The sequence below is a fragment of the Alkalicoccus chagannorensis DSM 18086 genome, assembly GCF_000429725.1.
Classification (GTDB): Bacteria; Bacillota; Bacilli; order Bacillales; family Salisediminibacteriaceae; genus Alkalicoccus; species Alkalicoccus chagannorensis.
Map to the genome: position 1 here is coordinate 55,898 of NZ_AUCK01000006.1, position 111,460 is coordinate 167,357.

122 protein-coding genes, 2 pseudogenes and 1 riboswitch (1 of these 125 only partly in view) are annotated in these 111,460 nt (G+C 54.2%); of the genes and pseudogenes, 69 read left to right on the forward strand and 55 right to left on the reverse strand.

All coding sequences use genetic code 11. The features are described from left to right. Together G477_RS0104825 and G477_RS20455 are read right to left on the reverse strand one after the other, a co-directional pair. A protein-coding gene (locus G477_RS0104825) for a site-specific integrase (protein WP_026696990.1) crosses the window boundary here: on the reverse strand, window positions 1-596 show its 5' portion. 574 nt of this gene lie to the left of the window's left edge; 596 of the gene's 1,170 nt are visible here — the first part of the coding sequence; it begins with the start codon at window positions 594-596; the stop codon falls past the left edge of the window. 48 nt (window positions 597-644) lie between these two features. Then, complete coding sequence (locus G477_RS20455; RefSeq protein WP_051287690.1) at window positions 645-1,151, reverse strand: helix-turn-helix domain-containing protein; 507 nt, start codon at window positions 1,149-1,151, stop codon at window positions 645-647. A 138-nt stretch (window positions 1,152-1,289) separates the two neighbouring features. Here G477_RS20455 and G477_RS18735 point away from each other — a divergent pair, with 138 nt between their 5' ends. From G477_RS18735 to rpsI, 18 genes and pseudogenes are all read left to right on the forward strand, one after another. After that, window positions 1,290-1,535: a helix-turn-helix domain-containing protein gene (locus G477_RS18735; protein WP_051287691.1), complete on the forward strand. Its 246-nt coding sequence runs from the start codon at window positions 1,290-1,292 to the stop codon at window positions 1,533-1,535. Then, the gene (locus tag G477_RS0104840; RefSeq protein ID WP_035211247.1) at window positions 1,532-1,825 is read left to right on the forward strand and encodes a MerR family transcriptional regulator; all 294 of its coding nucleotides are present in this window, start codon (window positions 1,532-1,534) and stop codon (window positions 1,823-1,825) included. The genes G477_RS18735 and G477_RS0104840 overlap by 4 nt, the downstream gene beginning before the upstream one ends. Before the next feature lie 194 nt (window positions 1,826-2,019). Further along, window positions 2,020-2,313: a hypothetical protein gene (locus G477_RS0104850; RefSeq protein WP_026696992.1), complete on the forward strand. Its 294-nt coding sequence runs from the start codon at window positions 2,020-2,022 to the stop codon at window positions 2,311-2,313. Between the two features lie 270 nt (window positions 2,314-2,583). Next, window positions 2,584-5,160 (forward strand): DNA primase family protein, encoded by a 2,577-nt coding sequence (locus G477_RS20460; protein WP_051287692.1) that lies wholly within the window; start codon window positions 2,584-2,586, stop codon window positions 5,158-5,160. Window positions 5,161-5,521: 361 nt separating this feature from the next. Then, window positions 5,522-5,788 (forward strand): hypothetical protein, encoded by a 267-nt coding sequence (locus tag G477_RS0104875; protein ID WP_026696993.1) that lies wholly within the window; start codon window positions 5,522-5,524, stop codon window positions 5,786-5,788. A gap of 19 nt (window positions 5,789-5,807) precedes the next feature. Beyond that, on the forward strand, window positions 5,808-6,158 hold the full coding sequence (locus tag G477_RS18750; RefSeq protein ID WP_051287693.1) for a hypothetical protein: 351 nt from the start codon (window positions 5,808-5,810) through the stop codon (window positions 6,156-6,158). A 153-nt stretch (window positions 6,159-6,311) separates the two neighbouring features. Beyond that, entirely contained in the window at window positions 6,312-6,530 is a 219-nt protein-coding gene (locus tag G477_RS0104885) for a hypothetical protein (RefSeq protein ID WP_026696994.1), read from the forward strand. Between the two features lie 47 nt (window positions 6,531-6,577). Continuing rightward, window positions 6,578-6,781, forward strand: coding sequence for a hypothetical protein (locus G477_RS0104890; protein ID WP_026696995.1), 204 nt, complete (start codon window positions 6,578-6,580; stop codon window positions 6,779-6,781). Between the two features lie 16 nt (window positions 6,782-6,797). Then, window positions 6,798-7,172 (forward strand): hypothetical protein, encoded by a 375-nt coding sequence (locus G477_RS0104895; protein ID WP_156897285.1) that lies wholly within the window; start codon window positions 6,798-6,800, stop codon window positions 7,170-7,172. Between the two features lie 56 nt (window positions 7,173-7,228). Beyond that, window positions 7,229-7,825 (forward strand): hypothetical protein, encoded by a 597-nt coding sequence (locus tag G477_RS0104900; RefSeq protein ID WP_156897286.1) that lies wholly within the window; start codon window positions 7,229-7,231, stop codon window positions 7,823-7,825. Window positions 7,826-7,839: 14 nt separating this feature from the next. Continuing rightward, window positions 7,840-8,322 carry a hypothetical protein gene (locus G477_RS0104905; protein ID WP_026696998.1) on the forward strand — a complete coding sequence of 161 codons (483 nt, stop codon included), beginning with the start codon at window positions 7,840-7,842 and terminating at the stop codon, window positions 8,320-8,322. Window positions 8,323-8,354: 32 nt separating this feature from the next. After that, the gene (locus tag G477_RS0104910; RefSeq protein WP_026696999.1) at window positions 8,355-8,684 is read left to right on the forward strand and encodes a hypothetical protein; all 330 of its coding nucleotides are present in this window, start codon (window positions 8,355-8,357) and stop codon (window positions 8,682-8,684) included. A 5-nt stretch (window positions 8,685-8,689) separates the two neighbouring features. After that, window positions 8,690-12,358: a peptidoglycan DD-metalloendopeptidase family protein gene (locus tag G477_RS20465; protein WP_051287696.1), complete on the forward strand. Its 3,669-nt coding sequence runs from the start codon at window positions 8,690-8,692 to the stop codon at window positions 12,356-12,358. A 74-nt stretch (window positions 12,359-12,432) separates the two neighbouring features. Further along, window positions 12,433-12,927 (forward strand): hypothetical protein, encoded by a 495-nt coding sequence (locus G477_RS0104920; protein WP_026697000.1) that lies wholly within the window; start codon window positions 12,433-12,435, stop codon window positions 12,925-12,927. A 2-nt stretch (window positions 12,928-12,929) separates the two neighbouring features. Then, window positions 12,930-13,268, forward strand: a complete 339-nt coding sequence (locus G477_RS0104925; RefSeq protein WP_026697001.1) for a hypothetical protein — start codon at window positions 12,930-12,932, stop codon at window positions 13,266-13,268. 112 nt (window positions 13,269-13,380) lie between these two features. Further along, entirely contained in the window at window positions 13,381-13,560 is a 180-nt protein-coding gene (locus G477_RS0104930) for a hypothetical protein (protein WP_026697002.1), read from the forward strand. Next, on the forward strand, window positions 13,560-14,180 hold the full coding sequence (locus G477_RS0104935; RefSeq protein WP_026697003.1) for a hypothetical protein: 621 nt from the start codon (window positions 13,560-13,562) through the stop codon (window positions 14,178-14,180). The genes G477_RS0104930 and G477_RS0104935 overlap by 1 nt, the downstream gene beginning before the upstream one ends. Before the next feature lie 247 nt (window positions 14,181-14,427). Further along, window positions 14,428-14,487 (forward strand): annotated as a pseudogene (rpsI, locus tag G477_RS21685) (30S ribosomal protein S9); the annotation flags it as partial. A gap of 110 nt (window positions 14,488-14,597) precedes the next feature. Here rpsI and G477_RS21520 read toward each other — a convergent pair. The 11 genes and pseudogenes from G477_RS21520 to G477_RS0104990 form a co-directional block, all read right to left on the reverse strand. Next, window positions 14,598-14,834, reverse strand: a pseudogene (locus tag G477_RS21520) (BCCT family transporter); the annotation flags it as partial. Window positions 14,835-14,925: 91 nt separating this feature from the next. Continuing rightward, window positions 14,926-15,660 (reverse strand): IclR family transcriptional regulator, encoded by a 735-nt coding sequence (locus G477_RS0104945; protein ID WP_026697005.1) that lies wholly within the window; start codon window positions 15,658-15,660, stop codon window positions 14,926-14,928. 57 nt (window positions 15,661-15,717) lie between these two features. After that, the gene (locus G477_RS0104950) at window positions 15,718-17,181 is read right to left on the reverse strand and encodes an aldehyde dehydrogenase family protein (protein WP_026697006.1); all 1,464 of its coding nucleotides are present in this window, start codon (window positions 17,179-17,181) and stop codon (window positions 15,718-15,720) included. 18 nt (window positions 17,182-17,199) lie between these two features. Then, window positions 17,200-17,895 (reverse strand): DUF3726 domain-containing protein, encoded by a 696-nt coding sequence (locus tag G477_RS0104955; protein WP_026697007.1) that lies wholly within the window; start codon window positions 17,893-17,895, stop codon window positions 17,200-17,202. Between the two features lie 3 nt (window positions 17,896-17,898). After that, window positions 17,899-18,897 carry a membrane dipeptidase gene (locus tag G477_RS0104960; protein ID WP_026697008.1) on the reverse strand — a complete coding sequence of 333 codons (999 nt, stop codon included), beginning with the start codon at window positions 18,895-18,897 and terminating at the stop codon, window positions 17,899-17,901. Then, window positions 18,884-20,602 carry a hypothetical protein gene (locus tag G477_RS0104965; RefSeq protein WP_026697009.1) on the reverse strand — a complete coding sequence of 573 codons (1,719 nt, stop codon included), beginning with the start codon at window positions 20,600-20,602 and terminating at the stop codon, window positions 18,884-18,886. The genes G477_RS0104960 and G477_RS0104965 overlap by 14 nt, the downstream gene beginning before the upstream one ends. A gap of 1,583 nt (window positions 20,603-22,185) precedes the next feature. Further along, on the reverse strand, window positions 22,186-22,899 hold the full coding sequence (locus tag G477_RS0104970) for a MurR/RpiR family transcriptional regulator (RefSeq protein ID WP_026697010.1): 714 nt from the start codon (window positions 22,897-22,899) through the stop codon (window positions 22,186-22,188). A 50-nt stretch (window positions 22,900-22,949) separates the two neighbouring features. Then, complete coding sequence (locus G477_RS0104975) at window positions 22,950-24,374, reverse strand: FGGY-family carbohydrate kinase (RefSeq protein WP_035211252.1); 1,425 nt, start codon at window positions 24,372-24,374, stop codon at window positions 22,950-22,952. Window positions 24,375-24,477: 103 nt separating this feature from the next. Then, on the reverse strand, window positions 24,478-25,953 hold the full coding sequence (locus tag G477_RS0104980; protein WP_026697012.1) for an FAD-binding oxidoreductase: 1,476 nt from the start codon (window positions 25,951-25,953) through the stop codon (window positions 24,478-24,480). A 24-nt stretch (window positions 25,954-25,977) separates the two neighbouring features. After that, entirely contained in the window at window positions 25,978-26,772 is a 795-nt protein-coding gene (locus G477_RS0104985) for an SDR family oxidoreductase (protein WP_026697013.1), read from the reverse strand. A 144-nt stretch (window positions 26,773-26,916) separates the two neighbouring features. Beyond that, window positions 26,917-27,486, reverse strand: a complete 570-nt coding sequence (locus tag G477_RS0104990; protein WP_026697014.1) for a glycerol-3-phosphate responsive antiterminator — start codon at window positions 27,484-27,486, stop codon at window positions 26,917-26,919. Window positions 27,487-27,816: 330 nt separating this feature from the next. Here G477_RS0104990 and G477_RS0104995 point away from each other — a divergent pair, with 330 nt between their 5' ends. The 7 genes from G477_RS0104995 to G477_RS0105035 all read left to right on the forward strand — a co-directional run bounded on the left by G477_RS0104995 (window position 27,817) and on the right by G477_RS0105035 (window position 34,313). Further along, window positions 27,817-28,461 carry an ABC transporter permease gene (locus G477_RS0104995; protein ID WP_026697015.1) on the forward strand — a complete coding sequence of 215 codons (645 nt, stop codon included), beginning with the start codon at window positions 27,817-27,819 and terminating at the stop codon, window positions 28,459-28,461. A gap of 18 nt (window positions 28,462-28,479) precedes the next feature. Continuing rightward, window positions 28,480-29,442 (forward strand): ABC transporter ATP-binding protein, encoded by a 963-nt coding sequence (locus G477_RS0105000; RefSeq protein ID WP_026697016.1) that lies wholly within the window; start codon window positions 28,480-28,482, stop codon window positions 29,440-29,442. A 17-nt stretch (window positions 29,443-29,459) separates the two neighbouring features. Then, window positions 29,460-30,212, forward strand: a complete 753-nt coding sequence (locus G477_RS0105005) for an ABC transporter permease (RefSeq protein ID WP_026697017.1) — start codon at window positions 29,460-29,462, stop codon at window positions 30,210-30,212. Between the two features lie 21 nt (window positions 30,213-30,233). Next, window positions 30,234-31,133: an ABC transporter substrate-binding protein gene (locus G477_RS0105010; RefSeq protein ID WP_026697018.1), complete on the forward strand. Its 900-nt coding sequence runs from the start codon at window positions 30,234-30,236 to the stop codon at window positions 31,131-31,133. A gap of 243 nt (window positions 31,134-31,376) precedes the next feature. After that, on the forward strand, window positions 31,377-31,637 hold the full coding sequence (locus tag G477_RS0105015; protein ID WP_026697019.1) for a protein-tyrosine phosphatase family protein: 261 nt from the start codon (window positions 31,377-31,379) through the stop codon (window positions 31,635-31,637). A 189-nt stretch (window positions 31,638-31,826) separates the two neighbouring features. After that, window positions 31,827-32,333, forward strand: coding sequence for a ferritin (locus tag G477_RS0105025; RefSeq protein WP_026697020.1), 507 nt, complete (start codon window positions 31,827-31,829; stop codon window positions 32,331-32,333). Window positions 32,334-32,918: 585 nt separating this feature from the next. Continuing rightward, window positions 32,919-34,313, forward strand: a complete 1,395-nt coding sequence (locus G477_RS0105035) for a hypothetical protein (RefSeq protein ID WP_026697022.1) — start codon at window positions 32,919-32,921, stop codon at window positions 34,311-34,313. 285 nt (window positions 34,314-34,598) lie between these two features. Here the strand turns inward: G477_RS0105035 and G477_RS0105040 are convergent, their stop codons facing one another. Then, window positions 34,599-35,054, reverse strand: coding sequence for a GNAT family N-acetyltransferase (locus G477_RS0105040; protein WP_026697023.1), 456 nt, complete (start codon window positions 35,052-35,054; stop codon window positions 34,599-34,601). A gap of 114 nt (window positions 35,055-35,168) precedes the next feature. Between G477_RS0105040 and G477_RS0105045 the strand changes: the two genes are divergently transcribed. From G477_RS0105045 to G477_RS0105060, 3 genes are all read left to right on the forward strand, one after another. Next, window positions 35,169-35,687, forward strand: coding sequence for an RNA polymerase sigma factor (locus tag G477_RS0105045; RefSeq protein WP_026697024.1), 519 nt, complete (start codon window positions 35,169-35,171; stop codon window positions 35,685-35,687). After that, on the forward strand, window positions 35,674-36,600 hold the full coding sequence (locus G477_RS0105050; protein WP_026697025.1) for a hypothetical protein: 927 nt from the start codon (window positions 35,674-35,676) through the stop codon (window positions 36,598-36,600). Before G477_RS0105045 ends, G477_RS0105050 begins: the two co-directional genes overlap by 14 nt. Before the next feature lie 73 nt (window positions 36,601-36,673). Then, a complete protein-coding gene (locus G477_RS0105060) occupies window positions 36,674-36,970 on the forward strand; it encodes a hypothetical protein (protein WP_026697026.1) in 297 nt (98 codons plus the stop codon). Between the two features lie 591 nt (window positions 36,971-37,561). Here G477_RS0105060 and G477_RS0105065 read toward each other — a convergent pair. Continuing rightward, window positions 37,562-37,747: a CsbD family protein gene (locus tag G477_RS0105065; protein WP_026697027.1), complete on the reverse strand. Its 186-nt coding sequence runs from the start codon at window positions 37,745-37,747 to the stop codon at window positions 37,562-37,564. 290 nt (window positions 37,748-38,037) lie between these two features. On the opposite strand from G477_RS0105065, the gene G477_RS0105070 reads away from it, so the two are divergent. Next, window positions 38,038-38,862: an MIP/aquaporin family protein gene (locus G477_RS0105070; protein WP_026697028.1), complete on the forward strand. Its 825-nt coding sequence runs from the start codon at window positions 38,038-38,040 to the stop codon at window positions 38,860-38,862. An 89-nt stretch (window positions 38,863-38,951) separates the two neighbouring features. Here G477_RS0105070 and G477_RS0105075 read toward each other — a convergent pair whose 3' ends face one another. Then, the gene (locus G477_RS0105075) at window positions 38,952-39,329 is read right to left on the reverse strand and encodes a hypothetical protein (RefSeq protein ID WP_026697029.1); all 378 of its coding nucleotides are present in this window, start codon (window positions 39,327-39,329) and stop codon (window positions 38,952-38,954) included. Between the two features lie 16 nt (window positions 39,330-39,345). Then, entirely contained in the window at window positions 39,346-39,684 is a 339-nt protein-coding gene (locus tag G477_RS0105080) for a hypothetical protein (protein WP_026697030.1), read from the reverse strand. A 152-nt stretch (window positions 39,685-39,836) separates the two neighbouring features. Between G477_RS0105080 and G477_RS0105085 the strand changes: the two genes are divergently transcribed. The 5 genes from G477_RS0105085 (at window position 39,837) to G477_RS0105110 (ending at window position 43,945) form a co-directional block, all read left to right on the forward strand. Next, entirely contained in the window at window positions 39,837-40,781 is a 945-nt protein-coding gene (locus G477_RS0105085) for a calcium/sodium antiporter (protein ID WP_026697031.1), read from the forward strand. Between the two features lie 54 nt (window positions 40,782-40,835). Further along, window positions 40,836-41,039: a hypothetical protein gene (locus tag G477_RS0105090; RefSeq protein ID WP_026697032.1), complete on the forward strand. Its 204-nt coding sequence runs from the start codon at window positions 40,836-40,838 to the stop codon at window positions 41,037-41,039. Window positions 41,040-41,401: 362 nt separating this feature from the next. Further along, window positions 41,402-41,899, forward strand: coding sequence for a hypothetical protein (locus tag G477_RS0105095; protein ID WP_026697033.1), 498 nt, complete (start codon window positions 41,402-41,404; stop codon window positions 41,897-41,899). Between the two features lie 263 nt (window positions 41,900-42,162). Then, window positions 42,163-43,287: an NAD(P)/FAD-dependent oxidoreductase gene (locus G477_RS0105105; protein WP_026697034.1), complete on the forward strand. Its 1,125-nt coding sequence runs from the start codon at window positions 42,163-42,165 to the stop codon at window positions 43,285-43,287. Window positions 43,288-43,612: 325 nt separating this feature from the next. Then, a complete protein-coding gene (locus G477_RS0105110; protein WP_026697035.1) occupies window positions 43,613-43,945 on the forward strand; it encodes a hypothetical protein in 333 nt (110 codons plus the stop codon). A 94-nt stretch (window positions 43,946-44,039) separates the two neighbouring features. Here the strand turns inward: G477_RS0105110 and G477_RS0105115 are convergent, their stop codons facing one another. From G477_RS0105115 to G477_RS0105130, 4 genes are all read right to left on the reverse strand, one after another. Further along, a complete protein-coding gene (locus tag G477_RS0105115; protein WP_026697036.1) occupies window positions 44,040-44,612 on the reverse strand; it encodes a GNAT family N-acetyltransferase in 573 nt (190 codons plus the stop codon). Window positions 44,613-44,854: 242 nt separating this feature from the next. After that, entirely contained in the window at window positions 44,855-45,586 is a 732-nt protein-coding gene (locus G477_RS0105120) for a hypothetical protein (protein ID WP_026697037.1), read from the reverse strand. After that, complete coding sequence (locus G477_RS0105125) at window positions 45,579-46,463, reverse strand: ATP-binding cassette domain-containing protein (RefSeq protein WP_026697038.1); 885 nt, start codon at window positions 46,461-46,463, stop codon at window positions 45,579-45,581. The genes G477_RS0105120 and G477_RS0105125 overlap by 8 nt, the downstream gene beginning before the upstream one ends. Then, entirely contained in the window at window positions 46,460-46,837 is a 378-nt protein-coding gene (locus G477_RS0105130) for a GntR family transcriptional regulator (protein ID WP_026697039.1), read from the reverse strand. Before G477_RS0105130 ends, G477_RS0105125 begins: the two co-directional genes overlap by 4 nt. 116 nt (window positions 46,838-46,953) lie before the next feature. On the opposite strand from G477_RS0105130, the gene G477_RS0105135 reads away from it, so the two are divergent. After that, window positions 46,954-47,409 carry a DinB family protein gene (locus G477_RS0105135; RefSeq protein WP_026697040.1) on the forward strand — a complete coding sequence of 152 codons (456 nt, stop codon included), beginning with the start codon at window positions 46,954-46,956 and terminating at the stop codon, window positions 47,407-47,409. A 70-nt stretch (window positions 47,410-47,479) separates the two neighbouring features. On the opposite strand, the gene G477_RS0105140 is transcribed toward G477_RS0105135, so the two are convergent. The 6 genes from G477_RS0105140 to G477_RS0105185 form a co-directional block, all read right to left on the reverse strand. Next, on the reverse strand, window positions 47,480-47,737 hold the full coding sequence (locus tag G477_RS0105140) for an SHOCT domain-containing protein (RefSeq protein WP_026697041.1): 258 nt from the start codon (window positions 47,735-47,737) through the stop codon (window positions 47,480-47,482). Between the two features lie 497 nt (window positions 47,738-48,234). After that, on the reverse strand, window positions 48,235-48,576 hold the full coding sequence (locus G477_RS0105150) for a DoxX family protein (protein ID WP_035211259.1): 342 nt from the start codon (window positions 48,574-48,576) through the stop codon (window positions 48,235-48,237). Between the two features lie 392 nt (window positions 48,577-48,968). Next, window positions 48,969-50,216: a tyrosine--tRNA ligase gene (gene tyrS / locus G477_RS0105160; RefSeq protein ID WP_026697044.1), complete on the reverse strand. Its 1,248-nt coding sequence runs from the start codon at window positions 50,214-50,216 to the stop codon at window positions 48,969-48,971. Between the two features lie 215 nt (window positions 50,217-50,431). After that, window positions 50,432-50,935, reverse strand: coding sequence for a MarR family winged helix-turn-helix transcriptional regulator (locus G477_RS0105170; RefSeq protein ID WP_051287697.1), 504 nt, complete (start codon window positions 50,933-50,935; stop codon window positions 50,432-50,434). Window positions 50,936-51,743: 808 nt separating this feature from the next. Then, window positions 51,744-53,123 carry a DUF4179 domain-containing protein gene (locus tag G477_RS0105180; RefSeq protein ID WP_026697047.1) on the reverse strand — a complete coding sequence of 460 codons (1,380 nt, stop codon included), beginning with the start codon at window positions 53,121-53,123 and terminating at the stop codon, window positions 51,744-51,746. After that, complete coding sequence (locus G477_RS0105185) at window positions 53,120-53,668, reverse strand: RNA polymerase sigma factor (protein ID WP_026697048.1); 549 nt, start codon at window positions 53,666-53,668, stop codon at window positions 53,120-53,122. Before G477_RS0105185 ends, G477_RS0105180 begins: the two co-directional genes overlap by 4 nt. A gap of 381 nt (window positions 53,669-54,049) precedes the next feature. On the opposite strand from G477_RS0105185, the gene G477_RS21125 reads away from it, so the two are divergent. Beyond that, window positions 54,050-54,220, forward strand: a complete 171-nt coding sequence (locus tag G477_RS21125; RefSeq protein ID WP_156897287.1) for a hypothetical protein — start codon at window positions 54,050-54,052, stop codon at window positions 54,218-54,220. A 183-nt stretch (window positions 54,221-54,403) separates the two neighbouring features. Here G477_RS21125 and G477_RS0105195 read toward each other — a convergent pair whose 3' ends face one another. Beyond that, a complete protein-coding gene (locus tag G477_RS0105195) occupies window positions 54,404-54,586 on the reverse strand; it encodes a hypothetical protein (RefSeq protein ID WP_026697049.1) in 183 nt (60 codons plus the stop codon). 90 nt (window positions 54,587-54,676) lie between these two features. Continuing rightward, window positions 54,677-55,270 (reverse strand): TetR/AcrR family transcriptional regulator, encoded by a 594-nt coding sequence (locus G477_RS0105200; protein ID WP_026697050.1) that lies wholly within the window; start codon window positions 55,268-55,270, stop codon window positions 54,677-54,679. Window positions 55,271-55,375: 105 nt separating this feature from the next. Between G477_RS0105200 and G477_RS0105205 the strand changes: the two genes are divergently transcribed. After that, window positions 55,376-55,810 (forward strand): small multi-drug export protein, encoded by a 435-nt coding sequence (locus tag G477_RS0105205; RefSeq protein WP_026697051.1) that lies wholly within the window; start codon window positions 55,376-55,378, stop codon window positions 55,808-55,810. A 596-nt stretch (window positions 55,811-56,406) separates the two neighbouring features. Continuing rightward, window positions 56,407-58,014 carry a GGDEF domain-containing phosphodiesterase gene (locus G477_RS0105210; protein ID WP_026697052.1) on the forward strand — a complete coding sequence of 536 codons (1,608 nt, stop codon included), beginning with the start codon at window positions 56,407-56,409 and terminating at the stop codon, window positions 58,012-58,014. A 225-nt stretch (window positions 58,015-58,239) separates the two neighbouring features. On the opposite strand, the gene G477_RS0105220 is transcribed toward G477_RS0105210, so the two are convergent. Beyond that, window positions 58,240-59,010 (reverse strand): glucose 1-dehydrogenase, encoded by a 771-nt coding sequence (locus G477_RS0105220; protein WP_026697053.1) that lies wholly within the window; start codon window positions 59,008-59,010, stop codon window positions 58,240-58,242. Window positions 59,011-59,150: 140 nt separating this feature from the next. On the opposite strand from G477_RS0105220, the gene G477_RS0105225 reads away from it, so the two are divergent. Next, on the forward strand, window positions 59,151-59,756 hold the full coding sequence (locus G477_RS0105225) for a TetR/AcrR family transcriptional regulator (RefSeq protein ID WP_026697054.1): 606 nt from the start codon (window positions 59,151-59,153) through the stop codon (window positions 59,754-59,756). A 1-nt stretch (window position 59,757) separates the two neighbouring features. Further along, the gene (locus tag G477_RS0105230; protein ID WP_026697055.1) at window positions 59,758-60,699 is read left to right on the forward strand and encodes a nucleoside hydrolase; all 942 of its coding nucleotides are present in this window, start codon (window positions 59,758-59,760) and stop codon (window positions 60,697-60,699) included. A gap of 541 nt (window positions 60,700-61,240) precedes the next feature. Here G477_RS0105230 and G477_RS0105240 read toward each other — a convergent pair. Next, entirely contained in the window at window positions 61,241-62,500 is a 1,260-nt protein-coding gene (locus G477_RS0105240) for a YncE family protein (RefSeq protein WP_026697056.1), read from the reverse strand. Between the two features lie 219 nt (window positions 62,501-62,719). Here G477_RS0105240 and G477_RS0105245 point away from each other — a divergent pair, with 219 nt between their 5' ends. Beyond that, window positions 62,720-63,217: a GNAT family N-acetyltransferase gene (locus G477_RS0105245; protein ID WP_026697057.1), complete on the forward strand. Its 498-nt coding sequence runs from the start codon at window positions 62,720-62,722 to the stop codon at window positions 63,215-63,217. Window positions 63,218-63,307: 90 nt separating this feature from the next. After that, window positions 63,308-64,987, forward strand: a complete 1,680-nt coding sequence (locus tag G477_RS18760) for a flotillin family protein (protein WP_084406139.1) — start codon at window positions 63,308-63,310, stop codon at window positions 64,985-64,987. A 684-nt stretch (window positions 64,988-65,671) separates the two neighbouring features. Here G477_RS18760 and G477_RS0105260 read toward each other — a convergent pair. Continuing rightward, entirely contained in the window at window positions 65,672-67,030 is a 1,359-nt protein-coding gene (locus tag G477_RS0105260; protein ID WP_026697058.1) for an APC family permease, read from the reverse strand. A gap of 592 nt (window positions 67,031-67,622) precedes the next feature. Further along, a riboswitch (guanidine-I (ykkC/yxkD leader) is annotated at window positions 67,623-67,737 on the forward strand. Window positions 67,738-67,789: 52 nt separating this feature from the next. On the opposite strand from G477_RS0105260, the gene G477_RS0105270 reads away from it, so the two are divergent. The 4 genes from G477_RS0105270 to atzF are packed head-to-tail and all read left to right on the forward strand — an operon-like array spanning window position 67,790 to window position 74,496. Continuing rightward, window positions 67,790-68,509, forward strand: a complete 720-nt coding sequence (locus G477_RS0105270) for an urea amidolyase associated protein UAAP1 (RefSeq protein ID WP_026697059.1) — start codon at window positions 67,790-67,792, stop codon at window positions 68,507-68,509. Beyond that, complete coding sequence (locus tag G477_RS0105275) at window positions 68,506-69,141, forward strand: urea amidolyase associated protein UAAP2 (RefSeq protein ID WP_026697060.1); 636 nt, start codon at window positions 68,506-68,508, stop codon at window positions 69,139-69,141. The genes G477_RS0105270 and G477_RS0105275 overlap by 4 nt, the downstream gene beginning before the upstream one ends. A gap of 28 nt (window positions 69,142-69,169) precedes the next feature. Next, window positions 69,170-72,778, forward strand: coding sequence for an urea carboxylase (gene uca / locus G477_RS0105280; protein WP_026697061.1), 3,609 nt, complete (start codon window positions 69,170-69,172; stop codon window positions 72,776-72,778). After that, window positions 72,775-74,496: an allophanate hydrolase gene (gene atzF, locus G477_RS0105285; RefSeq protein WP_026697062.1), complete on the forward strand. Its 1,722-nt coding sequence runs from the start codon at window positions 72,775-72,777 to the stop codon at window positions 74,494-74,496. The genes uca and atzF overlap by 4 nt, the downstream gene beginning before the upstream one ends. 266 nt (window positions 74,497-74,762) lie before the next feature. Here atzF and G477_RS0105290 read toward each other — a convergent pair whose 3' ends face one another. From G477_RS0105290 to G477_RS0105300, 3 genes are all read right to left on the reverse strand, one after another. Further along, window positions 74,763-76,997, reverse strand: a complete 2,235-nt coding sequence (locus tag G477_RS0105290; RefSeq protein WP_026697063.1) for a heavy metal translocating P-type ATPase — start codon at window positions 76,995-76,997, stop codon at window positions 74,763-74,765. Between the two features lie 113 nt (window positions 76,998-77,110). After that, window positions 77,111-77,317: a copper chaperone CopZ gene (copZ, locus tag G477_RS0105295; protein WP_026697064.1), complete on the reverse strand. Its 207-nt coding sequence runs from the start codon at window positions 77,315-77,317 to the stop codon at window positions 77,111-77,113. A gap of 71 nt (window positions 77,318-77,388) precedes the next feature. Next, a complete protein-coding gene (locus G477_RS0105300; RefSeq protein WP_026697065.1) occupies window positions 77,389-77,673 on the reverse strand; it encodes a metal-sensitive transcriptional regulator in 285 nt (94 codons plus the stop codon). A gap of 214 nt (window positions 77,674-77,887) precedes the next feature. Between G477_RS0105300 and G477_RS0105305 the strand changes: the two genes are divergently transcribed. The 8 genes from G477_RS0105305 (at window position 77,888) to G477_RS18770 (ending at window position 82,470) form a co-directional block, all read left to right on the forward strand. Further along, window positions 77,888-78,199, forward strand: a complete 312-nt coding sequence (locus G477_RS0105305) for a TIGR04104 family putative zinc finger protein (RefSeq protein ID WP_026697066.1) — start codon at window positions 77,888-77,890, stop codon at window positions 78,197-78,199. A 36-nt stretch (window positions 78,200-78,235) separates the two neighbouring features. Then, window positions 78,236-78,757 (forward strand): GrpB family protein, encoded by a 522-nt coding sequence (locus G477_RS0105310; protein WP_026697067.1) that lies wholly within the window; start codon window positions 78,236-78,238, stop codon window positions 78,755-78,757. Next, complete coding sequence (locus tag G477_RS0105315; protein WP_026697068.1) at window positions 78,754-79,248, forward strand: hypothetical protein; 495 nt, start codon at window positions 78,754-78,756, stop codon at window positions 79,246-79,248. The genes G477_RS0105310 and G477_RS0105315 overlap by 4 nt, the downstream gene beginning before the upstream one ends. A gap of 321 nt (window positions 79,249-79,569) precedes the next feature. Continuing rightward, window positions 79,570-79,770 (forward strand): hypothetical protein, encoded by a 201-nt coding sequence (locus G477_RS0105320; RefSeq protein WP_026697069.1) that lies wholly within the window; start codon window positions 79,570-79,572, stop codon window positions 79,768-79,770. Between the two features lie 30 nt (window positions 79,771-79,800). Continuing rightward, window positions 79,801-80,526, forward strand: coding sequence for a hypothetical protein (locus G477_RS0105325; protein WP_026697070.1), 726 nt, complete (start codon window positions 79,801-79,803; stop codon window positions 80,524-80,526). Window positions 80,527-80,538: 12 nt separating this feature from the next. Next, a complete protein-coding gene (locus G477_RS0105330) occupies window positions 80,539-80,925 on the forward strand; it encodes a GntR family transcriptional regulator (protein ID WP_026697071.1) in 387 nt (128 codons plus the stop codon). After that, complete coding sequence (locus G477_RS0105335) at window positions 80,922-81,785, forward strand: ATP-binding cassette domain-containing protein (protein ID WP_026697072.1); 864 nt, start codon at window positions 80,922-80,924, stop codon at window positions 81,783-81,785. The genes G477_RS0105330 and G477_RS0105335 overlap by 4 nt, the downstream gene beginning before the upstream one ends. Window positions 81,786-81,822: 37 nt before the next feature. Then, window positions 81,823-82,470: an HAD family hydrolase gene (locus G477_RS18770; RefSeq protein WP_245575401.1), complete on the forward strand. Its 648-nt coding sequence runs from the start codon at window positions 81,823-81,825 to the stop codon at window positions 82,468-82,470. Between the two features lie 155 nt (window positions 82,471-82,625). Here G477_RS18770 and G477_RS0105345 read toward each other — a convergent pair whose 3' ends face one another. From G477_RS0105345 to G477_RS0105370, 6 genes are all read right to left on the reverse strand, one after another. Beyond that, window positions 82,626-83,129: a hypothetical protein gene (locus tag G477_RS0105345; RefSeq protein ID WP_026697073.1), complete on the reverse strand. Its 504-nt coding sequence runs from the start codon at window positions 83,127-83,129 to the stop codon at window positions 82,626-82,628. Window positions 83,130-83,291: 162 nt separating this feature from the next. Continuing rightward, window positions 83,292-83,777, reverse strand: a complete 486-nt coding sequence (locus tag G477_RS0105350; protein WP_026697074.1) for a hypothetical protein — start codon at window positions 83,775-83,777, stop codon at window positions 83,292-83,294. A 95-nt stretch (window positions 83,778-83,872) separates the two neighbouring features. Further along, a complete protein-coding gene (locus G477_RS0105355; RefSeq protein ID WP_026697075.1) occupies window positions 83,873-84,178 on the reverse strand; it encodes a hypothetical protein in 306 nt (101 codons plus the stop codon). Between the two features lie 18 nt (window positions 84,179-84,196). Beyond that, window positions 84,197-87,364: a gamma-glutamyltransferase gene (locus G477_RS20470; protein WP_051287702.1), complete on the reverse strand. Its 3,168-nt coding sequence runs from the start codon at window positions 87,362-87,364 to the stop codon at window positions 84,197-84,199. Window positions 87,365-87,501: 137 nt separating this feature from the next. Next, window positions 87,502-88,518, reverse strand: coding sequence for a biotin synthase BioB (gene bioB, locus G477_RS0105365; protein ID WP_026697076.1), 1,017 nt, complete (start codon window positions 88,516-88,518; stop codon window positions 87,502-87,504). Between the two features lie 104 nt (window positions 88,519-88,622). Continuing rightward, window positions 88,623-88,802, reverse strand: coding sequence for a hypothetical protein (locus G477_RS0105370; RefSeq protein ID WP_026697077.1), 180 nt, complete (start codon window positions 88,800-88,802; stop codon window positions 88,623-88,625). Between the two features lie 165 nt (window positions 88,803-88,967). Here G477_RS0105370 and G477_RS0105375 point away from each other — a divergent pair, with 165 nt between their 5' ends. The 5 genes from G477_RS0105375 (at window position 88,968) to G477_RS18780 (ending at window position 95,478) form a co-directional block, all read left to right on the forward strand. Further along, the gene (locus G477_RS0105375; protein WP_026697078.1) at window positions 88,968-90,122 is read left to right on the forward strand and encodes an exonuclease SbcCD subunit D; all 1,155 of its coding nucleotides are present in this window, start codon (window positions 88,968-88,970) and stop codon (window positions 90,120-90,122) included. Next, window positions 90,119-93,214 carry an AAA family ATPase gene (locus tag G477_RS0105380; RefSeq protein ID WP_026697079.1) on the forward strand — a complete coding sequence of 1,032 codons (3,096 nt, stop codon included), beginning with the start codon at window positions 90,119-90,121 and terminating at the stop codon, window positions 93,212-93,214. The genes G477_RS0105375 and G477_RS0105380 overlap by 4 nt, the downstream gene beginning before the upstream one ends. 15 nt (window positions 93,215-93,229) lie before the next feature. Beyond that, complete coding sequence (locus G477_RS0105385; protein ID WP_026697080.1) at window positions 93,230-93,610, forward strand: VOC family protein; 381 nt, start codon at window positions 93,230-93,232, stop codon at window positions 93,608-93,610. A 65-nt stretch (window positions 93,611-93,675) separates the two neighbouring features. Further along, entirely contained in the window at window positions 93,676-94,017 is a 342-nt protein-coding gene (locus G477_RS0105390; RefSeq protein ID WP_026697081.1) for a cupin domain-containing protein, read from the forward strand. 528 nt (window positions 94,018-94,545) lie between these two features. Continuing rightward, entirely contained in the window at window positions 94,546-95,478 is a 933-nt protein-coding gene (locus G477_RS18780) for a DMT family transporter (RefSeq protein WP_051287704.1), read from the forward strand. Between the two features lie 65 nt (window positions 95,479-95,543). On the opposite strand, the gene G477_RS0105400 is transcribed toward G477_RS18780, so the two are convergent. Further along, window positions 95,544-96,224 (reverse strand): potassium channel family protein, encoded by a 681-nt coding sequence (locus tag G477_RS0105400; protein ID WP_026697082.1) that lies wholly within the window; start codon window positions 96,222-96,224, stop codon window positions 95,544-95,546. Window positions 96,225-96,449: 225 nt separating this feature from the next. Between G477_RS0105400 and G477_RS18785 the strand changes: the two genes are divergently transcribed. The 3 genes from G477_RS18785 to G477_RS0105425 all read left to right on the forward strand — a co-directional run bounded on the left by G477_RS18785 (window position 96,450) and on the right by G477_RS0105425 (window position 98,420). Further along, on the forward strand, window positions 96,450-96,998 hold the full coding sequence (locus G477_RS18785) for a GNAT family N-acetyltransferase (RefSeq protein ID WP_051287706.1): 549 nt from the start codon (window positions 96,450-96,452) through the stop codon (window positions 96,996-96,998). Between the two features lie 29 nt (window positions 96,999-97,027). Continuing rightward, window positions 97,028-97,201, forward strand: coding sequence for a hypothetical protein (locus G477_RS21130; RefSeq protein ID WP_156897288.1), 174 nt, complete (start codon window positions 97,028-97,030; stop codon window positions 97,199-97,201). 664 nt (window positions 97,202-97,865) lie between these two features. After that, window positions 97,866-98,420, forward strand: coding sequence for a nitroreductase family protein (locus G477_RS0105425; protein ID WP_026697083.1), 555 nt, complete (start codon window positions 97,866-97,868; stop codon window positions 98,418-98,420). 109 nt (window positions 98,421-98,529) lie between these two features. Here G477_RS0105425 and G477_RS0105430 read toward each other — a convergent pair whose 3' ends face one another. The 4 genes from G477_RS0105430 to G477_RS0105445 form a co-directional block, all read right to left on the reverse strand. Beyond that, complete coding sequence (locus G477_RS0105430; protein WP_156897289.1) at window positions 98,530-99,276, reverse strand: hypothetical protein; 747 nt, start codon at window positions 99,274-99,276, stop codon at window positions 98,530-98,532. A gap of 103 nt (window positions 99,277-99,379) precedes the next feature. Next, window positions 99,380-99,892: an RNA polymerase sigma factor gene (locus tag G477_RS0105435; RefSeq protein WP_035211273.1), complete on the reverse strand. Its 513-nt coding sequence runs from the start codon at window positions 99,890-99,892 to the stop codon at window positions 99,380-99,382. Between the two features lie 381 nt (window positions 99,893-100,273). Beyond that, entirely contained in the window at window positions 100,274-100,525 is a 252-nt protein-coding gene (locus tag G477_RS0105440; RefSeq protein WP_026697086.1) for a hypothetical protein, read from the reverse strand. A gap of 72 nt (window positions 100,526-100,597) precedes the next feature. Beyond that, entirely contained in the window at window positions 100,598-100,954 is a 357-nt protein-coding gene (locus G477_RS0105445; protein WP_026697087.1) for a hypothetical protein, read from the reverse strand. Between the two features lie 183 nt (window positions 100,955-101,137). Between G477_RS0105445 and G477_RS0105450 the strand changes: the two genes are divergently transcribed. Further along, window positions 101,138-101,479 carry a hypothetical protein gene (locus G477_RS0105450; RefSeq protein WP_156897290.1) on the forward strand — a complete coding sequence of 114 codons (342 nt, stop codon included), beginning with the start codon at window positions 101,138-101,140 and terminating at the stop codon, window positions 101,477-101,479. A gap of 280 nt (window positions 101,480-101,759) precedes the next feature. Here the strand turns inward: G477_RS0105450 and G477_RS0105455 are convergent, their stop codons facing one another. From G477_RS0105455 to G477_RS0105465, 3 genes are all read right to left on the reverse strand, one after another. Further along, window positions 101,760-101,990, reverse strand: coding sequence for a hypothetical protein (locus tag G477_RS0105455; protein WP_026697089.1), 231 nt, complete (start codon window positions 101,988-101,990; stop codon window positions 101,760-101,762). A 64-nt stretch (window positions 101,991-102,054) separates the two neighbouring features. Further along, window positions 102,055-102,321, reverse strand: a complete 267-nt coding sequence (locus G477_RS18790; RefSeq protein ID WP_051287708.1) for a hypothetical protein — start codon at window positions 102,319-102,321, stop codon at window positions 102,055-102,057. Window positions 102,322-102,601: 280 nt separating this feature from the next. Then, window positions 102,602-103,492, reverse strand: a complete 891-nt coding sequence (locus G477_RS0105465) for a helix-turn-helix domain-containing protein (RefSeq protein WP_026697090.1) — start codon at window positions 103,490-103,492, stop codon at window positions 102,602-102,604. A 239-nt stretch (window positions 103,493-103,731) separates the two neighbouring features. On the opposite strand from G477_RS0105465, the gene G477_RS0105470 reads away from it, so the two are divergent. From G477_RS0105470 to modB, 3 genes are all read left to right on the forward strand, one after another. Next, window positions 103,732-104,025 (forward strand): hypothetical protein, encoded by a 294-nt coding sequence (locus G477_RS0105470; protein WP_026697091.1) that lies wholly within the window; start codon window positions 103,732-103,734, stop codon window positions 104,023-104,025. A gap of 277 nt (window positions 104,026-104,302) precedes the next feature. Next, window positions 104,303-105,100 carry a molybdate ABC transporter substrate-binding protein gene (gene modA, locus G477_RS0105475; RefSeq protein WP_026697092.1) on the forward strand — a complete coding sequence of 266 codons (798 nt, stop codon included), beginning with the start codon at window positions 104,303-104,305 and terminating at the stop codon, window positions 105,098-105,100. A 3-nt stretch (window positions 105,101-105,103) separates the two neighbouring features. After that, window positions 105,104-105,766, forward strand: a complete 663-nt coding sequence (modB, locus tag G477_RS0105480; RefSeq protein ID WP_035211278.1) for a molybdate ABC transporter permease subunit — start codon at window positions 105,104-105,106, stop codon at window positions 105,764-105,766. 191 nt (window positions 105,767-105,957) lie between these two features. Here the strand turns inward: modB and G477_RS0105485 are convergent, their stop codons facing one another. The 4 genes from G477_RS0105485 to G477_RS0105500 all read right to left on the reverse strand — a co-directional run bounded on the left by G477_RS0105485 (window position 105,958) and on the right by G477_RS0105500 (window position 107,831). Continuing rightward, window positions 105,958-106,305: a hypothetical protein gene (locus tag G477_RS0105485; RefSeq protein ID WP_026697094.1), complete on the reverse strand. Its 348-nt coding sequence runs from the start codon at window positions 106,303-106,305 to the stop codon at window positions 105,958-105,960. 44 nt (window positions 106,306-106,349) lie between these two features. Beyond that, window positions 106,350-106,634, reverse strand: a complete 285-nt coding sequence (locus G477_RS0105490) for a hypothetical protein (RefSeq protein WP_026697095.1) — start codon at window positions 106,632-106,634, stop codon at window positions 106,350-106,352. A gap of 138 nt (window positions 106,635-106,772) precedes the next feature. Further along, window positions 106,773-106,970 (reverse strand): DUF6366 family protein, encoded by a 198-nt coding sequence (locus G477_RS0105495; protein ID WP_026697096.1) that lies wholly within the window; start codon window positions 106,968-106,970, stop codon window positions 106,773-106,775. 117 nt (window positions 106,971-107,087) lie between these two features. Continuing rightward, window positions 107,088-107,831, reverse strand: coding sequence for a bacteriorhodopsin (locus tag G477_RS0105500; RefSeq protein WP_026697097.1), 744 nt, complete (start codon window positions 107,829-107,831; stop codon window positions 107,088-107,090). 971 nt (window positions 107,832-108,802) lie between these two features. Here G477_RS0105500 and G477_RS18795 point away from each other — a divergent pair. The 3 genes from G477_RS18795 to G477_RS18800 are packed head-to-tail and all read left to right on the forward strand — an operon-like array spanning window position 108,803 to window position 110,401. Beyond that, window positions 108,803-109,378: a GNAT family N-acetyltransferase gene (locus G477_RS18795; protein WP_051287710.1), complete on the forward strand. Its 576-nt coding sequence runs from the start codon at window positions 108,803-108,805 to the stop codon at window positions 109,376-109,378. Further along, entirely contained in the window at window positions 109,359-109,919 is a 561-nt protein-coding gene (locus tag G477_RS0105510) for a nucleotidyltransferase family protein (RefSeq protein WP_026697098.1), read from the forward strand. Before G477_RS18795 ends, G477_RS0105510 begins: the two co-directional genes overlap by 20 nt. 35 nt (window positions 109,920-109,954) lie before the next feature. Next, the gene (locus tag G477_RS18800; protein WP_245575402.1) at window positions 109,955-110,401 is read left to right on the forward strand and encodes a GNAT family N-acetyltransferase; all 447 of its coding nucleotides are present in this window, start codon (window positions 109,955-109,957) and stop codon (window positions 110,399-110,401) included. A 384-nt stretch (window positions 110,402-110,785) separates the two neighbouring features. Here the strand turns inward: G477_RS18800 and G477_RS21140 are convergent, their stop codons facing one another. Both G477_RS21140 and G477_RS21145 read right to left on the reverse strand, forming a co-directional pair. Further along, on the reverse strand, window positions 110,786-110,947 hold the full coding sequence (locus G477_RS21140; protein ID WP_156897291.1) for a hypothetical protein: 162 nt from the start codon (window positions 110,945-110,947) through the stop codon (window positions 110,786-110,788). A 280-nt stretch (window positions 110,948-111,227) separates the two neighbouring features. Further along, the gene (locus G477_RS21145; protein WP_156897292.1) at window positions 111,228-111,392 is read right to left on the reverse strand and encodes a hypothetical protein; all 165 of its coding nucleotides are present in this window, start codon (window positions 111,390-111,392) and stop codon (window positions 111,228-111,230) included. Between the last annotated feature and the right edge of the window lie 68 nt (window positions 111,393-111,460).

Sequence of the window (111,460 nt, forward strand, 5' to 3'; positions counted from 1 at the left end):
TGAACTTTCTGCCTGCTTTCCTCCTCCGATCCCTTCAAGTGATTCAGGAACGTATGAAGCTGCTGTTTGGTGAAAAAATTCTCTTTTTCCTCCATGTCAGAAACATCAAGTTTCGGCATCATGATATGTTCCATCGGGTTCACCTTAATGATGTTCATCTTCACGGCATACTTAAACACCAGGTTCGCCTGAACTTTGTAATCACGAAAGGATTTCAACTGCTGCGCCCATCTGTTCACAAGGCGCTGACAGTCCCGCCGTTCAATCTTTTTGATTCTCCAGTCTCCCATATCCCCTAAGATACGTTTGAACAGACGCTGCTTTGTGTAAGCCGTTGTGGGCTTAATTTGCAGGCGGTTCTGTTGGAACCATTCCTCATACACTTCACGGAAAGAGGGATTCCCTCCAGAAGATATTCCGTAATCTGCCGTATCCACTTCCATACGGGAAGCGGCTATTTTTGCTTCTTTCTTCGTTTTAAATCCACTCCGTGTGGTCTGCCGCTGCCTTCCAGTATGCGGATCATAACCGACATAGACTTTCACACGGTAATATTTCTTTCCATCTTTCTTTTTGTATTCTTCTATACGAGCCATAAAAACATTCCCCTTTCTGTTGCTGGGCAGGCGATAGAGAAGGGGTTTTTATTTATTTTCGTTTGATGTGTATTGCGGAAACATTAGTTCTGCAACTTTTAACAGACGTTTCCTTTCATCATCATTTAATCGGTGACCATTTAAATGAACAGAAAAAACGTATTGAGTAGAAGACTCATTTTCTGAGTCTAGATGCATAACATAATCATCAGACAGAATATTTTTTAACTCTTTTAGAGTGTCGTACCCCTGTTCAGCTTCAAAATCATTAATCTCTTTTTGTAGAGAGGCCTGGGGTTTCGAGGATCCGGTCTCTTTAGAAGCAACTTTCTCTATTAAGGTGTAGGGGTTGATATCCAGCTTATCTGCCAAAGAAAACATGACCTCATAAGAAGGATCCTTCCGCTTTCCGTTTTCTAAATTAGATATATATGACTGTGAAACCTCGACCTCTCTAGCTAACTGTTGCATAGTTAGAGATTTTTTCTTCCTGTAGAAATAAAGCACTTCCCCAAAACTCATGCTCTCCACATCTTTTTCACTCAACTCTTCCATTTTCACACCTCCTCCTGACTTCATACACCCATTATATACTATTTGATATCTAATAGAAATAATTTGTTGACTTTTATATCCGATATCTGTAATAATAATAATATATCCAATAGATATTATAGAAAGGGGTGTTAATCAATGGGTGTCGTAATAAAAGATCCAGCTTTTTTTGAAAAACTTTTAGTGATGAACGGATACTCAAAACGAGAATTTTCTAGGGTGTCAGGTATTTCATATTTTATGGTTTTCCAAATGACTAAGGGTAAAAGGAATCCAAGTCCGAAAACATCAAAACTAATATGCGATATCTTGAATGTTGATTTTGATGAGCTTTTTCAATTGGTTTATGAGGACATAGATCCGAGAGAGGAGGTGAAATCATGAATAAGGACCAGCAGGCCACGATCAGCCTCCCGATCCCAGAAGAGTGGAAAGAGCAGTATTACTCTCTCTTCTATGAATTGGCGGCCGATGCTTACCAGCAGGCAAAACAGGATGCGGGGCATAAGCAGTTTATGACAAAGAAAGAAGCAGCGTCCTATATCGGCGTTTCATACAACACACTGCAATCCCTCATTGAGGAAGGGCTGCCGCTCATCCAGATTAACAGCAAGCCTTTAATAGACATCCAGGATATTCACAAGTTCTTGCAGGGGAAGAAAATCACGTATTAACAAGAGCCTGGGCAGGCATTGAGAGAAGGAATTGATTCTATGCAGGGGAGGTGATCACATGCCGACACATGAGCTAATCGCGTTTTTCTGGTATCAGGCACGGCACTACTCGAACAGCAGACCACAGATCAGCGCCTGGGCGGAAAAGAAAGCACGGAATCTTTCCCAGAAATAAAAATTAGGAGGAATTAACAATGACTGAACAAAACAAATGGGAGCAGATCAATGAAGTAATGGAGGATGTTATGAGAATGAAGTCCGCACTGGAGCCGCTTCTCGGGATCAATGCGATCCATCAAGAAGAGATCCAGAAGCTATCCGAGCAACCGGAAGCGTCCGCCCACATGATCCGTGAAGGTCTGCTACAACCCCGATTAAACGGAACTGCCAAGAGCATGGACGTGTGGATTACGGAAATCGCGCGTGATGTGGAGCTGCTTAATGAAAGGTTGGAAGAAATGGAGCAGGAGATAAAAGAGGAGGAATAACCGATGCAGTGCTGGCGTAGAACACGAAAAAGCCGCACGGAGGGAACCCGCACGGCGAAAATTCAAATGAATTACAAAGAGTAACTTCATTATAACAATTATGGTGTGAAATAGAAAGCTTTTTCCGGATATTTCGCAGGAGGGGAGGACCAAAATTGTATACAGCAGACAGAGACCAGTGCTCCTCTCCTGTGCCGAAGAAGCAGGGTACCACAGAGGGAGCAGCAGACAGTATGGACAGACAGGCAGAGACGGCAGGAGGTGATGAGCGTGGAGGTCAGTAATACTGTGTTAGGTAAAGAAGAAGGGATCACCATGGAGCATGATGGCGCGGTTTCTTTCACCGTAGGATCCAGTAGAAACTCTACAAAGTGGCAGAAAGTAGAAGAGTCTTGGTCTGATTTCGCAGAAAGGTTATACAGGACTTCTCGGACCGGTGAGAGTGTCGAGGAGTACCACAATATGAAGAAAGAAAGTCAGGACAACATTAAAGATGTCGGCGGTTTTGTCGGAGCCACCTTCTCCAAAGAACGAAGAAAAAAGGACCAGGTACAGCAAAGGCAGCTTATCACCTTAGATGCAGACAGCGTTAAAAGTTTAAAAGAGCTTATATGGAAAGCGGATAACCTCGGTTACGCCTATGTGCTCTACACCACCCATAAACACACGCCGGAAAAACCCCGGTGCAGGCTAGTGTTTCCGATGACAGAGCCTGCCGATCCAGTGAAGGCTGAAGCAATCAGCCGTAAACTGGCAGAGATGATCGGTGCATCTAATTTTGATTCTTCTACTCACAGCCCTGAACGTCTTATGTACTGGCCTTCTACCCCCTGGGATGGAGATTTTCATGCAAGCCACACGGACGCTGCATGGCTGGATCCTGAAGGATTCACTTCAGATTATTATGATGACTGGCAAGATCGTTCGTCCTGGCCGTTACATGAGAAAGAAATGGAGAGTGTCGGCAGAAAGAAAGCGGATCGAGCGGAGAATCCCTTAGAAAAACCCAACCCTATCGGCGCTTTCTGCCAAATTTATTCCGTTGAAGAAGCCATAGAAACGTATCTCTCTGATGTTTATGAAGAGACAAAGACCGGGCGCTACACATTTAAGGAGGGGTCTACTACCGGCGGCCTCGTCGTTTACGATGATGGACTGTTTGCTTACTCTAATCACGGTACGGATCCAACCTCGGGGCGTCTATGCAACAGCTTCGATCTCGTCAGGATTCATCGTTTCGGACACCTGGACGAAGGAGCGAAACCAAACACACCAGTAAATAAACTTCCCTCGTATACAGCAATGAAGGATCTCTGTAAGCAGGACGATGCTGTAAAGAAGAAGTGTGATGAAGCATTGGAAGAGGATTTTGAGATGGTTATAAAGGAGTCCGATACGTTAACCCACCTCTACAACCCTCTGAATTTAGAGGTTGGCACTGAACACCCGAGGTTCCCACTGACGGAGCTGGGAAACGGTGAGCGCATCGCTTACTACAATCAAAAAAAGCTGCTGTATATCCATGGTAAAGGCTGGTATGTCTGGGATGGGAAGCGGTGGGGCTCTGATCGTAGAGGCCAGGTTGAGAAATTGACAAACGAAACGCTCCGATCGATTACAGAGCTCGCGCTCAGTGCTGAAACAAAAGAAGAAGTCGATGAGATCATGAAATGGGCTAAGAAATGCGAGGGCCGAAACGTGAGAACGAACAGCCTTCAAGATGCAAAGCCGCTCCTCACGATCACTAACGAAGAGTTGGATAAGAATAATCTTCTCCTGAACGTTGCAAACGGAACGCTGCACTTAAAAAACGGCAAGCTGCTTCCTCATTCTGAAGACAATTTATTAACGCAGTATGCAGATATTACTTTCGATCAAGAGGCAACAGCGCCCAGGTGGCAGAGTTTCTTGAGGGAAGTGTTCGTCTACGAAGAATCGAAAGAACCCGACGAGGATTTAATTCATTTTGTTCAGAAAGCTATCGGCTATTCTCTGACAGGCGAGACGAAGGAACAAGTGATGTTCTTTTTAACCGGGGAAGGCTCGAACGGAAAAAGCCGTTTCATCTCAGCGATTCAAAGCATCCTGGGTGATTATGCGAAACAAACAAACGCCGATACTTTCATAAGTAAAAAATACGAGAGCGGCATCAATAACGATATCGCCCGTTTAGATAAAGCTCGTTTTGTAGCAGCCATTGAGTCTGAAAGAGGGCAGGAGTTGGCAGAATCAAAGGTAAAGCAGCTGACGGGTGGAGATAAAATAGCGGCCCGCTTTCTAAGAGAAGAATATTTTGAATTCCTGCCTGAGTTTAAAATATGGTTCCTTACCAACCATAAACCCATCATAAAAGGAACGGATGAGGGGATATGGCGACGGATCCGCAGGATACCATTCAATCAAAACTTCTCAGGGAAAAAGAAGGATCCACAGCTCGGCGAAAAGCTGGAGAGGGAGCTTCCAGGTATCTTGAACTGGGCTATTGAGGGATACCATATGTGGCTCAGAGAAGGACTGGAAGAGCCGGAGAGCGTAAAGGAAGCAACCGACGAATACAGAAATGAAATGGATCTTGTTAAGCCTTTCTTCGATGAGTATTGTCATGTCGCTTTGCTGGCTCGAGATGAAGCGAAAACACTGTATGAGTACTACCAGTATCATTGCAAGATTAACGGGGATATCGTGATGGGCAAAAGAGCGTTCATGCAGCTTCTCGTTTCTAAGGGATTTAAAAAATTCAATGGCACGGACAATAAGGTGATGTTTGAAGGACTGAAGATAAAAGAGGATATAAGAAGGAACTACAATCCACGACTGCTCGGAGTAGAGAGGGATTTTGGCGGCTGATATCCTGCCCTCTTCTCTCTTCCTCCGTTGGAATTAATGAGAATTAATTAACGATAACAAGCGATTAATTCCTCTAAGCCTTGGCGCTGTAGGCTTTCCCGTTAAAAATTAATTAGAATTAATGAAATCTCTATGTTCCCTCACAGAAAATAGGCTCTAGGTCTGCAGTGTTTTTACTCATCTGCCTATAGAGAAAAATAGAAAAAAGAACATGGGCAGAAGTTAATTCTAATTAATTAAATGGCTTGAAGCCTTGGGGGAGTAAGAGCCGACCTTTTTTTACTTCATTAATTCTTATTAATTTATCTGAATCCGATGAGACTTTGAACCACACCCAAACAAAACAGAAAGGGATGAACCAATGATGAATATAGATGCTGTGCGAGTAAAAACGTTTGAATCAACAGAGAGCCAGGCGGCAGCGGATGCGCTGAACAACTTCCTGGATCTCTGCGAGGATCAGGAGATCGAGGTGAGGGAGATTGAGAGCCATGTTCTCCCCGGTGCAACGCCTGCTTATTGCTACTCTGTGAAGTACGACAAGTACACGGCAGAAGAAAAGAAAGACTATGCACTGCAGCGGTTGCAGGTTCATTACCAAGAAGCGATGAAAGAATACAACCTATAAATAGAAAGGATGGATCGGGATGAGACGACGAGCAGGAGAGACAGGACTTGAAGATGTGAACCAGCCGGAACAATACGAATTGTTGACGGAGGAACAGCAGGACGCGCTTAAGGTCTGGATCCGGGAGTGCCTGGAACCGCACACCGTAAAAAATTATACGGATCACATCACTTCTTATGGATTGAAGCATCGATTCCAGTACAGCAACATCGGTTTCTATGTCTCGAATGGAGCGATGAAAGGAGCGATGGAAGCAGCTGGCTTCTCTCCGAAGTCTCGGACGGATCTGAATTGGAAATTTAAACTCGGCAAGAAAGCCGGACTGAAAAGAGATGTGGAAATGGAAGTGATGGATCCGTTGGGAGTGTGACAAAAATAATTTTCAAAATTTTTGACTCCCCGGGTCCAGGGATTTGATCTTTTTGTGCGTTATGGAGAACGGTGAGAGGGGTGTATTATCCAAAAAAATGATTTAGGCCGGAGCCCTCCCTACCCGCCATGAACGCTTTTAGGAGGTGATGCGATGTTTTCAGACGAGAAAGAGGAGCTCCAGTTCCAGCATTGGTGCGCTGATCACGATATCCCTTTTTCCGAGGTGACGCACCGACACCACTTTTTCATGATCGAGGAGAGGCGGCTGGCCCTGGCATTCATGCAGGGGGAGCTGACAGCGGAGGAAGTGGAGCACGGCAGGAAATACCTGCTGGCAAGGCTGATCAAACACTATCAACCGAACGGGTGACAGCAGCTGAATTATGAATTTAATCAAATAAAAAAGGGTGATTTGGTATGTTTATGAGAAATGTTTATACCGTTGAAGTGGATGTAGACGGAGAAATAAAAGAAGTAACGATATACAGATCGCATATGTGGAGAAGCTTGAATGGATTCAAGCGCCAAGCTATTCAGGCTGCTATTGCAAAAAACATTGAGGAAGAAGGAACGCGACCGGAGAGTGTCACGCCAATCCGATACTCGCAAGATTTTAATTAAAAGAGGAGATGGAAACATGCTAATACCTATTAGAATGAGCCGCAACGAAACAGAGAACCAGAACACGCCGAAGCCGAACAATCTGCAGGCCAACCATCGCCGCCCGGACCCAAGGCGTAATGTGAAATCTGCTGTAGAACTTGAAGAGCAGGAGACCGGGAAGCGGATCAGAAAGGATGGCAATTCGCTATTCGGTCTTTTTGCAGGGGCTTCGAGAACGGCAGCCAGAAAAGAGAACCGACATTACCCTACGGTAGTGGAGGGAGTGCGCGCGGTGGTAGATACCGAGTTCACGGAAAAAATCGGAGAGAAAAAAGCGTTCCTAAAGCAGATCCAGAGTAAGAACAAAAAGCGGTCTAAACAAAAAGAAGCCATCAACAAATATAAATAATGAAGGGGAGTTAGAGCATGGAACGATTCTATGAACAAACGAGAGCGGCTGCTGAGATGGTGGCGGAAAAAGAAAAAGAATTGATTAAGGAAATTCCGCTACGGGAGGAGCTGCGCGAGGTAAAAGAGGCGATTAAGACACCGAGTTCTCCGGAAGAGCTGGATTGGCTCGAAGGTCGGGAGCGGTATCTGGATCAGGAAATTAAATTCAATATTCATCGCAAGTATCAATTGTCGGAGGAAGAGCAGGACAAAGTAAAAAGCAATTACGAGATTGAGAAAGCAGAAGCAAAACAAGCACGCGAGGAAGCCGAGAAGCAGCTTGTGAAAGCCGTTGAAGATTTCGAGAAGAAGGCTGCCCCCGCGCTCCAGAAACTGCAGAGGTTGGCACAGGACCGGGTAGAAGCTGTGAAAATCGAGCATCTGCTCCAGGGGCGTATTTATCAGTATTCTGACATGAACGATCAACGAAAGTTTGTTGATGCTGACAGCACAGGAGCAGAGCTGATGAAAAAGCCGACCAGTCGCCGTGCTCGTCGTTATGGAGACGCGCGGAGGTTGCTCAAGAAATACAAGGCCAGCCTGATCCGCATGGTGAAAAACCAAGACCAGGCGCATGACATGAAAAAAATCTATCGCGATCTGAATATGTAAAGGGGGATGTCAGGATGTTCAACATTGAGAAAAAACTGCGTAAACGACGGAAGCAGCCTGCTCTGAGATATAAAGCCACGCTGAAGCCTATTTCTGAAATAGGGAAAGTGTCCTTTAAAGTAGCACATGTGCACACCGGGGCAACCGTTGATTTTTACGATGTGGAACTGAACCAATACAAAACGGAAAAATCAAGAAAGGAGAATGTGAAGGCGCGGGTACGTTCACGGGAACTGGAACTGGGCCTCCCCGGTCGGGGTGGTTTTGGGAGAATAGATCCGAAGCGCCCCCTACAAGTACAGGGAGCTTACGTTATTTTCGCCAAGGTAGGCCATAGTTTTGGACGCCTTCGTCCAGTAGAAGGGAAAGATTATGTGATCGAGGTGGAGAAAATCGAGATCCCCGAAGAATCGGACATCACGGAAAAGCTGCAGAAGCTCCCGGATCTCCGAAGCTCGAAAGTGAAACGGACAACACAAAAAGCGCTGGAGAAGTAACCTCTTCTCCAGCGTGAGAGGGGGTGATCATAATGGCAGAAAACAAGAAGAAACTCAACACAAGAGAGCGCCGGGAAATCGAGAACCTGCTCACCTGGTTCTACCGGCTGGATCAGGGAACGCCCCCGAAAAAAGAGCTGGGCGCGTATCAATTTGTGAAATCGTTCCTAGAGCACTACCGGCTTTCCCATCCTGTCGAGGTAGCGCAGTGTGAAGCGTTCTATAAGGCGAAACTGCAGAACAAGCCGTACCGCTACCCGGCAGGAAAAGAAGCGTTTCGGGCGCAACAGAAGCCGCTCATGCTTCATTTACGTGAAGCTCTGGTTCATGAAGGCTTAATAGAAAAAAGAGAAAGGAGGTAGAGATCATGTCCGATCGTATACAAGGTTTAACCATAGGTTTGAGTGTGGACGCTATGCAGGCCGAGCGCGGGCTGACAGGGTTGAAAGATCAACTTCGTACTGTAAACACACAGATGCGGGCCAACATGTCCGAGTTTGATCGTGCGGATCAGTCGCTCGGGAAATACGAAACCCGGTTAGACGGATTAAACGAGAAACTCGAAGTGCAGGAAGCCGTGACAGAGGCCGCAGGTGAACGGTACGAGGAAATGGTAGAAAAGCATGGGGAAGGCTCCAGGCAGGCTGAACGTGCCGCTCAGGAGTACAACAAGCAGACGGCGGAGCTTAATAATCTTACGCGTTATGTGGAAGACGCCACAGTGGAGCTCGAGAACATGCGGCGGGAGCAGGAAATCGCCGAGAGTGCCTGGACGCAATCCGGGGAGGCGATCAGTGAGGCCGGTGATCGGATCGGAGAAGCCGGAGAGAAGGTACAAACGGTTGGCGCTATCTGGACCGGCGTTGTTGCCGGTATGGGTGCCGCTGCTGCAGGTGCAGCCGGCGGGCTGTTCGCGCTTACTGGTCGTGTGACGGAGAACGCGGATGAAATCGCGAAAAGTTCCATCCGCATGGGCGTGTCTACTGATTTCTATCAGGATATGGAGTTCTGGGCCTCTCAGAATGGGATCGCACACGGGCAGATGGAACAAGCCCTGCAGCGCGTGAATCAGCGTATGGGGGAAGCCCGCGCCGGAAACGAGAACTACCAGGAGGCCCTGGAAGAGCTGGGGATCAGCATGGAAGATGTGGAGAATGGAACGGTAGACACGGAGGAAGCGTTTGCTAAGTCGATTCAATCTCTGTCTGAAATGACGAACGAGCAGGACCAGGCACGACTGGCTGGGGAGCTGTTCGGAAGCACGTTAGGCCGGCAGTTACTCCCAGCCCTGCAGGATGGTTCGTTGTCTATGGAAGAAGCAGCCGACATGATGGACGAGTTAGGCTTACGGATGGACGAACAGGACTTTGAGCAGGCGCAGGAGTTCCAGGATTCCATGGACGTGATCCGGCGATCCCTGGGGCAGGTGACGCAGCAGATTGGACTGGAATTGATGCCACACTTTCAGCAGATGCTGGACTGGATCCTAAACAACATGCCGGATATTCAAGAAACGATGTCGAACGCTTTTGACCAGGTGGAAGAGAAGATCCGCACGGTGGTGAAATGGTGGCGTGAGCTTTCCGGTTCGGCACAAGCCTATATAGGCATCGCGGCAGGGGTAACGGCCGTCATGGGCCCTCTGCTGCTCGTGTTAGGCACACTCATGCGCGTGATCGGGCCGGTCATCACCCAACTTGGACAGATGTTTATGTGGGTTGGCCGTGTCGGCGGAATTTTTAACGTGTTAAGAATCGCATTAGTAGCTGTAACGGGACCGGTTGGATTAATTGTGGCAGCCGTTGCCGGCTTGACAGCTGCTTTTATCATGGCCTATCAAAACTCCGAGACCTTTAGAGAGCGGCTTTCCGGCGCCATCGAGGGTGCACAGGACGTCTTTCAGTCGGTCGTCGAAGTAATAAAGAATCTTGTGGATGATGTCGTTGCCGATTTTCGGGAATTTATCGGCACACTTCGGGAATTTTGGGATGAAAACGGCGAGATGATCCAAGAAGCAGCTGAGAACATATGGACCGGAATATCGTGGATGCTAGAGCGGATCTGGGATTACGTAGAAAAAATCATGCCGGCCATAGAGATGACCTTCCAGACGGTTTGGGGGGCAATATCTACGATCATCCAGGTGGCCACCAATACAATCATGGGCATCATTGAGATTTTCGCCGGCCTTTTTACAGGCGATATCGATGCGATGCTTGAGGGAGTCAAACGCATTTTCTTCGGCGGTTTTGAGATTGTTCGAGAGTTCTTGTCGGATTTTGTCAGCAATGCGCTTTCCATGGCTGGTGGATTACGAGAAAACTTCTCGGATCAGATTGATCGGCTACGTAACCTCGTAACTGGTTTTATCGGCAGAATGAGAGATGGATCCGTGGAACGGCTCACGAGCATGCGTAATCGCTTCTCCAGTATTAACACAAGAATCCGTGACAACATGCGCGAGGCGATGCAGCGCATGTATGATAATACCATCGGTCGTGTGCTGGATATGCGCCGCGAGGCTGTCCGGCGGTTCAACGTGATGAAGGATAGCTTCTTCGACGTTGGCCGTGACATCCGTGACAATATCTCCGAGCGCTTTGATGATATGGTTTCTGCGGCCCGTGATTTACCTGGGCGGATCGGTGACGGCATCAGCAACATGGCCAGCCGAGCCACCAGCGGGGTCAAGTCGTTTGCCAATAGTATCGGATCCACGTTGGAGGATGGGGTCAATAACGTGGTAGGCGGAATGAACAGCCTGCTGTCTACGATTGGCGTGAGTCTGCGAGTACCAACGATCAGCGTGCCTCAGTACGCGACAGGCACAGAGGATCACCCAGGCGGACCTGCTGTGGTCGGGGAGAAAGGCCGAGAGCTGGCCCACATTCCAGGGCAGGGTTACACCATACTCGGGCAGGAAGGTGCAGAGCTGCTGAACCTGCCGAAAGGATCCAGCGTCCTGCCGAACCGCAAGACAGAACGGCTCCTGACGGAAGGCATGGGGCTGCCCGGATATGAGTCCGGCATCGGTCGAGCCTTCAGCTGGGTGAAAGACACCGCCCAGAGCGGATGGGAGAACATGACCGATCTTGCCAGTAACGCTGTCGGCTGGCTCCTGGAAGCGCCTAGTAAGTTATTTGAGAAGGTGATGGAGTTTACAGGCGTAGATATGCCTGAAGCAGATGACTTTGCCGGCGGCGTTATGCGCGGATCGTTTGATGCGTTCCGCTCCGCTGTGGAGGAGAAGCTGCAGGGAGCGCAGTCTGAAGTCGGTCCCGGATCCCCGAGCTTTTCCGGATTTAGAATGACAAGCCCGTTCGGGATGCGAACACACCCAATCACCGGAGACCGCCGGATGCACAATGGTGTGGACTATGCGGCTCCTACAGGCACACCGATACCAGCCCAAGGCGGCGGCATCGTCAGCTTTGCCGGTAACCGCGGCACAGGCTTTGGTAACTATGTCACGGTGCGCTCCGGTGTTTACGATCACATTTACGCCCACAACAGCCGGAACCTGGTACGTGCCGGGCAGAGCGTCAGCCGCGGCGATGTCGTCGGCCTGGTCGGCTCTACGGGAGCCAGTACCGGACCGCACGTCCATTATGAGGTACGCCGTGACGGTACGCCGGTCAATCCGAAAGGCTTTGCCACAGGCGGGCTGATACAGGATGAGATGATCACCAGATTGGGCGAGGGCGGCCATGCAGAGTACGTTATACCAACAGATCCGAGTAGAGCATCCGAAGCGCAGAAGCTGCTGGCACTGGCCGGCAAAGACATCGAGAAGAACGGCCGATCCAAACGTCCGCATCAGCTGCCGAACGCAGGCGGTGGGTCTGTGCTGGAGGAACTGCAGGCCCAGACGCAGGAACTGCGACAACAGCGTGATGTGCTCATGGCAATCCTGCAGAAAGAAACGGGGATTGAGATTGATGGTCGGGAAGTCGCAAGAGCCATCGATCCCCACAGTCAGAAGTACCGCGACAGTAAAGAAATAAGACGACTAAGAAAAGAAGGGCTTGAGGCGTAAGCAGAAAAAAGGCTGCCCCGCTGTGGGCAGTCTCCCCCTGAAAGGGGTGTTGATTCTGAAAAGGGGTGTTGTTCATGCGAACGTTGAACGAAGAAGAACAGGCACTGATCCGGGAGTATATGCTGATCGATAGGAAAGTGAGACGCAACCAGGTCCGGAGTGGGAAACTGAGTGATCAGTTTTATGAAGGACAGTCCATGACCACACGGATCCAGGAGGTCGGAGGAGATAATCCGGCACTTATCACCGTTGCTTTCCGCGTGGAAGATGAAGTAGCAGACATGCTCGATGCGGAGGCAGAGATGAAGCGGACAGGGGAGATCCTGAGAAGCAAGCGGCAGTATTTCCAGGCGTACCTGCGCAGCCTTACACAGAATCAACGCTATTACTTAAAAAGTAAATACATCAACCAGGAGGAACAGGCTCCTTATTATGAACTGGAAGCGGATGTGATCGAGAACATCGAAGAGATCGAGGATGCCGTTAATAGAAGATTCGGTTTTCAAGTTGACGATCGGAACGCGATAGATCGAAGTATTGAAGACATCATTTCAAGTTTAGGGGTGTAAATATGCTACATGGACCACCACAGAAAAACCGTTTTGCCCGCCTTTTGCTGGGGCGCTGGGGCTACTACGACACGAACAGCGAATATCTAGAAGAGCACGAAGAAAAATGGCGCAGGTGGCTGTATACGGCACTCAAGGAACTGAAGAAAGAAGATGTGGCGTTCCTGGCGGCTAAGTATCGCCACCCTGTGAAAGAAGGGCAGCAGGGAGGAAGTAAGTTAAATGATCGAGACGCAGCGGCCCAGGCTGGCTGGGATCTGGATGCTTACATCCGAAACCGGCACAGGATAGAAACGTTACTATCAGAAGCTATTACAGAAAAAATGAATGAAGAAATCTAAAAAAACACGCCTCGTTTAGCAAAGCTCTTGTTTTGTTAATATCGCTTGTGGTATAAAGTAGGTAAGTAATCAACGGACTGGTTCTTATTAAAAAACGAAATGAGTGATAATAATGGCCACTAAAAGTTTTGAGACGGAATTCAAATTCAATACAAAAGCGGGTTCGAAACTTATCAATGCCATTGAGAATTCTAAGAAAGTGAATCACGTTATCTATCAAAGAACTGAAAACGTAACCAGCAAAGAAGATATTGATTTTATTATGGATTCACTTTGGGATGAGGATAAATAATGGTTCTACAAGTAGTTTCTTTAGGAGATTTAATTGAATCAGAAAGAACAGAAGAGGAGATAAAAAATCTCCTCTTTTCATTTGAGACTCTTCCAACCATTTCTGCTGTTGGCGCAAAAGATGTAGAACATTTTATCAAAGAAAAAGCTATTGAATTTCAAAGAATGGATCTATCGCGTACATATTTGGTTCTTTCGAGATATCAGGGGAAATTTTTTTTGGCCGGTTATTTCTCTATTGCTAACAAACCTTTAGTAATTCCTAAAAAGCAATATCAGAAGTTTCCTACATCGGTAAGAAAAAGATTAATGGGGCAAGGTCACAAAACCGAACAAAGAAACTATCAAATAAAAAGTTATCTATTAGGACAATTAGGTAAGAATTACAGCCAAGTTGCGAAAGAAGCTGGAGCTGCGTCTGGGTCAGATATATTAGAACTAGCTCAGAAAAAAGTCAAAGAAGCGTACAAACTAATGGGAGGTAGGATATTATATTTAGAATGTGAGGATAATGAAAAGATAACAGGTTTTTACGAAAAAAATGGCTATTCTAAATTAAATGAATACGAATCTCCTAACGGATTAGTTATCATGGTTAAAAAGCTATCAGATATCGAATAACATGCCGTGTATAAACCACGAAATTCATAAAGAAGCAGCTGGATATGAAGCCTTAACTATTAACTGATGGACATTCTAATTAAATTCCGTTCGCTATTGCCTGCCCAGCAACTCATTTACTAACTCACTAATTAACTCACAAATAGAAAAAACGGGCGAAACTCCATGAAACAGAAAAAACTAATAAAGCCCATCATGACAACGTTTATAAACCATCCTGAAATTGGGGAAAAACGGCTTTAGTTAAGAGCGTAAGAAGTACGGTCTCAAGGCCGCTCGTCGTTCTCCACAGTTCTCGAAGCGTTAATCTGCTTCCAACCAAAAAAGTACGGCATCCCTGTGGACGGGATGCCGTATCACCCCTCTGCTTTTCCAACCCTTGCAGAGGGGTTTTTTTGTGTTGTTGCCCTTGAATCGAATCGGATAGAGGATCGATCTCGGTTTCCACGGCATGCCCTTCTGATAATGGGCATACATCAGAATCATGGTGCTGAGTGTCCCGAGGATGGCCCAGGCGAGAAATCCCCAGTGCAGGAAGCTCTGTGCCAGAGCTGGTGCTGCCGCTTCCACCGTGCGGCTCTCTGTGCCGGAGAAGATCGGTGGCAGTTCCATGAAGGGATAGATCGGTTCTGCTGCGGCTCAGAAGACGCCACCGCTGAACGCAATCACCGGTGAGTCATTATCCTCGAAACAGAGGTTGGCATGCTATCCCGTCTTTCCATCAGGAAGAGATGTAAGGGTGCCCCTACATCTCTTCCGTGACTTTTTTAGCAGCTTGAAGCAGGTCGTCGATATGCGGCTGCATCGTCTGTTCATTCCAGCGGAACATCGGTCCAGAGATCGAGATAGCCCCGATTACGCGGTCCTGGGGGTCGTACACAGGCGCGGACAAGGCGGCGACATTCTGATTGATCTCCTCCTCGTTCAGCGCATAGCCGGTCTGCTTCGTTAACACGAGACGACGTTCCACTTCGGCCCGTTCGCTCTCTGGCAGGTTGCTGACGATCTGCTCTTTTCGGTCTTCGGGCATAAAAGCGAGAATGGCGCGTCCGGTAGCCCCTTTATAGAGCGGAAGCCGCTTGCCGATTCCGACCGACCGTCGAATCTCCTGCTTGCTTTCGATTTCAATCGCACAGATGCGGACTGGTCCTTTCGGTACGTAGAAGCCGACCGTTTCATTCGTGAGATCCCGCAGATCCTGCAGAATTGGTTCAATCACCGAGGCTACCGGCAGGTCGATCAAGATTTTGTTGGCATAGTCGAGAAACAGCGTCCCGAGGGAATACTTCTTCGTCTGTGGATCCTGGAACACCATGTTTTCCATTTTGAGTGTCGACAGCAGCCGGTGCACGATGGTGGTGGAGAAACCAAGGGCGCTGCTGATGTCGTTCACGCCCTTGGGTCCCTGGGATTCATTTAAATAGTTCAGCAGCTGGATCGCTTTCAGTACGGTGGAAGAAGTCGTTGTGTTGCCGGTCATCGTCTCACGCTCCCTGTCATTTGGCTGATGTCTATTTTAGCACAGGGAGATTGGCCATCAATACGCCTTGATATACCGGGTTTTATACTGATTGTAGAAGTCGAGTGCTTCTCGACCGAGCTCCTTAAACGTACCGAGACCGGACGCTTTATATCCACCGAAAGGCGCCTGGAAGAAGGTTCCTGTCGTCGGCATGTTCGCTTTGACGAGGCCGGCTTCGATGTCGTTGAATGCCTGTGTCATGTAGTCGATGTTTTTCGTGCAGATCGATGCGGTCAACCCGTAGTCGGTGGCATTCGCCAGCTCGATGGCGTCATCAATGGACGTGGCGGTCATGACGGCAATCACCGGTCCGAAAACTTCTTCCTGGGCGATGCGCATGTCCCGCGTCACTCCGTCAATCACGGTAGGAGCGACGTAAAAGCCGTAGGCGTACTCGTCTTCCGTCAGCTGGCTGCCTCCTGTAACAATTTGGGCGCCTTCCTTTGGCGCGCTGTTGATCAGCTCCAAGGTAGAGTCGAGCTCCTGCTGGTTCACCTGCGGTCCCATGGTGATTCCATCTTCCATGCCGTTGCCAATCGTCATCTTCTCCGTTTCTTCCACCAGCTTATGAAGGAAATCGTCTTTGATGCTTTCGTGCACGATCACCCGGCCGGTCGCAGTACATGCCTGGCCGGCTTGACCGAAGCCGCCTTTGACAGCGAGGTCCACTGCCTCGGTAATATCGGCATCTTCCATGACGAGAAGCGGATTTTTCCCGCCCATTTCAAGGTGGACCCGTTTCTGCTTCCGGCTGGCAGCCTCATGGATTTTTTCGCCGACAGCATTCGATCCGGTGAAAGAGACGGCCTGCACGTGTTCATGTTCGACGATCGAGGAGACCTTTCGTCCAGGGACCATCAGGTGATTGATCACGCCTGCAGGTAGTCCGGCTTCTTCAAATACTTCCATCAGCTTGGCTGCTGTCTGCGGCGTTTCAGACGACGTCTTCAGCAGGACGGTGTTGCCGCTTACCAGCGCGGGAGCAGATTTCCAGCATGGGATGGACAGCGGGAAGTTCCACGGCGTGACGGCGAGCACGACGCCGAGCGGTTCCGGTTTTGTTTCAATCTGAATGTTCGGCATGTCGGAGGCGATGACCTTTCCGGTTAATCGTCGTCCTTCTTCCCCGTAGAACTGGAGGATCCCGGCGGAGAATTCGACTTCTTTCATCGCTTCCGCGTAGGTTTTGCCCATTTCCCGAACGATCGAAATCGCAAATTCCTGCTTGCGCTCGAGTAGAATCGCGCCGGCGGCCTTTAAATAGGCGCCGCGCTGGGGCGAAGCGGTTTTTTTCCAGGTGAACGAAGCAGCATGCGCGGCCTCGATGGCCCGGGTGATATCTTCGTCGCTGCCCTGACCGGTATAGGCGATGACCTCTTTCGTGGCCGGGTTGATCACGGGCGTGGAGGCATCGGTTGGAGCAATCCATTCCCCATTAATATACTGCTTTAGGGTTTCCTGTGTTTGAGTGACAGACATCGTGCATTCCCCTTTCTGTTATACGAGTGATTGATTCCCTTTTTCGCCGAGCACGTTCCATAACCAGCGGTCGACGTTGATCCCTTTATCGTCGGCCTTTCTTTGCTTCAGTTTCATGTCTTTTGAGGTCAAAAAGAGCGCAGGTGCTTTGGCGTTGAGATGCTGAATTCTCGTCTGCGTCTCTTGGTTGTTTTCCGCCATGTTCAGCAGGGAGGAGACCCCCCGCTGAAACAGGTGCTTATTGACTTCGGAGAGGCGCAGGGTGAAAGCGCGGATGTCGTCTTGATGCAGCGCTGTCATCACGTGCACCTCCGGATACGCGCCGGGGATATAGATTTCCGCCTGGTAGCCTTTTTTGGCAGCCCGGCTGACGTTCTCCATCATGGACATCGACGGCAGGCACCGGGTAAGCGCAACTGGTTCCCCGTGGCTGACGGAAGCGCTGCACATCAATTCATCAAAAATGAGCCTGGAAATGATCAGGGCGCTGTTTTTATTGCCATCCAAGGTGTGGTGTGCCACGTGATGAAGCAAAGGGGAGCTGGATTGTTCCAGTCTGGATAGATGGGCATAGACATCCTTCAATCCGCCGAGGCCCATGATTTCTCCCCAGGCTGCCAGTTCCGCAGCGTCATCGATACATCCGGACGGGACACGACAAGCTTCCATGACTTTTTTGATGTGGGAAATCAGCTCCGGTTGGGTCACCCACATACATCATTCCTCCTTGTTGGGTTCGAATCCATCAGTGAAAAAGTGCAGCCAGTTTCTGCCGGCAACGGCATGCACCTCGGCCTCGGACATCCCCTGTTCCGATAATCCGGCCAGGATATTCGGGAAGTCTGCAGGCGTCTGGAACCAGGAAGGCCACTCCGGCCAGCCCGGATTGGCAGCTGAGCCTGCCCCGTAGTTCGTTTCGTGTGTCCATCTGCCCATGCGCATCCACTGGAGGAAGTCTTCGGACATGTTCAGTGTCAAGTCGGTTCCGAGTGCGACTTGGTCGGCCCCCATAAAATCGACGGTTTCTTTGATCAGCTGGGAGAATTCCTGCAGCGTCGTGTTTTCTCCATTGATTAGATGCGGGTAGGCACACAAACCGAGCATCCCACCGTTGTCGCGGAGAGCGGTGAGAATTTCCTTCGATTTATTCCGTTTCGACGGGTACATCCAATCCGGGTTGGCATGGGTGATCGCGACGGGCCGGCTCGAATAGTGAATCGCATCGAGTGTTGTCTGCGTGCCGCAATGAGACAGGTCGATGACGACGCCCTCTCTGTTCATCGCATCGATGACATTTTTACCAAAGCGGGTCAGCCCGCTGTCTCTCTCCTCGTAGCAGCTGCTGCCGACGAGGTTTTGATTGTTGTAGGTGAGCTGCATAATCTTGATGCCGAGCTGGTTGAAGACCGGAATCAAAGCGAGTTCGTCTTCGATCAAGGACGTGTTCTGCGTGCCGAGAATGACCCCGACTTTTCCTGCTGCTTTCGCTTTCAGAATGTCTCCTCCGGTGTGCACCTGCATGACCAGATCTTTGTTCTCATCGAAGAAACGGTTCCACTCTCCGATCTTACTCAACGTTTCGCGGGCGTTTTCCCACAATCCGCAGCAGGCGTGGACGCAGGTGACACCCCCTTTATGCAGGTCCAGCAGAAAATCGCGGTCCCAGTTGCTCAGTTCCAGTCCATCGATAATGACGGTTTCGTCAGCGAGTGCCATGTGTGATTCCTCCTTGATCGGGTAGTAATGGTAGAATCCAGTCTTCTCGAAAGTCGTTCTGCAGCTTTTCCATCGTGGGTGCCCCCTGGAATAAGGTCACGCGGACCCACTCGTTCGATTTCGGACTGAACCGCTCCGCGCCGAACATCGACAGCTTGCACCGGAGCAGGTATAGCGGGATGAGGTTTTCCCCGAGCAGGTTGCCGTGAATTTCCCCGTAAGGCGAGTCGGTGAGCGACTGCATGCGTTTGATCATCGGCTTGAAGTGCGGGTAGTCCCGGACAAAAGCGGCTGCCGTCCGTGTCGGCGGTTCCTGTTTAAGCGCGGCGTAGACCTGCTGGGTCTGCCTGGCGTAATCGAGCCGGAGCGCCTTCTCTTCTCCTTCGTCCCGGCCGCAGACCCCGATACGAGGTTCTTCTTTTTCTCGGGAACGGAACCAGAAGTAGTGCTGGCTCTTCTTATCGTGAAAATCAAAATCAAACACCCATCTGTAATCGCTTTCAATAATGTGGATAAGCGTTTCAACCCTCATGGTTGGCTCGAAATCGTACGTTTCTTCCACGACACTCCGTTCTTCAAGGTCGAGCAGCTTGTCGAGGTTCACTTCCATCAGCAGCGAGTGAATCCATTCTTCGCCTTCCGCGGTCAGGGCCGGCTTGACCATTTCCATGTAGGTGCCCCAGTAGAGCGTCTCCGGCGGCATCGTCTTCTCCATATCCTCGAGTGCGTAGATGGCGGTCAAGCATTCTTCCGTCATCTGCTCGGGAGAGAGGAACACGCCTTTGCCGTGGACGTTGTATTCCCGGAAGTACGCCAGGGAATGCTTCAGCCAGCGTCGGAAGGCGTCGGTCTGTTCGGTCGTCATCGGCATGTTCTTCACGCGGGAGACGGCTTCTTCCCGCATATCAATCCAGCGGTGAATCAGCTTTGGATGATACATCAAAAAAGGGACCATGCCGAGTCCTGTTGCATTTCCGACACCGAGATAGCGCTTCCATTCCTGGCTTAAAGGAACGGCATCCGCATGTTTGCAGGAAGCCAGGTGTTCGACGATATCAAAGGAAGCCTGCCGGAGCAGATAGGCCGTGAACATCTGTGCCCGGAAAGCTCCGGCGAAAGGATGATCCTGCGACAGCTTCTGAAAAGGGGCAAGCCCGAATTTTCCGTTCGCATAAAAAGCAGTGCTCCGCACGAGGTAGCCGGTCTGGCTCAGCAGTTCTCCGTTCGGCTGCTGCCCGTCGGCGAGAAGGGCAGCTACGTCATCAAACACGCGGGAGCTGCGGTTCGCTCTCGACCAGACGAGATCCTGTATTTCTCCTCTGCCGCCTTCCTGTTTCGGCAGCTGCCTGCGCAGCCGCTCAAGTTTTTCCGCAGAGAATTCGCCTTCGGACAAGGCGCAGGTCATGTCCCATTTGTCAGAAACAACCCGGTCACTGCGTTCTTCTTCGATGATTTCATGGGAGAACAGGATGAAGTGAAACACGCTTCCTTCCGCTTCGATCCGGTACACGAGATCCCCGTTGCCACTCTCATCGAGATCGAAGACCGTCCGTGTCAGCTGCCACTGGCTGCGGTGGACTCTCCGAAGGATGCTGCGGCTGAAGCTGAGCGGATGCACGCGAAAAGAACCGATGCGCTCCGGTACCATCAACTCGTCGGCATCCCGTTTCCATTGGACTTGCTCTTTCTCATGAAGGGATCGCACGTGGAAAACCTCCTTTCGTTCGTTAATTCCTATTATCGGGATTACATTCCTTTATTTGTGTTAATGCCACTGTAAGTCATACATAGACATTCGTCAATAAATGCAGGGGAAATAATTTTCGAAAAATTCGAACCAGCTTTAAGCGGGTGTTGGAGAGGAAGGATCAGCCAGCCTTCTAAAACCAACGAAAAGGATGTTCCATATCACGTCTGTTGATTAACCAATATCCTCCAAATAATATCTGTTGTTTTTTATAAAGTCTATGTTATCGTTCGTTGTTGATTTCATCCGCTTTCGGCGGACGCTTGCTCAGGGGCTTGTCCTCAACAATCCCTCGCGAAGCGAAGGAGGATGTGCGGACGGCGCGTATCCCTTGAGCGTCACCGCCTATCGCTACTTTCATCAAATAACAACATCAAGCTTTAACAGCGCTTTTATAAAAAACAGAAAGAGCTTCTTATTTGGAATACGGAGTGACGCTCTGCTTCCGCCGGACGCTTTCCGGAGGGGACTCTCTCAGCTAGTCTGCCTCCGGCAGCCGGATCTTCGAATCGTCCTGATCCTCTCGGAGTCGCCGGCTGCGCGCCGCCCTTGTTCTAAAAAAAGCTGCAATACTTTTTCTCAACGTTTAAGAATGTATAAGTTCTCATACAAGAAGGCGGTGGCTGTGTCCGCTTCAAAGAATAAACGTCTCTTTTCAGTGAACGTCATCCGTTCCGAGCTGCATTTTCTTCTGCAGAGAGGAGGAAGGTGCTGCGTGGTGGCGGGGTTTCGGTGTGAGTCGACAGGGCTGCGTGCATACCTCGACGTACCTCTTCCCTCGTGTGGCGGGGTTGGAGCCTTCTGGCGGGCTTTTTCTCCGGGGCGACGGCCTTTTGCCGCGGGGCGACGAGGTTGAAGGGCCCGGGCGACATGCTTTGCCTGTCGAGGCGACTAGGTTTCTGCCGGACCAGCGGCAGGGACGAAGAACGGCCAGCTTGACGCTTACCATAGAAAACAGATAATCTTTTGTCCCACTTCATCGCAGAGAGGGAGACGGCGGCTTCGTTCCCTGCGCTTACGACAAGAAGCGCGGGCTTCTATTGCAAGTCGGCGTATGTCATTTCGACCTATGGGCACCACTTCCATGCGAACTCCGCGCAAAGGGGGCCAGCTGAAAACAACCCTCTACAGCGTCTTTGCGGTGTGATGTTTCTTTCGGCTTAAACATATCTATTATTATCCATTATCTCCACTAAAAGTCTTTTTTACTTAGAAAAAACGGCCTTTCGTTGTGAAAAAGGAGGATCCTGCATTCTTTCTTCCTTGTCATCGAAACATGTCGCAGTGGCAAGGTGTTCTTTTGAGACGCCTGTTGAAAAAGAAAGCTGGAAGACCTCCCTGGGGTTCTTAGGGGGAAGCTGAAAGCTTTCTCCATGTCAGGCAAAGAAAGAAAAACCGCAGCCGCTGCACTCAATACATATTTTCCTAATAAATGGGTAATCAACAGACGTGGTTCCATATGAAAAATCCCGCCGGTCAATCCGACGGGATAGAGATTTCTGATGGAAAACGAGCAGCAGCCTTGTCACTCGTCCTCGTGCTCATTGCTCGGCTCCTTGACGCAGTCGGGCGATGACTTCCTCCATGAAGATGAAGAAAATAGTACGGGTTTTTTCAAACGGCTGCAGCGTTGGTTCCTGTGGAAAGGAGGAGAGTTGGAAAATGTAGTCGGCGCTGGAGTCCCGTGTGTTGATCGGCTCCTCCAGGATGAACATCACCTGGCCGCCGCGGCGGTGCACCTGCTGGATCAGCGGCTCAAAGGAGGTGAAAGTCCCGGTGACCGAAAAGATGATCAGCAGCATGCCATCTCCGGCAAGCTGGCCGGCGTAGTCTTCGTGGTGCGTGACGAGAATGTTCTGATCCGTCACGGTGCGCAGCTTGTAACTGAAGTATTCCGCAGCAAGGTGGGAGGGCCCGAGGCCGAAGAGCATCACTTTCGGAAAGCGGCGGAAGACCTCGACGAAGTCCGCTGCCGGCTTGGCATCGTAGTGCTCCAAATACTGCAGCAGCCGGCGGACTTCGCTGGAAGGTGCGGTGCGCGGTGTTTCTTCGGAGCCGCTGAAATAGCGCTTATACTGTTTGAATCCATCAAAACCGAGCTTGCGGACGAGCTTGGAAATTTTGGATGGAGAGACGCTGCAGAATTCGGCCGCCCGGACAATCGTCAAGGCATTCTCCTCGTCGAGTGCGGCCATCAGCTGTTCATGCACCTGTTTTTCCAGCTTCGTCAAATGATCGGTTCTAAGCGTCAGCATCGGCTTCCTCCCCCTTCGCATCTACCTTCCAGTATACGTCGTGCACCACTTCAGCGAAAGAGCGCATGGGCCTTCTCCAGAAGGGGATCGGTATAGGAGCGGGCGTGCCGGACCACCTGCTCGTTCATCTCCGTGTAGAACTGATGGCGCTCGTGATTCGGGTGAAACACCGCCTCTGTCGTGATCATCTGATCCTGGGCGTCGTGGAAGGTGTCATAGAGGCCCAGGTAGACAGAAGCACTGATCGCTGATCCGAGGCAGGCGCTGCTTTTCGCTTTCCGCCGGCTGGCGGGCAGGCCGAACACATCGGCGAGAATCTGCATCATCACTTCACTCCGGGCACCGCCGCCGGCGATGACGAGCGCTTCGAGACGGCCGCCGCTTTCCTCGAGCAGCGCATCGAGGTTGTTTTTCATATCAAACGCAATCGCTTCGAGAATCGAGCGGTACATGTGCCCCGCTGTATGGCGTTCATCAAAGCCGATCATCATGCCCCGGCGGTACGGCAGGGCAGGGGAGGCGAGCCAGTCGAGGACGGTGATGAGGCCGCCGCTTCCTGCAGGGACAGCTTCTGCCCGCCGGTTCAGCACATCCTCTTCCGACTCATCGTCGCGGGCTCCGGCCGTCAGTTCGGCTCCGAGCAGCTGTTTGAACCAGCTGACCGTCCACATGCCGCGGCGGATGCCGTTGGACTCGTATACGTAGCGGAATGGTTCTGCTGCGAGCGTTGGGAAGAACTGCGAAGCTCCGGAGAAATCCTCTTTCCGGTACACCATGGCTGAAATGAAAGTGCCGAGCGAGATCATCGCTGTCGTTTCCTTGCTGACGCCGCTGCCGAGCACTTCCACGGCTTTATCGTTCGCGGTAGCGACGACGGGAAGATTCTGTGGAAGGCCGAACTGCTCGGCAAGCTCGGGCTTCAGCGTGCCGAGCGCTTCTCCCGGCTGGACGAGATCGAACAGCATGTTCCGCGTCACGCCGTTGTCTTTGAGCACCTGCGCTTCATTACTCCAGTTCATCGTCCGGCGGTCGAGCGGCCAGTTTACTTCGTAGTTGGCATACGTATCCTTTTTCTCCCCGGTGAGGCGGAGGCCGAGGTACCCGGAAGTGCTCGTGACGTAGGCGACCCGGTCGTCTTCGTGCCGGTACGGGGCAGCGAGGCGCTCGTCCATCCAGCTGAGCACGGGCTGTGCCAGCGATCCGTCCGCCTGCAGCAGTACCCGGCAGCTCCGGATCGTGCACAGTCCGATGGCGGCAATCGCCTCCCGGTCTCCGGTGAAATCCTCCAGACATGCTGCGACGGCCTGCTGCAGACTGTCCCACAGATCCTCCTCCGGGTGCACGACCATGCCCGGTTCCGGCGTCAGCGGTGTCCGGAGCTGGCAGGAGCCCGACGCATATTCCCGTCCCTGCGTATCAAAAAGGACCACCTTCGTGCTCTGCGATCCATTATCGATTCCCATGATATAGGTCATCGTGTATCCATCCTTTCTATCCAGCCGGCGTGCGGCAGGGTGCCGTCCTGTTTGAGACAGGTTTGGGGTGTCTCCCTGTCGAAGGAGACACCCCGCTGCTGTATTAGTCGCGGATATATTTCTTGATTTCTGCTTCCTGCGGGAAGATGGTGCCGTGGTTCATCGTTCCTTTTGGATCGAAGACCTGCTTCAGCCCTTCCAGCATATAATAGGCAGAGCCGTGCTCGTCCTTCGTCCACTCGGAGCGGTATTTGCCGATACCGTGATGGTGGCACATCGAGCCGCCTGCTTTCAACGTTTCCTCGATGATGATCTCATGGATCGGATGGTGGTACGTGAGCAGCTCATCCTCTGGAGCACAGTTGATTTCATAGTTATAGACGAAGTACATGTTCGTCCCGTTCAGGTAGCTGTGGGACGAGTGACCGCCGAGCATCGTCAAATCATCATAGCGGTCGAATTCTTTTTCGATCCGCGCCATCACGTTGTGATAAATGCGGCTGATGCTTTCCCAGTCGCCGGACACTTCGGTCGTAAAGCCGTCGTGCGTATTGTTTTCCGCCATGTCGCGGAACTCTTTTTCGATACGGCTCTGATCCCAGTTCAGGTTGTTGAACCACGTTTCGATGAGTGAGGAGTCCACTTGTTCCACGATGCTCGACTGGAACTTCTCCACGGCTTCTTCGACGGCTGCGTTCGTTGCCTCGACGATCCCTTTGGGCCCTTCGTTCATGAAGATCAGCACGCACTGTTCCTTGTAAAAGTGGCTGAAGTGCTGACGCGCATCCTGCGGAGAGTACAGTCTGGCGACGGACGGCTTGTAGCCGTTCACCATTACTTCGCGGAGGACTTTCAACCCGTCGTCGACATTATCGACAAGGTACCCGTAGAAGGAATGGTTTTCCGGATAAAATTTGAATATCTTCACGGTCACTTCCGTAATGTAGCAGAGGGCGCCTTCATTCCCGATGGCGATATGCCGGATATCCGGACCACCGGAACGGCGCGGCACATTTTTAATACGGGAGATGTGGCCGTCTGGAAATACGCATTCGAGGCCGACGACCATGTCTTCGATCGCGCCGTAGAACGTCGAGAACTGGCCGATGCTCCGGGTGGAGACGAGCCCGCCCATTTGGGCTACCGGCTTCGACTGCGGGGAGTGGCCGGTTGTGTACCCGAGCTCGCGGAGCTTGTCTTCCAATATCTGCAGCGGGACCCCTGCCTGGACGGTCGCCTGCATGTTGTACGTGTCAATCTTCACAATGTCATCCATCTTCGAGCCGTCGATGACGAGCGTGTGGTCTTTCCAGTTTTCGAGGCCGCCTTCTGTGGCCGTTTTTCCGCTCCGGGGAATGACGTTGATGTTGTTGTCGTTACAGTAGGCGAGCAGCTCGGCCGTTTCCTCCGCCGACGTCGGGTAGACGATGGCGGTCGGCGCGGGTACATCGAGGACATTTTTCACTTTCGCATATTTTTTGTAGCGGTCGGCAGAGGCATCATACAGCTCCTCCTGATCGGTCGTCACCTGCTCGGGCCGGAGGATTTTTTTAAGGTCGTTCAGTGTATCGGTCGTCATAGCATACGCTCCTTTGTAGAAAAGTTATCGGACAAGGTAACCGCCGTCGACGGTAACAATCGTTCCATTGACGTAGTTCGAGGCATCGGAGGCCAGGTAGACGACGGTCCCCATCAAATCGAGGATCTGACCCCAGCGCGCAGCTGGAATGTGGTCGAGAATCCGGTCGTTGGCAGCCGGATCCTCCCGGGTTGCTTTCGTGACATCGGTCGCAAAGTAGCCGGGGGCGATGCCGTTGACTTGAATGTTGAATTCGGCGAGTTCATCGCAGTACGCCTTCGTGAAGCCGGCAAGGCCGTGCTTGGTCGCTGCGTACGCAGGGGACCAGCGTCCGCCGAGGAAGGAAAAGAGGGAGCACGTGTTGATGATCTTCCCGCTCCGCTTTTCGATCATATGTTTCGCTGCTTCACTGGCCAGTTCAAACGGGGCGGTCAGATTCACCGAGACCATCTTATCCCACTGCAGGCGGGTGTACTTCGTGACGTCTTTTTCATTCAGGTTGATGCCGGCGTTATTCATGAGAATATCAAGCTGTCCGAAGACGTCGAGGCATTCATCGACGACGGCGCGGCAGACGCCGTCTTTCGTAATATCGGCGGTCATGACGTGGCAGCGGACGCCTTCTGCTTCAATCAATTGTTTCGTCCGGTCTTCGTCCTCATCGAGAGAAACGATGAAGATGTCCGCTCCGGCTTTCGCCAGCGCCAGGGCGAATCCCTGGCCGAGTCCGGAACTGCCTCCGGTGACGACAGCCGTCTTCCCATCGAGTCGGAAGAACCCCATGTGGAAGCTCGTAATTTCCTGTTCGAATGAATCCAATCGTGTTCCTCCTCTCCAGTCGCTATTCAGCAACATCGTAATATGAACCCGGAAAGAAAACAAGCGAAATGCAGAAATTTTTCTTTTTTATTGCTATTTTTGCGACTTCATAAGAAAATTTTCTTCTGAAGGTACGAGAGCAGCTTACAATTTCCACACGTCGGTGTTGGTGGAAGAAACAGCAAGTGCGCCTCCGCCGAGCGCGGCAACGACGTCTTCTTTATCGCAGACAAGACCGCTTGCCAGAATGGGGATATCGGTTTTTTCCTTTACCCAGCCGATGGTTTTCGCCATCACGCCGGGGCAGATTTCGATGAAGTCCGGTTCGGAATGTAAAATTTGTTTATCAATGCTGTGGTAGGACATGGAATCCATCAAAAAGAAGCGGTGGATTGTGATGAATCCGTATTTTCGTGCCTGCTTGACCATCTGGGCTTTCGTGCTGATAATGCCGTCCGCGTCGGTCATCGCCTCCAGGTATTCGAGGACGATTTCTTTGGAGGAGGTGCCTTCCATCAGATCAACATGGACGAACGCATACTTGCCGGCTGCTTTGATCCGGCTTACATAATCCGAGACGCTCATCAATGAGGAACGCAGGATAAACACCGCCTCACAGTCCGAAGCAAGCGCCTGCTCGAGGGCCTTTTCGTCTTTGATCCCGGCAATGACGGGACTGGTTTCTACTTTCTCCATAAATCGGTCCAGGCTCATTCTTTTTTCCTCCTCTAATCGTGGGTGCGCTCTCATTGTAGCCGTACAAGCGAGATAACTCAAGGTAGGTGATACCCAGACGGGCTGTATCCGGAGAGAAGCGTGATTATTCCGATTTATGCCCTCTATACGGATTTTACTTCCAGACGCGAATGACCTATGATGAAGAATAGTTACTAGAGTAGAGAGGAAAGTAACACTAACCTGGGCTTAGTGTGTTTTTCCTCTCTATTTTTGTGTCTTTTCATTTAAATACGCACTTGTCCTCGAGTCGAGCCAGGCAGAGGGCAGGGTGACTGCACGTCATGGGAGAAAGGAGTGAGGTGTATGATGGATTTTTTAGACTATCTCGGCCGTAACTATGCCGATATTTTTGCGCACACGATAGAACATATGCAGCTGCTCGGCGTCAGTTTGACCATCGCAGTGCTGATCGGCGTGCCGCTCGGGATTTACTTAACGACGAACGAACAGCTCGCTTCGACGGTGCTGCAGGCTGCTTCGATTATCTTGACTATTCCAAGCATTGCGCTGTTTGGCGTGATGATTCCGATCCTCTCTACGATCGGTCAGGGAATCGGGTTTCTGCCGGCAGTAATTGCGCTGATTCTCTACTCGCAGCTGCCGATCATCCGCAACACGTATACGGCGATCAACAATGTCGATCCGAACATCCGCGATGCGGCGAAAGGGATCGGAATGACGACGCTGCAGCGGCTGTGGAAAGTCGAGATTCCAAACGGGATGCCGCTCATTATGGCCGGCGTCCGGACGGCAACCGTGCTGAGTATTGGTATCGGGGCCATCGCCGCCTTTATCGGCTCCGGCGGACTCGGGGTGCTGATTGATATGGGCATCTCCCGTGGGAACCAGAACATGGTCCTGGCCGGCGCGATTGCGATTTCGATCTTAGCGATTGCGGCCGATTTCGGATTGAAGAAGATACAAGTGAAGTTCTCACCAAAAGGGATTTAACGACGCAGGAGGAGTGCCATGATTGAGTTTACGAACGTATCCAAAACATATCCAGGCGGAGTCAAGGCGATCGATGATGTGTCCCTGACGATCGAGCACGGGGAATTCGTCGTCCTTCTCGGGCCTTCCGGGTGCGGGAAAACGACGCTGCTGCGGATGGTCAATCAGCTGGAAGACATCACCGAAGGCAGTATTGCCGTGGAAGGCAAGAACATTCATGATCTGAATAAAATCGACATGCGCCGGGAAATCGGCTACGTCATTCAGAGCAATGGCCTGTTTCCGAACATGACGATTGAAGAGAACGTCATGGTCGTACCGAACCTGCTCGGCTGGTCCAAAGAAAAGAGAGCCGAGCGTTTCGACTACTTGATGGATTTAATCGGGATGCCGCCGGAGAACTACCGCGGCAGCTTTCCGCATGAACTGTCCGGCGGGCAGCAGCAGCGGATTGGTGTCGCACGCGCGCTTGCAGCGGATCCACCGGTGATGCTGATGGACGAACCGTTCGGAGCGCTCGACCCGATTATCCGAAGCCGGATTCAAGAAGAGTTCATGGATATTCAGAAGAAGCTGAAGAAGACGATTCTCTTCGTCAGCCATGATATTGATGAAGCGATCAAACTCGCGGATAAAATCGTGCTGCTCAAAGATGGAGAGATTCAGCAGTTTGATCGGCCGGCTGAGCTGTTGAACCGTCCGGTGAACGACTTCGTCTCTGAATTTGTCGGCGAAGACAGCGTGCTAAAGAGCCTCAACCTTTATCAAGTGAAGGACCTGCAGGCGACACTCGATCTGCCGGCGGTGGAAGGAAGCCCGGACGGCAAAGTATTTCACCCGCATGATTCGCTTCGTCATGTACTGGCCCACCTGCTGCACCCTTCCCGGCAGTACGTGTATGTGGAAGGGGAAGACGGCACGACGAACGGGCCAGTGAGCGTGGAGCATATTGAAGCTTTCGTGCGGGAGATAACCGCGTGAAGAAAGGGGGATGACCAGTGAATACAAAAGCGTTCATAGCCTGGGTGGTGAAAATCACGTTCTGGGTACTGATTGCCGCCTTCTTCTGGTGGACCATCAGCAACAACTTGTTTTCCCAGCTGCTGGAGAACCCGGATCAGTTTCTCGGGCTGCTCGGCCGGCACCTGCAGATCGTGCTCATTTCCTCATCCATGGCGCTAGCTACCGCCATTCCAGCCGGCATCCTGCTCACGCGTCCGAAATTCCGTAAATATGAGTGGATTGTCGTTAATACAGCGAACCTCGGGCAGACGATTCCGAGTCTTGCGATTCTGGCGCTGGCGATGGGCTTTTTCGGTATCGGCATCCAGGCAGCGATTTTCGCGCTGTACGTCTATTCGCTCCTGCCGATTCTGCAGAATACGATCGCCGGACTGAAATCTGTCGATCCGGCAGCCAAAGATGCTGCGACAGGGATGGGGATGACACCGGCACAGATTTTATTCAAAATCGAGCTGCCGATGGCGGCAAGCTCGATGATCGCCGGGATCCGGACCGCCATCGTGCTGAATATCGGTACGACGGCGCTCGCCTATCTGATCGGCGGGGGCGGACTCGGGGTCTGGATCTTTACCGGCATCCAGCTCTTCGATAATACGTACTTGATCTCCGGTGCCGTGCCAGTGACCCTGCTTGCGATAACGGCGGACCAGTTCTTCCGCTTCCTGCAGCTGTTCCTGGTACCGAAAGGCATAAGAAAAGCACAGAAAGCAGCCGCAGCCGCGGCGTAACTTACAGGGAGGATGATGAAGATGAAAAAGAAAATGATGGGACTATCTGCAGTACTAGGTGGAGCCGTGATGCTGTCCGCATGCGGCGGAGAAGACCGCGAAGTGACAGTCGGTGCGAAGAACTTCACCGAGCAGTTCATTCTGGCAAAAATGGCAGAAATCATGCTGGAAGACAACGATTTTGAAGTCGATATGGTCGATAACATGGGCTCTACCGCACTGCGCCAAGCGCTCGAATCCGGTGAGGTGGAAGTGACGTGGGAATATACCGGTACCGGTCTGATCACGTACAACGATGAAGAGCCGATCGCGGATGGCGATGAGGCGTTTGAAGCGATCAGTGAGATTGATGCCGAGCAGGGCATCACCTGGACGAACATGTCGGACATCGATAATACCTACACGCTGATGATGACGCAGGAAGACGGCGAAGAGTTCGGCATCGAATCGATTTCCGATCTGGCTGAGCACGTCAATGACAACCCGGAAGAAATGACCTTCGCTACGGATGCGGAGTTCGGCAACCGGGACGACGGACTTCCGGGTGTCGAAGAGCTCTACGGCTTTGAATTCGGCAGCGGACAGGTTAGTGAAATGACGTACGGGCTGAACTACGAAGCGCTGGCCGACGGCGAAGTAGACTCTGCGATGGGCCATGCGACAGACAGCCGGATTGAAGAGTACGACCTCTTCAACCTCGAAGATGACCAGCAGTTCTTCCCGTCCTACCATGCGGCGGTCTCGATGAGTACTGAAGTGTATGAAGAGTATCCGGAAATCGAAGACATTCTCGAACCGCTTTCCCAGGAGCTGACGACCGAGACGATGATGGAGCTGAACTATCAAGTGGATATCGAAGATGAGAGCGTCGATGAAGTAGCGAGAACCTACCTGGAAGAGAATGGGTTCCTCGACGAATAACCAATAGAGAAGCTTCCTTTTAGGACAATAGACACCCGCGCATCCTCTCCTTCCCGCCGTGGAAGGAGAGGATGTTGTGTTAGCATCGATATATCGATGGAGGGACGTCGAGGGGAGCACCGCTCCAGCCTGCTTGCTGCAGGAGCTTGAAAGGCTTCCGGTAATAGCGGCAGCAGGCACATCCCCTGCTTCTGCCAGTTCTTCCGTGTTATACTATAGGGAGAATGTTCCGGGAGGGATAGCATGCATACGGAGTTCCTGTTGCAGCGGCTGTTTCTGTCTTCCGAAACAGAAGCCGCCGCCGATGCGACAGACGTACAGCCGGATGATATCGTGGACCTCCGCGCCGAAGCGGAGGCCCCGGTCCCCGGAGCAGAGGCGATACACGGCGTCCATTCCTTTGCGCTGATCAATGGTGGGCCGACGGATCCGGCTGAAGTTCGTCGGGCGGCCCGTTTTATTCTCGGGCAGCTGAAGGAAGACAAGCGCGTACTGCTGCACTGAAAAGGCGGGAAGAGCCGCACCGGGAGTGTGGCCGCCGCCGTTCTTTTGGAAGCGGAAGCCGTGGCTTCGGTCCTTGAAGCACAGCAGGCGGTCCTTTCTGCGCGGGAAACCGCGGTGATACAGGAAGAGGCGCTGGCTGTGCTGCGGGACATGTATGAGAGAGAAAACCACTAGTAGGAGGCACCATCTATGTTAAGCGAAAAATTAACCAAAGCGTTGAACGATCAAATGAACTACGAATTTTATTCTGCCCACGTCTACCTGGCGACAGCGGCATACTGCTCCGGGGAGAGCCTCGACGGCTTCGCCAATTTTTATCTGGTGCAGGCGGAGGAAGAGCGTTTCCATGCAATGAAGTTCTACAACTTCATTAATGATATGGGAGAGCGCGCGGTGATTCAGGGAATGCCGGAACCGAGCAACACGTTCGACACCGTGCTTCAGACATTCGAGGACTCTTTCGATCACGAGCGTGAAGTGACAAGACGAATTTATGATCTGGCCGATCTGGCGCTGGACGAGCGGGAGCACGCTGTCATGACGTTCCTCAACTGGTTCATCGATGAGCAGGTGGAAGAAGAAGCTTCCTTTGATACGCTGATCCAGCGGATTAAACGAATGAAATCAGACAGCCACGCCCTCGAGATGCTCGACCTGGAACTTGCCAAGCATACGTTCAACCCAGAAGCAGAATAATGCTGAAGCACTCCGTGAACCGCGGGGTGCTTTTTTTCGGTTCTAAATAAATGTTGGGGAGAAGATTCATTTCTGTGACGTTTTTCATTCGTTTGCGGCGCACGCTTGCCAAGGGGCTTGTCCTCCACTATTCCTTCGTTCATACGGCTCAGGCGAACAGGCTGCATATCGATGCATACCTGCACGATCTGCTGGAAACCCTGCCGAAGCGCGGCTCCAGCCTCCGAAAGATAGACGAAATGCATAAGCAGTACACTTCATAGAACGAGTCGAAAGAGCTAAATTATGAAACACCTATCCAAGCAGTATGACGGAAGTCCATTCATTGTGTAAAACTGCTGAATGCAGAATAATGCGAAAAATATCATGTTAAAATGATGTAACTAAAGCCGTATATAGATGGCTTAGATTATATACGATGTAAGACTATTGGGAAAGCCATCATCGTCTTCCATCGCGGAAAGTGCCGTAACGTCAGTGCTCAGGCAGATCGAACGTGAGGAAGAGGCGCCGTGCATGACAAGGACGGCGCCGGGCGTACAGTCAGTTCCGCTGGGGGGCGGATCAGAAAAAGGAGGGGAAGGCATGGCAATGCCGGTTCACGAAGTACAAGAGGGATGGAAAAAGAGAGCAGAAGAGGGGGAGCATGGTCTGGGGAGGCTGCCGGCTGCTGCATGCATCACGGCAGACCGGCTTGATCTCGTGCTGAAAATCAACTATATCGACTACCGGGAGAAGGGGTACGATCTGCCCTTTTTTCAGCGGATCTACCGGAACCATCTGCAGCTGGTAAAAGGAATACCCGATAGCGGTATAGAGAGCGAGCTGCACCATTTTCATGCCATCATTGAAGGTATGCGGGAGAACGGCTGGCCGGTGGCGGCAGAGCCCCTCTGTCTGAGCCGGAGCGGTGCGGTACTGGGGGATGGCTATGAAGCAGCAGCAGCTGCCTATTTCGGCTTGACGGTACCGGTGCAGCGGACGGAGGAGCAGGGGCCGGTGTATGATGCGGCTTTTTTTCGTCGCCATCAAGTAGAGGAAGCGGACCTCGATTTTCTCCTTACCGAATACTGCCGGAAGAAGCCCGGCACCTATTTTGCCTGTAACTGGCCGCGGGCTTCGGGTATCCGCAACGAAAACATAGAAGCAGTCATGGCACAGACATGCAGCATCGTCTACAAACAGGAAGTCTGGTTAAACTACCGGGCGGTCAAACACCTCATGACCCAGATCTACCCGCACGCGGATTGGATTGGGAGTCTGGAGGACCGGTATGCAGGGATCCAGCCGAAGGTCGACTCCTGCCATGATCCGGATCGGCCGCTGACCATCTATATCCTCGAAGGAGCCGAGCTGGAAGAAATCGTTCAGATGAAGGCAGACATCCGGACCTTGTTTCCGATGGGCAACGACTGTATTCATATTACAGACAACCAGCAGGAGACGGTGCAGCTCGCCGACCTCGTGCTGAATCGGACGTCGCTGCGGTTCCTTAACGATGGGCTGCCGTATGCATCAATCTCTTTCAATCAAGAGGTCCGACGGCTGAAAGAAAGGCTGCTCGCGGAAAACATTCCACTGGAGGAGTGCGTGGTCCGCTCCAGCGGTACCCTGCGCCTCTATGGCATCCAAACGGTGCAGGAAACCCCGCTTGCTGTGGAGAGGTTAACAGAGCAGACGGAGGCGGTGCATTGGCTTGATCCATCCTGCTACTTCGTTTATCAGGACATGAAATTCGCCGCGCTGGACATCCTGAAAGCCGAATGGCAGGAGGCCGGATACCGTCGGCAGGCCCGGACCGCCGACCGGCTGCTGCAAGGGAAACCGCCGCTGCGGGTGAAGCTCCAAAAGCAGAAGCCTTATACAGACAGATGGATCCGGACCAGCATGGCCGCGGCCTGGCAGGGAAGTGTGGCCGCGATAAAGAAAACCGGCATCCATCGTCCGTTAAAGAGCGTCTACCGCCGGCTGAAAGCATAGTCGGCCTGTCTGTTCGATCTACGTGCGTATTCCTCAGAAACGGCGACAGGAAATCGAACGCCGGGTTCAAAACGTGCCGCATACGTAAACACGCTTCCGATGATCCTGCATGGATCGTCGGAAGCGTTTTGTATGTAGACAGCCATTGCGGGACTGAGGGCGGTGCAATGGGAAGCCGGATCCGGGTTACGATGGATGCGGCTCGTGTTGGCATGCGCTCCTTCGGGGAGAAGGAATATCAGCACGTGGCCCGGAAGGAAGACAGGGGCGAGCGCAGCATCCTTTTCAGCTCAGGGAGAGGGTCATGATGTCTTCGTCGAAGTCGGGGTCGCGTTCGCCGGTGAAGTGGAAGCCGTGTTTTTCGTAGAAGCGGCGGGCCCGGGTGTTGTCGGGGTGGATGCTCAGGATGATGGTGTCTGCAGGCCAGTGCTGCTGGATGCCTGTGACTGCGGTTTGAAGGAGTGGGCCGGCGAGGCCGCGGCCCTGGAAGCGGACGTCGATCATGAAGCGGTCGAGCCACACTTCTTTTTTAGTTTCTTCCCAGGCACCGGCCATGACGAAGCCGGCTGGGGTATCATCGAGATAGAGGCCGAAGCAGTGCCAGTCGAATTCGGGTTCCCACCAGGCTTCGAGCATGGAGAGAGCGTTGTTTTCGATGAGGGTTTCCTGGGAGCTGGCGACGGTGAGGGCCGCGATGCTGCGGAAGTTATGTCGGTCGACGGGGTACATAGAGAGCTTCATGCGATCATCCTTTCCGGGGGTTCTGCCTGCTATGATACAGAAATTTCAGGGGAAGTGTTACTTTTTGCATGAAGGTGCGTCTAAGGGTTAGAACAGCAGAGAGGAGGGAGTCCGGTGTCGTCATTTGAACAAATGTACCGTGAGGAGAGTGATGCGGTCTATTCCTACATCCGAATGCTGGTGCGGGATCATCCGCTGGCAGAGGATTTAACGCAGGAAACGTTCGTGAAAGCCTACCGCTCGCTGGAGCATCGGCGCGGAGACAGTGCGGTGCGGACGTGGCTGATTGCGATTGCAAGAAACACGACGATTGATTATATGCGCCGCCGAAAGCCATGGCAGTATGTGAAGCTGGAGGCGGGCCTGCAGGTGAGCGGAAGCGGGAGCAATCCAGAGGAGCGGGCCGTGGCTTCGGAGCGGCTCGAGGAAGTGGAGCAGGACATCCAGCGGCTCAAGCGTCCCCAGCGCGAATGTCTGCTGCTGCGGCGGGTGTATGGATTCTCCGTGAAAGAGACAGCCGACGTTCTCGGCTGGAAAGAAGGCAGAGTGAAGGTGACGCTGCAGCGGGCGGTACGCCAGCTGGAGGAGTACGGATACACCCGGGAGGAGGAGAGCGATCATGAAACATCGTGAACCATGGAAGCACCTGCAGCAGCTGCCAAGAGACCCGAAAGCAAAAGAAGCGACGTGGAAAAAGATCGAAGCGAGGCTGGGAGAGCCGGAACAGCGGAGACGACCGACGTTCTGGATCGCCGCGGCAGGAGCGGCAGCCACGCTCATTCTCGCCGTCCTGCTGATGGGTCAGTTTCCATCTACCGAACAGCAGGCGACCCTGGTGGAGATGGATCATGTTGATGATGTGGACCACGTCGCCTGGGAAGAGGGAGCGGGAGACGGTTCAGATTACCTTCTGGAGCGCTATACGGAATTTACGAGGTCCAGTGACGATACGGAGGTAATGGAGCGGTTGTTGCTGCCGTTGATAGAAGAAGCCGATCCAATTACTGATGACGTTTCCTTCGAACCGGACATGCACCTGCTGGCGGCGGAAGCGGAGCAGGAAGGGACGTTGATCTATCTGGATCTTTCTTCAGAGGCGAACTATGCTTCCCTTGCTGATTCCAACGAGGTTTTTGAGCTTCCGGATGGATACGGTACCGAAGTGAAACAGCTGTATGAGTTTCGGGCGGACCTCGAACCGGATTCGGCCTCCATTGTATTGTTTGAGGATAGAGATTCGGTCTTTTTGGCCCAGGAGCGGGCAGAACTCCCCGTCCCGGCTGGAGATGCACTGAGAGATCTCCATCACCATCTAATGACCACAGAAGCAGCATGGATGGACGCAGAGGAAGCGGAACTTCCTGAAGAGGCAGAGGAGGCAATGCTGAGAATAGAAATGGCATCTATGAATTATCAGTATGATGTCGCCTGGACCGGGGAAACGTTCGTCATCGAGCTCTCCGACGGAACCTTGCTCGAGTATAAGGATGAGCACGTGATGCGCTCCTGGCAGCAAGTAAAAGAGGCGACCGGGCACATGGAATGACGATTGTACGCATGAAATATCGCAGAATCGGGTATATCATGGAGACAGTGAATGGACTGAAAGGAGACGTCTCATGAAACTATCTGCATTTGCGAAATTTCTCTCCGGAGGCTATGAAGCGCTGCTGGCGCTCCCGTTCATCGGTGGCAGTATCGTCGTTTTCAGCGGCTATTCCGCCCTCGGGATTGCGTTGACGCTGCACATTGTGACGCTGTTGATCGCCTTGACGTTCCGCACCGGCAAGCTGCCGAGTGTCTTCGGTATTGTCACCTCGCTGCTCGCCTGGATTCCGGTGGTCGGCTGGTTCCTCCACGCCATCGCCGCCGTGCTGCTGCTGATCAGTGCCGGACGCGATGCCGCAGGGGAATAAACAAGCAGGACAAGAGGGCTGCAGCAGGCCCTCCTGTCCCAATGAATCACGTCAGACATCCTGTCTGGCGTGATTTTTCTTTGGTGATAACAATCTATACGGTCTCATCGAGGGAGACGGCGCGTGCCGTTTCGACCAACAGGAGATCCGTGATTTTGTTTCCGGACAGGAGAGCAATTTCCTAAAAGCAGGGGCGAAGACGGGAGAAGCTGCGTGGTGGCAGGGTTTCGGCGTGCATCGACAGGGATGCGGGCAGACCTCGACGTACCTCTCGCCTCGTATGGCGGGGTGGAAGCCGTTTGGCGCGCTTTTTCTCCGGGGCGACGGACTTTTTCCGCGGGGCGTCGAGGGTGGAGGCGGCGGGCGACATGCTTTGCCTGTCGAGTCGACACGGTTTCTGCCGGTCAAGAGGCCGAGACGCCAGAGCGGCGGGCCCAGCGCCTGCTCTCCGTACGCATGCTTTCACGCTTCCGTCCGTCTGCGAAGGCAGCGGCACGGCACGCTGACGCACGCAGAGGCCGCCTCCCGAAAGGGGAGACGGCCTCTGGTGGTGCGATTGCCTGTGTTCCTGAAAAGGAGCAGGCTGTCCGTTTAGTCTTTCTTCTTGTTTTTCGCTTCGCCGGACTGGTCCTGGAATTCTCCCTTGGCTTTATCTTTCTTGCCGTCACGTTCCATGTCTTTATCTTCTGTGGCGTTTCCGACCTGATCTTTAACTTCGCCTTTGATTTTGCTCACTTTTCCTTTGATTTTATCGCTCCAGCCTTCTTGATCTGCCATGATAAAGCCCCCTTTGAATTCGTTTGTATGGGAGCTATTCACGCTCAGCCGTGTGTTTAAACAAGTACTATGCCAGTTTGAGCAAAAATAGTTTTAAAGTACTATTTATCGACGGTTCTTTGACAACGCTTTCAGGAAGTGATAGTATCATAACCAAGTTAATAATCAGGCCGAGACTCGGAGTGTGCCGCGCACAGAGAGATAGATCCACGCAGGATCTGTCTGCTGTGCGCGTTTTTTATACCCATGCGCTGTGTGGTTTTGGCCGCCAATTCAGAGGAGGAGATTGTATGTCCGTGTATGTTGCAGAAATTATCGGAACGATGCTGTTGATTATTTTCGGTGCGGGTGTCGTTGCGAACGTGAACCTGGAGAAATCCAAGGCACAGGGAGGCGGCTGGATTGTCGTTGCCTTCGGTTGGGGATTTGCCGTTGCACTCGCTGTCTATGCAGTCGGGCAGTTCTCGGACGCCCACATCAACCCGGCCGTGACGCTAGGATTTGCTTCTGTCGGGGAATTTGACTGGGCGCTCGTTCCCGGCTACATTGCTTCGCAGGTTGTCGGTGCCATTATCGGTGGTATGATCGTGTACGCACACTTCAAAGATCACTTTAAAGAAACGCAGGATCCGGATGTGAAGCTGGGTGTGTTTGCAACAGATCCGGCAATTCCGAACCGCTTTTCCAACTTCTTGTCCGAGTTTATCGGTACGGCAGTGCTTGTCAGTGGACTGTTGTTCATTGGTGCCAATGAATTTACCGAAGGATTGAACCCGCTCATCGTCGGTTTCCTGATTACGGCGATTGGTCTTTCGCTTGGTGGACCGACGGGGTATGCGATTAACCCTGCTCGTGACCTCGGTCCGCGTATTGCTCATGCCCTGCTGCCTATTCCAGGAAAGCGTGATTCCAACTGGGGATATGCACCAATCCCGATTCTCGGTCCGATTTTCGGCGGTGTTTTCGGTGCGATGGCCTACCGTGCCTTTTTCCTCGAAGAAGGCTTCACCGCATTCGCTGTCTTTACCGTGGTGACGATCGTGGTACTCGCCGGTCTGCGGTTTACGACGAAGCCGTATGAACCGATGCACAGCAATCCCGATATCAAAAACTAAGCATGGTCTCGAACGAGAAGGCAGACATACAAACGGCGCTGGAAGGATTCCCTTCCAGCGCCGTTTGATGGTATAAGGCGGGGTTCCTGTTACGACGGCAGCTGAGAGATGCCGAAGAGAATAGCTGCGACGATCAGGACGACATCGATGAGCGTCAGTGCAGCCCGCTGTGGTTCGTGACTGCGGCGGTCAAAAATCATGCGGGCGGCTCCGTCAAAAACAACGACCCCGGCCAATCCGTACAGGAGCCAGGGGAGAATGGAAAGGTCCAGCAGGGCGAGGAGAAGTCCCGCCCCCAGGAGCAGGTACAGCATACTGCAGAGAAGCCGGATCCGCTGGTGAGCAGGGGAGACAGCTTCACCGAAAAAGCCGGCATCGGCTTCTTGAATATGGAACAACCGCTTCACACCAATGCGGATAAGAAGCCAGGCACCGGCGATAAGAAAGAGAACCGCAAGCAGAAACATGACCATCCTCCTTTGATCAGCCGCGGCGGACTTCCATCCAGGAAATACCGATTAGAAAAAGCAGCGGCAGGATGATGAACCAGCCCAGCGGGAACGTCAGCAGGTACAGGACAGCACCGAGGGAACCGAACAGCAGCGCCTGATACGCATGGAAGCGTACCGCCGTCGTATTCCGGTGCAGCAGGGCCAGCCGGAGCGAGACGAGCAGCAGCACGCCGAGACCGACTGCTGTAAGGAAATAAAGAGCACCGGCACCGCCTTGCAGACCGGGCATCATCGTCAGTTGAAAAGCGAGCGCTCCGAGCGCAAAGAAGAGAAAGGCTGCGAGCAGGACATAGATTACGTAAGCTTTCATCTTGAACCTTCCTTTCTCGGGAATGAACCGTATTGTCTTCGTTCTATTCCCTCTCCTGCAAGGTTTTAGTCCCTTTCTGACATGAAACCTTTGTGACAGAAAGGACGACAAAGAAGAAGGTAAAAAAAGGAAAGGAGAAGGGGGTGGTGCTGATGATGTATCTGCTGCTGGCAGTCGGGTTCGTGCTATTGATTATCGGAGCAGATTTGTTTGTGAGAGGTGCGTCAGATACAGCGGCACGCTTCCGGATTCCGCCGATGCTGATTGGCTTGACGGTGGTCGCTTTCGGGACAAGCTCTCCAGAAGCGGCAGTCAGTATCATGGCCGCTTTCGGCGGCGAACCGGATGTCGCTGTCGGCAACGTGATCGGCAGCAACGTGGTGAATATCACTTTGATTGCAGGACTCACAGCAGTCGTGACCGCCCTTGTCGTGAAAGAAGCAGTCATAAGAAAAGAGATCCCTTTTACCATCCTGGCAGGCGTGGTTCTGCTTGTCATGATGCTTGATATGCCCCTTCATGATACGGAAGCAATGATCAGCCGCAGCGATGGACTGCTGCTGCTGTTGTTCTTCACGGTATTTCTCGCCTACGTCCTTGAGAGTGCCCGGCAGCATCGGTTGACGACGACCGCAGAGCCGGTGGCTGGAAGCTGGACGAAATCTCTGCTGTTCATGGGACTGGGTATTGTGCTTTTAGTGGCAGGGGGAGAGGCGCTTGTCCGCGGCGCTATCGGAGCAGCTGAAGCATTCGGCATGAGCAGTACCCTGGCAGGGCTGACGATTGCCGCTGTCGGAACATCGCTGCCGGAGCTGGCCGCCTCGCTCATCGCGGCATGGAGAAAAGAGACGGATATGGCGGTCGGGAATCTTGTCGGCAGCAATATATTCAACATCTTTTTCGTGCTTGGCGTGTCCGCGGTCATCACACCGCTACCGGTGCAGCGCTACCTGGTCAGCGACATTGTCCTGCTTCTGGCTGTTTCGGGGCTGCTGCTTCTATTTACCATGACAGGCAGACGTCTATCCCGTAAAGAAGGCATCCTGCTCGCACTTGTCTACATCGTGTACCTGATCTTCATTATTCTGCGGAACTAGACTGTTTTTAAAACAAGGAGAAGGGGAAGAGGCAGGTAAAAGGAGGGGTACGTCATGGATGAAGTGGAACTGAAGAAGCGCACGGCCAGCCTGGCACCCGAAGATCAGGAAAAAGTGCGTGAGCTGACAGAACAGATGATGACCGAGCAGAAGAAGCTCGAAGTGGAAGTGCCGGCAGAGCCGGAAGACCGACTCGCTGTCCAGCAGACGATCGAAAGACTCGAAGCAGAGCGGGAGCGGCTGCTCGGGCCTTTATAACGGCATGGGATGCATGCACTCCCTCGGGCAGAAGTCGGCGATTAGCTGCTTTCGGGAGAGCCTGTTATGCCCTTGAACAGCCGAGGGAAGCAGCGCGGATGCGGGTATTTCCCGGGAAATAATCACTCCTCGTCCGCAGATAGCCGTACCACGCCTGCATCCATAAACAGGCCGCAATAATGCACGCTGGAGGTTGTTCTCCAGCGTGCATTGCTGTGCAGCACCGAGCAACTACTGATACAGACGGCAGGAACGTGCGCTTCTTTTCAACATTTCTTTGACACCTTCCGCTCCGGTAGCATAGATCGAGGAGACTGCGGTATACTCGCATAGGAGTATGAGGAGAAACGGGGATACGTGTCATGAAGAAATGGATGATTCAATTAAAGGCCACCGCCTTGATGCCGGTCAAACGGGCCGTGTTTACGCTGAACCGGATGAGTATCGGCGATGCCCTCTGGCAGCTGACAGCGATTACGATGCTGGTCACGATCGTTTATGGAGTGTTTTTCTTAGGCGCTTCAGCCGGGGAGCTGGCCAATATGCCGTTCGGCCTGGCCGTCGTGTATTTTCTCACGATTTATTTTGCACTCTTCTTTTTCAGTGTATTGATGTTCGGCTTTGCCGGTGGGGCCTATGCGCTGCTGATAGCAACATTGTTTAAACGAAAACTCGTCTATCGTGTGCTCCTGAAACTGAGTTTTTTTGTGCTGACGCTGCCGCTGGCCGGCTACGGCGTGTTTCTTGTCCTTCACGAGCCGCTGCTCCCGGCATGGACCGGCATCAGTGCCGTCTATGTGCTGGCCGTTCTGACGCGGACCGTCCTGCAATTTCCCGCCCGACGTGGAGCAGACGCATAAATGATCATGAACCCTCTGCTCTCGATGCTGGAGCAGAGGGTTTTGTGTTTCGTTTCTAATAAAATAGAAGACGGCGTCGCCCGCCGTTCCGACGAAAAAGCGCTCTTCGCTGGTGGTCAATGCTGATGGAGAACCTGGAGGAAGAGCCGGTAAGGGGAATGTGAAAGCGTCTCCTTTGGCGATAGATATGCAACCTATGTATAATGAACGTACAGCTGAACTGCGGTGAAGCTGATCCCACATTTTACAAAGGATGAGACAGTATGTTCGATTACACGATCATCGGCGGTGGTGCCACCGGTACGTTCACTGCTCTCGAACTCGCACAGCACGAAGGTCGGACGCTGCTTTTGGAAAAAGGGGAAAAATTGTCGCAGGTACAGACGACGCATAATAGTGCCCTCGTTCATCCGCCGTTAATGGTTCCTCCGGATAAAGGATCCTTGAAGGCACAGCTTGCTGCCGAAGGAAACCTCCGGCACCATGAAGCGGCAGAGGCATGGAAGCTGCCTGTGTTCCGAGGGGGAGCCCTGCTGCTCGCAAGGTCCGATGCAGAAGTGGGAAAGCTGGAGAAACTGAAGGAGGAAGCCGCTGCACGTGGATTGGATGATGTGAATCTTCTCACAAGAAAAGAGCTTTTCAAAAAAGAGCCGATGCTTCATCCCGACGTTTTGGCCGGGCTGGAAATGACCTCCGCGCTCACAGCTGACACGGCGGCGCTTACAACACGCGCTGCTGCCGAAGCGGAAGCGCAGGGCGCCGTAGTGAAAATGAATCAGGAAGTGACGGCCATTGACCAAAAGGGAGAAGGGTTCCGACTGCATCTAGCCTCTGGAGAAACGATCGACACGCGCTTTCTCATCAATGCTGCAGGAGCGGGGAATGTTCGCATTGCTTCCATGGTGGAGGAAGAGGTGCCATACGAGATGCGTCCGCACCGCGGAGAATACCTCGTACTCGGTCCAGAGGCAAAAGGATGGACAAGCCACATCCTCTACCCGATTCCGACGAAGCAGAGTAAAGGTATTCTGATCATCCCGCAGCCGGACGGCACGACCCGACTCGGACCAACCAGCGTGCTGCAGAAGTCGACAGAGGATAATCCGTTTACGGAAGAAGGGGAGAAGCTGATCCGCAGTGAAATTGAACGGATGATGAAGTTCGTTCCGTACCAGCATGTCATCCGTCGTTACGCCGGCATCCGATCGACGATCAACCAGGATGATTTCTACATTCAGCAGTCGAAAGAGCATCCACACTTCATTCATGTTGCAGGCATTGATTCGCCAGGAGTCACGGCAGCACCGGCGATCGCCCGGTACGTGACGGAAGAAGTACTGGGGGCTATCACGCCAATGGTACGCCGGAAAGCGGCAGGATCCCGTTAAAAGGATCGAAGTGCTGAGCATCAGAAGCGGATTGCCGGCAAGGCGGGCGGGAGCAGTGGTATCCTCTCCCGTCCGGCTGCATGTCTCTGACCGGTTTCTGACGGCTCCCATGTGACGCTGTCCGGATGTGGGAAAGGTCGGATCCCTTGAACGTCATCCCGCAGCGATATGAATCATAACAGGGAACACATCACTGCAGGCATGCCTCAGCAGCGGAATGGACATCATGCTTTTCTATGGACTCCGGGAGAAGAGAGACACGGGTTTCGATATGTGCTATAATTCTGAAAAATGAACGAAGGACACGAGAGAGGAGAGAGGGTCGATGCGTTCCTACTGCCGGTGGATCGGGATGAAAAGCTGGATGATCTGGCTTGCTGCGGCCATTGCTTTAACAGCCCCAACGCTGTTCATCATGTTCACGGAGCATGCTGGCATGATGGGCGAGTTCAACCTGATTCAATTGATGTTCGCCGTCCCGTTTTTTTCATTTGTTGTTTTCGTCGAGTACGTTCCGCAGTCGTTTCAGTTTTTTCTCCTATTAATGTTCACAGCTGCTGGGGTATTGACCATCGTCAAATTGCAGGAGCGGCGGGCTGTCCAGCTGGCCCGGTACTACCAGCGTGCTGTGCCGCAGCACCGGAGGGAAGCCTCCTGACAGCACCGCTGCCATCGGATACGTTCATCTCTATAGATGAAAACAGCAGGGTCGTTCCCATAGAAACGGCCCTGCTGTTTTCGTTATTTTGTTCTTAGGATAAAACGGACGGTGCATTTAAAAAGAAAATGCTATTGTCGTTCCACTGATCAAACTCATACAAAAAATGCTCTCTCGTACATTCGAATCTTAATCCGACATCTTCCGCTAATCGAATAGAAGGAAGGTTATCTGGCGCAATATGTGCTTCGATTCGATGGTAGTCCAGCTTTTGAAAAGCGATGTCCACTCCCGCTTTCACAGCTTCTCTTCCATACCCATGGTGCCAGAATTGATTGTGAATCAAATAACTGATTGAACCCCATTGAAACTCTCTTCGTAAGATGGTGGCAAGTTCAACCATGCCGATGTGACGAAATGGTGTTTTCGTAAAAACCGCCAGCACGTACTGTTCATCTCGTTCAGCGAGATGCCGATGATGAAGCACGACTTCATCAAACATGTTCTGTGTCCATTCACTCAAGTTCAGTTTTTCACTGTCATACTTGTACTGAGCCGGTAATCTTTCATTAAATCCTTCTTCCCATAGGTGGAAATCCTCGTTTTCCAGTGGTCTTACAATCAGCCTCTCTGTCTCCAAATACAATGTGAAGGACGTTGGTTCCATAGCAGCATCTCCTTATGTTCTATGATGTGATCTACTTCTTCTGTTTGCAATAGCATAAAACATCCCTCCTCCATTCAGATTGTATATGGCTGATACTTATCCATTCTACTTCAATCTATTATACCTTTTATTTCCTTTTTTTGCAAGGGTCTGTTTCAACTTCAAGGGGGAGTCCTGGAGAATCATTCTCCAATGAAAAATCCCGCCGATCAGAAGACCGGCGGGAGAGGGAGGAGCAGGTGTCACCCTGCTTTCAGCGGCATGCGCCGGAGAACGATCCATACAGCAGCCAAGAGCGCTGCGGTCAGCACGCCCTGCAGCAGACCGACGACCCAAGGGGAGAGGGAGAGGTCCCCAGCCGGTACCAGCAGTTCCGCAGGATAAAGGGATGCCTGCTGCATCAGGCTGTCTGTGGCGGACATGAAGAGAAGCCCGCCGACGATCGAAGCAGCACCCATCCAGCCGCCTCCCCGGAGAAAGCAGGCGGGAATGAGCCAGCCGACCATGTAATACTGGAAGAAGACGAGCGAGGCCGCGCCGACTTGGACGAGAGCCGTATCCGGGAGCCCTGGAAACGGCGCGGCACCGGCAGTCAGCCAGCCGTCTGCGAAGCCGAAGAGAAGCTGCAGTACCCAGGACAGGAGAAAGAGCGTCACGATCAGCGCGGTGCTGACGATCGCTGCCGCTGCCGTGTTTGCCTGATAGAACACTCTCCGCGTCAGCCCCTGCGATAAGAAGAAGCGGAAGTAGGCGAGAGGAAAAATGATGCCGATGATGAGCATGTAGATTTTCCCTGGTTCGACGAGAAAAGAGCGGAACGAGAGATCGTCCGGCAGGTTGGTGGCGAAGAATAATTCTGCCTCCAGAAAAGCGAGGATCGGATACATAATCAGCACAAACCAGAGGGACCAGCGGAACTGGATGTTGACCGCATCTGCTGTGAGCATACGGCGTACAGGCAGTCGTTCAGGCATGGGAAGCACCTTCTTTCGTTGTGAGATGAATGAAAAGATCCTGCATCGATACACTGCCGAGCGTCAGACCGGCTTCCGCTGCTGCTTGCCGCTCCTCCTCCGCAAGGGGTCCGGTGACGAGTACCTGCTTCGTCCCTCCGAGTTCTTTCGTGTGAAGAATCTCCCGGTCCAAGACGAAGGCGTCCACCGCAGCTGCTTCTCCAGTCACTGTCACGCCGCGTGCCGTAAAGGACGCCGCCGGTTCATCTGCGAGCAGCCGCCCTTCGTGAAGCAGGCACACGTGATCGAGCAGATACTCCATTTCCGATACGAGGTGGGTGGAGAGGACGATGATCCGAGGGTGGCGCGCCTGGTCTTCGACGACCGCGTCGTACAGCCTCGTTCTGTTTGGTGCATCCATCCCGGCATACACCTCGTCCAGCAGCGTCACTGGCGCCCGCACGGCGAGCCCGATTACGGCTTCGAGCGACGCCTGCAGACCGCTGGAGAGCTTCTGCACCGGCACGTCGAGCGGCAGTTCAAACAAGGCGGCGAGCTCTTCGGCGTAAGCCTGGTCAAAGTTTGGACGGTATCTCGCAGCAGCCTCGAGGTATTCCGAGGCCGGGCCATCTTCCTCGCTGTAATCCGCGTTGAATAGAAAACAGACGTGCGGAGCAAGGCGCTCGTTCTCAAAAGGATTTTCTCCGTCGATCCGGATCGTCCCGGACGTCGGCTGCATGTAGGAAGCGATCAGAGCAAGCAGGGACGTCTTCCCGGCTCCGTTGCGGCCGAGCAGCCCGTACGTCATGCCCGGTTCCAGCGTCATCGTGACATCTTCGATCACCGTCGTTTTCTTCGTACGCCAGCTGACATCGTTCAGTTCTACCTTCATCGTCATGACGTTCCGCCTCCTTTCCATTCGTCGATCATCCTGCGCAGCTCCCCGCTTGAGAGCCCGAGCTTCTCCGCCTCCTGCATCATCGGCTGAATATACATCTCCGAAAACTGATCCCGGCGCCGCTGCCGCAGCACCTCCCGTGCACCTTCCGCTACAAACATTCCGACACCCCGTTTCTTGTAAATAATCCCTTCGTCCGCCAGCTGATTCATACCCTTCGCAATCGTCAGGTGATTCACTTGATAAAATTGGACCATCTGCGTCGTCGAAGGAATCTGTTCATGCTCCTGAATGCGGCCGTCGACAATTTGATCTTCCAGCTGTTCTTTGATCTGAAGGAAAATCGGCTTCTTCTCATCAAAGGCAGGCTTCACCGCGGCACCTCCTTTTGTTCTATGGTTATATAGTATTGTATATAAGTATAGAGGGATTCGACCTGTTTGTCCAGCAGGTTTGCGTGATATACTGAAAAAAAGAAGGAGGGAGTGCGATGACGATCGAACGACTGCAGGCGATGGAAGCGCGGGTAAAGGAGCTGTCTGCTTATCCGGAGCAGACGCTGCGCCGCCCGTATACACCGGGGAAGTGGTCCCCGCGCGACATCATCGGACACCTGTACTACTGGGACCGGTATTTACTGGATTCGATGCTGCCGGCGGTGCAGGAAGGGGCGGTCCTGCCACCTTTTCCGCATGATGATGTGTTCAATCAGGCGGCGCTTGCCTCACTCGAAGGCCGCTCTGCTTCCTGGGTGATGGAGCAGTTCCTGGATACGAGAGAAGAGGTGCGCCAGGCATTTACAGGCATCGGGGAAGACGTGACGTTCTCAGTCCGCGGATCCGACGAGGCGTGGAACAGGCAGCTGCTTGTGACGATGTTTGCCGACCACGATGAGCATCACGATACCCAGCTGGCCGCGTTTCTCGACCGTGAACGACGGTCGTAAAGCAGGGAGCGGCGTCTTGTCGAAATCGAGAGCCGCTCTGATACTGCATGACAAAAGCGAAGCCCGGGATTTATTCCCGGAGCTTCGCTTTTTTTCGTTCGAATTCTTCTTCGTTGATCTCGCCGCGTGCGTAGCGTTCCTCGAGGATTTTCCTGCTCTCTTCTTTCGGGTATTCCTGTTCAGGCGGCGCTGAAGTTCCTTGATCGCCGGCGGAAGCGATGGCTTTGATCAGCAGGACGATACCAGCAATGATCAGGGCTGCCACGAGCAGCCAGAACAGGTTCATCAACCAGCCGCCCCCGAAAAACATTTCGTTCATCTGGTGCATGCGAACACCTCCTACAGACCTTTTCCCCAGAAGAGGCCGGCGAAAACGCCTCCCGCCGGGACTCCGGTTGTCATGTGTCCGTCCAAGGTCTGCATCAAAGGTTCGCTATTGATGAAAACTGAGTCCAAACGTCTGGTTATACAGTAGATGAAAGAGGGAAACAGGGAAGTAATGGATAAATCAAGACGGCATGCTGCCCGCAGGAAGAAAGGAATCGAAAGAAAGGAGGAAACTTCATGGCTGCAAGACTGAAATACGCTATCTGGTCGATCGGAAGTGTCACGTTCGTGCTCTTTGCCCTGGCGCCGTTGTTCGGCAATCCGCTTACCTGATCGTGGAGATCCGCTCAGCGAATGGAGACAAAGGAGGAAAGACGCAATGAGACAACATCAAGAAGAAAGCTGAAGGGATCGTTACCATGATGACATGGAACGATCCCTTTTTGCTGTATAGGAATACATACATGCTGCTTTCGAGAGGAAAAAGGATGAACCTGTTTACATGAACCAGACGGCAGCGGCGGAGAACAAGGAGAGCAGCAGGAGCACCAAGGACGGAATACGTTTCGAGAGCGGGTTTTTGACTTTGGCGTGCGCTGCCTGGGCGCATCCCATCAGGAAAGCCATCATCAGCGCGGGCACCGGGATGAGCACGGGAAACCACAGTCCGGCAACAAGCAGCGTAGAGAGCACCATTTTTGCCGCACCGACCATGTTCCGCACAAGCGGCGGCAGGTTATACTCCTGGAACTCCTTGACGATATTATCAAACCGGAATACCCAGACGACGACAATCGAGACGGCAATAATCAGATTCGACAGTATGACGAGAGCGAACAACGGCAAGCACCTCCTGCATTCATTTTGGTGATCGATCCTGATTGGAAACGGAGATCTGCCAGTATATATTCTATGCCCGGAAAAGAAAAACCGAAACGCCAAAAACACAGGACTAACGTGGAATGTTTTATCTTCCTTATTTGTAAAAAAATAATAAAATAAACGAGCGAGCTCAAAAAAGGAATGGGAGGTGCTGGATGAACAGAAGCATACTGTACCTACTGATCGCCGCTGCAGGCTTGGCGCTGAGTGTGTTCGTGCTGATTCCACTCTTTGGCAATCCGTTTACATGACAAACCGGGGCCCTCTCCAGCATGGAGAAGGCTCCGACCTCGTTACGGTGGATCCGCTTCATCGACAACCTGCCCCTCGCCGGCGCCGAACAATCTCGTTTATTCTCTAAGTCGGAGAGTGAGAAAGCGTCGACGACCTACCTGCAGGAGCATGCCGTCACGGAGGTTCACTGACGTATCAGGGGAGGGCATCGTCTCTCCATCTATACGGACTCCGCGGTTTTCGATCATCCGGCGGGCTTCTGTCCGGGAAGCGAGCATGCCGGTATCGGCGAGCAGCTGCGGGAGCGGGACAGAAGCATCGCCTTCCCAAAGATGCTCTGGAATGTCGTTGGGCCGCCCGTGATTCTGAAAGACGGTGTTAAACTGCGCTTCTGCCTGTTCGGCTGCGTCTCTGCCGTGGTACATCGTAGTGATCCGACCGGCAAGTGCTGCTTTGGCAGCCCGAGGGTGAAGGGAGCCATCGGCCAGGCCGGCTTCCACCGCTGCCACTTCATCGGGGCCCGCATCGGTGGCGAGCGTCCAGTATTTCATCATCAAAGCATCCGGAATGGACATCGTCTTGCCGAACATGTCCGCCGGCGCGTCATCGATGCCGATGTAATTCTTTTTGGACTTCGACATTTTTTCCTGACCGTCGAGGCCTTCCAATAGCGGCAGCAGCAGGACGGCCTGCTTTTCTCTGCCGAGGCGCTCCTGGAAATGACGTCCCATCAGCGTGTTGTAATGCTGATCCGTGCCGCCGAGCTCAACATCTGATTCGAGAACGACGGAATCGTAGCCCTGCATCACCGGGTAGAAAAATTCATGCAGCGCAATCGGCTTGCCGAGCGCCGTCCGCTCGTCGAAGTCGTCCCGCTCCAGCAGGCGGGCGACGGTGATCTGGCCGGCAAGCTGGATGACCTCCTCAAACTGGAGCTTGGCCAGCCAGGACGAATTGAAAAAGACGGCCAGCTTCGACGCATCGAGTACCTTGCCGAACTGCGCCGTGTACGTGGCGGCATTCGCTTTCACCTCTTCTTCGGACAGTGGGGCCCGTGCGGTGGATTTGCCGGTCGGATCCCCGATGCGGCCGGTGAAATCCCCGATCAGCAGCTGTACTTGATGACCGAAATCCTGAAATTGCCGCAGCTTCTGCAGTACGACCGTATGACCGAGATGCACGTCCGGCGCGGACGGATCCAAACCGAGCTTCACGCGCAGCGGCCGGTCTTCGAGCAGTGAGGCGGCGATTTTTTCTGCGAGCGCGTCATCCGGGATGATCTCGGCGGCACCCTGAGTAAGCACCTCCAGCTGCTCCTGAAGCTGCTTCTGCTGGGCGTGGGTTAATTGTTCTTGTTTCTTCATTCTTTTTCTCCTCCTGTAACAACAAAATAAGCCCCTGTCTCTGAAGGGCGCAGACGTCCTGCGCGGTACCACCTTCATTGAAACAGAAGCTTCCTCTCCTGCCGGTAACGGCGGCGGCCGTCCGCAATGTGCGGAACGCTCGGAAGACGTACTTCGGATGCTGTGTGTGTACCGGCTTCCAGCACCGCCGGCTCTCTGTTACAGGGACACAGCCCCTACTCCATCCTTCGTCCATGCGCATCCTGCCCGAGCCGCGTCAGCAGCCCGGCCAGTATTTCCTGCTCCTCTCCGGTTAAGGGAGAGGCGAATTGTTTTTCCACTTCATGAAAGGCCGGCAGCACGGAGGCGATCGTTTCGGTGCCTGTTTCCGTCAGCTCCACGAAGGTGCGCCGACGATCCCGGACATCCCGGCGCCGAACGCAGTATGCATGTTTCTCGAGTGTCTTCATCGCATTGCTCACCGTGGCTTTCGATACCCCGGCCGAGGCGGCCAGCTCCGAAGTCTCCATCGCCCCGAACATCCATAGGTCATACAGCATGGAAAAGGTTGTCCACGACAATCCTCTCGAGGTGAGGACTTCCCGCTCCGCCTGCAGCCGCAGCTGCTGCGCAGCCCGGTACAGGCTCGTCGTGACGGCGGCAGCCTCTGCATTCAGGTTCTCAGGCTGGCGCTGCCGGCGCGCGCGTACATCCGGGTGATCCGATCGACCATAATACAACGACATCCCCCCTCCATCAAATTATCAAAATCATTAGCATTGAAACGATAGTAACGTATTTCATCGAAGAAAGCAAGAGGAGAAAAAGCAATGGGCTGCAACGGACAGAGACTGAGTTGTGCTTGGACAGGAACTTCCGTGGGTCCGAACCGTCTGTGACAGCACAGAAGCTTCCTTGCGTGCACGTAATTAGAGCCTATATCCCCAAGCACCTCTGGTCCCCGGGTGCAGCGGCAGCCACGGAAAAAGAGGGAGTCGGAGGTTTTGATCGGAGTTGGTGGATCTGGGGAGGATCTGGGCATCTGCTGCGGAGCGGACACTCGCGGGAGCCGCTCGGATGTTCGGCGAACGTGGGCGGACACTCAGCGGGAGCGGGCGGACACTCTGGAGAGAAGAGCGGACGTTCAGGCGCTGGGCGGTCATTCAGCAGGGCCCGGCGGACGTTCAGCACGAAGGAACGGTCACTCAGAGAGAACGAGCGGTCATCCAGCGATGGAGCCGCTTGCCCTCCAATCCAAACGATCCAACCGTCTGTTACCCAAACCCTTCCGGTTTACGGCTGCCGGTGCAGCCGCCGGAGGAGCGGATCGCTGAGGCCTGGATTTTTTCATTTACACAAAAACGCTTCCGAGGACCCGTTCTGGATCATCGGAAGCGTTTTTTGCTTGGCAGCCTTTCATTTTTTTAGAACAAGATAGAGAACGAGCGACAGACAGCCGATCATCACAAGAACGACAGTCCCAATCAGCAGGATCCCTGAAACACCTATACTCGTCATCTGCTCACCTCCGTTTCTTATGTTGAAGTGTTAGTCCCGCACAGGTATGACGTCGTCGTGAGTTTCCAGCTTTCGGTAGCCGTTCAGCTGCACCCCCGATTCGGATGTTCCTTCCGGTGCTTCTTCAAACTGCATCTCCGATTCGTAGGAAAGGATGCGGGAATCGTCTAATTCGGAGAGCATCCAATACATCTCCTCTTCCCACCGCTGGCCATCGGCGTCGACGATAAACGGGGAGGCGCTGCTTCCTGCCTGCTGCATTCCTTCCAGCCTGACATCATATTCAAGGATCTCATAGGCCCGATCCGGATCGGGGTCTTCCTGGATGCGCACCGAAGCGCCATTCTCTTCTTTTGAGAGAGAAGCCGTGACCTCGTGACCTTCCACCTCCCAGGAGAGCGTCTCCGAGGTGTCGTCCCATGGGATGAACGTATCGACGTCTTCCCAGAGGATGGAGTGCCCCGGCACCAGCTCCAGCGCTCCGGAGACATCCAGGTCTACCACGGGCTCGAACACGGCGGAGGTAGGCGCAAAGCCATCCTCTTCCACGAAATCCTGGACAGCGAAAAGCGGGGACTCCAGCTCACGGCCGTTGATCCGCAGCGCATCAAACTCGACGGCGAGCGTCTCGTCCTGCAGCCGCTGTTCGAAATGAAGTTCGACCGAGGTGGGACCGTATTCCAGTGCCGTAAAGCGGAAATCATGCCCGTTCCAGGATACGTCCTGATCCAGGGGTTCCATGCTTCGTTCATGCCGGGTAATTGGTACGGTCCAGGACCAGTCTCCTTCCACGACGGTATCCGGTTCTATAAAATCATCCTGGAGCTGATCGAGCGTCAGAGTCAGTTCGGCTTCTGCTGCTCCGACAGGCGGCAGCTCCAGTCTGCCGGACGTCGCGTCTTCGGTCTCGTCGATCGTCAACCTGCCGGTAACAGGCGAGCCGATCACTTCCTCTTCAAACACAGTCTCCTCATCGACGTGGAAATGCTCCGGCTGCATCAAATCGGCTTCGCCGGCACCCTCCATTTCGTAATACAGCCAGGTAGCATCTGTGTCCGCGACGGCACCGGTGATAGTGATTGTCACCTCTTCCGATTCCGATTCGATCGCGAGTGGTTCACCCCATTCGGATTCGAGCAGAGCTTCCCGCTGGTCGACCTGCTCGTCTTGGTACTCGTCGAAGAACAAGTCCATCGGCTGCCAGCCGCCGGCTGCCGCGGCCGTACCAATCCCGGCAATCGCTGCTGCCGCGAGACTGATCGGTTTCCAGAAACGTCGAGGACGAGGGAGAGATTTGGCCGTACGGGCTTCGACGCGGCTGCGCCATCCGGAGGGAACCTCTACGTGATGCAGCGCGGCATCCAGCTCCGGCAGTCGCTCCGTTTCGTTCCGGTGATTGTTGGTCGTCATTGTCCGGATCCTCCTTTCTCTCTCGTCTGACTGTCATAGGCACGTGCTTCCTGCTGCCGGATCGCTGCTCTGGCGCGGTGCACTTTCGATTTTACGGCGGAAGCACTCGTCTGGTACGCTGCGGCAATCTCTTCGTACGTATAGCCGCCGGTGTATTGCAGCAGCAGCCAGTCGCGTTCCTCGGGCTCCAGCGGCTCCAGCATATCTGCGAGTTCCACTTGGCCGAAGCCTTCTTCCTGCACAGCGGCCCGGGACTGAACTGCTTCATTCATCGGGACCGAGGTATTCCGCCGATAAACGGCGGTGCATTCATGGAGGTAGATCCGGATAAACCACGTTTCAAAGTAGGCCGGCTCCCGCAGCTGCTCGATCTTCTCGACAGCCTGGACAATCGCATTATGCAGCGCATCTTCTATGTCTTCGGTGCGCTTCAGGCGGCTGGCCCCGAGCCGGAAGAGCATCGTTTCTTTCGTCTCCATCCAGTCCAGGAGGCGATCCCAGCGGCCCCGGCGCAGCTCGCGCACCAGTTTTTTTGTCGGTTGCATGTGCTTCCCCCTTTCGTTCGCTGTCTATTAGATGCATGAGCAGGCAGCATCGTTGCAAAAAAATAAAAAAGTTCGCGCAGCACGGCATTTCCCTTCATGGAGCGCGTTTCAGGGAGACCTGTCGTGACGGATGGGAAGAGCTTTGGTTTGAATATAGCAAAAAGTGTAAATAACGACGAAGAGGATCCTGGATCGATCCATCGGAATGCCGATGCATTTCCGTTAAACGGTATCCGTGATTCGCGGATAAGCCGACCGCCATAAAGGAGCGATGTGCAGTGGAATGGTATTATTGGGCGCTGATTGCCCTGTTTCTATTGTCTGTCCTATATAAGGTAAGAAGGTATAAGAAAAAAATAGAATAGAAAGGAGACGATAAGGATGATGAGTAAAGACGCCTTTCTCTATATTTTCGTGTATCCCGTTTTTGCACTGGCGCTGGCCCTTGGTCTGCCCGCCCTCTTCGGTGGGACGATGTATCTTTCTACGTTGACAGCCCCCGCTGCTCTGCTCATTTTAGGGATTTACAAGGTGACAACCAAGAAGGAGTGAAGCCGTCAGCATCAACGAATGCACACCTGTAGATCGAAGCCCTATTTTTCACTATGTAGAATAAGCCTCGTGACAGGAAAGCGGCAGGAGGACATCAGCTTCTCCGCACACAAAACCACGCCGGAAGCGTCTCTGCTTCCGGCGTGGTTCCTGCCATTGGATCCGGGCTGCCATCCCGGGCGATTACCGTTCTTTCTTCTCCGGTGGCTTCATCTCGTCGGGAGGGGCTGCGTGGTTTTTCGACCGAATCAGGCCCATCCCTCTCAAAAAAGCGACCATGGCAGCAAGAGAGACAGCCGACAGGACAACGACACTCAGCAGGACGATGGAAATTTCCCAAAACGCGGTAGAGAACAGACCGGTCATCCTATCACATCCTCGATTATCATTCGCACGGATGAAAATATACTTCTTCTTATGCTATTCCCGTATTCTGCCAATGTTAACCGTGAACGTTTACGGCCGCAGCCCTTTTTCGAAAATGCGCCATGTTGTCTGCAGCAGTTCCTGTCGTGCTTCGGCATTTTCCACCCAGCGGCGGTCGGTCGCGTTCATGATGCCGTCCATCAGAGCGAAGTAGGCGAGTTCCAGCTCGTGCGCGCTGATTTCCGGGTCGAGCGTCCCGTCTGCATGGGCTTCTTCTGCCACCTGGGAAACGATCCTTCCCAATTTCACATTACCCCGATCGACAGCATCCTGGACGAGCTCGGCGACACTGGGCGCCGGGAGCAGCATGAACGACTGCAGGAACCGCAGGTACTTCGTGTCGGAAAAATAGGCTTCCAGCTGATTCTCCAGCATGACATACAGCCGGTCGAGCGGCGGACGCCCGGATGCGTGCAGCTCCGCCTCGCGGATTAAGGATTCATAGTGGTCCGTCACGAGACGCAGCGCATCTTCAAAGATAGCGAGCTTGCTTTCGTAATGAGCGTAAATGGAAGGTTTTTTAATACCGGCAGCCGAAGCGATCTGGGCCATCGACGCCGCTTCATAGCCGTGCTGCGTAAACAAATCGACCGCAGCCAGGACGATCTTCTCTTTGGTAGACATGGAGGCACCTCTCTTTACAACAATGCTCCTTCTAGTATACACTAAAAAGACTACCGACCGTTCGTTAGTTTTTAAAAAGAACGAAATCATAGAGGAGGTGCGGTGATGTGGGATTACATTGTGATGAGTGCAACGGCGTGGCTGCTCGGGTTCCTGCCAATCTTCGAAATTTACCTGGCAGTGCCTGCGGCGATTGGAATGGGGCTCGATCCGGTCTCGGCCGTTTTATGGGGGACCTTCGGTAATTTTGTTACCATCCCGTTCCTCGTTTACTGCTACAGCCTCATGACGAAAATCAACTGGATGCACCGCTGGCTCCTTCGTATGGCCGATTCGAAATTCAGCCGCCGGATGAGAGACCGCGGTTTTTTATATGTGCTGCTCGCCACTCCGCTGATCGGCGCCTGGGCTGTCGGGGTTGTCGGCAAGGTAGCCGACATGGATAAAGCCCGGCTGTTTCTTTCGTCGCTGCTCTCGATCTTTCTCTGCGGCGTCGTCATCGCTTTTTTCACCGTGACCGGGATCGAACTTTTCAGCTGACAGGCCAGAAACTCTATATGGAAATGACCGGCCTGCTGATACTACGGCAGCGTCGGTTTTTCGTTTTTTGAGGAGATTATTTCCTCTCTCGGGCGGATCCGTCCGCTGCTTGTCTCAAAAGTGGCAGGAAGCGGCGGCATTGCAGATGAAAGAAGCTCAAATGTGCTGCGAACTGTCTCAAAAAAAGCAGCGTGGCTCAAAAATTCCGCGAGGAGACCCGCCTGTGATGGAAAGCCGCCCCCCTTTACCTAATGAAGCGGCGCAAAATCCCAGCAGACCGACCCGCTTCTGTATCCGAAAATGGTAGAAGTCGATGTTTCGTGAAACAAAAGAAGATTCATAAGAAGGAATCAGCAGCTTCGAGCACTTTGCGTAAAGCACGACATTTTTCCTTCAAAAATCACACATACCAACTTTTGTATTAGAGTCAAAAGTCCTTTATTTTCTGTCGAATGTTTGGAAAATCAACATGGATTATTCCTGAATACCTTATGAATAGCGTGTTTCCGGTTTATTTTCAGCAGGATGGAGGTATAGACCGGAAACAGAGAACCAACTTACGTTGTGGTTCTAAATGCTTGGTTGGGGGAGTGGACATGGAAAAAGAACAACACGTGCAGCGGTTGGGTGTCGTCGCTGCGATGGTGATCCTGCTGGTGTACCTCGTGTATCAAACGGACGGGACGAATACTTCGTATCTGCAGCTGACTTACATACCGATCATTTTGTCGGCTTATTATTGGAACATCCGCGGCGGTGTGGCTGCCGGGTTGATCGCAGGCCTCGCCTTCGGACCACTGATGCCGCTGAGCGTATCGGCAGAGGTGATGCAGCCGGTTGCGAACTGGGTGCTGCGCCTCGGGATTTTCACGTTCATTGGAGGATTCACCGGCTATATTTTCTCCTTGATGCACCGCAGAAAAAAGGACGCGCTGCACAAGAGCTATAAGAATCCTTTCACCGGCGTGTACAATACAAAAAAACTATTTGAACACCTGGAGGAGCGCATTGCGAGCAAGACATCCTTCGACCTCGTATCGATCAAACTGAACAACATCGACGACATCGAGAAGTACGTGCACCGGACGATCCGCACGAAAGTTGTGACACAGATCATCGGTGACTTGACGGATCGGTTCGGGGAAGGGACGGTCTACTCCTACGGGGTGGATGAACTGATTGTCGTCACGGAGCCGGCATGCAAGCGGGAGCTGGAAGAGCTTTTGCAGCAGTATGAGCATCCGGTGCAGCTGGACGGATTCCAGTTCATGGTGTCCTTGAAAATCGGCATCTATCCATTCGAAGGAAAGGACGAACATCCGGAAGAAGTCTACAACAAAGTCCGGATCGCCCACGAACAGGGCGGACCGCAGCAGTCGGGGCTCTACTACTACAATGAGTATCTGGCCGAACAGCGCCGGGAGATGCAGGAGATTACCGGCGGGCTGATGGAAGCCATTCGCCGCCGGGAATTTTTCCTCGTCTATCAGCCGAAAATTGATTTGAAGCAGAACAAGGTTACGGGAGCAGAAGTGCTCATCCGCTGGGACCGCGGGGACAAAAAGTTTGTCGCGCCGAACGTGTTCATCGAAGTAGCCGAACAGACGGGATTTATTGATGACATCACCAAGTTTGTCCTCGACGGAGCCACGCAGCAGATCATGGAGTGGCAGGAGCGGGGAATCGAAGTGGAGTGCGGCATCAACATGACCGCGAAGGAGCTGGCGAATGTCCATTTTGCGAACTGGGTGGAGTGGATCTTCACGGAAAAGCGGATCGGCGGTTCCAGTGTGGAAATCGAGATCACGGAGCGGGTTTTCTCGGATAAGAATCAGGAGCTGCTCCAGTCGCTGGAAGGATTCCAGCATAAAGGCTTCAAAGTCTCGATTGATGACTTCGGCACCGGTTACAACTCGCTCATGACCATCGGGGAAATCCCCTTCGATATTTTGAAGATTGATAAGTACTTTATCGACCGCCTGGAGCAGAAAGAAATCTACGAAATGACGAAAAACATCATCCGCTTTGCCCACCAGACGGATAAAACCGTCGTGGCTGAAGGAGTGGAACACGAGGCGCAGCTGGACGTGCTTCGCAGCATGGGGTGCGATCAGGTGCAGGGCTATGTCTACAGCCGGCCGCTGCCGGCTGCGGAATTCGAAGCGTTCTACCACGCCTGGTCAGGGGAGCAGACCGTGAGCTGAGCGGCAGAAATCTCCGCTCACGAAGGCCGGAATCAGGCGTTGGAAACGAACGAAAGGCTGTCAGACACTCGTCTGACAGCCTTTCGTGCTTGCAGTGGGAATCATGGAGAAGGCGTTGGATGCCATGCTGGGAGGCACCTTCGTGAAAGGTCCGACGAGACATGTTCCAGCTGTTTCCGTCTTACCTTCGGAGACGGCCTGTACGATGATTCCACTTGAAAAGAATCAATATTTTGCCGACTGACCGCCGTCGATTGTGATGACGGAGGCGTTGATAAACGTGGATTCATCTGAAAGCAGGTAGCAGACGAGGCTGCCGACTTCCTCCGGCTTTCCGAATCGTTTGGACGGGTTGGCCTGAACGAAATCCTCGCCGAACGTTTCCCAGTCATCGCCGGCCATCTGCTTCAGGGAGCCTTTGACCATGTCCGTCATGATCGCGCCCGGTGCAATCGCGTTGATGCGAACACCGAACTCTCCGTATTCCACGCCGGAGTTGCGGGTCAGGCCGATGACGCCGTGTTTACTCGCGGCGTAGCCGGACTGACTGCCGACGCCGCGGATACCGCCGACGGAGGCCGCGTTCACGATCGAACCGAACCCTTGTTTTTTCATTTCAGCAAGCACGTATTTCATGCCGAAAAAGACGCCGTTCATGTTTACGTCGACGACTTTGGCGAATTCTTCGCTGCTGTAGTCTTCGGTTAAATTTTGTTTTCCTTCGATGCCGGCGTTGTTGAAGAAGCCGTCAATCTGTCCGAACCGCTCTACCGCATCTGCTACAAACGCTTTGACTTCCTTTTCATTTGTGACGTTGGCGACGACGGTCTCCACGTCGGTATTTGTGAGCTCCTGACGCACTTCCTCCAGCTTCTCTTTGTTCATGTCGACGAGAAACAGTTTCGCCCCTTCTGCAGCCGCTTTCTGAGCAGCTGCATGCCCGAGTCCGGATGCCCCTCCGGTAATGAGAATCACTTTGTCCTGTAAACGTGCCATGCAGAACTCCTCCTTTTGAAGTATAATGATGGTACTACTTTCAGTATATAGAGGAACGCAGTCCAGAACGATGAAACGGCTTACATGCTTGTCGAGGAAATCGACACTTCCGGACAATCTGTCGATAAGGAGGCGCGCGTATGACGAATCAAACCGAGAGGACGAAACGGCATTTAAAAGAGGCACTGATCGAGGCGGTGCACGACCGCGGCTGGAGCCGTGTGACGGTGAACAAGATCGTAGAAGAGGCCGGCTACCACCGGGCGACCTTTTATCAGTACTATCACAGCCGTCAGGAGATTGCAGATGAACTGCGAAACGACATCCGCACCCAGGTTCAGGAGACGACCGTCAACCGCTATACGCTCGGCGCAGCGATCGAGTCAGGGGAAATGCATGCGGGGTCGTTTGAGCTGATGCATTTCATTTACGAAAAGAGGCGCTGGTTCGAGCTCTACACCGTGTCCGATACGCTGCCGGGCATCCAGCACGACCTGCCGGAAGCGATCGCAGAGGTGCTGGAGCAGATGTTCATCCTCGCCCCGCACCATCATGCCGACTTGAACACAGCGATGTACCGGCGCTACATTGCCCACGGTACAGCTGGTCTCGTGTATGACTGGATTAACGACGGATTCGACAAGGACTCCGATACGATGACCCTTGAGCTGATCCGGATTCTGCGCTCGTTTGCCAAAGGGTTCGTCATTGAAAAGGCAGAACCAGAGTCGAAGAGGAGAGGGTAGGATGAAGAAAGTCATGTTGGATGTGGATACAGGGGTGGATGACGCACTTGCCATCCTGTACGGACTGGAGAGCGGAGAGCTGGATGTTCAAGGGATTACGACCGTCTGTGGCAACGTGCCGCTGGAGATGGTCGTCTCCAACACGAAGCGCGTGCTCACTCATATGGGCCGCACCGACATTCCCGTCGTCCCCGGTGCCCAGCGGCCGCTGCTGCGGGAAGCAGAGCATGAGTACAAGGTGCACGGGGCAGATGGGATCGGCGGCGCCATCCCGGACGTTCAGGCGGAAGGGGTGTGGCCGTATGACGACCGCTTTGCTCCGGATTTTATCATAGAACAGGCATCGCGCCACCGCGGGGAGCTGACGCTCATCCTGGTCGGACCGCTCACCAACTTCGCCCTCGCCCTGCGCCGGGAACCTCGTGTGGCGGAGTGGCTGAAAGAAGTCGTCATCATGGGCGGTCTCGTCTCGGAAGCCGGCCGCGGCAACAAGCTGCCGAACGCCGAATTCAACATTTATGCAGATGCCGAAGCCGCCTTGATCGTCTTCCACTCCGGGGCTGACATCACCCTCGTCAGCCTGGACGTGACGCTGCAGACTTACTTGACGATGGAACACATCGAGCAGCTGGAAGGAACGGCGTATTACAACTTCGTCCGCGAAAGCACCGGCGTGTTCCGCGAGTTCAGCCGGGATCTTTTCGGTACGGACGGCTGCGCGCTGCATGATCCGCTGACGGTCGGTTATGTGCTCGATCCGACGCTGCTTCAGACCGAGCGTCACTATGTCACCGTGGAGACCGTCAGTCCGCTCAGCTACGGTCAGACGATCTGCGACTTCCGCGGCCTTTGGAAAGAAGCCCCGAATGTCCGTGTCTGTCTCGGGGTGGAAGCGGACCGGTTTTTAGCCCATTTTATCGAGACGCTGCGAGGCAAAGCGTAAGAAAGGCTTGAACATCATCCATCCGAGCGGGGAATTCAAATGAACGCCGCCCGCTTTCTCCCCACCGCCCGCCGTTGAAAGTCGGGCGGTGTTTGGAGTGGAGAGGCAGCGTGTTTATTGTGAATAATTGAGCAAGGTGGGAAAGGGGTTTCCGGAAAAAAGAGTGAGGACCTCAGCAGCGGGGAGAGGAGAGCCCGGAATTTTCTTCGTTTTGGCGCCGGGCGGTCATTCAGGTAGACTCTTCGGTCGTACCGACGCCGGGAGCGGACGGAAGGAGGGACGGAGCGGTCTTTCAGACGAGAAAAACGGACGTACCGGCGCTGGGCGGTCACTCAGGAGGGGAGCTCGGTCACTCAGTGGACGGGAGTGGACATTCAGCGGACCAAAGCGGCGCTTCGCGGTCTGCTGCACATTTCCCGGCCAGCTGCCATGACTGCCCGCTTGCCGGAAGCCTGCTGATCGATTCTCGACAAACGAAAAACATGGCGCCGGAAGGAAGAGTCCTTCCGACGCCATGTCGGGGAATACGATGTTTGCCTTATCAGGCGGAATACGCTTTTTTCGGGCGGCCGATCAAGAGGGCTCCGCCAAGGCCGGCTGCTGCCAGGCCGATCCAGATGGAGAGCGGCAGGCCGGCTGCCGTATCCGGCAGTTCTTCGCCTGCGGCTTCAAACTGATAGTCGTCGTACGTCTGGCTGCCGGCATCCAGCACGCGGATGTCGATGCCGTGCGGATCCGTACCGTCGATGCCGCTGAAGTCGATCGTGTCCGCGACTTCCAGTGTTTCCACATCAATGATGGAGATGCCCGGCGTGTTCCCGGCCATGTCGTGGGTGCCGGTCGCCGGATCCGGTCCGCGCATACTCACGTAAAAGTATTTGTTATCCGGAGACGTCACGGCGAGGTCCGGCGCTTCGCCGATGTAGTCCTGCTCGGCGACGATGTCTTTCGTTTCGGTATCAATGACCGTCAGGCTGTCGGAGGCACGGTGGACGGTGTAGAGGTACTGGCCGTCTGTCGTGAAGTATTTGCCGTGGGTGTCGAGCCCGCCCGCGTCCGCTTTATGTGTCATTTCATCTGTTTCTGTGTCGAACGTGTAGAAATAGCCGTCATCGTTCGAGCCGGAGTTCGCATACATTTCTGATCCGTCCGGGGACAGCAGTGTGCCACAGCCGTGCGGGTGGACGTCGTTTTGGTCGAACTGCTCGATCACCTCGAGCTCGTCGGTGTCGACAACAACGAGGCCGCCGCCGCCGATGGTGACGTATGCTTTCGATCCGTCAGCGTTAAAATCAAGGCAGATCGGCCGGTGGTCCGGGAATTCATCTTCATTCTGAAGAGATTCCACTTCCGTCAAATCCAGCTCCTGCACGACATCATAGTCGCCGTTTTCGTGATCCAGAGAAATTTGGGAGAGGCTTTCTCCCGGCGTGTTGGCGACGAGCACCGTTTCATTGTTCGGATTCGGCACGGCCGCGTGTGCGCCCTCATCCGTTTCAATCGTGCCGATGACCTCGCGGCTCTCGCCGTGGATGATCGAGACGGTGCCGCTGCCCATGTTTGCCGCGTAGGCATATTCATGCTGATCGTCGAAAAGCAGCATGTGCGGGTCTGCGCCGATGTCGTCAAAATCAATCGTGTCGATTTCCTCGTGCTGTTCGTTATAAATATGGATGTTGTCCGTCCCTTGGTCGGCGAGCCAGACTTCGTAGGATGCATCCCGTTCCTCTTCTGCTGCTGCCGGAAGTGCTGCCCCAAACAGGAGAAGCCCGCCGAGCGTGCCTGCGGTCCATTTCTTCATGTAAAAATCCTCCTCGTGATCATCAATGTTGATAATCCTGATTAATTTAATATGTTATATAAAGATTAGCAGGGTCTCGTTCGATATTCAAGTCTTTTCGACAGAAAAAACCGAAAATTCGGCAGACGGTTCACTCCCGGCATATTTCATTCTGCTAGAGCCTGTGCTACAGTAGGCATATTCGTATTTCCAGCATTTGAAAAGCGGGGAGGGAGCGCGGTGCCTTATCAAATCCGCCTGATGCAGCAAGAGGACACTGCCGCGGTGCAGGAAGTAGCGGCGGTCACGTGGCATGACACTTACGACGGCTTGATTCCGGAAGCAGCAAGGATCTCGTTTCTGAACGAGGGTTACAGTGACAGCATGCTGGCACGCCGGAGAGAAAAAAGCTTGTTTCTCGTGGCCGAGGAAGGTGGCACTGTCATTGGTTTCGCCAATTTCTCTTTCGTGAACCAGGAAGGGAAAGCCGGCCTCGGCGCCCTTTACATTCACCCGGACCATCAAGGCCGAGGTGTCGGCTCCGCGCTGCTGGAGGCGGGCAAAGCCGAACTGAAGGGGCTTCAGGAACTGTTCGTGGATGTGGAAAAAGACAACAGGAGCGGACGCCGTTTCTATGAAGCAAAGGGGTTCCGTTTCCTACGGGAATTCGATGATCCGATTGACGGGTATCCGCTCATCTCGGTGGAGATGATGTGGACGCCGGATCCTGCCGCATAACATTTTCCTATAAGAAATGGGAACTTGACCGGAGGGACGCCCGTAGAAGAAGATGGCATGATATTACATAAGGGAAGGCTGTGACAGAAGATGGGATTTATTTATGCAGCGATAGCGCTGGTCGTACTGCTGTTTGTTGTGGTGGGGTACTATATTTTCATGAAAATCCGCTACCGTACAGCACGTTCGAACGAAGCGCTGATTATTACCGGCCCGAATCTGGGCGATGAAACGAAGGAGTCGAACATCTTCAGTGATGAAGAAGGTCGTTCGATGAAGATTGTCCGTGGCGGCGGGGTGCTGCTCAAGCGTTTCCAGACGGCGACGCCGGTCAACTTGACTTCCTTCCAGCAGAAGCTGACGACGCCTCGCGTGTATACCGAAGGCGGCGTACCGATCATTGCGGACGCGGTGGTCATGGTGAAGGTGGCGGATGATCTGAAGGGGATCGCCAACTACGCCGAGCAGTTTCTCGGGAAGGACCAGGAAGAGATCGAAACCGAGATTTCGGAAGTACTGAACGGGAACCTGCGCGCGATTTTGAGTAAGATGTCCGTCGAGCAGATCAACGCCGATCGCGAAGGATTTGCCGAGCAGGTGACGGAGGTGGCGCAGACGCAGCTGGACCGGATGGGTTTCAACATCACGGCGCTGGCACTGACGGACCTGCGTGATGCGGATGAGGAGAACGGCTACCTTGAGAACCTCGGCCGCCCGCAGATCGCCAAAGTACGAAAAGAAGCCGAAGTCGCCGAGGCGGAGAGCACTCGTGAAACGCGGATCAACCAGGCGAAAACGGAAGAAGAAGCGAAGAAGAGCGAGTACGAGAGTGAGATTTCGACAGCCGAAGCACGGAAAGAAAAAGACATCCGTGCCGCGTCGATTAAAGAAGATACCGAGCGGGCACGTGCGAAATCCGAGCAGGCGTATGACCTGGAAAAAGCGGTGCTCGACCGGAAAGTAAAAGACGAAGAGCTCAATACACAGTTCATGGAGCGCGAGCGCTCCGTTCGACTTGAAGAAGAAGAGAACAAAGTGCGCCGTACGAAGCTCGATGCAGATTACCATGAAACCACGCGCAAAGCAGAAGCGAAGGCGAAATCGGACGAGATTTCGGCCGAGGCGAAGGCGAAAGCGTCCCGCATTGAGCAGGAAGCACGCGCGCAGGTACGCATCGAAGAAGGGCGCGCCGAAGCGGAAGTCACGCGGGAGCAGGGTAATGCCTCCGCTGACATCAAAGTCCGGGAAGGTCAGGCCGAAGCGCAGATCATCCGCGAAAAGGGTGAAGCCGAAGCCGAAGCACGTCGACTGCTCGCTGAGGCGATGGCCGAAAACGGCGAAGCCATCATCCGCGAGAAGCTCATCGAGATTCTGCCGCAGGTGGCAGCCGAGTTTGCGAAGCCACTCTCCAATATCGACTCTGTCAAAGTCATCGACAGCGGCAGCGGCGAGGGTATGAACACGATGGGCAGCAGTGTGGCCCGCAACCTGATGGGCATGCAGGAGCCGGTCAAAGAAGCAACCGGCCTCGACATCGCCGGTCTCGTCAAAGATTTTGCCGGAAAAAATGCAGAAGAACTCAAGAGCAAGTTCGAGTCCTTCCAGCAGATGCAGGGAAGCTCCTCCACCGAAGACGAGCCAGAGACGGCTTCGGGACCAGCTGCTTCCACGCCGACTGCGGTCGCCGTGGAAGACAAGCCGGAAGCAGAGGCGCAGACGCCTGCCGGCGGGGAAGAAGAGAAAGAAAAGGAAGAGAACGAGAAAGAATAGAGCGAAGCCGCCCCACCTATTTGTGGGGCGGTTCTTTTTGATGGATAGGGATGTATAAGTTTTCATACAAGGGGACGGCGGCATCGTACGCTGCGCGGGAAGAACGTAGAACCTGTTCTTCCCTTGAAAAGCTTGCAGCGCTTCCGCACGCCGTTCCGACCAAAAGGCGCTTTGCGCTTTTGTTCATGGATAGGAATGGATGCTTTCTCTTCGAGAGTGACGCCTCAGGATATCGGTTGTTTTAGTGAAATGGCCGAATATAGCGGCGGCTCGGTCACAATGCAGATGAAATGGTCGAACATGGAGGCAGCTCGGTCACAATTCCAGTGAATTGTCCGGACTTGCGGCAACCGCCGCCGCCCCCGCGGGCAGCTGCTGAACCCCATCATCGAGTATCTGCGCGCTGCGCTTGCTTGCAGGTCCGGCAGGCGCCAGACGAAAAGCAAGCCGGAGGCGCCGCAGGAGGTGAATCAAGGAAATGGCCGAATATAGCGGCGGCTTGGTCACAATGCAGATGAAATGGTCGAACATGGAGAGAGCTCGGTCACAATTCCAGTGAATTGTCCGGACTTGCGGCAACCGCCGTCTCCCCCCAAGAGCAGCTGCGGCTTCCTTTACGCAAACGAAGGAGAGCTTCCACGATGGGAAGCTCTCCTGCTGCAAAACACAATAGTGGTATACCTTTTAATTCACGCGTGCCGTTTTCTTTCTGCTGATCTGCGGCAGCGGCTTGGAGAACATGTTCGTCATATACAGCAGGTACACGACGCCTGCAAAGGTCCAGGCGAGTCCCACCATAATGGCCGAAGGATCAATCATGAAAATCAGCAGCATCATGAATCCGGCCCCGCACAACGGCGTATACAGATTTGCAAACTGATAGGCGAAGGACGAATTGTACGACGTTTTTTCCTTCAAGTACAGGTTGATCACCGATAGATTCACAAACAAGAACGTCGTCAAAGCACCGAAGTTCACGAACAGCATCGCGGTATCCAACGGAATGAACAAGGCACCGAAAGACAATACAGAAATAATAATAATGTTATTGACCGGCGTTTTTCTCGTTGGATGCAGCTTTGCAAAAATCTGCTTCGGCAGGATCTCATCCCGGCCCATCACAAACAGCAGGCGGGACGCAGCCGTTACAGAAGCGAGTCCCTGCGCGAAAATCGCTGCAATCAGCACGGTGATAAACACAGCCGACAGTGCCGAACCACCGACCACCATCATCAGTTCCATCGCAGCGGAATCCGGATTGGCGAAGGTGAACGCCGGATATGCCAGGTGGCCGAAATACGAAATACCGACGTGCGTCGTACCGACAATGCCGATCATGATAAAGATGGCACGTGGAATGGTTTTTTTCGAATCAATCGTTTCCTCCGACAGCGTCGTCATGGTATCAAAGCCGAGGAAAGAGAACACCACGACGGATGCACCAGCAAACGCCATCGGAATCGTCAGTTCCGGACTGAGGAACGGTGTCGTCGACAGCAGCGTTCCAGCACCGGTTCCCTGCGTGATCTGCACAACCAGGATCGTCATGAACGCCACAAGGAAAACAAGCTGGGACAGCACAATCACCCGGCTGACATTAGCAGAAGAACGGATGCCCATGATCGCAATGAACGCCAGTGCCCCGACGAGCAGGGCCACCCAGGCGAACGTTGGAACCGCCGGGAACTGCGCCCCAAGGAAGATACCGAACGTGATCGCCGCAATGATTGGCGCGAACAAATAGTTCAACAACAGGACCCAGCCGACAAGAAAGCCGACGTTCGGGTGGATCGCCTTCTTCGCAAACGTATAGGCCGACCCCGAAATCGGAATCTTCTTCGCCATCACTGCGTAGCTGGCACCCGTCAGCAGTACCGCCAGTACCGCCAGCGTATAGGCCGGCGTCAAGTAACCGCTGGCACCTTCCACCGCTACGCCGTACACGGAAAAATAAATCATCGGCGTATTCCAGGCCATCCCCAGAAATACTACCTGCCAGAGCGTCAATGTTCGTTTCAAACCAGTTTCATTCGTCGATGTCACTGTTTGTCTCCTCCTCGAAATGTAAAATCAGAATTTTCTGCTTGGTGCTACGATGCCCATTGTTGAGCAGTTCTGCGAAGAGAATCAACAACCTCGTCACGAAATCTAACAAAGTTTTTTGACAATTATGGCAGCTAAAAGCAGGCTCAGCCAGCACCAGAAGCACGCTCCATCCACTTCGCACTTTTTAAAAATAAAGATGGGACAAAATAGGAGAATGAGCAGATGAGCATGGATGCCTCCGTTTCCTCCTCCGGACTCTGAGCAGCCTGCTTTCTTCATACAAAGAAGAACGTCCTGCCGTACAAGCTTTTCATTCGCGGCTGCAACCACAGCCGCGAAATAATGTGTCCGTCGTCTCGTGCCGGAACAGAGGGGAACCGTCATTCCGACGGAAAAAGCGGACGTGCAGCAGACCGCCCGCCCCTCTTCGATACCGGCAGATCCCTGAAACAGAATTATCAGAAAGTTTGTCGCATTTTCTGACAAGGTTGTAGATATGCCCGGCGCCGCCCGTTAGAATACGACCCATAGCCAATCGCATACTGGTCTTCTTTCACATACAGATGCCGACACACAACGAGGGAAGATCAAATCAGCTTTCTAGGGTTCCGCCGCTGCACGCGTCGACGTTTCAGCGGGGCAGGTCCGAGAGAAAGCGTACAGATGCTCATCTGTATACACGGAGGGACAAAAGCCCGGGAGGTCACATTGCTGATCTCCCGGGCTTTTTTATTTTTTAAAAGGAGAGGATAACCGATGTATCAACATACGTTGAGTCCTGGAGCAAAATGGTCAGAGAAAATCGCCGCAGGCAAGCAGGTCACGCTGCGGGCGGAGGGAGACGGCGCGAACGTCAGCGCCCTGCTGTACGCAGCGGATCATCCTTACGCCGAACGGTACAACATGCCGGACACACTGAAGGCCCAGCACACGTCGCACTTGACGGAAGGACACCAGCTGATGAGTGACAACGGGCGCACGATGGCCCTTATCACGAAAGACACGGTCGGCTGGCACGATCCGATCGGAGGCTACTCTACGCGGGCTGCGACCGAGAAGCGGTACGGCACGACGTCTTATCAGGAGCATTTGAATGACTGGCTCCGCTGCGGCGAAGAGAACCTGCAGATGGAACTGTTCCGTCACGGCCTGACCGCGAGGGACCTCGTACCGAACATCAACTTCTTTTCCAAAGTACAGGTCCAGGAAGACGGGACGATGCAGTTCATCCCGGACAACAGCAGCGCCGGGGACGAGATCACGTTCGTGACAGACATGGACGTCATCCTCGTGCTCTCGAACACCCCGCATCCGTTCGATCCAGCGGACACGTACCCGTCCCAGCCGGTGACCCTCACTGCCGTGGACGCACCAGAGATCGACCGGCCCGATCCGCTCGGCGAAAACAAACGAGCCCGCGAAAATACGGCCGATTACCACGAGCTCAAGCGCACAACCAAGGAGGTTCTATCATGAATACAGCGACCATTCGAACAGAAGAAACCGCCGTTTATCAATATGACCTGCCCGCCGGTGAAGGCTGGATGTACGACCTGAAGCCCGGCCAGTATTTCCGCATTGTGGATGTGGAAGGAAATCAGGCAGCGGATACGCTTTTCTATCCAACCAATACGCCGGAAGACCGCTACAGCGCCGTGCAGACGATCGCCGCCCAGGAAAATGTCTATTTGACGACTGGGAGTGTCCTCAAATCCGAAGCCGGCCGCAGCCTGCTCGAGATTGTCGATGACACGGTCGGACGTCACGATACCCTTGGCGGAGCCTGCTCCGCGCAGAGCAATACCGTCCGCTACGACCACGACCGGCTCGATATGCACAACTGCCGCGACACGTTCATGTATCAGCTGAGCCAGCGCGGTCATTACACGAAACGAGACCTCGCGCCGAACATCAACTTTTTCATGAACGTTCCTGTCAGTCCGGAAGGCGGCCTTGCCTTTGCCGACGGGTTAAGCGGGCCGGGGAAATACGTGGAAATGCAAGCGAAAGAAGAAGTCACCGTGCTCATCAGCAACTGCCCGCAGCTGAACAACCCATGCAGCGGCTACAATCCAACCGTACTCAGACTGCTCGTCTGGGACGCCTAAAAAACCAATCTTCGGGAGGAGCTCGACTATGTTTCAGAAAGTACTCATTGCTAACCGCGGTGCGATAGCGTGCCGGATCGAAAAGACGCTGAAGAAGATGCAGATTGCCTCTGTTGCTGTTTACGCGAAAGCAGACGAGGACAGTCTGCACGTCAGCGGTGCCGACGAAGCCGTGTTTCTCGGCGAAGGTACTGCGCAGGAGACGTATCTCGACCAGAAGCAGATCATCCAGGCGGCCAAAGATACCGGTGCAGAAGCCATCCATCCAGGCTACGGCTTTCTCAGTGAACATGCGGGCTTCGCCGAACGATGCCGGAAAGAAGGCCTCGTTTTCATCGGACCGGATCCGGAGCATATGACCTTGTTCGGGCTGAAGCACTCCGCCCGTGACCTTGCCCAGAAAGCGGACGTGCCTCTATTAGAAGGAACTGACCTGCTCAACAGCAAAGAGGAAGCCGTCCAGCTCGCACAGGACGTCGGCTACCCGCTCATGCTCAAAAGCACCGCCGGCGGTGGCGGCATCGGCATGCGCATCTGCTACAGCGAACAGGAACTGCTCGATGCGTATGACAGCGTGCTGCACCTGGCCGAGAGCAACTTTTCCGACGGCGGCATGTTTCTCGAAGCCTACATTGAACGTGCGCGTCACATCGAGGTCCAGATATTCGGTACGAGCGACGAGACCATTTCATTAATGGAGCGAGACTGCTCCACCCAGCGCCGCAACCAGAAAGTCATCGAAGAAACCCCGGCCCCCGGGCTGTCCGAACAGGTCCGCGCCGACATGCTGGAGAGTGCGGAGACGCTCGCCCGCACCGCCGGCTACCGCTCTGCCGGCACCGTCGAATTTCTGTATGACGATGACCGCCAGCAGTTTTTCTTCCTGGAGATGAACACCCGGCTCCAGGTCGAACACGGCGTCACCGAAGAAATCTTCGGCATCGACCTGGTCGAGTGGATGGTGGAAGAAGCGGCGGGCGTACTGCAGAACCTGAAGCAGCGCCGGCCGGAAGCGTCAGGCCACAGCATCCAGGCCCGGATCTATGCCGAAGACTGCTTCCACGATTTCCGCCCGAGCGCGGGTCTCGTGGACCGGGTCCAATTCTCGGATCGGGCACGAAATGAAACGTGGCTCACGGATGGCGTGGAAGTGACGACGCTCTACGATCCGATGCTGGCCAAGGTGATCGTAAAAGGGAACACGCGGGCAGACGCCCTGCAGCAGCTGGATCGCGCTCTAGCCGAGACGAAGATCTACGGCATCACGACCAACACCGCCTACATTCAGCACGTCCTGCACGATGCGCGCTTCCAGGCAGGCGGCGTGTTCACGAAGCTGCTGGAGAGTATCCGCCACGAAGAACCGGCCATCGAAGTGATCGACGGCGGGGTTCAGACGACGATTCAGGACTACCCGGGCCGTACCGGCTACTGGGGCGTCGGCGTACCGCCGTGCGGTGCCATGGATCCGCTTGCTTTCCGGATCGGCAATGCGCTCCTCGGCAACAGCGACGAGACCCCGGGGATCGAAATGACCCTGCAGGGAGGTTCGTACCGCTTTCGAACGTCGGTGACCGCCGTGCTGACCGGCGCTGATATGAACGCGGAGCTCGACGGAGAGGCCGTTGCTGCGTACGTGCCGTTTACCGCGGAAGCGGGGAGCACACTTAAATTGAAGAAAGCCGGTACCGGCATGCGAACATACCTGCTTGTCGCAGGAGGATTCGATGTGCCGCTCACGCTCGGCAGCGCCGCTACCTTTACGCTCGGTCAGTTCGGCGGTCACAGCGGCCGCGCGCTCCGGACCGGCGATGTCATCAGTCTGGCTGCACCGGCTGCCACGCCGGCCCCGGCGCTTCCGGCTGGTGCCCAGCCGCAGACAGAGACGACGTGGACCATCGGGGTGATCCCCGGACCGCACTGTACCGAAGAATTTCTGCAGCCGGAATATTTGACCCAGCTGCAGGAAACAGAATACGAAGTGCACTTCAACAGTTCCCGAACCGGCGTCCGTCTGATCGGACCGGCTCCGCTCTGGGCAAGAGAAGACGGCGGAGAAGCAGGCCTGCACCCGTCCAATATTCACGATAATGCCTATGCGGTCGGGACGCTGGATTTGACCGGAGACATGCCGATCCTGCTTGGTCCGGACGGGCCGAGTCTCGGCGGCTTCGTCTGCCCGGTGACGACTGCTTCCGCCGAGTTCTGGAAGCTCGGCCAGCTCGCCCCCGGCGACAACGTCCGCTTCCAGCTCATGACGCTCGAAGAAGCCGAACAGCTCCGGCTCGACCAGGAAGCCTTCTTAAAGGACGTGCCGAATCAATCCCTGCCGACGCTGCAGGCCACGCCGGAGCCGCTCACACCGGATTATCCGAAGCTCGTCGAGGAAACAGAAGGACGACGTTTCCCGATGACCATCCGCGCCAGCGGGGACCGCTACCTGCTCGTCGAGTACGGCGGCATGGAGCTCGATTTGAAGCTGCGTTTCCAGGCGCATGCCCTCATGCAGGCGGTCGAGAACGAAGCTTCTCCCGCAGTCATTGAGCTGACGCCCGGCATCCGCTCCCTGCAGGTCGGCATCGACCCGCTGCAGCTGAGCGTCAAACAGGCCGCCGCGTGGCTGAGAGACCTCGATCAGGGGCTCCCACCGCTCGAGGAAATCCAGATCGAATCCAGAATCGTGCGCCTTCCTTTATCCTGGGACGACCCGCAGACGCAGCTGGCGACGGAACGCTACGCGAAAAACGTCCGGCCTGACGCTCCGTGGTGTCCGGATAACCTGGAATTCATCCGCCGGATCAACGGGCTCGACTCCGTAGAGGACGTCAAGACCATCGTCTTCGATGCGAAGTATCTCGTCATGGGTCTCGGCGATGTGTACCTCGGTGCGCCGGTGGCTGTCCCGTACGACCCACGGCAGCGGCTCGTTACGACGAAGTACAACCCGGCACGAACGTGGACGCCGGAGAACGCAGTCGGTATCGGCGGCTCGTACCTCTGCGTTTACGGCATGGAAGGCCCCGGCGGCTATCAGTTTGTCGGCCGTACCGTCCAGATGTGGAACCGGTACCGTCAGACGAACAGTTTCCGCGACGGGAAGCCATGGCTGCTGCGCTTCTTCGACCAAATTGAATTTTACCCGGTCAGCGCAGACGATCTGCTGCAGCTGCGCGAAGATTTCCCACGCGGACGAGTCGATGTCGATATCGAACACACGACGTTCTCGCTGAAGGACTACCTCGCTTTCGTCGAAGAACATGAAGAAGGCATTCAGACGTTCAAACAGCACCGCAGCAACGCCTTCCAGGAAGAACGGATGCGCTGGAAGGAACAGGGGATTGCTGAATATGTATCGGAACAGCCCGATACGGAAGAAAAACCGGAAAATACCATTCCTGATGGCGCCGAAGCTGTCCGAACATCGATGCCGGGAAGCATCTGGAAGGTGGAAGCCGCTGCCGGCGACCTTGTAGAAGAAGGGGACGTCGTCGCGATTCAGGAAAGCATGAAAATGGAATTCCCTGTCTATGCGCCGATTTCCGGCCGCCTCGTGCAGGTGGAGGTAGAACCAGGAGACGAAGTCCAGCCCGGCCAGCTGATCGGCGCTGTCCAGACCGAGGAGGTTCCCGTTAAATGAAGGAATACACCATCGACACGTTGCGACGTGCGTACGCCCAGCAGAAAATGACACCGGAATCCGTCCTTGGAGAGCTCGCGGCCGAAGCCGCCCTCGACAAAGAGCAGGTATGGATCCATCCACCGACGCTCGCAGCGATGCAGCCGTACCTCGACCGGCTGCACACGTGCGATCCGGAAGAGACACCCCTGTGGGGGATCCCCTTCGCGGTGAAAGACAACATCGACGTCGCCGGCATGCCGACGACCGCCGGCGCCCCAGCGTATTCCTATACCCCCGAGGAGCATGCGCCCGTCGTCGCCCGCCTCGTCGAAGCTGGAGCGATCCCGGTCGGCAAAACGAACCTCGATCAGTTTGCCACCGGACTCGTCGGCACGCGAAGCCCGTACGGCGAGACGCATAACGCTCATCGGCCGGAGCTGATCAGCGGCGGCTCCAGCTCCGGTTCTGCTGTCGCCGTGGCGCTCGGGTACGTCCCGTTCGCCCTCGGCACCGATACCGCGGGCTCCGGCCGGGTGCCCGCCGCCCTCAACGGCCTCTACGGGTGGAAATCGTCCCTCGGCGCCTGGTCCACCCGCGGCGTTGTTCCCGCCTGCGAGAGCCTCGACTGCGTGACCGTCTTCACCCACACGATCGAAGACGTCCACCAGCTCGACAGCCTCGCCCGGCAGCACGATCCCGCCCACGCCTGGAGCCGCCCGCTTGATCCACCGGTTCCAGCGGCACCGTCTTGTATTTATATTCCGGAGGAAACACCAGCGTTTTTCGGGCCGTATGCGGCTGCCTACCAGCAGGCGTGGGATCGCGCGGTGCAGGCGTTGTCGTCCTTCGGGATCGACGTACAGATGCTGGACACCTCGGAGATGCAGGCCGTAGCCGAAGAGCTGTACAGCGGTCCGTTCGTCGCGGAACGCTGGGCCGCGCTCGGGGAGTTCACCGAAGCGAATCCCGGCGCTGTGCATGAGGTGACAGAGCAGGTCCTCCGGACAGGAGAAGGCAGCCGGCACAGCGCCGCCGCGCTTTTTCAAGCGCAGCACCGCGTCGCGCGGCAGAAGAAAAAAACGAAAAACGAGCTGCAGGGAGCGGTGCTCATGATGCCGACGACCGGCGGCACATGGAGCCGCGAAGACGTGCGCGAGGATCCCGTCGGAACGAATTCCAAGATGGGTGCCTACACCAATCACTGCAACCTGCTCGATTTGAGCGCCCTGGCCCTGCCCGCTGGAGATGCGGACAAAGACCTGCCGTTCGGCGTGACGTTCTTTGCGACCGCAGAGGAAGAGGGGCTGCTCTTCGATATCGGACGCCGGTGGGAGCAGGCGGAGCTCGAGAAGATGGACCTGATCGTCTGCGGGCTGCACATGCGCGGCTATCCGCTGGCACCGCAGCTCGAGGAACTCGGCGGCACGTTTCAGGAAGAAGTGCAGACCGCTCCGGCCTATCACCTGTACAAGCTGCCGACCGAACCGGCGAAGCCCGGTCTCGTTCGCAGCACGACCGGAGGCGGGAGCATCCACGCAGAGCGGTGGCAGCTGCCGAAAAGCCGCTTCGGGGAACTCATGGCCCAGATCCCGGCCCCGCTCGGCATCGGCACCATCGAACTTGCCGACGGGACGACGGCTCCCGGCTTTCTCTGCGAAGCAAGCGCCGCCGAAGCCGGAGAAGACGTCACGGCTCTCGGTTCCTGGCACGACGTCCTGAAACAGCAAACAGAATAGAAGACAAACGAACAAGCTGCGGTTTCTGCCGCAGCTTGTTCGTTTGTCTAGGAGGGAGGGGGGCACCGCTGTTTGAGGAAATGGCTGAATATAGGGGCGGCTTGGTCACAATGGCAGTGAAATGTCCGAATATCGCGGGAGCTTGGTCACAATTCCGGTGAATTGTCCGGACTTGCGGGAAGCCATCGGATCGGCGAGCGGCCGGTCCGCCGCCAACATGAAACACGCGCATGCCGACGATACCGGCATGCGCGTGTTTTCTATTATTATGCTTCGGCAGACTTGAACTTCCGCAGCCGCAGGGTGTTGAGAACGACGGAGACGGAGCTCAGCGCCATCGCGAGTCCGGCGAGCATCGGATTGAGCAGGATGCCGAAGAAAGGGAAGAGGGCACCTGCAGCAACAGGGATCAGCACGACGTTGTAGCCGAAAGCCCAGCCGAGGTTCTGGTGGATCATGCGGATGGTCGTCTTCGACAGCCGCAGCGTCGTCGCCACCTTGGCGATATCCCCTTTGATCAGCGTGATGTTCGCCGTTTCCATGGCCACATCGGTACCTGTGCCGATGGCGATACCAACGTCGGCCTGCGCGAGCGCCGGAGCGTCATTGATGCCGTCTCCGACCATCGCGACATTGCGTCCTTCCTCCTGCAGACGACGGATCTCATCTGCTTTGTGCTCCGGCAGCACTTCCGCAATGAAGTCATCGATGCCGGCTTCTTTTGCAATCGCCGCTGCGGTCTGCTTATGGTCACCGGTAAGCATGAGCACGCGGACACCCATGTCCTGCAGCTGCTCCACAGACTGCTTCACATCTTTCTTCAGCGTATCCGCCACGGCCACCAGGCCTGCCGCTTCACCGTCGACGCCGACAAACATCGGCGTCCGTCCAGCTTCCGCCAGTGAGGAGGCGTTCGGGAGCAGGTCACTGACATCAATGCCGTTCGTCTGCATCAGCTTTTCGTTACCGACCAAGACCCGGCGTCCATCCAGCACGGCTTCCAGCCCGTGGCCGGTAATCGACTGGAACTGCTCCGCTTCGGAGAGGCTCGCGCCGCGCGCGTTCGCTTCAGCGACAATGGCTTCCCCGAGCGGATGCTCGGAGCTGTTTTCCACCGAGGCCGTCACCTGCAGCAGCTCTTCTTCCGACATGCCTGCCGCTGGAATCAAGTCAGTCACAACCGGCTTCCCTTCCGTGATGGTGCCGGTTTTATCAAAGACGATCGTATCGACTTTTTTCACGCGCTCCAGGCTCGTCGCATCCTTGATCAGAATGCCGTTTTCCGCGCCCTTTTCCGTGCCGACCATGATTGCGGTCGGTGTCGCAAGGCCGAGGGCGCACGGGCAGGCAATGATCAGCACCGCGATGAACGTCGTGAGCGCCATGATCGTCGCCGGCTCCGGTCCGAAGAAGAACCAGACAGAGGCACTGGCCGTCGCAATCAGGACGACCGCCGGGACAAAGTAGGCAGCGATGATATCGACGATGCGCTGGATCGGCGCTTTCGACCCCTGCGCTTCGTTCACCATGCGGATGATCTGGGAGAGAACGGTATCTTTTCCGACTTTGGACGCCGTCATCGTAAAGCTCCCGGCTTTGTTGATCGTCGCTCCGATCACCGGATCATCGACCTGCTTCTCCACGGGGAGCGACTCCCCGGTCAGCATCGATTCATCGACCGAAGAGCTGCCTTTGATGACACTTCCGTCCACCGGAATCCGCTCGCCCGGCCGGACAACAAGCTCATCGCCGATCTGCACCTCTTCGAGCGGAACTTCCTGCTGCTCGCCGTCACGCACAACGCGCGCCGTTTTCGCCTGCAGGTTCATCAGCTTCTTGATCGCCGTCGACGTCTGGCCTTTCGCTTTCGCCTCGAGGTAGCGTCCGACGAGGATCAGCGTCGTGATGACGGTCGTTACATCATAGTAGAGCTCGTTCGGAAATCCGAGCCCGGTCAAATACCCCGGGAAGAGTGTCAGCGCACCGCTGTACACCCACGCCGACGTCGTTCCCATCGCTACGAGCACGTTCATGTCCGCCGATCCGTGCTTGAGCACCTTGTAGCTCTGCGTATAGAAGCGGCGGCCCGGTCCGAGCTGCACGTAGGTCGTCAGTGCAAGAAGCACAAACGGACTCGCGAGAAACCCAGGTACCCAGGCTCCCCATCCCGGCATCATGTGCGGAATGCTTCCAATCAGAACAATCGTCGTCACAATCGCACTCCAAAAGACGCTCTTCTTCAACGACTGTGCCTCGGATTCCTGCTCTTCCGACTGATCTTTGACTTCATCTTCCTGTATTTCCGCGCCGAACCCGAGCTTCTCCACTGCCTGAATCAGCTGTTCGGTCGACACCGAGCCGTCCGTTCGCACCTGGGCACTGTGCGAAGCCAGGTTCGCCTGCGCCTCTTCCACGCCGTCGACCTTCTTGATCGATTTTTCGACCCGGTTTACACAGGAGGCACACGACATGCCGCTGACGGATAAATTCACTTTTTCCACAAGAAACCCTCCTTATCCGGATATATACTATACCCCGGTAATGTATTCTATGTGTGAAAAATCAGGCCGGTACCGTCTCCGCTCGTGCGGCACGTCCGGCCTGTCTTCCGTCATCAGGATACGACGTCGAATCCCTGGTCGTCAATCGCTTCCTTGATGGCTTCTTCGGAGACTTGGGCTGTATCATACGAGACGTTGACCTGTCCCTGATCCAGATTCACCTTGACGCTTTCCACACCGCTCAGGCTGCCGACGCTTCCTTCTACCGCAGAAACACAGTGCCCGCACGTCATTCCTTCTACTTTGAGTGTTTTATCCATACCGCTCATCTCCTTTAAGGTAGTTTGTTTCAGGATAGGATACGAAGATGCTGTGAAGCAACCCTTCTGCTTTATTTGATCATCTTCTGCATGACGGCCATCAGCTCATCAATCGCCTCTTCGCCCTTGTTCTCCTTGATCGCGTTCGCTACGCAGTGGTGCGAATGATCCTCTAAGAGAGCGAGAGAGACTTTGTTCATCGCAGACTGTACCGCCGCAATCTGATTCAAAATGTCCACACAGTAGCGGTCTTCCTCCACCATGTTATGAATACCGCGCACCTGGCCTTCAATCCGCTTCAGCCGGTTCTGCAGCTGCTGCTTGTTCGGCTGGACCGTGCTCTTCGTTGATTCCATCCTGGAGCCTCCCTTCGATACTTATACTGTGTAGGGGTATTGTAACACGAAGCGGATTGCATGTCGAGGGCTCGTTTGCTGCCGTGGGAGAGAAATCATAGTGAAGCGCGTTACGACCAGCTCTGCTGAGTCTTTCAATGAATGTACTGGTGCCAAATATGTAAAAAAATGCTATAATCAATATAACATACCAACTCTGAAGGGGGAACCGAGGATGAAGCTGCCAACGTGTACCAACTGCGATCATGCCTTGACCTATACGGAAGCGCTGAAAGTGCCGATAACGAGACGCTGCCCAGACTGTGGAGAGAGACAGTACGCCACACGGGAGAGCAATGTGAAAACCGTGGTTCCTGTGCTGCTTCTCATTGGGCTGCCGATGGTGCTCCTTCGGTTTGTATTAGATATGACCGTTACCGGGGAGTTTCTCCTGTATACCGGCGCTGCTGTGTTCTTTTTTGTCATCACGGTGATGGTGCTGCCGTTCCGGGTGACATTGACGAGCAAGAGAGAAGCATTGTTTTAGAAAGAGAGCAGGGGAAGGACGGAAAGGAAGAAACAGATGGAACAGGTGAAGCTTCACCCATACGATCCGACGTGGAAAGAGATGTTTCTTCGCGAAAAAGAGGCGCTGGAAGCTGTCTTCAAAGGTGCCGCGGTCATCGAGCACATCGGTAGTACGGCGATCCCTGCCATGAGAGCCAAGCCGGTGATCGATATCGCTGCAGGCGTCGATAACGTGGAGAAAATCGAGACGCACCGGGCACGGATCGAAAACATTGGCTATACGTTCGTCGAGCATGAGGCGTTTCCCGAGCGTCGTTTTTTTCGAAAAGGTACCTGGCGGGCAGGGACTCATCACTTGCATGTTTATGAATGGGAATCGGAACCTTGGAGACGACAGCTGCTGTTTCGTGATTATCTGCTCCGTCATCCTGAAGTGCGGCAGCAGTATGAGGAGATCAAACAGCTCGCCGCTATTGCCCACCCACATGACAGACAGGCTTATACAGAAAGCAAAAGCTCGTTTATCGCTTCCGTTTTAAGAGAGGCAGAAGCGGAACAGAAAGAAGGGGACGCATGAAGCGGACGACAAAAATCATTATCCTTGGATTGATGATCATCGTCATGATAGGTGCGTACGTGGGGAGGGGATTGTTACCCCATGATCAACTGGTCCAGGATATTGCCATATCACAAGTCGGTTCATACATGTTGTTAAGTCAATCGTTAGAAGAGCTAGAAGAAAATTTGACAGCAGGTGAAGATCTATATAACCGTATGATTTTTTCGTATGGAAAAGTTCAAGAACTCTCGGCGCTTGATCAGATTCCACAAGAAACGGACGCCTTGATCAGTCGTGGGACAGGTGATTTGAAGCATCACCTTCGTGTGAGAATTGATGAAATCAAAGATGGCGTGATCAACGACGAGCCTGTACTGGAAGAGACCGGGACGGCTTTGGAGTTAAGTGAAGCCTATACCCCGTCGAATGAACTTATTGAACGTATACGGGAAGGAGAGGAAACTGCCCGCGTTCATTTACAATCAGAAGAAGGGGAGTCGCAGCAATAGGTGACGCCTCTTCCTGCGTGTCGATGCTTCAAAATAAAGCGCTCCTGATGCCCCCTCCCCTTACGTGGAGGGGGTATTCGTGTTTGCTCCAGACACACGGCCCGCTCTTGATGAACTCGGCCTCTTTTCTTTCCACCTGCAGGACCATCATCGATATCCAGGCGTACGTCCGGCTCCCGAGAAAAAGATAGAAAATGGACTTGCCAGTTTCCTAGTCGCTGTGTATACTGTGTATATAGACATACACAGTATAACGCTTTATTGTTGATGCAGCAGTTCCATGCGGTGTGCATTCGGTAAAGGAAAGGGAGGCGTCGTATCATGGGAAAAGGAATCGTCAATGTGCCCCTTGTGACAGGGATTCTGCTCGGCATTATCATCGTTCACATCATTCAATATGATGGCGTCCATCCAGGATCGTTGAGTCAGACACTGGGGATCACGATGCTGCTGCTCCTCTCTTATCTGTTTTTACGCAAGGGGATGGAAAAAGGAAAGCAAAAAAGAGGAAGACTCGTCTAGCGGGCTCTTTCGAAAAGGGGGACATGTCTTATGGAAACGTGGAATCAGGCACGGTGGCTCGCCGGTTTTGAACTCTCCATCGCAAAAGGCTACTATGCGCTGCTGGCCGTGCTGGCGACGTTTTACGGCTTCTTTTTAGCGATCACGGTCGAATCTTATTTTCAAGAGCCGACCTTTCTGTTGGATTTCTTTTTATTCATTTTTCTGCTGTCCATCATTGTCGTCGTCAAACCAAAGAACATCCAGTACCAAAAAATACACGACGGGCTCTATGCCTCTCCGTATGTGATGATGCTGAGACAGCTGCCGATCTCTAAGTCCGTCCTTGTCATGAGCCGGTTTCTGACGTTCATGCTGGCGGTTCTCCTCGGCACGTCGGTGATGCTCGTGCTCGCCTATGTCGTTTCTCCTGCCCTGAGAGAAGTGCTGCCGCTGTCCCAGTTTGTTGTTCTGCTGCTCGTCTGGCTCTGTATCAACCTGTCTGTCGGCGGCTTGTTCGCGGCCAGTGACGCAGGGGATAGCATCAAGCGGTTCACGCTGTTGAAATCATGGCTGATCATCCTCGGTTTTTTCCTTGGGCTGTACCTGGTCTTTTATCCGGGGATGGACATGGGCGTGTTCGGCTGGACCGTGCACCTGGTACAGCATTATCTCCTTCTCACACTTCCTGCAGCACTGCTGGCAGCGGGTTTGAGCACCTGGCTCTGGTACCGTCATGCTATGAAACAGATGGACCGTCTCGATTATTTTTCTTAAGGAGGCAGCGGGATGAGTCTTCCGATTGAACTGGACAAGACATCACGAGAGCCGATCTATTACCAAATCGAAAGCCAGATTCAGAGCATGATCGCGAGCGGAAAGCTGCCTGCCGGAGAGTCGCTGCCGTCCATCCGTTTTTTGGCGAAAGACCTCGGGATCAGTTCCATCACAATCCGTCGCGCCTATCAGAATCTGGAGGGGAATGGATTTATTGAAACATCTCAGGGCCGCGGAACGTTCGTGGCGGAAGTAGAAGCCGAGCGAAAGACGACGCTCGCCGCCCAGGCCGTGATTGAAACGATGAGAAAAGCCGTGACCACGGCGAGGCAGCACGATTTAGATGACGAGGACATTCTCGAGATTGTGCAGAAACTGCTGGAGGAGGAACCATCATGAGCCTACCATTAGCAATGACAGGCATAAAGAAAGAAGTGGACGGGATGACCATCCAGCTGGATGAACTGATGCTTCCGGAAGAGACGATCACGGCCGTCGTCGGACGCAACGGCGCAGGCAAAAGCACGTTGTTTAAAATGGCGATGAACCTCGTAAAGCCGGATGAGGGGCGTACCGAGATTTTTGGCCTGGATACGGCGGGAGAGGATGAAACGTGGCGGGGGTATATCGCCTATCAGTCGCAGCAGATGCACGGAGTGGAGCTGTTTACCGGAGAGAAGCTGCGGGAGATGACCGCCGGCCTGTACGCGTCCTGGGAAGAGGAATTATTTCAGGATGTTGTCTCTCGGCTGGACATTCCGTTGAAACAAAAAGTACAAAAGCTCTCGCCCGGCGAAAAAACGAAGTTGAACCTGGCACTCAATATCGGGAAGAATACGCCGCTGCTGATCCTGGACGAACCGACGGCGGCGATGGATATACCGGCCCGGCAGGAGTTTCTCGATCTGCTGCTTAACTGGATGGACCGGGGAGGTAAGACGGTGCTCCTCGCCTCTCATCAAGTAGACGACATCAAAAAACTGGCCGATTATCTCGTCTTCATCGAACAAGGAAAAGCGTCTGCGATGATGGAGAAAGACGAGATCACCGCTTCCTGGCGGCTGTTCTGGACGGCCGAGCAGCTGCCGATGCATCCTGTTCCCGGCGAAGTGCAGCGGCCGTACCAGAAAGCCGTGCTTTCCCACGCGCCGGATACGACGAGGGCGTACCTGCTGAAACACGGTCTCACCGTGCAGGAAGAAAGAGTTCCCGAGTTGGAAGAAGTGATTCATCAAACGTTGACGAATGGTGCGACATGAAGCACGACCTCATACTTGAAATCGAGGAGGCAAAATCATGAAAGCAGTACTGTTTGATTTTGACGGCACGCTGGCGGACACGCTTCCACTGTGTTACAAAGCGTTCCAGCATGTGTTTGAAACCTTTGATCAGCGGTCGTTAAGCGAAGCGGACATAAGAGGGATGTTCGGCCCGTCGGAAACAGGCATTATCCGGGACAACCTCGAGAATTCCCGGGTGGAGGAAGCCATCGAAGCCTACTACGACGTATATGAGCGTGAACACGCCGCGTTCGTGCAGCAGGAGCCTGCCCTGACGGAGCTGGTACAGGTCATGAAGGAACAGGGGTGGCTGCTTGGCATTGTGACCGGAAAGGCGCAGCGGAGTCTCGACCTCTCCCTCGACGCTCTTGGTCTGCGGGAGTATATCGACGTGGAGGTGAGCGGGGACGACGTTGCCACGCCAAAGCCGCATCCGGAAGGGCTGGAACTCGCCCTGAATCAACTCGGTGTCGCTGCGCACGAAGCCGTCTACGTCGGCGACAGCGATGCGGACTTCGAAGCCGGCGCCCGGGCTGGGATGAAGACGATCGGCGTCCGCTGGCTCCCCGGCTATGAGCCAGCCGCCTGGACACAGACACCGGATTTCACCTGCGATTCTACGAAAAGCTGGGCCGGTACGCTCGCTGCCTGCATGAAGGCGTGAGGAAGAAGGGCGGGGCTTCAGCGGAGAAGCCTCTGGTACGTTGTACAGACTTTTGCCGTTTCAAACAACCATCTCCTCCACTGCTTGTACGCCAAGCGATGGAGGAGATTGTTTTTATCGTTGGCAATATACATCGGCACGTGCTTCCCTTCTGGTTAATGGGTGCGGCTGGTACTGTGTATTTCTTCTTTTCCTTCGACGAAGCTGTCACGCATGGTGTAGTGATACGTGATGTCAGGTTCATCTTCGAACGTCACCCAGATCATGTAATCACTATGCGCAGGGAGTGGGCTCCGCTCCATCTCCCAATCTCTCTCCGGGTAGGTCTCTTCTAAGTGGTCGTCCAGCATCTCCATTCTTTCTGGAACCTCGATGTAGTGAATGGTGTACGGCCGTATCCCCCACATATAACTTCCGGCTGCCAGAACGAGAACGCAGAGAAGCACCGACGTGACGAGCAGCCCGGACTGATGTTTAGGGATCAACAGTGTAAGGAGAACGAGACCTGCCAGCACTCCAATGGTGAGGTAAGTGAAGGTATTCTCTATGTAATGACTATGTGGAGCGATATAATGCTCGTATGGAACGACGAGTGCAGCTGCAATGATGCCCAGAGTAATCATGAGTATTTTGATGAACCTGGAATGGCGAACGACCATGTGATCCCCCCGGATTTCCGCAGTAATGGGTTCTTGCTTGTGAAGTTAAATCTTTCCTTTACCATTACCTGTGATTTCACATCTAGAATGATATTATTCATGGATTGAAATAAATCCCCCTCAGTACTATACATTCAAGACGGAGGGAATTTATGTATATGTCTATTTTTTGGTTTGAATGGTCACTGTCGGATCTCTATCTGCAATCACTTCAACTATATCACTTTCGGTAACATACACATGATGGTACGCCTTTTTTTCTGGTGGCAGAAAGATTCCCACTGCCTCCCTGGTCCATGCCAATAAGGAAGAATCCTCCATTTTAAAGAAAGGCCAATAGTACTCTGTTACTCCTACTTCGTTAAGCTTGTCATCGGCAGTGCTTTTTATATCAAATCGCATGTGTTCAGGAGTTTGAACAACAGCATAGACATCCCCCTCAATTCCTTCCTCATTAGGAATTTCAGGCCGTTCATAATCAATCAAGTAAAAATAATCATTATCTTCCAAAACAATATGAAGCTCATGTCCTTGTACTATAGAGTACAGTTGCATTGCATCATATTCACCAAGCTTTCCAGAGATGCTTAATGTGTGATTCGGAATAGGATTCCAAAAAACTAACGGTATAATTTTAAACCCCTCCATTGAATGGCTTCTCGTATAAAATTATTTTTATTCGTACCTGATTTTATCCTTTTGTGCAGCTACAGATAATGTTGCATGGATAGCAGGATAGGTGCTCAGCGCTTATGTTTATTATCCAGCTGCTCTCGGCGCTTCTGCTCCGCCGAATCGAGTACTTCATGCTGCGTATATTCTTCCTGCGCTGATCCCGAGTACGGGTTCTGCTGCGGAGCGCCGAGCTTATGAAAGTGGCGGTGCTGGCGCAGGTACTGCAGGACGCAGGCCCCGCCGATGCTCAGCAGCAGATACACGCGCACGAGCGTCGCTTCCAGCAGGGCCGGATCAAACACTGCAATCCCCATGACAAGAATCAAAGCCGGGAGGGCGAGCCCATACTGCCATCGTGTCAGTCGTTGATGCATGGCTGTCTCCTTTATCAATTATGGTTGTAGAGCGCGGAAGAAAACCGTGGCCGATTCCGCGCGGGTGGCAGACGCCTTCGGCTGGAAGGCTCCGTTCGGATCACCCTCGATCAGTCCGGCTTCGGCGGCTTTAGCGACATCGGTTTCCGCCCAGGAAGCAATCTCGCTATTGTCGGTAAATGCCAGGTCCCCGGCAGCAAGCGTACTGCCGGTATCCCGTTCGACGGCACGTACAAGCATGGCGGCCATTTCTTCGCGGGTGATGGTGGCATTCGGCTGGAACGTGCGTCCGGTCGAGGTGGTCGACCCTTCGACGATACCGGCGCTGGACGCCGCATCAATGTAATCGGTGTACCATTGACCCCCTCCGACATCAGCAAAAGGCTGGTCTCCCGAAGCTTCTCCCTCGAGATCGAACGCTCGGGTGATAAGGGTCGCAAACTCCGCCCGGGTCACGTCTGCCTGCGGAGCGAAAGTGTCCGCGGAGCGCCCGAGAATGACCCCGGCCCCGACCATCGCTCTGATTTCCAACTCTGCCCAGTGGCCGTTGATGTCGATAAACGTAGATCCGGCAAGCGGTGACTGGACGGCGGCGCTTCCGCCGCCGCGGCGGATTTCTTCTGCGGCCGGGCGGACGAGGCCGTTATCCAGAAATTCAATACCGGTCACCGCGCCGATGCCCTGTTCCGCTTTCCTTGAGTCAAAGCGATGCCCTCTCGCTTCCCAGTCGTCTTTCATCGCATCGAATTCGCTGTTCCAATATTCCTGCTCGATATCCGTCTTGCTGTTGAAGCGGTTCCGCTGGCTGACGCGCGGCTCCCGGATCGCTTCCGGCAGGGTGAGGTCGAAATCGACGTAGCTCATGAGGAGCTGGGTGACGGTCGTCAGGATCGTTCCGCTTCCCGGAGCCCCGACGGTAAGCGCAGGTTCCCCGTCTTTCATCAAGAGCGTCGGAGCCATGCTGCTTAAGGTTCGCATGCCGCCGCGCGGATCATTCGGGCTCGTCCTTGGTGCATTCGCCGTACGCGTATACATCGCATTGTTCAGGAGGAAGCCCGCGTCCGGCACGACGATGCCGCTGCCGCCGATAGAGACGATGGTCGTCGTGTAGCCGACCACGTTGCCGTCTTCGTCCGCGGTGGACAGGTGAATCGTGGATTCATCTGCATCCAGCGCCTGCTCTTCGGCCTCTCGTTCGCGCTGCGCGTCTTCTTCCTGCTGCTGTGCCTCTGCCGTGTCCGCCTCTGGTTCCGTCACGCTCTGGATCGAGGCGTCGGCGTCACTGGTACCGATAGAACCGGATGCTGATTCGACGCTCATCTCGTTAAACCGGAATTCCTGGCTGTTCTGTCCGCTGAAATGAATGCCGCTGAACAGCATATTGCCTTTGTCATACGGCACTTGTTCCGACTCTGAGAGCGTGTGCGTGCCAGTCCAGGCAGCCGGCTCCGGCTCCCCATTTTCCCAGATGCGGAAAGCGAGTTGATCACCGTCGACGGTGAAGCGGAGCTGCTGCGTATCGGAGGTGACGGCCTGATTGATGGTAGTTGGCCGTGAAAAATCACCGTCATCGGCAAGAACAAAAGAAGCATTCCCGCTGCCAGTGTTGATCTCCAGCCCGTAGCCATTCTCCGGTATTGAACTGCCGGACTGCCAGACGTCCGCCTGCAGCCAGAAGCGCAGCCGCTGGTCATCGGTACTGTTGCTGAACTGGAACGAAGTCGTGAGTGATGGATCGGCCACCGGATCCATCGTCGCTGCCGCTCGGCCGTAGGAGGTACTCCGGTCTCCTCTCGGCGGATTCAACGAGAAGACGCCCTGGTTGTTCTCAATAGTGAACGAGGCGTCATCCGGGCTGCTCGCGGCTCCGCCATCCAGTCGATGAAACGCCGAGCGGTCCCATTCTCCGCCGTCTTCTCCAGAAAAATCGGTGGCGAAGGTTCGTGGTGACTCTGTGCCCGGCTGGAGGGACGGATTGGCTTCGTAGCGCGCCGGATCGCCGTAGGCGGCGTAGCCGATCGTCGCTGCTTCCGGATCGATGTGCCGGCGGCGCTCTTCGGCAAAGCCGTCGGAGAGGAGCCCGTTGATAGGAACGTCGGTGAAGGCGGGATCCCCGATATACTCGTCCCGATCGGCAAAGGCCAGGCGGGAAGCCTCGAGGAACGTATGATAGCCGTCGGTTTTCGACGCGCCGATGTCCACGCCTTCCATCATGTTGAGCGTCTGGCCGATCGTGATGCCACCACTCGAGGGAGGCGCGGCGCCATAGAGCTCATAGTCCCGGTAGGTCGATGACAGAGCCGGACGAGTGCTGGTCTCGTAGCTGCGCATGTCTTCCATCGTCACCGAGCCTTCCAGCATGCCGATGGACGTCTCCCAATCCTCATCGACGGCTTCATAATCAGGCTGATTGACGAGAGGCGGGTTGGCAGCCGTGTCGACGACCGCTTCAGCGAGCGCCCCTTCATAAAACGCAGCAGCCCCTTCGTCGCCGAGCTCCCGGTAAACCGCTGCGAGGTCGGGGTTTTGCACCGTGTCGCCGGCTTCTGGCAGTTCTCCGTTTTCATTGAAGTAAAGATCCTCGGTCGAGGCAAACAGGCGGAACCGATCCTCGTTTTCGCGCAGTTCCCGCACGTAGTTATCATCGACGGCAAACCCTTCTTCCGCCAGCGCCGCTGCCGGCTCAAGCACGTCGGCGAGCGGCATCGTGCCGTATTCGTCCAGGGCGGTTTCCCAGTTTTTCACCGTGCCGGGCACAGCAAAAGAGGCGCCGCTGCTGATGCGGGCGGCAGAAGGATAAACGAGGCCGTCCGCCGGATTGCGGAAGGTCGTTTCATCAAAGGCGGAAGCCGCCTGCGAGCGGCTGTCGATGACAATTGGTTCGTCTTCCCCTTCCATATGTACCAGCATCATCCCGCCGCCGCCGATCCCGCCGGAAAACGGACGAGTCACGCCCTGCGCGGCCGCGGTGGCGACTGCGGCATCGACCGCGTTGCCCCCTTGATCGAGGATGTCCATCCCGATCTGCGTCGCCTCCGGGTCTTCGGACGACACGGCGCCCCCAAGGCCGGTTACCGAGGCGTTCTGGTCTTTCGTGGACTGAGCGGACACGTCTGCCGGCAGAACAGTAGTGGCTAACAGAAGCGCGGTGAGCCCTCCTGCATACAAGCGGTGCGGTATGGTCATTTTTTCGTTCCTCCTCGTATGTATGACAGAAACTTCCTCCAGTGTAGCAGGAAAGACAAAGGCACCGCCATCCTATGGGAAAAACGGTGCTAAAAGTCCCTGCGGCATGCAGGAGGGAAGAGGAAGAGGAAGCTTCGTCAGCGCTGCGCTGCTTCCGCTGCCATGGCCGCTTTGATTTCGTCCACGGTTTCAATCTCGAATCCGGCATCCTGCAGCATGCGGATATCTGCGCTGTCTTCCTGACCGGCAGTCGTCAAGTAATCCCCGACGAACACCGAATTCGCAGCATACAGGCTGAGTGGCTGCAGGGACCGCAGATTCACTTCCCGGCCGCCGGAGACGCGGATTTCTTTCGTCGGGTTGATGAAGCGGAAGAGCGCCAGCACCTTCAGGCAGTAGAGCGGATCGAGCTCTTCGACGCCTTCCAGCGGCGTATCGTCAATGGCGTGCAGGAAGTTGACCGGAATCGAATCGGCATCCAGCGCCTTCAGGCTCTCGGCCATATCCACGACGTCCTGTCTCGTTTCTTTCATGCCCACGATCACGCCGGAACAGGGGGACATGGATGCTCCTTTCACCCGTTCCACGGTCTCGATACGATCGTCGTATGTATGCGAGGTCGTAATCTGGTCATGATGCCGCTCGGACGTGTTCACGTTATGGTTGTAGCGGTCGACCCCGGCCTCCTTGAGCCGTTCCGCCTGATCCGGTTTCAACAGACCGAGACAGGCACAGATTTTCATGCCATACGTGTCTTTGATCTCTTCTACCGCATCGACGACCTGCTCTAGCTCCCGGTTGGTCGGGCCGCGCCCGCTGGCAACGATACAGTAGGTCCCGACGTCGAGTTCATACGCCTTCTTGGCCCCTTCGAGCAGCTTGTTTTTGTCCATCATGCGGTATTCGTCAATCGGGGCAGTGGAAATCGAGGATTGCGCGCAGTAGCCGCAGTTTTCCGGACAGAGCCCCGATTTCGCATTCATGATCATGTTCAGTTTCACTTTCCGTCCGTAATACGTTTTCCTTACTTGAAAGGCTGCATGCATCAGCATGAGAATGTCCTCATCCGGACAGTCGAGCACACGGTGAGCCTCCTTCGACGTCAGCCTTTCACCAGCCATCGCTTTATCGGCCAGCCGCATCCATGTTTCCATCGTATCCCTCCATGATAAAATTCAAGCTGCCCTTAGACAACTTGAGTTAACCTTATATGTTAAATGGTTAACAATCAAGGGGGATTGTACAAAATCAGGGGTCCTCATCGTCGATCGGCGGCATCGAGCCGCAGCAGTTTGTAGCTCGTATAAGTAATAACCGCGGCAATGAGGCCGATCAGGAGGAGTCGGTTGATGCCGGTGATCCCGAAGTAGGTCAGCAGAAGAGAGCTCCCAGCCACCACCACCCCAATCACCACATAGAAAATCACGTCTCGTTTCATCCATTCGTCCTCCTCCAGAATCCCAAATACTTCCTATAGTGTAACAGGTGGAAGCCTCGCTGCGCGAGAAAAGGAGGTCTCCGATAAGAACATACGATTCCCTTTTCCTCCCTCCTACAGTAGAATGGGGGGAGACACAGGCAGCAGAAGGAGAGGGTGAGAGGATTGAAATTATTTCATACAGCCGACTGGCATCTCGGCAAGCTCGTGCAGGGCGTGTATATGACCGAAGACCAGGCCTACATCCTGGATCAGTTTCTCGAGGCGGTGAAAGCAGAGGCGCCGGACGCGGTCATCATTGCAGGCGACCTTTACGATCGGGCGGTGCCGCCGACAGAGGCGGTGACACTGTTGAATCAAGTGCTGGAGACGATCGTGCTGGAGCTGGAGACGCCGGTGATCGCCGTTGCCGGCAACCACGACAGCCCGAGCCGGCTTCATTTCGCGAGCGGCATCATGGAGTCGAAGGGCTACTTCGTCACTGGCCAGGTGTCGCCAACCCCAAGGCCGGTGCAGCTCCACGATGAGCACGGCGCGGTGCACTTTCATGTTCTGCCGTACGCCGACCCGAGCCAGATCCGCCAGCTGACCGGAGATGACACGATCCGCACCCATAACGAGGCAGCCCGCAAAATGACGAACCTCATGCAGGAGCAGATGGACCCGTCCGCCCGTCACGTGTTCGTCGGGCATCTGTTCGTCACCCCGCACGGCGAAGCCGAAGAGAACACGAGCGATTCGGAGCGGCCGCTCTCCATTGGCGGAGCCGAGCACGTCTCCGCCGAGCATTTTGCGCCGTTTCACTATACGGCGCTCGGCCACCTGCATCAGGCTCACTATATCGGAAACGAGACGATCCGCTACGCCGGGTCCCCGTTGAAATATTCTTCTTCGGAAGAAAACCACAACAAAGGCTTTTTCGTCGTAGAGCTGGATGCTGACGGAACGGTGACTGTCGAGAAACGGCTGTTGACGCCGAGACGCGACATCCGTGTCATCCGCGGCACGATGAACGAACTCCTCGAGCTTCCGGCGAGCGACGATTACGTGTTCGTCCGGCTCACCGACGACACTCCAGTGCTCTCCCCGATGGAGAAAATCCGTTCGGTCTTCCCGAATGCGATGCACGTGCAGCGGGAGGTCATGGACACTGCCGGCCTGCACCAGCCGGCGACGAGAGCGGAACGGGCGGAAATGGACAGGTTGACGCTTTTCCGTGCTTTTTATGAAGAAGTGAAAGGAGAAGCGTTGTCGGAGGACGCCGAAGCGGTGTTCCGGGATGTGCTTGACGAATTTGAACAGGAGGAGCGGAGCCGATGAAGCCGATTACACTGACGATGACCGCTTTCGGTCCATACAAAGACAAAGAAGTGATCGATTTTTCCAAGCTGGAAGGCCACCGGCTGTTCGTCGTCTCCGGCAAAACCGGCGCCGGCAAGACGACGCTCTTTGACGGGATCTGCTTCGCGCTGTTCGGCAGTGCCAGCGGGGAAGACCGCGGCGAGCCGCGTATGATGCGGAGCCAGTTCGCGCCGGATGACATGCATACCGGCGTGGAGTTTATTTTCGAGCTGCACGGCAGGCGCTACCGGGTGCTGCGGCAGATGTCCCACGTGAAACAAGGCAACAAGAGCGCGACCGGGGAAAAATACGAGTTCTATGAACAGCGGGAAGACAGCGAGGTCCCGGTTGTCGACCGGCAGATCGTGAGCGAGATCAACGAGAAGGTGAAGCAGCTCATCGGTCTGACGGAAGACCAGTTCAAGCAGATCGTCATGCTGCCGCAGGGCGAATTCCGCAAACTGCTCACATCCGAAACAGACAACAAAGAGGCAATTCTCCGGAAGATTTTCAAAACGCAGCCGTACCAGTGGTTTTCCCAGCGGATGAAGGAGAAGCGGGACGAAGCGGCAGGCGAGCACAAGCTGCTGGAAGGGCATCTGGATCAGCAGATCAGCCACGTTCGTGAAGCCGTCCCCGATCGGGAAGCATCGGCGCTGACCTACGTGTTCCAGCAGGAAGCCTACCGCCCGGTGCAGGTCGCTGACGCGCTCGAGCAGGAAGGGCAGTACTATGAGCAGGCAGCCGAGGAGCGGCGCGGAGCGTTGAATCAGGCAAAAGAAACGTATGAAAAGAAGTACGAGGCGTATCACGAAGCGAAACAGCTTCAGCAGCAGTTCGATCAGCTCCGCCAGAAAGAAGCCGAAGCCCGCAGGCTGGAAGAGCAAAAGCCGGCGATGGACGAGAAGCAGAAGCAGCTCACCGATGCCGGGCAGGCCGCCTCCATCGAGGTGTTTGACCAGTACCGCCGGGACGCAGTCCAGGTGGAGCAGGAGAAAACCGCCGCCGCGGCAGAAGCGGAGAAACGGAAAGAACAGGCTGCCATTCGCCGGGAGCGGGCGGAGAAGGTGCACGCCGCCGAGCAGGGGAAACAACCGAAACGCGATCAGACGACTGAAGCGCTGCGCCGGCTGGAGGAACTGCTGCCTATCGCAGCGCAGGCGGAAAAAGGCCGGAAGGAGCTGGCTGCGAAGAAGAAGGAGATCAGTCAACAGGAGAAGCGCCTGCAGCAGGCAAAAGAAGAAGCCGCCAAGCTTCAGGAGAGCACGAATGGCCTGCGTCAGGAGATCCGCGGACTGGAACAGGAGACGGAGACCCTTCCAGCAGAACGAGAGGCGCTGCGGGAAATGTCCGAGACGGGGAAGACGTTCCGTCAGTACATGGAGCGGGCGAAAGGGGACGACACCCTGCGTACCGAGCTGAAGATGAAAGAGGAGAAGGGGCAGCAAGAGAAGGCGTCGTTCGAAGCGATGGAGCAGGCGTGGATTCAGGGACGCGCCGCGGTTCTCGCCGGCCACCTCCACGACGGAGAAGCTTGCCCGGTGTGCGGGAGCACCGAGCATCCGGATAAAGCGGAGAACGCAGCGAACGTCCCGGAGGAGGAAGCACTGGAAGAGGCGCGAACCCGCTGGCAGCAGGCGCAGCAGGAAGCGGTGCGCGCCGAGGCGGAACTGCAGGCAAAAGCCGAAGAGACAGCCCGCCTGCGCGGGGAGCTCACGGACTATTCCTTTACGACACTGGAGGAAGCGGGCAGCCTCTTTCAAACCCTGTTAGCCGAAGCGAAAGAAAAACAGGAAACCGTCCGCCGGCTGGAAAAAGCGGCTGAGGACTTGAAAGCGAAACGTAAGCAGCTGGAGCAGCAGGAAGAGGCAGTGACCGGTGTCCAAGAGAAGCAGGAGGAGACGTCCGCGACGCTCCAGCAGCTGCAGCTGGACTATGCGGCGGCGGAATCCACCTTCAACGAGCAGCAGCGCCGTCTTCCGGAAGACCTTCAGACGGAAGAAGCACTGCAGAGCGCCGTAGAAGGGAAGAAGCAGCAGAAACAGGAGCTCGATGAGGCATGGGAGGCAGCACAGAAAGAATACAGCAGCACCGCGCAGGAAGAAGCCGGTCAGGAGAGCGCGCAGCAGGCGGCGGCCGCCCAGCTTGCGGAGAGCCGGGAGAAGCGGAAGCAGGCAGAAGAGCGGTTCGCCGAAGCCGTCACCCGCGCCGGCTTCTCCTCAGAAGCAGCTTATCAAGCCGCCGTGCTGCCGGAAGAAGCACGGCACCGGCTCAAAGAGGAACTCGATACGTATGCCTCGACCCGCGCCGCCGTGCAGCAGCAGGTGACCGATCTGCAGCAAGCACTGGCAGGGAAGCAGCCGGTCGACCTCGAGGCGATGAGTGGGGAACTGACGAAGCTGGAGCAGCAGGTCGAAGAAGCACGGCAGCGGCTCACCGAAGCCGAGACGCTCGGAAAGACGATTCGTGACGCGCGCGGGCGCATGACGCAGATGATCGGGGAGCTCGAGGAAAAGGAGAAGCGCGTCGGTGTCCTCGCCGACCTGCATGACATGGTGCGCGGCCAGAACAGCAGCAAAATCTCCTTCGAGCGCTACGTACAGATCGAATTTCTCGAACAGATCATCGCCGCGGCGAACGAGCGGCTGCACCGGATCACGAACGGCCAGTTCCACCTCGTCCGCAGCGATCGTCAGGAAAGCCGAGGCAAGCAGAGCGGGCTTAGTCTCGACGTCTATGACGCCTACACCGGCCAGAACCGCGACGTGAAGACCCTCTCCGGGGGCGAGAAATTCAACGCCTCGCTCAGCATGGCACTCGGCATGTCGGATGTCATCCAGAGCTATCAGGGCGGGATCACGATCGATACGATGTTCATCGACGAAGGCTTCGGCTCCTTGGACGAAGAATCGCTGCATAAAGTGATCGACACGTTGATCGACCTGCAGCAGTCCGGCCGATTGATCGGCGTCATCTCCCACGTCCAGGAGATGAAGAACGTCTTCCCGGCGACGCTCGAAGTGAACAAGACGCCGGAAGGCCACAGCGAAACCCGGTTTGTCATTAAGTAACAGAGGAGGGGTCCGATGAGAATCGAACACGCTGCCGTCTGGGTTCATGACCTGGAGGCGGTCCGCCGCTTCTACGAGACGTATTTCCACGCCGAAGCCGGCGCAAAGTATGCTAACGAAGCGAAACAATTTGAATCCTATTTCCTCACGTTCGACGGCGGTGCCCGGCTGGAAATCATGCGCCGTGCGGATATCGACCAGAAAGGCCGGGAAGACACTGCCGGCTGGGCGCATATCGCCATATCGCTCGGCAGTCAGGAAGCCGTGGATACGCTGACAGCCGAGATCGAACACGCCGGGTACCCGCTCCGGAGCGGTCCGCGGACGACCGGCGACGGCTATTATGAGAGCGTCATCGAAGACCCGGAAGGAAACGTGATCGAGCTGACAATCTGATTTCTGCTGGCGGAAGGGGCCCGGTCATGAGATAGTAAGAGGAAGATACGGAAGGAGGAACCTCGATGAAAATTAAATCTCTGCGCGACTATGCTGCATTCAGTGAAAAAACGTTCAAAAAGCAGGTGCTCTCGAAAAATGAAGAAACCGTCGTGTTCCGATTGAACTTCCTGCCGGGCCAGGTGCTGCCACAACACAACCATCCTGGGGCCAGGGTGTATCTGCTCGTGCTGGAAGGGACCGGGATGATGCAGCTCGATGAACAGCAGCAGCAGCTGACCGAGGACGACGTGGTTGATTTTGATGGGAATGCGCTGTTCGGCTTCACGAATACCGGCACGGGGAAAGCGAGCCTCTATGTCGTGCTGACGAAAATGCCGGAACAAGCGTACGCCGAAGAGATATAGCCCAACCCTCAAGCCGCCAGCGCCTTAGGTATCCAAGCATCTGCATGGCCGTATGCCACTCTTGAAAAGAGCATGGCATACGGCTTTTCGTTGTGGGATGATTCTCATCGAGGGAGACGGCGTCGCGTGCTGCGCGCTTCTATTCTGCCCGCACGCGCACCGTCGGAAAAGCATGCCTTCGCCGAGAAGGAAGTACTAGAAGGCAAGCCGCATAGAGCGCGTCCGTCTGCCCTCCGTGCGTATGCTTCGTCCCGGGTGGGCATGCCAGCTCCCGCCTCCTGCTTTCCTTCCAAATATGCGGATGTTCTTCTATCGAAACCCCGTCGTGTCGGCTACAATAAAAAAGGAGGAGACAGACGTCCATGATAAGACCCGACTGCCAGCACTTTCTTGCTTAATGAGGAAAAAAGTGGTTTGTATTCGTGTGTGAAAAGGAATGTGTTTCCTTGCTCGAAGAAAGACGTTTCGAGGGAGAAAAGCTGGATTCCCGGGCGAAAAGCAGGACGGGAGAAGCAAGGGAGGACCAATATGCGATTTACGGGTGTGATTTTGATCATGGTGGCTGCAGTCGGCTGGGGGCTCAGCGGCGGCATCGGCGATATCCTCATGAACCGGGGATGGGATCCGATTGTCATTTCATTTTACCGGGGGCTGGTCGGTCTGTTTTTCTTTTTCATTTGGTTTCTGGCCACGCCGTTTCCGGATGTGAAGCCGATGGCAAGGCTGTATGTATGGTCGGCGCTCGCCGGTTTGGGTGTTGCGGGGAACTTCAGCTTTTATTACTTCAGCATCCAGGCCTCGAGTGTCGCGATCGCAGCTACGCTGATGTACACGGCACCGATTTTCGTTCTGCTGCTGTCGTTTGCCTTGAAGCTGGAGCGTTCCACCTGGTTCAAGTGGGGATGTATTACGAGTGTGATGATCGGCATCGTGCTGCTCACCGGCGCGTATAACCCTGCTTCGATTGCCGTCAGCGGCATCGGTATCGCAGCCGGATTGGCTGCCGGATTGAGCTATACGCTCTTCATCTTCGGGTTCAAAAATGCCTCCCCCCTCGGCAAGCCGCAGACAGCGCTGACCGTGGCGTTTGCGACGTTCTGCATCGTGCTGTTCGCCCTCGGTGACCACGGGCAGATGGCAGCGGTGCTCACGTCCGATGATCTCCCGATTTTCGTGCTGCTCGGTGTTGTCGGAGCCGGCATTTCGTTCATCTTCTATATTTACGGAATCCGGCTGACAACGCCGACGATTGCTGCGATGGTAGCCATGGTCGAACCCGTGACCGCGTCGCTGTTCGGTGTGCTGCTCGGGGATGTCCTCTCGCTGATCCAGGTGCTCGGGATGGCTGTGATTCTCCTCACCGTCGTCGCGCTCAGCACCCGGCGTGAAATCCCTGCCCCTGCCGAAGCACCCGCTCCAGAAGACATGGAATACGATGCCACCTTTGAAGAAGAGCAGTAGCGTGGCGTCTCCGGCCGTGTGATTGGAACAGAAACAGGATCCCTGCGCCGCCGGGATCCTGTTTTTTACAGTTCTTTTTCTTCAAAACGTTCCAAGTCGTCGTTGTGGCCGATGACGAGCAGGATATTCTCCTCTCTGATAGCCTCGTCCGGCCGTGGCGAGATAGTCATGCTCTCCCCGTCTTTGATGGCGATAAGCGTAATGCCATAGCGGGCGCGCAATTCGAGTGAGGCGAGCGTCTCGCCGTCGATTTTCGATGTCGCCAGCAGTTCCACCATGCTGTAGTCGTCGGAGAGATCGATGTAGTCGATGACGCGGTCCGACACGATGTTGTGGGCAATGCGTTTCCCCATATCGAACTCGGGATGGACGACAACATCGGCCCCAATTTTATCAAGCACTTTTTGGTGATAGCTGTTCTGTGCTTTCGCCCACACCTTCGCCACGCCCTCTTCCTTCAGCAGCAGGGTCGTCAGAATGCTCGCCTGGATGTTGTCTCCAATGGCAACGACGACATCTTCAAAATTGCGGATACCGATGCTGTGCAGCTGTTTTTCGTCGGTACTGTCCAGACGGGCCGCATACGTACAGTAGCCTTTGTATTTGTCCACTTTCTCCGGATCGATGTCGATCGCCATCACTTCATGCCCCATGCGGTGCAGCTCCCGGCACACACTCCCGCCGAAACGGCCGAGGCCGATCACTGCGTATTGTCGTTTATGGTGATTCTTCTTTTTCGATCCCAACGCGAATCCCCCCTCTCTTCTTCTGCAGGCCGTTGTTTCAGCAAGCGTTCGTGATCAACGGTATAGCTTGAACGTACGCCTGGCGCCAAAGAAAGTCAATCGGATTGTATTTTTTGCCATCGATCTGTTTACTTTCAACGGTGGTGCGGCTACACTAACGAGAAGACAGCTGGAAAAAGGCTTCCTGTTTTACCAGCCGTGGCTGTTTCCATAGGAGGGATAAGGATGGACGACATTTTACGTGACATTCCAGACAGCTTTGATACCGAGCGGCTGCTGATACGGATGCCGATGCAGGGAGACGGTCGCACGGTCTGGGAGGCGAAGCAGGCATCCAAAGCAAGCCTGGCCGAGTCGCTGCCGAACATTCCGTTGGATGACACCGTGGAAGAAAGCGAGGCAGAGGTGCGCCGGGCGTCGCTCCGGTATCAGGAACGGAGTGATTTCCGCCTCTTCCTCTTCCGCAAAGAGGACGGGGTATTCATCGGTTCGAGCGGACTGCACCGCGTGGACTGGGACGTACCGAAGGTCGAAATCGGTTACTGGATCGACGAGCGCTACAGCGGCAACGGCTATATGACCGAGGCTGTCGCCGGCGTGACCGCGTTTGCCGAGGAGGCGTTCGGTGCGAAACGGATCGAAATCCGCTGCGACCCATTGGACGCGAAAGGAGAAAAGATGTACGATAAAAATAAAGATAAGTCGTTCCTAACCATCGTATATCCATTAAGAATGCTTGGCTCCTACGGAAGCGCTTCAAACATTGATGCCTAGGTTTAAGAGAATGGAAGGAGAGGATAACAATGGGTAGAGCAGTTGTCGTAAAGAAATTAAAAAGACCAATCATGGTTGTTCCCGGCATCAAACGCCTTGAATACGACGACGAGTTTCATCAAATGGTATTGGAACAACAGAAAAAGATAGATGAAGAAAAACGAGAAAAACAAGCAAAAGAAGATAAAAAAGATTCCAATTAACATTACCGAAGTGCCGTTCATCGGCACTTTTTATTTTTAATGGTATCCTGTAAACAATAAACCAGATAAGCAATTTATCACAATTAAGGGAGGGCAACACTCCACAAATATGATTGACCAATTTCCATACAGATATGACACTTTCAATAGGCTACCCTATTTTATTGAAGGTGAGGAGATTGGAGTGAGCAGATTCATGAAATATGCAGAAGTTCTAAAGCTGTAAAATCGATGTTTTCAATTAATACCATTGCTAAGAAATTGAAGATGTCGAGAAATACGGTGAAGAAGTATATAGCCATGGAGCCGGAGGAGTTCTAAGATTTCCTTGTTCGCCTCCGTATATGTTCCTAAATGTTGGATTATTTTAAAGAGAAGGAGCAGACAGACCATGCAATCGATGTAGTGGAGACGACCTACGAAGACGGCTTCTTTCAGCTGGAAGGAACGACGTCTGTTAGAGTTGGATCCGCAGGCAGCCGAAAAGGCCGACGCTGCATTGATAGAAGCCGCGGAACACATCAGCCGCTACGAAGCGAATGTAGATTTTCTGGAGTACTAGCATGTGCAGGAAAGACTCCTCGGTACCAGCACGATCTTTGCTATCACGGCGTTACGCATGGCATCCTCGAAGGTAGGAGCACTGTAACGAGGAGGATCAACCATGGAAGAGTCGAAGCAGACGAATCTGGAGCGTATCATCAAAGAGCGAAGGACAATACGCAGAAATTATAAAGAGGAAGAAGTAGCGGCAGAGGACGTCCTCGAGCTGCTCGATACGGCCGTCTGGGCGCCGAATCACCGGAGGAGGGAGCCGTGGCGGTTTCTCTTCATCCCGCCGGAGCGGAGAGAAACGTTCGCCGATACGATGGCGGAGATCGTAGAAGGCGATGATGAGTCACGCCGGCTCCACTTCATGAAGCCGTCCGCGTATTTGGTCGTCATCATGACAGAGGGGCCGACCGTGAAGCAGTGGGAAGAAAATGTCGGCGCTGTCTGTGCGCTCATTCAAAACTTTCAGCTGCTCGCCTGGGAAAGAAAGCTCGGCGTCTGCTGGAAAACCGATGCGTACCTGCGGGAAGAAGCGGTGCGGGAGTTTCTCGATATCGAGTCGCACGAAAAAATTGTCGGCCTGCTTCACCTCGGCTACGTCGATGAGGACCACATCCCGGATCAAGGGTACCGGGACGACCCGCGCAGCCGTTGGACGACGTTTTAGCAGCCGGCGCAGCATCCCGGTAAAAGACATTAGGAACGCCCCTGGAAGTGGATACTCTCCAGGGGCGTTCATGATTCAGTTGCAGGCAGGCACGAGTGTGGGTCGGGGATCAGAAACCTTCAGAGAAGCCGGCATGAGGATTTCGAGGGTAGGGGACCGTGCCGCACTGGTCATCTGAACAAACGTCCGCTTCCAAGTAGGGCACATCTTCCGAATCGTAAGGATATTCCCCCACTTGATCTTCTGTGGAAGAGAAGGATTGATACCCCATCATCCAGTTTGCCTCCTGCTCGAATTGGTCGATTTCGATCGGATCTTCAATATGAAAATCATCCACCGTAAACGTCGGAGACCAGGCTGCGGTCATCCGGGCATGTTGATAATGGCGGTCCTCGATCCATAGGGTGAAGATATCTTCTCCGTTCCAGGAGTGCATGTTGTCTTCTGTCACCTGGCTGACCTCCATGCCGATAATGGCATCCCCGTGACCGATCGCCCCGCCGAGAAAGTAGCGGTCTTCTTCATCTACGGCGTGAAAAAGGAGGAAGCGATGTCCTTCTGCCGAAGCTTCGTCAATTTCTTCGAAGGAAGCAAGGTCCAATGTGTCCTCCATCAATGACTCGATTTGAGTCATTTCATAAGAAGCCGTATCGGCTCTGGACAAGGAATAAACGAGAGACGTCCCACCCTCTGTGATCGACTCTTCGGATGCCAGGTTGAGGGATACATCCATCGCTGTATAATGCTCTTCCTGTACAACCAAAGAAGCGAATAAGAACGTTATTCCAGCGAACAGTAGGATCGCTGCAGCAGAAAGGAGGGGAGCCCGCCATTTCTGCTTTTTTTGGATCCTCATATCAGAATCTCCTCCTTGTTTGATGTTATGAAGCAGACGCTTTTTTTGTTCGGAGGTCATGGTGTGTTTCGGTAAGGAACGAAGAATCCGGGAAACATCCTTGTTATTCATGCTGTTCACCTCCAGGATGAGTGTTCATGGCTTGTCGCAGCTTCTTCAGTCCGCGGTGGAAGTTTACATACACGGCTGTCTTCGTCATTCCTAAAACATCTGCTGTTTCTTCGGTACTCAACTCGGAGATGCCACGAAGCAGCACAATCTCCTGCTGGCGTTTAGGAAGGGTGTAGATCTGTGCGACGATATCTTGATACGTCTCTTTTTCAACAGATACATCTTCTGCACTATCCGCCGCTGCTGTTACTTGTTCGATCGCAGCCTGATCGAGAATAGCGGGCTCCTTCTTTTTGAACCGATCTTTGGCCGCATTACGGGCAATCGAAAACAGCCACGTTTTGACCGAACTATGCCGGTTGAAACGTTGATGGTTCTTCCATGCGCGAAGGAAGGTCTCCTGCACAAGATCATCCACGTCCGCATGACCTGTATAGTAAATCAAGTACTGATAGATATCATCGCCGTAAGCATGAAACCACTGTTCCACCTCTTCCATAAGCATGTCCTCCCTCCATCTGCCTCTGCTTATTAGACGAATGGCCTTTTCCTATCTTACATCCTTTCCAACATTTCCAGAAAAATTTCTAAAACGGGCGCCGGGTTCCCCGTTGATGTTGAAGTAGGGGACAGCTTCCTGTATCCCTCGTTGCATGGACCTAATCCAACCAGACAACGTCGACTTGTCCATTCGTGCCCAAATCCCGTCTGCCGGCCAGCACTAAAAAAGCTGCCTCGGTCTAAATAGACCATCGAGGCAGCTTCTGCGAAACAGATGCGGATAAACAAGCATGGAAGTGGTGGTGCTGAATCACGTTCGGGTGTTCCGCGGTTCAGAAAAGAGAGGCGCAGGATCCGTGGGCACGCTCCTGTTTTATCGGCGCCTTCATCGGGCCGGCTTGGAAAGAAAGTGTCCGATTCCGAGCAGAAAGCCGGTCAGGAACAGCGTTAAGCCGAAGATGCCGAGCAGCAGATGATCCGCGAGAAACACGAAGCCGAACCCGCCGATCATGAGCAGGTGAGCGAAGGCGAGCACCTCAAGTGTACTTTTGTTATGTATCATCGGTCGTGTCACGAATGTCAAGCCTACGCTAAGGATCAGCGCAAGGATGAAAAAGCCGGAATCGACTCCCATCATGGTATCTTCCTCCAGTATGTCATCCCGCAGGATGGGTTGTTTGATTCACTGCTTTGAACATTACAGCTTTTATTAGGCGGCAGAATTCGGCTTCTCTGCCAGTGAGAAGAGGATCGCTTCACGTTTGGAGCGGCCTTCGACCACGTTCAAGGTAGCAAAGAAGAAGAACGTCAGCACGACAATGCCGGAGATAACGCCGATCGCAGGATGGATGATTCCCATCACGAGGCCGACATGGTACGTCAAAAAGGCAGCCGTACAAATCGAAAGCAGGATAAAAAAGAAGGCATAGCAGAGGTAGACGAGTTTGAACATGCCGTTAAATGGATCATGCAGATGGAGCCCGCGCCGGAGTGGAAAATCCATCATGCAGATCAAATATAAACTGATAGCAGAAACACCGGCAATCAATGTAAAATATTCGGTCAAGGTTGGCACCTCCTTCGGTTTTTCGGGTATCCTGTTATTGTAAACTATTTTCCATGATAGTACGATGGGAAATAGGAAAAAAAGGTATATGGAACATAAAAGAGTGCCTCCCGGAAACGAAAGGCACACGCCATACGTAAAATATGAGAACAAGACAGAAAAAGCAGAGGCAGGTGAAGCATCGTGCACCGGATTTTGGTTAGTATGATTGCAGCACTTCTTTTGTTCACGCTGATCTCGGCGGTATTCTTCGAGGAGCACTGGTCCTCTTTCTTGTTTTTGTTGGCCGGACTTATATTCTTTTATTCTATCCCGGGTTTGATTCTCGTCGAATGGCTGAGCAGCTTCCTCGTCCGCTATCACACTCTGTGGAAGCTGGCTCTCTTCCTCGCTGCAGCCGGGATCTACGTCGTCCTTTTCAATGACTTCATGAGCATTGCTTTGTCGCTCGCGTTGTTAACGTTTTTCGTGGATTGGCTGCTGCGGATCAAAGAAGCAAAAGAAGAGAAAGCAGCAGCAGCCTGACGAAAGGCTGTCGGAAAAAGAAGGAAGGGGTTCGTGCTCGTGATGAACCTCGTGATCACCCGCCTCGTTTTCGAAACACTGCTTCCTACCGTACGACATTGAAGGGACGCTGGTAACTTTTTTAGGATAGGAATGTATAAGTTTTCATACAGGGGGACGGCGGCTCCATGCGCTGCACGGGAAGAAATAAAAACGTCTTCTTCCCTCAAAAGGATTGCAGCGCTTCCGCACGCCGTTTCGACCAAAAGGCGCTTTGCGCTTTTGTTCGCGGGTTATGCCGTTATTCTTTCGGCATGGTGAAGGTGACGCCGCTGCCGTTCTGCTGTTCCAGTGTCGTGTACAGCTCCTGCAGGACGGCAAGGGCTCTGTCCTTGGATTCATATTTGCCGATGAACTTGCTCCATTCGCCGACAAAGCCTCTGCGTATCACTCCCTCCAGATGCCTTCCTTTCACCGTCACCTCGCGTACCTGCATCAAGCTCTCTCCATTCTGTGTACGGATCCAGACCATCCTATCCCTCCTATGCTGTGGGAATACCCCTGTTGTCCACTGAGATCCTGGCTGCTCCGGCGAATCAGCCTGGCCCGGAGAACCGCTTCCAGCTTGCGGTGAGCAGCGAAGCCAGTCCAGCCACCGTGAAGATTCCGCCGGCAATCAGAAAGCTGAACGTATGATGCTGCACGCGTGCGAGGAATTTCTCCGTCTCCGCGGAGCCTCGTTGCTGCAGCCAGTCGTTGGCCATCGACGAACCGAAAGCCGGACCCGAGAAGAGAAAGATCAATCCCGTGACGCTGAACACCGTTCCTACCGTGAGAAAAGCCGCAAAGACACTCGTTTTCATCGAAACCCTCTCCTCTTATGTAAAAATATTGGAATTTCCAGTCTACCATAAGCAGGAAAACGGCGAAACGACCTCTCCGTGTCCCTATCTGACAACGATAACATCGCACCATCTTTTGAACGTTGGCCTTCATTCGATGAGGAAACGCAAGAGGCAATTTTTTCAGGGAGGACACCATCTGCTGCTGTTTGTTTTCCCCGCCAGGGAGAGCGCAAGCAGTTCCATACAGACACCGTCATGCATCGCCGTTTCATACGTAGACGTACACAGCGTGCCTTTTCTACGTGAGGTATTCCGAGCGGTGTTCCCAGAGCAGTCGGCTGTACTGTTTTTTGTCCAGCAGTTCGAAAAACAGCAGCGCACGCTGGTAGCATTCACGGATCTCTTCCATCGGCGCCTCGAGTGCGCGCAGGCATTCACCGCGGTAATGATACAGCTGGCCGATCAGCGACATGTTTTCCTGCTCGACCGCGCGTGTCATGCCTTCCTCAATCGTTTCCAGCGCTTCGTTCCATCGCCCGGCATCATGCAGCGTTTTGGCTTTGTTGTAGAGGACGCGGATGTGAAAGACTGCCTGATTCACTTCGTAGGCAGGCGCTTCCGGAATGCTGTGCTGTGCGAGGATCTTATCGTAGTAGTACAGGCTTTGTTCGGTATTGTTGTCACTCCCGTACAGGTTCGCCAGCGAGTTCATCACCCGGATATGGATGTGATGCCGGCGCATCTCGATATCCTCTTCCTTCTCGAGCATCGCCCGGAGGGTAGAAATCGCTTCTCTTCTCGTAGAGAGGCCCTGGTGCACACGGCTGACTGCCTCGAACCAGTCCAGGTAATAGCCCATGGATGCCGTGACGTCGTGCGCTGCCCGGAAGGCGTCGATTTCTTTCAGAACGACGTCATGCCGCCTTTCCTGCGCCGCATGCTCCAGCTTGTCGGAGAAGGTGGCACGCTCTGGATGTCCGGGGTCGAGAAACACGTCCACCAAGTACCCGAGAGACAGATCCAGGCGCAGGGCGAGGTAGTACAACGTATCCACCCGGGGCAGCATGGTTCCTTTCTCTAGCTGCGACACCGCCCCCTGCGTACAGATACCCGCCGCGAGCTGTCTCTGGGACAGTCCTTTTTTCTTGCGTGAAGCGACAATAGCCGCTCCAAGTTGCTTGGACTCCATCATCATTCCTCCATCTGCATGCTTTCCTCTACTGTAGCACAGCTGGTGGAGCAGGAGGCAGCTGCGGTTTTCGATCTTCTTTTCTTTTACCTCACGTGTGCCGCCGGTGATTAGAATCCTAATATGTTTTTCCCTCCGTTTCGTTGTTCCGACAGGAGGCAGCTGGTATCGTCTTAGCATACAAGACAGTCGTCCGGCGGGGAGCAAGCGTCGGGCGGCTGCGGAACGGAGGGATGTCCATGAGGGGGAAGCAGTCCTCTTATTCTTTCATTAACGCGTACCTCCTTCGTTTTTCCGATTCCCTGCATGGGCTGTCGGAAGACGCGCGGCGCCGGATCGTCAAGCAGCAGCAGGAAGAGATGGAGGCGGCGCTGGAGCTTCAGCGTCAGGCCGGCAAACACGAGCAGGAAGCCGTTCGGGACGTCCTCCATGCGTATCCCTCGCCGAAACAGGCTGCCTATCAGCGCACGGCGGCGCTGTTCTACGGAGAGGGAAACGAGGCCCCGGGCAGTGCCGCCGGTGACAGCCACTAAGGAAGAAGACCGACCCCTTGTGAGGAAGCGGAGCGGTGTGCGTAAGCCGAGCAAGGACGTCCAAAGAAAACAGCAGAGCAGCACGAACGACGATCCCCCTTCGGAAGCCTCGCTCCCGGAGGGGGATTCTGCGTGGAACAGCGCTGGCAGAGGAAGAACCAAAGGGTGTACAATAAAGGAACATGCCCGCCGGCGCTTCAACTGAAGACGCCCCGGCAGACCTTCCCTGAGGGGCGCTGGTCAAGGGATTCACTACATTTGGTAAGGAGATCCGTCCATGAAGCAGAGACAACCATGGCTCGGCATGGCCTTTCTGGTCGCCGTCGGGTGCAGCAACGAAGCAGCAGAAACGGAAGAAACGGAAGAAACGGCCTCCTCGGAAGAAGCCGAGCAGACGATCAACGTAGGAGCTGCGGCTGATTTATATCATGCCTTCACCGTCCTCGGCGAAGAGGTCGAAGAGGAAACGGGGATCGGCGTGACCTTTTCCTTTGGTTCGACCGGCCAGATGACACACCAGATTGAGCAGGGGGCGTCCTACGACGTGTTTGCTGCGGCGCACGAATCGTATATTGACCGGCTGATCGACGCGGATGCGGTCGACGAAGCATCCAAGCAGCGCTATGCTGTCGGGCAGATCGGCATCATGCACGATGGAAACACGGCAGAGGCGCTGTCGGTGGAAGACCTTACCGGGGAAGACATCGAACGCATTGCCATCGCCAATCCGGAGCACGCGCCCTACGGGGAAGCTGCGCAGCAGGCGCTGGAAACGTGGGGCATTTGGGACGAGGTCGAAGACAAGCTCGTCTATGGTGAAAATATCCGGCAGACCCTGCAGTACACGGAATCGGGGAATGTCGATGCCGGCATCGTTGCGCTCGCGCTTTCCATCGAATCGGACCTTCTCTACGATCCGATCGATCCCGGTGATCACGAGCCGATTGTGCAGGCGCTGGCGGTTCCGTCGCGGAGCGAGCAGCCGGAAGCCGCGGCAGTGTTTATCGAGTACCTTTTTTCAGATGAAGGCCAGGACATCATGAACGACTATGGTTTCCGCCTTCCCGAGGAGTAAGGCATGCTGGAGTTAATCGGATTTCCCCTGTACCTCTCGTTGAAAGTCAGCGTCATCGCCACCGCTGCGGCCTTCGTAATCGGCATTTTGTTTGCCTGGCTCGTGACCGTTCATAAAAACAGATGGACCGAGCTTCTTTCCTTAATCCTGATGCTGCCGCTGGTGCTTCCGCCGACGGTCGTCGGCTACTACCTGCTGGTGACCCTCGGAACGAACAGCTGGTTCGGAGCGGCCCTCGAACGCATCACCGGTTCCTCGATCCTGTTCACCTGGCAGGCGGCCGTCATCGCCGCGTCGATTGCAGCGCTGCCGTTGATCATCCGGCCGATGCAGGCCGCTTTCGATTCCATTCATCCAGGGACCCTCGAAGCGGCGCAGCTGGACGGCGCCAATCAGTGGCAGATTTTCCGCAGGATCATGCTCCCCCTCTCCTACCGCGGGATCATGGCGGGCATTGTCCTCGGTTTCGCCAGAGCCATGGGCGAATTCGGTGCGACCATCATGGTGGCAGGCAATATTCCCGGGCAGACACAGACGCTGTCGATCGCGATCTATGACGCGGTGCAGGCGAACCGGATGGCCGATGCGAACATCATGGTGCTCGTCTTGAGTGTGACGACGATCGCCATCCTGCTCTTGGCTACGACCGTCTTCAAAGCGAAATAAGGCAGAGGACGCTCGGCTAGGGATGGGAAGCTCCGAAGCGGTGTCACTCAGGCCGTCCTGCACGAAACAGCCCCCTGCGGACATCCTCCGCAGGGGGCGTTCGTTTGTGCTGTTCGTACAAGTACATACGTTGTTACAGGCGGAAGACGGCGTCGCGCGCTTGTGCTCTGATAAGAGTCAAAGAGGTCGAGTCACGAACCGCCGGGCCCTCCGCGTCCCTGGCCTTTCTGAAATTCGGTGAGTGCCTGCCGCTTCTCCGAAGAGGTGTCCGCGTTGGACGTGGACGGTTCCTGGATCGCGTTCTTCTTTTGGAGCCGGCGCCGGTCCTGGATGATCCAGGCCGCCGTCCCCGACACGAGGAGAACGCCTGCGAGTATCTGCAGCATCGTATCATCACCTTTCGTCAAATCATAGTCGCTCCGGGCCGCTTCCTGCGAAGCAGGCCCTGGTGCTGTTCCAAAAGAATGGGACGCCTGCTTCTCTCTTGTACGGATACCCCCGCAGCAACGTTTCAGGAAAAGGGCCGGGTGTTCTTGCAAAAAAACGCCGCCTCCCCAGCTGGAGGGAGGCGGCGTGTCGTCGATCAGGATACAGAAGAGGCGATTTTTTTCAGCGACGACAGCACCTGCTGCTTATTTTCCCCCGCCAGGGAGAGCGCAAGCAGTTCGTACGCCGTCCGCAGATCAATCAGGAAGCAGTCATGCGTCGCCGTGTCGTACACAAAATGAGACAGCGCCTCCCCTTTGTAGCCATCGACCAGCTTGTACTGCTCGATATCCATCAGATCGCGCATGCCGTTCTGTGCCAGCTCCATGAATTCTTCCCGAGTGACTTTCCTTTCTGCTGTAAAAGAAACAGATTCGCTCATGACCATCATCTCCACCTTTTTCCATAGTCCGCAGGTGTTCGTGCAACAGGTCCTCTTCGAACCGGGCACGACCTGCACCGCCTTCTACTTTAGCACGTCCGCTCCGCTGCGCAAATGACGATGCTCACGAAGCGTACATCAGAGCAGATTGATCAGCAGAAAGACGCCGACCAACGAAGCAATCACAATCAGCATCCCGAGCCAGCTGAAGCTGTTCGCCATTTCCGTCAGCGCCCCGGCTTTGCCGCGCTGCTCGGCATCCTTGGCCGCACCGAGGCGGTTCTTCTTATGCTCTTCCTGCTTCATCTTCTCCCTATCCCTCTTCGGATCACTCATCCTTGTCACCTTCCTTCCGTCCTACCATCGTACCTACACCGTAGCACAGAAGGGATAATATGTAAAAACCCCCCAGCCCCCTGAAAACACAGGGAAGCCGGGAGGACGCAGGGCAGATCAGGTTCCTTTTTTGGCCATGATCGACATCGTCTTCACCGCGAAGAAGGCGATGAGGCCGAAACCGACTTTGTTCGTCAAATCAGCAAAATTGTAGATGAGTTCCCGCACGAGCTGCACTTCGATGCCGGAAGAGAACAGCGTCACGGCGTAGCCGATCGGATAAATCGCCCAGCCGATCAGGATGAACAGGCGCATGTTGAGCAGCGCCTTGCGGATCGGTGCCGGACGCTCGTTGGCGGCCGTTGTCACACTCGTATACAGCAGGTAAATGATATAGAACCAGGCGAGCGTACCGAGGACGAAGCTCCAGAGCCCGAGCTGAGTGAAGTCTCCAGCGGCATTGATCGACGTTTCGCCGATATAACCGGAGACGATCATGACCACGTCAGCCACGAGCAGCTTCGTCAACAGAATCCCGCCGATTCGGCCTTTCAACCCAAGCAGCAGCGGAAATTTGATCAGCAGCAGCGGCGTCGTAATGAGCCAGTCGATATACCGGATTTCGGTCGGGAATCCTTCAATCTCCGAAATCAGCCCCGAAGTACCGACAGCATCTTTCATGAAATAGTAATGCACAGCGGCGACGAACGTCACGAGCGCCGCAACCGTAGCAGTGGAGCGGTATTCCGGACTCAGACTGTTCCGCTCTACCAGGAAGAACAACGTACCAGCAGCCATACCGACAAACCCGACCCAAAACATATATTGCGTCGCGAGGACTAAAAAGTTCATCTCTTCCATTGTCGTTTCCTCCTCATTTCTTACACGAACGAGGGACGGTCCTTGACCAAAGGAGGAAGGAGAAAACGTAGCGGCCGATCATCGATGGCATTGGCAGCGGAGCATCACGTCCGGACTCGGTAAAAAGGTAAAAAAGGATATGAAATCCTGAAGCGGGTGTTTTCGGCACCACGCCGACGACAACCTCGAAGCGGCATGGCCAGAAAAAGTGTCGGGCAGAAAGTCATCAGCTCCTTCCTTCAAAAAATACATTTAAAAGTATAATGATTCATCGCGTGTTCTCTCACCAAAACTCCTTTGGTACCTTTTATTATAGGCCGATATGGAGAAAGCACGAAGCAAACAGCCTCCGCGAAATAAAGAAAATCGTGAAAGGATCCGTCCTATTTCTAAGCGGATGGAACCGGGTCCACAACGGTCTTTTTATTGAAAACAGCCGCCAAACATAGGAGGAAATGCAGGAATTGGCTATTTTTATTCGTTTTTTATGCAGGCGGGAGTCCTCGTATTGTGTGGGCGGCTCTTCTGGAGGGGCCCGCATCGGATGACAGGTGCAGGCGTTTCATCGCCGCGCCCAGACTGGAGAGAGGGGACTGGTATGAAGCGAGGCGACAGGGTTTCGTCGTGAGTCGACAAGGTTGCTGCCATACCTCGACGTACCTCTCGCTTCTTTTGGCGAGATAGCGGCCGTTTGGCGGACTTTTCCCACGAGTCGACGGACTTTTGCGGTGGGGCAACAAGGTTGAAGGGAGCCGTCGACAAGGTTGACCCGTCGAGTCGACAGGCTTTTCCTCCATGCAGCGTCCGCACCCCATCTACATAGGAAAAAATCCCATAACCCTTCCGTGCATGATACACTATGCCTAAACCAACGGCAGACGCGTCCGGCGGGCGGTATACAGGACCGGCACTACATAGAAGCACGCCGCAGGCAGCATGCCGTATTCTATTAAAAAAGGAAGGTATCCTATATGAGCAGCATCCAATTCCGACCGTTTGAAAAAAAGGACCAGCAGCGGCTGATCGACTGGATCGAGTCGCCGGCTTTTCTCGTGCAGTGGGGCGGTCCACAGTTTACGTATCCTTTGACCGAAGAACAACTCGACGAGTATCGGGAATCGGGAGAAAAGGAGAACGCTGACAGACTCATTTACAGCGTGCTGGATGCGGAAACCGACGCCGTCATTGGACACATTTCCCTCAGCGCGATCGAAAAAGAAAATGGATCGGCGCGCATCGGCAAGGTGCTCGTCGGGGACAACGCAGGACGGGGCGGAGGAATCGGCACGAAGATGATCCGGGAGATGCTCCGTATCGCGTTCGACGAGCTGCAGCTGCACCGGGTGGGACTCGGCGTGTATGACTTCAACACACCCGCCATCGCCTGTTATGAAAAAGCCGGCTTCTCCCGGGACGGCCGGCTCCGCGACGTACGCAAAGTCGACGGCAGCTACTGGAGCCTGATCGAAATGAGTATCCTGGAGACAGAGTGGGAAGAGGTCCAGCACAAGCCAGAGAGGAGCAGTCATGCTGAGGAACGAAGCTGATGTTCGCCGGATTATCGAAGAGGACACCTGGATGATGGACATCCTCCGGACGGCAGCCCGCCTGAAACTGCCGGACGGCTGGATCTGCGCCGGTTTTGTCCGAACGAAAATCTGGGACACGCTGCACGGGTATAGGGATCGGACACCGATCGCAGACGTGGACGTCATTTATTTCGACCCGACGGACCAGAGCGAAGCGATAGAGAAAGCATACGAAGCCGAACTGTACGCCCTCCGCCCCGACGTTCCCCGGTCGGTGAAAAATGAAGCAAGGATGCATGAAGTGAACGACATCGCTCCCTACACGTCCGCGGAAGATGCCATCGCCCGCTTTCCAGAGACGGCGACGGCCATCGGGGTGAAACTGCATGACGATGATCAGCTGCAGCTGACGGCTCCCCACGGCGTAGAAGATCTGCTTCATCTGCGGCGGCGCCCCACACCCGCCTTTCAAGCAGGGACGGACCTCTATTCTGTCTATGTCCGGCGGGGCATCGAAAAAAACTGGCAGGCCAAGTGGCCACATGTGAAAAACAGCTGACCCCTGCCAACGAGGCAGGAGAAAGAGAGGCATGCATGCACCTTCGCTATCACACGTACAGAGGTATGCCGGAGGAAGCACTTCTGGCCGACCTGCAGCAGCTGCATCAGGACGTGTTCGGAGGAAGCGACGATCTTGCAGAGAAAATGGCACGAAAACAAGGGCTGCTTCTTCTCACGGCGCAGGAAGGAGACACCCTCGTCGGCTACAAAGTCGGCTATCCGCTGGAGGAGCGGACCTTTTACAGCTGGCTCGGCGGCGTGGCACCCGGGCATAGAAGACGCGGGATTGCCAAAGCCCTCATGGACATGCAGCATTACATACTCCGTCAGGAAGGCTATACGCATGTTCAGACGAAAACGAGAAACCAGTGGCGCAGCATGATCCTCTGCAACCTCCAAAGCGGCTTTGACATCATCGATACATACCTTACTAGTGACTTTTCGTCAAATGTTTGTGAAAAAAGACGACACCTTGTTTGATTCTTTTCTTCAGATAGAAACCTGGGATGGATTGCCTCGAATCCAGCGCTTTCTGTGAAGACTCAACCATGATGCTGTTGCGATTCGTCATGCCGTTCTTCTTCCGTGGAGCAATGGTGTAGAGGAGGGGCATGTGCATCGATTAAAAGTGCAAAAAGCCATCATGTATGGGAGAGGTTCCTTCGACTTATTACGGAAACGTGTATTACATCAATCTCTTCTGTAATAAGGTGTCGTCATATTATTTTAGTGAAAAAAGAACGAGAAACACGAACATGAGAAGAGGCACGAGTTCCCCACAACCACGTAAGAGCCACTCACACTTGACGGTTACACGTCCGTGGTAATATAAAAAAAGAGCGCTTGTTTAAAGCGCTCCATGTTTTAATAGTCGTTTAAATACCTTTCCCTTTCTTGCCTCTTTCTTTCGTACTCTTCTCTTACTTCTTGTCTAGCCTTTTCGTACTTTTCGTTTATTTTTCTTTTCTCCCTGAAAATTTCTTCAAGTCTTTTCTTTCCAGCATTTTCATCTCTTATCTTCAACAAATGAATCTACCTCCCTTTGCTTCGTAATAACTTTGTGGGTTATTTCGACGAGAGTTGTAAAACTTTATGCTAACATTATTATACCATTTTTATTGATGGCTATGTTAAAACTCGATGTTGATTTTTATTAAACGAAAGAAGAACAGCTTTTAATACCTGATTAGCTGTTCCTTTTTTGAGAATATAGTAGTATTGTATCAGGGTTCCTCTTCTTGTTTATCTTCGTGAATTATTTGTTTCATTTAAAAGGGGTGATTTTCCTTATACGAGCATCTGATTTCTAGTCACACTTGTTTTCAGCCATTGCTTCGTCTTCTGCTTCGATTTCTTTCTTCTTCTGTTTCATTCGCCGATAGAACTCCTCATCGGTTTTGAGGCGGGTGATGCCCGGCTTGATTATTATGGATTGTATTAACTTCTTGATGATGTTTCTAATCACTATCATCACTTCCTTCCAGTTTTTGAATTCCTGACAGTAGATTTTGAACTTTTCTGCGGAACCACAAATTCTCA

Excerpts from the sequence above, each read along its gene's own strand:
- G477_RS0105195 (WP_026697049.1), bottom strand. The coding sequence starts at position 54,586 with ATGACCGGTCTGTTCTCTACCGCGTTTTGGGAAATTTCCATCGTCCTG.
- G477_RS0104990 (WP_026697014.1), bottom strand. The coding sequence starts at position 27,486 with ATGAGCCTGGACCGATTTATGGAGAAAGTAGAAACCAGTCCCGTCATT.
- G477_RS0105390 (WP_026697081.1), top strand. The coding sequence starts at position 93,676 with ATGAAAATTAAATCTCTGCGCGACTATGCTGCATTCAGTGAAAAAACG.
- G477_RS0105205 (WP_026697051.1), top strand. The coding sequence starts at position 55,376 with ATGTGGGATTACATTGTGATGAGTGCAACGGCGTGGCTGCTCGGGTTC.
- G477_RS0105110 (WP_026697035.1), top strand. The coding sequence starts at position 43,613 with ATGCGTTCCTACTGCCGGTGGATCGGGATGAAAAGCTGGATGATCTGG.
- G477_RS0104900 (WP_156897286.1), top strand. The coding sequence starts at position 7,229 with ATGGTGGCGGAAAAAGAAAAAGAATTGATTAAGGAAATTCCGCTACGG.
- G477_RS0105125 (WP_026697038.1), bottom strand. The coding sequence starts at position 46,463 with ATGACGATGAAGGTAGAACTGAACGATGTCAGCTGGCGTACGAAGAAA.
- G477_RS0104875 (WP_026696993.1), top strand. The coding sequence starts at position 5,522 with ATGATGAATATAGATGCTGTGCGAGTAAAAACGTTTGAATCAACAGAG.
- G477_RS0105310 (WP_026697067.1), top strand. The coding sequence starts at position 78,236 with ATGGAACAGGTGAAGCTTCACCCATACGATCCGACGTGGAAAGAGATG.
- G477_RS0105385 (WP_026697080.1), top strand. The coding sequence starts at position 93,230 with ATGAGAATCGAACACGCTGCCGTCTGGGTTCATGACCTGGAGGCGGTC.
- G477_RS0104955 (WP_026697007.1), bottom strand. The coding sequence starts at position 17,895 with ATGTGGGTGACCCAACCGGAGCTGATTTCCCACATCAAAAAAGTCATG.
- G477_RS0105510 (WP_026697098.1), top strand. The coding sequence starts at position 109,359 with ATGCTGAGGAACGAAGCTGATGTTCGCCGGATTATCGAAGAGGACACC.
- G477_RS0105060 (WP_026697026.1), top strand. The coding sequence starts at position 36,674 with ATGAAACTATCTGCATTTGCGAAATTTCTCTCCGGAGGCTATGAAGCG.
- G477_RS0105335 (WP_026697072.1), top strand. The coding sequence starts at position 80,922 with ATGAGCCTACCATTAGCAATGACAGGCATAAAGAAAGAAGTGGACGGG.
- G477_RS0105230 (WP_026697055.1), top strand. The coding sequence starts at position 59,758 with ATGAAGAAAGTCATGTTGGATGTGGATACAGGGGTGGATGACGCACTT.
- G477_RS0105455 (WP_026697089.1), bottom strand. The coding sequence starts at position 101,990 with ATGGTCTGGATCCGTACACAGAATGGAGAGAGCTTGATGCAGGTACGC.
- G477_RS0105050 (WP_026697025.1), top strand. The coding sequence starts at position 35,674 with ATGAAACATCGTGAACCATGGAAGCACCTGCAGCAGCTGCCAAGAGAC.
- G477_RS0105345 (WP_026697073.1), bottom strand. The coding sequence starts at position 83,129 with ATGGTCGTTCGCCATTCCAGGTTCATCAAAATACTCATGATTACTCTG.
- G477_RS0104945 (WP_026697005.1), bottom strand. The coding sequence starts at position 15,660 with ATGACCGGCAACACAACGACTTCTTCCACCGTACTGAAAGCGATCCAG.
- G477_RS0105200 (WP_026697050.1), bottom strand. The coding sequence starts at position 55,270 with ATGTCTACCAAAGAGAAGATCGTCCTGGCTGCGGTCGATTTGTTTACG.
- G477_RS0105180 (WP_026697047.1), bottom strand. The coding sequence starts at position 53,123 with ATGACGACCAACAATCACCGGAACGAAACGGAGCGACTGCCGGAGCTG.
- G477_RS0105080 (WP_026697030.1), bottom strand. The coding sequence starts at position 39,684 with ATGAAAGCTTACGTAATCTATGTCCTGCTCGCAGCCTTTCTCTTCTTT.
- G477_RS18790 (WP_051287708.1), bottom strand. The coding sequence starts at position 102,321 with ATGAAAACGAGTGTCTTTGCGGCTTTTCTCACGGTAGGAACGGTGTTC.
- G477_RS0105185 (WP_026697048.1), bottom strand. The coding sequence starts at position 53,668 with ATGCAACCGACAAAAAAACTGGTGCGCGAGCTGCGCCGGGGCCGCTGG.
- G477_RS0104935 (WP_026697003.1), top strand. The coding sequence starts at position 13,560 with ATGGTTCTACAAGTAGTTTCTTTAGGAGATTTAATTGAATCAGAAAGA.
- G477_RS0105220 (WP_026697053.1), bottom strand. The coding sequence starts at position 59,010 with ATGGCACGTTTACAGGACAAAGTGATTCTCATTACCGGAGGGGCATCC.
- G477_RS0104950 (WP_026697006.1), bottom strand. The coding sequence starts at position 17,181 with ATGTCTGTCACTCAAACACAGGAAACCCTAAAGCAGTATATTAATGGG.
- G477_RS0104850 (WP_026696992.1), top strand. The coding sequence starts at position 2,020 with ATGACTGAACAAAACAAATGGGAGCAGATCAATGAAGTAATGGAGGAT.
- G477_RS0105350 (WP_026697074.1), bottom strand. The coding sequence starts at position 83,777 with ATGGAGGGGTTTAAAATTATACCGTTAGTTTTTTGGAATCCTATTCCG.
- G477_RS0105140 (WP_026697041.1), bottom strand. The coding sequence starts at position 47,737 with ATGCACCAGATGAACGAAATGTTTTTCGGGGGCGGCTGGTTGATGAAC.
- G477_RS0105070 (WP_026697028.1), top strand. The coding sequence starts at position 38,038 with ATGTCCGTGTATGTTGCAGAAATTATCGGAACGATGCTGTTGATTATT.
- G477_RS18750 (WP_051287693.1), top strand. The coding sequence starts at position 5,808 with ATGAGACGACGAGCAGGAGAGACAGGACTTGAAGATGTGAACCAGCCG.
- G477_RS0105035 (WP_026697022.1), top strand. The coding sequence starts at position 32,919 with ATGGCAATGCCGGTTCACGAAGTACAAGAGGGATGGAAAAAGAGAGCA.
- G477_RS0105435 (WP_035211273.1), bottom strand. The coding sequence starts at position 99,892 with ATGCTTATGGAAGAGGTGGAACAGTGGTTTCATGCTTACGGCGATGAT.
- G477_RS0105135 (WP_026697040.1), top strand. The coding sequence starts at position 46,954 with ATGACGATCGAACGACTGCAGGCGATGGAAGCGCGGGTAAAGGAGCTG.
- G477_RS0105300 (WP_026697065.1), bottom strand. The coding sequence starts at position 77,673 with ATGGAATCAACGAAGAGCACGGTCCAGCCGAACAAGCAGCAGCTGCAG.
- G477_RS0104980 (WP_026697012.1), bottom strand. The coding sequence starts at position 25,953 with ATGACGACCGATACACTGAACGACCTTAAAAAAATCCTCCGGCCCGAG.
- G477_RS21125 (WP_156897287.1), top strand. The coding sequence starts at position 54,050 with ATGATGAGTAAAGACGCCTTTCTCTATATTTTCGTGTATCCCGTTTTT.
- G477_RS0105370 (WP_026697077.1), bottom strand. The coding sequence starts at position 88,802 with ATGAAACGAGACGTGATTTTCTATGTGGTGATTGGGGTGGTGGTGGCT.
- G477_RS0104905 (WP_026696998.1), top strand. The coding sequence starts at position 7,840 with ATGTTCAACATTGAGAAAAAACTGCGTAAACGACGGAAGCAGCCTGCT.
- G477_RS0105120 (WP_026697037.1), bottom strand. The coding sequence starts at position 45,586 with ATGCCTGAACGACTGCCTGTACGCCGTATGCTCACAGCAGATGCGGTC.
- G477_RS18795 (WP_051287710.1), top strand. The coding sequence starts at position 108,803 with ATGAGCAGCATCCAATTCCGACCGTTTGAAAAAAAGGACCAGCAGCGG.
- G477_RS0105320 (WP_026697069.1), top strand. The coding sequence starts at position 79,570 with ATGGGAAAAGGAATCGTCAATGTGCCCCTTGTGACAGGGATTCTGCTC.
- G477_RS0104895 (WP_156897285.1), top strand. The coding sequence starts at position 6,798 with ATGCTAATACCTATTAGAATGAGCCGCAACGAAACAGAGAACCAGAAC.
- bioB (WP_026697076.1), bottom strand. The coding sequence starts at position 88,518 with ATGGAAACATGGATGCGGCTGGCCGATAAAGCGATGGCTGGTGAAAGG.
- G477_RS0105380 (WP_026697079.1), top strand. The coding sequence starts at position 90,119 with ATGAAGCCGATTACACTGACGATGACCGCTTTCGGTCCATACAAAGAC.
- G477_RS21145 (WP_156897292.1), bottom strand. The coding sequence starts at position 111,392 with ATGATAGTGATTAGAAACATCATCAAGAAGTTAATACAATCCATAATA.
- G477_RS0105090 (WP_026697032.1), top strand. The coding sequence starts at position 40,836 with ATGGATGAAGTGGAACTGAAGAAGCGCACGGCCAGCCTGGCACCCGAA.
- G477_RS0105000 (WP_026697016.1), top strand. The coding sequence starts at position 28,480 with ATGATTGAGTTTACGAACGTATCCAAAACATATCCAGGCGGAGTCAAG.
- G477_RS0104885 (WP_026696994.1), top strand. The coding sequence starts at position 6,312 with ATGTTTTCAGACGAGAAAGAGGAGCTCCAGTTCCAGCATTGGTGCGCT.
- G477_RS0105355 (WP_026697075.1), bottom strand. The coding sequence starts at position 84,178 with ATGCATCAACGACTGACACGATGGCAGTATGGGCTCGCCCTCCCGGCT.
- tyrS (WP_026697044.1), bottom strand. The coding sequence starts at position 50,216 with ATGAAGAAACAAGAACAATTAACCCACGCCCAGCAGAAGCAGCTTCAG.
- G477_RS0105075 (WP_026697029.1), bottom strand. The coding sequence starts at position 39,329 with ATGTTTCTGCTTGCGGTTCTCTTTCTTATCGCCGGTGCCTGGCTTCTT.
- G477_RS0104925 (WP_026697001.1), top strand. The coding sequence starts at position 12,930 with ATGCTACATGGACCACCACAGAAAAACCGTTTTGCCCGCCTTTTGCTG.
- modB (WP_035211278.1), top strand. The coding sequence starts at position 105,104 with ATGCTGGAGTTAATCGGATTTCCCCTGTACCTCTCGTTGAAAGTCAGC.
- G477_RS20470 (WP_051287702.1), bottom strand. The coding sequence starts at position 87,364 with ATGACCATACCGCACCGCTTGTATGCAGGAGGGCTCACCGCGCTTCTG.
- G477_RS0104970 (WP_026697010.1), bottom strand. The coding sequence starts at position 22,899 with ATGCTGACGCTTAGAACCGATCATTTGACGAAGCTGGAAAAACAGGTG.
- G477_RS0105325 (WP_026697070.1), top strand. The coding sequence starts at position 79,801 with ATGGAAACGTGGAATCAGGCACGGTGGCTCGCCGGTTTTGAACTCTCC.
- G477_RS0105085 (WP_026697031.1), top strand. The coding sequence starts at position 39,837 with ATGATGTATCTGCTGCTGGCAGTCGGGTTCGTGCTATTGATTATCGGA.
- G477_RS20455 (WP_051287690.1), bottom strand. The coding sequence starts at position 1,151 with ATGGAAGAGTTGAGTGAAAAAGATGTGGAGAGCATGAGTTTTGGGGAA.
- G477_RS0105465 (WP_026697090.1), bottom strand. The coding sequence starts at position 103,492 with ATGGAGTCCAAGCAACTTGGAGCGGCTATTGTCGCTTCACGCAAGAAA.
- G477_RS0105065 (WP_026697027.1), bottom strand. The coding sequence starts at position 37,747 with ATGGCAGATCAAGAAGGCTGGAGCGATAAAATCAAAGGAAAAGTGAGC.
- G477_RS0105270 (WP_026697059.1), top strand. The coding sequence starts at position 67,790 with ATGTATCAACATACGTTGAGTCCTGGAGCAAAATGGTCAGAGAAAATC.
- G477_RS18735 (WP_051287691.1), top strand. The coding sequence starts at position 1,290 with ATGGGTGTCGTAATAAAAGATCCAGCTTTTTTTGAAAAACTTTTAGTG.
- G477_RS0104960 (WP_026697008.1), bottom strand. The coding sequence starts at position 18,897 with ATGGCACTCGCTGACGAAACCGTCATTATCGATGGACTGGAACTGAGC.
- G477_RS0105210 (WP_026697052.1), top strand. The coding sequence starts at position 56,407 with ATGGAAAAAGAACAACACGTGCAGCGGTTGGGTGTCGTCGCTGCGATG.
- G477_RS0105470 (WP_026697091.1), top strand. The coding sequence starts at position 103,732 with ATGAGGGGGAAGCAGTCCTCTTATTCTTTCATTAACGCGTACCTCCTT.
- G477_RS0104975 (WP_035211252.1), bottom strand. The coding sequence starts at position 24,374 with ATGACCTATATCATGGGAATCGATAATGGATCGCAGAGCACGAAGGTG.
- G477_RS0104995 (WP_026697015.1), top strand. The coding sequence starts at position 27,817 with ATGGATTTTTTAGACTATCTCGGCCGTAACTATGCCGATATTTTTGCG.
- G477_RS0105115 (WP_026697036.1), bottom strand. The coding sequence starts at position 44,612 with ATGGAACCAACGTCCTTCACATTGTATTTGGAGACAGAGAGGCTGATT.
- G477_RS0105105 (WP_026697034.1), top strand. The coding sequence starts at position 42,163 with ATGTTCGATTACACGATCATCGGCGGTGGTGCCACCGGTACGTTCACT.
- modA (WP_026697092.1), top strand. The coding sequence starts at position 104,303 with ATGAAGCAGAGACAACCATGGCTCGGCATGGCCTTTCTGGTCGCCGTC.
- G477_RS0104910 (WP_026696999.1), top strand. The coding sequence starts at position 8,355 with ATGGCAGAAAACAAGAAGAAACTCAACACAAGAGAGCGCCGGGAAATC.
- G477_RS0105305 (WP_026697066.1), top strand. The coding sequence starts at position 77,888 with ATGAAGCTGCCAACGTGTACCAACTGCGATCATGCCTTGACCTATACG.
- uca (WP_026697061.1), top strand. The coding sequence starts at position 69,170 with ATGTTTCAGAAAGTACTCATTGCTAACCGCGGTGCGATAGCGTGCCGG.
- copZ (WP_026697064.1), bottom strand. The coding sequence starts at position 77,317 with ATGGATAAAACACTCAAAGTAGAAGGAATGACGTGCGGGCACTGTGTT.
- G477_RS0105095 (WP_026697033.1), top strand. The coding sequence starts at position 41,402 with ATGAAGAAATGGATGATTCAATTAAAGGCCACCGCCTTGATGCCGGTC.
- G477_RS0105015 (WP_026697019.1), top strand. The coding sequence starts at position 31,377 with ATGCATACGGAGTTCCTGTTGCAGCGGCTGTTTCTGTCTTCCGAAACA.
- G477_RS0105430 (WP_156897289.1), bottom strand. The coding sequence starts at position 99,276 with ATGAGGATCCAAAAAAAGCAGAAATGGCGGGCTCCCCTCCTTTCTGCT.
- G477_RS0105225 (WP_026697054.1), top strand. The coding sequence starts at position 59,151 with ATGACGAATCAAACCGAGAGGACGAAACGGCATTTAAAAGAGGCACTG.
- G477_RS0105040 (WP_026697023.1), bottom strand. The coding sequence starts at position 35,054 with ATGAAGCTCTCTATGTACCCCGTCGACCGACATAACTTCCGCAGCATC.
- G477_RS0104920 (WP_026697000.1), top strand. The coding sequence starts at position 12,433 with ATGCGAACGTTGAACGAAGAAGAACAGGCACTGATCCGGGAGTATATG.
- atzF (WP_026697062.1), top strand. The coding sequence starts at position 72,775 with ATGAAGGAATACACCATCGACACGTTGCGACGTGCGTACGCCCAGCAG.
- G477_RS18785 (WP_051287706.1), top strand. The coding sequence starts at position 96,450 with ATGGACGACATTTTACGTGACATTCCAGACAGCTTTGATACCGAGCGG.
- G477_RS0105315 (WP_026697068.1), top strand. The coding sequence starts at position 78,754 with ATGAAGCGGACGACAAAAATCATTATCCTTGGATTGATGATCATCGTC.
- G477_RS20465 (WP_051287696.1), top strand. The coding sequence starts at position 8,690 with ATGTCCGATCGTATACAAGGTTTAACCATAGGTTTGAGTGTGGACGCT.
- G477_RS18780 (WP_051287704.1), top strand. The coding sequence starts at position 94,546 with ATGCGATTTACGGGTGTGATTTTGATCATGGTGGCTGCAGTCGGCTGG.
- G477_RS0104930 (WP_026697002.1), top strand. The coding sequence starts at position 13,381 with ATGGCCACTAAAAGTTTTGAGACGGAATTCAAATTCAATACAAAAGCG.
- G477_RS0105490 (WP_026697095.1), bottom strand. The coding sequence starts at position 106,634 with ATGAGCGAATCTGTTTCTTTTACAGCAGAAAGGAAAGTCACTCGGGAA.
- G477_RS0105440 (WP_026697086.1), bottom strand. The coding sequence starts at position 100,525 with ATGATGGGAGTCGATTCCGGCTTTTTCATCCTTGCGCTGATCCTTAGC.
- G477_RS18760 (WP_084406139.1), top strand. The coding sequence starts at position 63,308 with ATGGGATTTATTTATGCAGCGATAGCGCTGGTCGTACTGCTGTTTGTT.
- G477_RS0105240 (WP_026697056.1), bottom strand. The coding sequence starts at position 62,500 with ATGAAGAAATGGACCGCAGGCACGCTCGGCGGGCTTCTCCTGTTTGGG.
- G477_RS0105495 (WP_026697096.1), bottom strand. The coding sequence starts at position 106,970 with ATGAGTGATCCGAAGAGGGATAGGGAGAAGATGAAGCAGGAAGAGCAT.
- G477_RS21130 (WP_156897288.1), top strand. The coding sequence starts at position 97,028 with ATGGGTAGAGCAGTTGTCGTAAAGAAATTAAAAAGACCAATCATGGTT.
- G477_RS18770 (WP_245575401.1), top strand. The coding sequence starts at position 81,823 with ATGAAAGCAGTACTGTTTGATTTTGACGGCACGCTGGCGGACACGCTT.
- G477_RS0105500 (WP_026697097.1), bottom strand. The coding sequence starts at position 107,831 with ATGGAAGAGATGAACTTTTTAGTCCTCGCGACGCAATATATGTTTTGG.
- G477_RS0105275 (WP_026697060.1), top strand. The coding sequence starts at position 68,506 with ATGAATACAGCGACCATTCGAACAGAAGAAACCGCCGTTTATCAATAT.
- G477_RS0105330 (WP_026697071.1), top strand. The coding sequence starts at position 80,539 with ATGAGTCTTCCGATTGAACTGGACAAGACATCACGAGAGCCGATCTAT.
- G477_RS0104840 (WP_035211247.1), top strand. The coding sequence starts at position 1,532 with ATGAATAAGGACCAGCAGGCCACGATCAGCCTCCCGATCCCAGAAGAG.
- G477_RS0105025 (WP_026697020.1), top strand. The coding sequence starts at position 31,827 with ATGTTAAGCGAAAAATTAACCAAAGCGTTGAACGATCAAATGAACTAC.
- G477_RS0105010 (WP_026697018.1), top strand. The coding sequence starts at position 30,234 with ATGAAAAAGAAAATGATGGGACTATCTGCAGTACTAGGTGGAGCCGTG.
- G477_RS18800 (WP_245575402.1), top strand. The coding sequence starts at position 109,955 with ATGCACCTTCGCTATCACACGTACAGAGGTATGCCGGAGGAAGCACTT.
- G477_RS0105425 (WP_026697083.1), top strand. The coding sequence starts at position 97,866 with ATGGAAGAGTCGAAGCAGACGAATCTGGAGCGTATCATCAAAGAGCGA.
- G477_RS0104890 (WP_026696995.1), top strand. The coding sequence starts at position 6,578 with ATGTTTATGAGAAATGTTTATACCGTTGAAGTGGATGTAGACGGAGAA.